General features: G+C 61.9%; 70 protein-coding genes and 1 pseudogene (1 of these 71 cut by a window edge). 21 read left to right on the forward strand and 50 right to left on the reverse strand.

Annotated elements, in window-relative coordinates; translation table 11 throughout:
- Positions 1-401, reverse strand: the beginning of a protein-coding gene (gene mdlC / locus AC1Q7Q_RS14175) for a benzoylformate decarboxylase (RefSeq protein ID WP_492372877.1). It extends 1,222 nt beyond the left edge of the window; 401 of the gene's 1,623 nt are visible here — the first part of the coding sequence; it begins with the start codon at positions 399-401; its stop codon lies off the left edge, out of view.
- Between the two features lie 141 nt (positions 402-542).
- Between mdlC and AC1Q7Q_RS14180 the strand changes: the two genes are divergently transcribed.
- Entirely contained in the window at positions 543-1,445 is a 903-nt protein-coding gene (locus AC1Q7Q_RS14180; RefSeq protein WP_492372878.1) for a LysR family transcriptional regulator, read from the forward strand.
- Positions 1,446-1,494: 49 nt separating this feature from the next.
- On the opposite strand, the gene mdeB is transcribed toward AC1Q7Q_RS14180, so the two are convergent.
- The 3 genes from mdeB to AC1Q7Q_RS14195 form a co-directional block, all read right to left on the reverse strand.
- Complete coding sequence (mdeB, locus tag AC1Q7Q_RS14185; protein ID WP_492372879.1) at positions 1,495-4,197, reverse strand: alpha-ketoglutarate dehydrogenase; 2,703 nt, start codon at positions 4,195-4,197, stop codon at positions 1,495-1,497.
- 31 nt (positions 4,198-4,228) lie between these two features.
- A complete protein-coding gene (locus tag AC1Q7Q_RS14190) occupies positions 4,229-5,191 on the reverse strand; it encodes a Bug family tripartite tricarboxylate transporter substrate binding protein (protein ID WP_437341704.1) in 963 nt (320 codons plus the stop codon).
- A gap of 169 nt (positions 5,192-5,360) precedes the next feature.
- Positions 5,361-6,377, reverse strand: a complete 1,017-nt coding sequence (locus AC1Q7Q_RS14195; RefSeq protein ID WP_492372880.1) for a 1-aminocyclopropane-1-carboxylate deaminase — start codon at positions 6,375-6,377, stop codon at positions 5,361-5,363.
- A 223-nt stretch (positions 6,378-6,600) separates the two neighbouring features.
- Here AC1Q7Q_RS14195 and AC1Q7Q_RS14200 point away from each other — a divergent pair, with 223 nt between their 5' ends.
- The gene (locus AC1Q7Q_RS14200) at positions 6,601-7,110 is read left to right on the forward strand and encodes an Lrp/AsnC family transcriptional regulator (RefSeq protein ID WP_492372881.1); all 510 of its coding nucleotides are present in this window, start codon (positions 6,601-6,603) and stop codon (positions 7,108-7,110) included.
- An 86-nt stretch (positions 7,111-7,196) separates the two neighbouring features.
- On the opposite strand, the gene AC1Q7Q_RS14205 is transcribed toward AC1Q7Q_RS14200, so the two are convergent.
- Positions 7,197-8,795: an EAL domain-containing protein gene (locus tag AC1Q7Q_RS14205; protein WP_492372882.1), complete on the reverse strand. Its 1,599-nt coding sequence runs from the start codon at positions 8,793-8,795 to the stop codon at positions 7,197-7,199.
- 362 nt (positions 8,796-9,157) lie between these two features.
- Between AC1Q7Q_RS14205 and AC1Q7Q_RS14210 the strand changes: the two genes are divergently transcribed.
- From AC1Q7Q_RS14210 to AC1Q7Q_RS14225, 4 genes are all read left to right on the forward strand, one after another.
- A complete protein-coding gene (locus tag AC1Q7Q_RS14210) occupies positions 9,158-9,478 on the forward strand; it encodes a hypothetical protein (RefSeq protein ID WP_492372883.1) in 321 nt (106 codons plus the stop codon).
- A gap of 136 nt (positions 9,479-9,614) precedes the next feature.
- Positions 9,615-10,727, forward strand: a complete 1,113-nt coding sequence (gene pdhA / locus AC1Q7Q_RS14215) for a pyruvate dehydrogenase (acetyl-transferring) E1 component subunit alpha (RefSeq protein WP_492372884.1) — start codon at positions 9,615-9,617, stop codon at positions 10,725-10,727.
- Positions 10,720-11,697: an alpha-ketoacid dehydrogenase subunit beta gene (locus AC1Q7Q_RS14220; protein WP_492372885.1), complete on the forward strand. Its 978-nt coding sequence runs from the start codon at positions 10,720-10,722 to the stop codon at positions 11,695-11,697. Before pdhA ends, AC1Q7Q_RS14220 begins: the two co-directional genes overlap by 8 nt.
- A gap of 21 nt (positions 11,698-11,718) precedes the next feature.
- A complete protein-coding gene (locus tag AC1Q7Q_RS14225; RefSeq protein ID WP_492372886.1) occupies positions 11,719-12,822 on the forward strand; it encodes a dihydrolipoamide acetyltransferase family protein in 1,104 nt (367 codons plus the stop codon).
- Between the two features lie 43 nt (positions 12,823-12,865).
- On the opposite strand, the gene AC1Q7Q_RS14230 is transcribed toward AC1Q7Q_RS14225, so the two are convergent.
- The 5 genes from AC1Q7Q_RS14230 to AC1Q7Q_RS14250 form a co-directional block, all read right to left on the reverse strand.
- The gene (locus tag AC1Q7Q_RS14230; protein ID WP_492372887.1) at positions 12,866-13,831 is read right to left on the reverse strand and encodes a Bug family tripartite tricarboxylate transporter substrate binding protein; all 966 of its coding nucleotides are present in this window, start codon (positions 13,829-13,831) and stop codon (positions 12,866-12,868) included.
- 91 nt (positions 13,832-13,922) lie between these two features.
- Positions 13,923-15,095 (reverse strand): mandelate racemase/muconate lactonizing enzyme family protein, encoded by a 1,173-nt coding sequence (locus AC1Q7Q_RS14235; protein WP_492372888.1) that lies wholly within the window; start codon positions 15,093-15,095, stop codon positions 13,923-13,925.
- A gap of 80 nt (positions 15,096-15,175) precedes the next feature.
- Positions 15,176-15,877 (reverse strand): SDR family NAD(P)-dependent oxidoreductase, encoded by a 702-nt coding sequence (locus AC1Q7Q_RS14240; protein WP_492372889.1) that lies wholly within the window; start codon positions 15,875-15,877, stop codon positions 15,176-15,178.
- Between the two features lie 126 nt (positions 15,878-16,003).
- On the reverse strand, positions 16,004-16,945 hold the full coding sequence (locus AC1Q7Q_RS14245) for a dihydrodipicolinate synthase family protein (protein WP_492372890.1): 942 nt from the start codon (positions 16,943-16,945) through the stop codon (positions 16,004-16,006).
- Positions 16,946-16,969: 24 nt separating this feature from the next.
- Positions 16,970-17,836: an IclR family transcriptional regulator gene (locus tag AC1Q7Q_RS14250; RefSeq protein WP_492372891.1), complete on the reverse strand. Its 867-nt coding sequence runs from the start codon at positions 17,834-17,836 to the stop codon at positions 16,970-16,972.
- A gap of 574 nt (positions 17,837-18,410) precedes the next feature.
- Here AC1Q7Q_RS14250 and AC1Q7Q_RS14255 point away from each other — a divergent pair.
- Positions 18,411-20,630, forward strand: a complete 2,220-nt coding sequence (locus AC1Q7Q_RS14255) for a TonB-dependent receptor (protein WP_492372892.1) — start codon at positions 18,411-18,413, stop codon at positions 20,628-20,630.
- A 511-nt stretch (positions 20,631-21,141) separates the two neighbouring features.
- Positions 21,142-21,924: a COG4705 family protein gene (locus AC1Q7Q_RS14260; protein ID WP_492372893.1), complete on the forward strand. Its 783-nt coding sequence runs from the start codon at positions 21,142-21,144 to the stop codon at positions 21,922-21,924.
- Positions 21,925-22,100: 176 nt separating this feature from the next.
- Here the strand turns inward: AC1Q7Q_RS14260 and fumC are convergent, their stop codons facing one another.
- The 10 genes from fumC to AC1Q7Q_RS14310 all read right to left on the reverse strand — a co-directional run bounded on the left by fumC (position 22,101) and on the right by AC1Q7Q_RS14310 (position 32,656).
- Positions 22,101-23,504, reverse strand: coding sequence for a class II fumarate hydratase (gene fumC, locus AC1Q7Q_RS14265; RefSeq protein ID WP_492372894.1), 1,404 nt, complete (start codon positions 23,502-23,504; stop codon positions 22,101-22,103).
- Positions 23,505-23,889: 385 nt separating this feature from the next.
- Positions 23,890-26,001, reverse strand: coding sequence for a methylmalonyl-CoA mutase (gene scpA / locus AC1Q7Q_RS14270; protein ID WP_492372895.1), 2,112 nt, complete (start codon positions 25,999-26,001; stop codon positions 23,890-23,892).
- Positions 25,998-26,849, reverse strand: a complete 852-nt coding sequence (locus AC1Q7Q_RS14275) for a Pnap_2097 family protein (RefSeq protein WP_492372896.1) — start codon at positions 26,847-26,849, stop codon at positions 25,998-26,000. The genes scpA and AC1Q7Q_RS14275 overlap by 4 nt, the downstream gene beginning before the upstream one ends.
- A 1-nt stretch (position 26,850) precedes the next feature.
- The gene (locus tag AC1Q7Q_RS14280; protein WP_492372897.1) at positions 26,851-28,134 is read right to left on the reverse strand and encodes an MSMEG_0569 family flavin-dependent oxidoreductase; all 1,284 of its coding nucleotides are present in this window, start codon (positions 28,132-28,134) and stop codon (positions 26,851-26,853) included.
- A gap of 53 nt (positions 28,135-28,187) precedes the next feature.
- Entirely contained in the window at positions 28,188-28,475 is a 288-nt protein-coding gene (locus tag AC1Q7Q_RS14285) for an MSMEG_0570 family nitrogen starvation response protein (RefSeq protein ID WP_492372898.1), read from the reverse strand.
- A gap of 9 nt (positions 28,476-28,484) precedes the next feature.
- Positions 28,485-29,495 (reverse strand): sll0787 family AIR synthase-like protein, encoded by a 1,011-nt coding sequence (locus AC1Q7Q_RS14290; protein WP_492372899.1) that lies wholly within the window; start codon positions 29,493-29,495, stop codon positions 28,485-28,487.
- The gene (locus tag AC1Q7Q_RS14295) at positions 29,492-30,037 is read right to left on the reverse strand and encodes an MSMEG_0567/Sll0786 family nitrogen starvation N-acetyltransferase (RefSeq protein ID WP_492372900.1); all 546 of its coding nucleotides are present in this window, start codon (positions 30,035-30,037) and stop codon (positions 29,492-29,494) included. The genes AC1Q7Q_RS14290 and AC1Q7Q_RS14295 overlap by 4 nt, the downstream gene beginning before the upstream one ends.
- Complete coding sequence (locus AC1Q7Q_RS14300; protein WP_492372901.1) at positions 30,034-31,167, reverse strand: MSMEG_0568 family radical SAM protein; 1,134 nt, start codon at positions 31,165-31,167, stop codon at positions 30,034-30,036. The genes AC1Q7Q_RS14295 and AC1Q7Q_RS14300 overlap by 4 nt, the downstream gene beginning before the upstream one ends.
- Entirely contained in the window at positions 31,118-32,134 is a 1,017-nt protein-coding gene (locus tag AC1Q7Q_RS14305; protein WP_492372902.1) for a Nit6803 family nitrilase, read from the reverse strand. The genes AC1Q7Q_RS14300 and AC1Q7Q_RS14305 overlap by 50 nt, the downstream gene beginning before the upstream one ends.
- Positions 32,135-32,173: 39 nt before the next feature.
- A complete protein-coding gene (locus tag AC1Q7Q_RS14310; RefSeq protein WP_035811662.1) occupies positions 32,174-32,656 on the reverse strand; it encodes an MSMEG_0572/Sll0783 family nitrogen starvation response protein in 483 nt (160 codons plus the stop codon).
- A gap of 73 nt (positions 32,657-32,729) precedes the next feature.
- Here AC1Q7Q_RS14310 and AC1Q7Q_RS14315 point away from each other — a divergent pair, with 73 nt between their 5' ends.
- The 3 genes from AC1Q7Q_RS14315 (at position 32,730) to AC1Q7Q_RS14325 (ending at position 36,033) form a co-directional block, all read left to right on the forward strand.
- On the forward strand, positions 32,730-33,005 hold the full coding sequence (locus AC1Q7Q_RS14315) for a hypothetical protein (protein WP_492372903.1): 276 nt from the start codon (positions 32,730-32,732) through the stop codon (positions 33,003-33,005).
- Positions 33,006-33,131: 126 nt separating this feature from the next.
- The gene (locus AC1Q7Q_RS14320; protein ID WP_492372904.1) at positions 33,132-34,523 is read left to right on the forward strand and encodes an aminotransferase-like domain-containing protein; all 1,392 of its coding nucleotides are present in this window, start codon (positions 33,132-33,134) and stop codon (positions 34,521-34,523) included.
- Between the two features lie 274 nt (positions 34,524-34,797).
- Entirely contained in the window at positions 34,798-36,033 is a 1,236-nt protein-coding gene (locus AC1Q7Q_RS14325) for a phage tail protein (protein ID WP_492372905.1), read from the forward strand.
- Between the two features lie 60 nt (positions 36,034-36,093).
- Here AC1Q7Q_RS14325 and AC1Q7Q_RS14330 read toward each other — a convergent pair whose 3' ends face one another.
- The 6 genes from AC1Q7Q_RS14330 to AC1Q7Q_RS14355 all read right to left on the reverse strand — a co-directional run bounded on the left by AC1Q7Q_RS14330 (position 36,094) and on the right by AC1Q7Q_RS14355 (position 43,199).
- Positions 36,094-36,888, reverse strand: a complete 795-nt coding sequence (locus AC1Q7Q_RS14330; RefSeq protein WP_492372906.1) for a hypothetical protein — start codon at positions 36,886-36,888, stop codon at positions 36,094-36,096.
- 122 nt (positions 36,889-37,010) lie between these two features.
- Positions 37,011-37,592 (reverse strand): nitrogen fixation protein NifQ, encoded by a 582-nt coding sequence (locus tag AC1Q7Q_RS14335; RefSeq protein WP_492372907.1) that lies wholly within the window; start codon positions 37,590-37,592, stop codon positions 37,011-37,013.
- Positions 37,593-37,712: 120 nt separating this feature from the next.
- The gene (locus AC1Q7Q_RS14340; protein WP_492372908.1) at positions 37,713-38,657 is read right to left on the reverse strand and encodes an EAL domain-containing protein; all 945 of its coding nucleotides are present in this window, start codon (positions 38,655-38,657) and stop codon (positions 37,713-37,715) included.
- Between the two features lie 313 nt (positions 38,658-38,970).
- The gene (locus tag AC1Q7Q_RS14345; RefSeq protein ID WP_492372909.1) at positions 38,971-40,092 is read right to left on the reverse strand and encodes a hypothetical protein; all 1,122 of its coding nucleotides are present in this window, start codon (positions 40,090-40,092) and stop codon (positions 38,971-38,973) included.
- 173 nt (positions 40,093-40,265) lie between these two features.
- Positions 40,266-41,975, reverse strand: coding sequence for a hypothetical protein (locus AC1Q7Q_RS14350; RefSeq protein WP_492372910.1), 1,710 nt, complete (start codon positions 41,973-41,975; stop codon positions 40,266-40,268).
- A gap of 447 nt (positions 41,976-42,422) precedes the next feature.
- Positions 42,423-43,199: an XpsR family transcriptional regulator gene (locus tag AC1Q7Q_RS14355; protein ID WP_492372921.1), complete on the reverse strand. Its 777-nt coding sequence runs from the start codon at positions 43,197-43,199 to the stop codon at positions 42,423-42,425.
- Between the two features lie 704 nt (positions 43,200-43,903).
- Here AC1Q7Q_RS14355 and AC1Q7Q_RS14360 point away from each other — a divergent pair.
- Positions 43,904-45,013, forward strand: a complete 1,110-nt coding sequence (locus AC1Q7Q_RS14360; protein ID WP_492372911.1) for a helix-turn-helix domain-containing protein — start codon at positions 43,904-43,906, stop codon at positions 45,011-45,013.
- Positions 45,014-45,044: 31 nt separating this feature from the next.
- On the opposite strand, the gene AC1Q7Q_RS14365 is transcribed toward AC1Q7Q_RS14360, so the two are convergent.
- Together AC1Q7Q_RS14365 and AC1Q7Q_RS14370 are read right to left on the reverse strand one after the other, a co-directional pair.
- The gene (locus AC1Q7Q_RS14365) at positions 45,045-45,866 is read right to left on the reverse strand and encodes a transcriptional regulator (RefSeq protein WP_492372922.1); all 822 of its coding nucleotides are present in this window, start codon (positions 45,864-45,866) and stop codon (positions 45,045-45,047) included.
- 226 nt (positions 45,867-46,092) lie between these two features.
- Positions 46,093-46,596, reverse strand: coding sequence for a hypothetical protein (locus AC1Q7Q_RS14370; RefSeq protein ID WP_492372912.1), 504 nt, complete (start codon positions 46,594-46,596; stop codon positions 46,093-46,095).
- 489 nt (positions 46,597-47,085) lie between these two features.
- On the opposite strand from AC1Q7Q_RS14370, the gene AC1Q7Q_RS14375 reads away from it, so the two are divergent.
- The gene (locus tag AC1Q7Q_RS14375) at positions 47,086-49,092 is read left to right on the forward strand and encodes a polysaccharide biosynthesis protein (protein WP_492372923.1); all 2,007 of its coding nucleotides are present in this window, start codon (positions 47,086-47,088) and stop codon (positions 49,090-49,092) included.
- A gap of 200 nt (positions 49,093-49,292) precedes the next feature.
- On the opposite strand, the gene AC1Q7Q_RS14380 is transcribed toward AC1Q7Q_RS14375, so the two are convergent.
- The 20 genes and pseudogenes from AC1Q7Q_RS14380 to AC1Q7Q_RS14475 form a co-directional block, all read right to left on the reverse strand.
- Complete coding sequence (locus AC1Q7Q_RS14380) at positions 49,293-49,934, reverse strand: XpsR family transcriptional regulator (RefSeq protein ID WP_492372913.1); 642 nt, start codon at positions 49,932-49,934, stop codon at positions 49,293-49,295.
- Positions 49,935-51,206: 1,272 nt separating this feature from the next.
- Positions 51,207-51,437: a response regulator transcription factor gene (locus AC1Q7Q_RS14385; RefSeq protein ID WP_492387183.1), complete on the reverse strand. Its 231-nt coding sequence runs from the start codon at positions 51,435-51,437 to the stop codon at positions 51,207-51,209.
- Positions 51,438-51,503: 66 nt separating this feature from the next.
- Positions 51,504-51,704, reverse strand: a pseudogene (locus AC1Q7Q_RS14390) (response regulator transcription factor); the annotation flags it as partial.
- 914 nt (positions 51,705-52,618) lie between these two features.
- Positions 52,619-53,275, reverse strand: coding sequence for a phosphatase PAP2 family protein (locus AC1Q7Q_RS14395; RefSeq protein WP_492372914.1), 657 nt, complete (start codon positions 53,273-53,275; stop codon positions 52,619-52,621).
- Positions 53,276-53,356: 81 nt separating this feature from the next.
- Positions 53,357-54,535 carry a DegT/DnrJ/EryC1/StrS family aminotransferase gene (locus AC1Q7Q_RS14400; protein WP_492372915.1) on the reverse strand — a complete coding sequence of 393 codons (1,179 nt, stop codon included), beginning with the start codon at positions 54,533-54,535 and terminating at the stop codon, positions 53,357-53,359.
- Positions 54,536-54,546: 11 nt separating this feature from the next.
- Positions 54,547-55,197: an acetyltransferase gene (locus AC1Q7Q_RS14405; RefSeq protein WP_492372916.1), complete on the reverse strand. Its 651-nt coding sequence runs from the start codon at positions 55,195-55,197 to the stop codon at positions 54,547-54,549.
- A 3-nt stretch (positions 55,198-55,200) separates the two neighbouring features.
- Positions 55,201-55,809 carry a sugar transferase gene (locus AC1Q7Q_RS14410; protein ID WP_492372917.1) on the reverse strand — a complete coding sequence of 203 codons (609 nt, stop codon included), beginning with the start codon at positions 55,807-55,809 and terminating at the stop codon, positions 55,201-55,203.
- A complete protein-coding gene (locus tag AC1Q7Q_RS14415; RefSeq protein ID WP_492387175.1) occupies positions 55,806-57,041 on the reverse strand; it encodes a glycosyltransferase family 4 protein in 1,236 nt (411 codons plus the stop codon). The genes AC1Q7Q_RS14410 and AC1Q7Q_RS14415 overlap by 4 nt, the downstream gene beginning before the upstream one ends.
- Positions 57,042-57,044: 3 nt before the next feature.
- Positions 57,045-58,175, reverse strand: a complete 1,131-nt coding sequence (wecB, locus tag AC1Q7Q_RS14420) for a non-hydrolyzing UDP-N-acetylglucosamine 2-epimerase (RefSeq protein ID WP_492376315.1) — start codon at positions 58,173-58,175, stop codon at positions 57,045-57,047.
- Positions 58,176-58,186: 11 nt separating this feature from the next.
- Positions 58,187-59,314 (reverse strand): UDP-2-acetamido-2,6-beta-L-arabino-hexul-4-ose reductase, encoded by a 1,128-nt coding sequence (wbjC, locus tag AC1Q7Q_RS14425; RefSeq protein ID WP_492376316.1) that lies wholly within the window; start codon positions 59,312-59,314, stop codon positions 58,187-58,189.
- A 4-nt stretch (positions 59,315-59,318) separates the two neighbouring features.
- Complete coding sequence (locus AC1Q7Q_RS14430; protein ID WP_492376317.1) at positions 59,319-60,362, reverse strand: polysaccharide biosynthesis protein; 1,044 nt, start codon at positions 60,360-60,362, stop codon at positions 59,319-59,321.
- Positions 60,363-60,499: 137 nt separating this feature from the next.
- Positions 60,500-61,738: a glycosyltransferase family 4 protein gene (locus tag AC1Q7Q_RS14435; RefSeq protein ID WP_492376318.1), complete on the reverse strand. Its 1,239-nt coding sequence runs from the start codon at positions 61,736-61,738 to the stop codon at positions 60,500-60,502.
- A gap of 87 nt (positions 61,739-61,825) precedes the next feature.
- Positions 61,826-63,028, reverse strand: a complete 1,203-nt coding sequence (locus AC1Q7Q_RS14440; protein WP_492376319.1) for a glycosyltransferase family protein — start codon at positions 63,026-63,028, stop codon at positions 61,826-61,828.
- Positions 63,029-63,115: 87 nt separating this feature from the next.
- Entirely contained in the window at positions 63,116-64,360 is a 1,245-nt protein-coding gene (locus AC1Q7Q_RS14445; RefSeq protein WP_492376320.1) for a hypothetical protein, read from the reverse strand.
- Between the two features lie 63 nt (positions 64,361-64,423).
- Complete coding sequence (locus tag AC1Q7Q_RS14450; RefSeq protein ID WP_492376321.1) at positions 64,424-65,020, reverse strand: DapH/DapD/GlmU-related protein; 597 nt, start codon at positions 65,018-65,020, stop codon at positions 64,424-64,426.
- On the reverse strand, positions 65,017-66,399 hold the full coding sequence (locus tag AC1Q7Q_RS14455; RefSeq protein ID WP_492376322.1) for a lipopolysaccharide biosynthesis protein: 1,383 nt from the start codon (positions 66,397-66,399) through the stop codon (positions 65,017-65,019). The genes AC1Q7Q_RS14450 and AC1Q7Q_RS14455 overlap by 4 nt, the downstream gene beginning before the upstream one ends.
- A gap of 71 nt (positions 66,400-66,470) precedes the next feature.
- Positions 66,471-67,748 (reverse strand): Vi polysaccharide biosynthesis UDP-N-acetylglucosamine C-6 dehydrogenase TviB, encoded by a 1,278-nt coding sequence (gene tviB, locus AC1Q7Q_RS14460; RefSeq protein ID WP_492376330.1) that lies wholly within the window; start codon positions 67,746-67,748, stop codon positions 66,471-66,473.
- 101 nt (positions 67,749-67,849) lie between these two features.
- Entirely contained in the window at positions 67,850-70,090 is a 2,241-nt protein-coding gene (locus AC1Q7Q_RS14465) for a polysaccharide biosynthesis tyrosine autokinase (RefSeq protein WP_492387176.1), read from the reverse strand.
- Between the two features lie 20 nt (positions 70,091-70,110).
- The gene (locus tag AC1Q7Q_RS14470; protein ID WP_492376324.1) at positions 70,111-70,548 is read right to left on the reverse strand and encodes a low molecular weight protein-tyrosine-phosphatase; all 438 of its coding nucleotides are present in this window, start codon (positions 70,546-70,548) and stop codon (positions 70,111-70,113) included.
- On the reverse strand, positions 70,545-71,684 hold the full coding sequence (locus tag AC1Q7Q_RS14475; protein ID WP_492376325.1) for a polysaccharide biosynthesis/export family protein: 1,140 nt from the start codon (positions 71,682-71,684) through the stop codon (positions 70,545-70,547). Before AC1Q7Q_RS14475 ends, AC1Q7Q_RS14470 begins: the two co-directional genes overlap by 4 nt.
- A gap of 1,202 nt (positions 71,685-72,886) precedes the next feature.
- Here AC1Q7Q_RS14475 and AC1Q7Q_RS14480 point away from each other — a divergent pair.
- The 3 genes from AC1Q7Q_RS14480 to AC1Q7Q_RS14490 all read left to right on the forward strand — a co-directional run bounded on the left by AC1Q7Q_RS14480 (position 72,887) and on the right by AC1Q7Q_RS14490 (position 75,362).
- Complete coding sequence (locus AC1Q7Q_RS14480) at positions 72,887-73,228, forward strand: hypothetical protein (protein ID WP_492376326.1); 342 nt, start codon at positions 72,887-72,889, stop codon at positions 73,226-73,228.
- A 376-nt stretch (positions 73,229-73,604) separates the two neighbouring features.
- On the forward strand, positions 73,605-74,090 hold the full coding sequence (locus AC1Q7Q_RS14485) for a hypothetical protein (protein ID WP_492376327.1): 486 nt from the start codon (positions 73,605-73,607) through the stop codon (positions 74,088-74,090).
- A gap of 333 nt (positions 74,091-74,423) precedes the next feature.
- A complete protein-coding gene (locus AC1Q7Q_RS14490) occupies positions 74,424-75,362 on the forward strand; it encodes a GSU2403 family nucleotidyltransferase fold protein (protein WP_492376328.1) in 939 nt (312 codons plus the stop codon).
- 209 nt (positions 75,363-75,571) lie between these two features.
- Here the strand turns inward: AC1Q7Q_RS14490 and AC1Q7Q_RS14495 are convergent, their stop codons facing one another.
- Positions 75,572-75,862: a hypothetical protein gene (locus AC1Q7Q_RS14495; protein WP_492376329.1), complete on the reverse strand. Its 291-nt coding sequence runs from the start codon at positions 75,860-75,862 to the stop codon at positions 75,572-75,574.
- A gap of 473 nt (positions 75,863-76,335) precedes the next feature.
- Between AC1Q7Q_RS14495 and AC1Q7Q_RS14500 the strand changes: the two genes are divergently transcribed.
- The 3 genes from AC1Q7Q_RS14500 (at position 76,336) to AC1Q7Q_RS14510 (ending at position 79,418) form a co-directional block, all read left to right on the forward strand.
- Positions 76,336-77,676: an SDR family oxidoreductase gene (locus AC1Q7Q_RS14500; protein WP_492375813.1), complete on the forward strand. Its 1,341-nt coding sequence runs from the start codon at positions 76,336-76,338 to the stop codon at positions 77,674-77,676.
- The gene (locus AC1Q7Q_RS14505) at positions 77,673-78,173 is read left to right on the forward strand and encodes a DUF2269 family protein (RefSeq protein ID WP_492375812.1); all 501 of its coding nucleotides are present in this window, start codon (positions 77,673-77,675) and stop codon (positions 78,171-78,173) included. The genes AC1Q7Q_RS14500 and AC1Q7Q_RS14505 overlap by 4 nt, the downstream gene beginning before the upstream one ends.
- Positions 78,174-78,257: 84 nt before the next feature.
- Complete coding sequence (locus tag AC1Q7Q_RS14510) at positions 78,258-79,418, forward strand: GGDEF domain-containing protein (protein WP_492375814.1); 1,161 nt, start codon at positions 78,258-78,260, stop codon at positions 79,416-79,418.
- A 30-nt stretch (positions 79,419-79,448) separates the two neighbouring features.
- On the opposite strand, the gene AC1Q7Q_RS14515 is transcribed toward AC1Q7Q_RS14510, so the two are convergent.
- Positions 79,449-79,910 (reverse strand): CopD family protein, encoded by a 462-nt coding sequence (locus tag AC1Q7Q_RS14515; protein WP_492375811.1) that lies wholly within the window; start codon positions 79,908-79,910, stop codon positions 79,449-79,451.
- Between the two features lie 291 nt (positions 79,911-80,201).
- Here AC1Q7Q_RS14515 and AC1Q7Q_RS14520 point away from each other — a divergent pair, with 291 nt between their 5' ends.
- Positions 80,202-82,178 carry a sensor domain-containing diguanylate cyclase gene (locus tag AC1Q7Q_RS14520; protein WP_492375810.1) on the forward strand — a complete coding sequence of 659 codons (1,977 nt, stop codon included), beginning with the start codon at positions 80,202-80,204 and terminating at the stop codon, positions 82,176-82,178.
- Between the two features lie 83 nt (positions 82,179-82,261).
- Positions 82,262-82,723: a GNAT family N-acetyltransferase gene (locus tag AC1Q7Q_RS14525; RefSeq protein ID WP_416050628.1), complete on the forward strand. Its 462-nt coding sequence runs from the start codon at positions 82,262-82,264 to the stop codon at positions 82,721-82,723.
- Positions 82,724-82,928 lie beyond the last annotated feature (205 nt).

The following is an 82,928-nucleotide window of genomic DNA, read 5'->3' on the forward strand; positions in this document are numbered from 1 at the left end:
GTGGCCTGGGCAGACGACAGGAAGGGATCGAACGGCAGGATCGAGCGCGCCTGCTGGCCCGCCGTGACGATCATCGGCGTGCGGTTCTTGAACGCGGTGAAGATATTGCCCATGGCGTTGCCGACGCCAGCCGCCGAATGCAGGTTGACCAGCGACGCATTACGGCTGGCCTGCGCAAAACCATCGGCCATGCCTACCACCACCGCCTCCTGCAGCCCGAGCACGTAGCGGAAATCGGCGGGGAAATCCCGGAACATCGGCAACTCGGTCGAGCCGGGATTGGCAAACACCGAAGTGATGCCAAGCTGGCGCAGCAGGTCGATCACGGCGTCGCGCACGGTGCTGGCTGTGCTGGTTGCGTTGCGCGCGGCGCCCGCCACGGTTGTCGTGCTACCGGTCATGCAAATCTCTCCCGTCGATGCATTCGGTGGAACGCCTGGCCCAAGGCCGGCGCGTGCTTGGTGTGCAAAGTAGCCCAAAGTATGCGAGCCCGACCCTTAATTGAATATTGCCTTCTTGGTCAAAAGGCATTACTTTTGCACATGACTTTCGATCTGCGCCAACTCAAGGCCTTCACCACCATCGTCGCCAGCGGCAGCCTGGGCCGGGCCGCCGACGCGCTGCACGTGACCCAGCCCGCACTAAGCCGCACCATCAAGCGGCTGGAGGACGAGCTTGGCGCACCGCTGTTCGAGCGGCACGCCAAGGGCATGCAGCTCACCGCGGTGGGCAGCGCCCTGCTCCCCCATGCCACGCTGCTGCAGCGCGAGGCCGAGCACGCGCGCGAGGAGATCGATGCCATGCGCGGCCTGGCCAAGGGCACCATCAAGGTGGGCGCGGTGGGCAGCATCGCCAGCCTGGTGCTGCCGCTGGCGGTTGGCCGGGTCACCAAGGCGTGGCCGAACCTGCGCGTGGAGATTACGGAGGGCGTGTGGGACCGGCTGGCGCAAAGCCTGATCCGGCATGAGATCGACCTGGCGCTCAGCATCTGCGCGCCGGACACCGACGAGATCGAGGCCATTGCCGACTGCCGGTGGGCGGACAGCAGCTACGTGGTGGCGGCGCCGGGCCACCCGCTGCGGCGCAAGCCGGCACTGACCCTGGCCGATACCCTTGACCAGCAATGGGCCATCCCGCCCCGGGGCACCGGGCCGTTCGAGCACATGCGGCAGGTGTTTGCGGCGCAGGGCCTGGGCCTGCCGAACATCGTCGTGGAGACGCGTTCGGTGACCGCGCTGAAGAGCCTGGTCGCGCAATCCGGCTTTCTGAGCTGGATGGCCGAGCCGATGGTCGAGGCCGAGCGCAAGGCCGGCGTGATCGACATTCTGGACATTCCCGGCGGGGTCGGCACGCGTACGCTGACGGCCTTCCGGCGGCGCCAGGGCATCCTGCCCGGCCCCGCGGTCAAGCTGCTGGAAGCACTACGCCAGCTGACCGCGGCTTGATGAGGGTTGATGATGGCTGCCGGCATGAGAGCCGGCGACCGGTCGCCAGCTAGATCGACGCCAGGGAAATCACCTCGGCCAGGTGCCTTCTTTCGCAAGCCATCTCATCGGCCACGATCTCCGCCATCGCCGCCAGGCTGGCCTGGACGATGGCCGCGGCATCGACCTCGAAATAGCGCCGCAACGCAGCCCGCGAATCGCTGCGTCCGAAGCCATCGGTGCCCAGCGTCACATAGCGCCGCCCCGGCGGGACAAAGGCACGCACCAGCTCCGGCAGCGCGCGCACATAGTCGGTGGCCGCGACAATCGGGCCGCTGCCCGCCCCGAGCTGCCGCCCGAACCAGCTATCGATGGCCGGAACCTCGCCATGGCGCCACAGGCGTTCGCGCTCCACCCCTTCACGCGCCAGCTCGATGTAGCTGGTCACGCTCCAGACATCGGCGGCAATGCCATGCACCTGCTCGAGCTGGCGCGCTGCCTTCAGGACTTCGCCCATGATGGCCCCGCTGCCGAACAACTGCACGCGGTGCTCGAACGCCGCGCCGCGCCGCAGCAGGTACATGCCCCGCACCACGCCTTCGTGCGCTTGGGCCGGCAGGCTCGGATTCTCGACGCTTTCATTGGTGACGGTGACATAGTAGAACTCGTCGGCCTGTTCGCTGACCATGCGCCGCATGCCGTGGTCGACGATGACCGCCAGCTCCCCCGCGAAGGCCGGATCGTAGGCGCGGCAGTTGGGAATGGTCGAAGCCGCCAGGTGGCTCGTGCCGTCCTGGTGCTGCAGGCCCTCGCCCCCCAGGGTGGTACGTCCCGAGGTGGCGCCGATCAGGAACCCGCGTGCGCGCTGGTCGGCCGCCGCCCAGATCAGGTCGCCCACGCGCTGGAAGCCGAACATGCTGTAGTAAATATAGAACGGCAGCATGGTGGTGCCGTGCGTGGCGTAACTGGTGGCCGCCGCGGTCCACGAGGACAGCGCGCCGGCCTCCGTGATGCCCTCCTCCAGGATCTGGCCATCCTTGACTTCCCGGTACGACAGCATCGAGGCCGAATCCTCCGGCTGGTAAAGCTGGCCGAATGGCGCGTAGATGCCGACCTGGCGGAACAGGTTCGCCATGCCGAACGTCCGCGCTTCGTCGGCGACGATCGGGACGATCCGCGGGCCCAGCACGGGATCCTTGAGCAAGGCGCCCATATACCGTACCAGGGCCATGGTGGAGCTCATGGCCTTGCCATCGGCATGCAGGGCGAACGCGGCGGTCTTGTCCAGCCCGGGCACCGGCAGCGGCCCGGCGCCGGGATGGCGCGCGGGAAGATAGCCGCCGAGGGCGGCGCGCCTGGCTTGCAGGTAGCGAATCTCGGGGCTGTCCTGCGCCGGGCGGTAGAACGCGGCCTGGGCCACCTGTTCGTCGGTCAGCGGCAACTGGAAACGGTCCCTGAACGCGAGCAGATCCTCCGGGCCGAGCTTCTTTTGCTGGTGCGTGGTCATCCGGCCTTGCGCGATGGCGCCCATGCCGTAGCCTTTCATGGTCTTGGCCAGCACCACGCAGGGACGCCCATTGCGCCTGGCGGCTTCGGCAAATGCCGCATGGATCTTCGCCGGGTCATGCCCGCCCCGGCGCAGGCCGTCGATCTCGTCGTTGGAGAGATGCGCCACCAGCGAGCGCAGCGCCGGGGTCTTGCTGAAGAAGTTCTCGCGGTTGAACGCGCCATCGTTGGCCGAGAGCGTCTGGAATTCGCCATCCACGGTCTGCGCGAACGCGCGGCTGATGGCGTGATCGTGGTCACGCGCCAGCAGCGCGTCCCACTCCGACCCCCACAAGCACTTGACGACATGCCATCCCGCGCCCGCGAACAAGGCCTCGAGCTCATCGACAATGCGCCCGTTGCCGCGCACCGGCCCGTCCAGGCGCTGGAGATTGCAGTTGATGACGAACGTGCAGTTATCCAGCTTTTCCCGGGCGGCCAGCGTCAGTGCGGCGATCGACTCCGGCTCGTCCATCTCGCCATCGCCGAAGAAGCCCCAGACCCGGCGCTCGCTGGTCGCTTTCAGGCCCCGGTTTTCCAGGTAGCGCATGAAACGCGCCTGGTAGATGGCGTTGAGCGGGCCGATGCCCATCGAGCCGGTGGGGAACTGCCAGAAGTCTGGCATCAGGTAGGGATGCGGGTAAGAACTCAGGCCGCGAATCCCCTTGCCTTCGGCAACGATCTCTTGCCGGTAGTGGCAAAGCGATGCTTCGTCCAGCCGGCCTTCCAGGAAGGCACGCGCATAGACCCCGGGTGCCGAATGGGGCTGGAAGAAGACGAGGTCCCCGCCTTGCGCGGCATCGGGGCCGCGGAAGAAATGCTGATAGCCCACCTCGAACAAATCCGCCGCCGAAGCATAGCTCGCGATGTGGCCGCCAAGCTCGCCATGCGCCTGGTTGGCGCGCACCACCATGGCGAGCGCGTTCCAGCGCAGGATCGCCGACAGGCGCTGCTCCATCGCCAGGTCGCCCGGATAGGCCGGTTGCGCTTCGACCGGTATCGTGTTCAGGTACGGCGTTACCTGTGCCGGCCGCCACCGCAACCGATGCTTGCCAGCATGCGCCAGCAACGCATCCAGGATGGCGCAGGCGCGCTCCCTGCCCTGCTCCGGGCCCCAGGCCGACAACACGCCATCGAGCGCGTCGCACCACTCCTGCAACTCCTGCGGATCCGCCTGCACAATCGGATCGCTCGCCAGGATGGAACCGAATCGGTCACGAGATGCCATCTTGATACGCTCCCGCCGGCAACTGCCCGGCTCAATTTGCCTGGATACCGGCCTTCTGGGCAATGGCCCGCATGCGCGGCAGGTCCTTGTCGATCATGGCGCTGACCTGTTCCGGCGTTGCATAGGAGGGCTCCAGGCCGTTGGCCACCAGTTTTTCCTGGATCTCGTGGTCTTTCATGGTCTGTGCCAGGGCCTTCTCCAGCCGTGACTTGACATCGGGCGGCAAGCCACGCGGGGCCGCGATCGCCACCCATGAATCCGCATCGAAACCCGGGAAGCCGGATTCCGCGACGGTGGGCACCTCCGGCAGCAGCGTCGCGCGCCTGGCGCCTGCCACCGCGATCACCTTGATCTTGCCGCTCTTGATATGCGGCAGGGATGCCGCGATGGTGTCGACCGAGAACGGAATCTGCCCGCCGATCAGGTCGGCAATGGCTGGGGCGCTGCCTTTGTAGGGAATATGCTGGAGCTGCATGCCGGTGGCGCCCAGGATCATCTCGCCCGCGAAGTGGCCGGTGGTGCCGTTGCCGAACGAGCCATAGGCGTATTTGCCCGGCGCGGCCTTCACCGCCGCCATCATCTGCTTGAGGTTGTCCACCGGGACATCGCGATTCGCCAGCAGGATCAGGGGCACGCGCGCGACCAGGCCGATGGGCTCGAAGCTCTTCACGGGATCGTAGGGCAGGTTGGCGTTGATGGCGGGGTTGACCGTGAAGGTCGAGCCGGAACTGATGAACAGCGTATAGCCGTCAGGCGCGGCCTTTGCCACATAGCCGGCGCCAACGATGGTGCCGGCGCCCGCGCGGTTCTCGATGACCACGGGCTGGCCGAGACGCTCGCCCAGCTTCTTGCCTACCAATCGTCCCATGATGTCTACCGCCCCGCCGGGCGGAAACGGCACAACCAGCACGACCGGCCTGGCGGGATATCCCTGGGGCTGCGCATGCGCGGCGCACATGGCGATGCCCAACAGCGACAGCGCCTTCACCGCCATCGAAACGCTTCGTGAAATGACGTTCATGCGCGACTCCTGTGATTGAGCGACGGGGGGCAAACGGAGAGCAAAAAATGGGAAGCAAAACGAGACAGGGGGCTTTGCCGAACAAGCGCCCCTCGATGCCGGCGTTGCGCCACCGGCATCAGGGGGCAGCCATCGTGCGGGATCAGCCGTTGCGGAACAAGAAGCTATAAGCGCTCAGCGCCGGGGCGCCGCCCAGGTGGGCGTAGAGCACCTTGGCGCCTTCCGGAAATTCGCCGCGGCGGACCAGGTCGATCATGCCCTGCATCGATTTCCCTTCGTAGACCGGGTCGGTCATCATGCCTTCTAGCTTGGCACTCATCCGGATGGCTTCGAGCGTCTCTTCGGAAGGCAAGCCGTACTCCGGCCCGCCGTAGCGCGTGTCGAGCACCACGTCTTCGTCGGTGATATCGCGGCCGAGGTCGACCAGATGCGCGGTGTTGCGGGCAATGCGCAGGATCTGCGCCCGGGTCTGCGCCGGCTTGGCCGATGCGTCGATGCCGATCACGCGGTTGGCCCGGCCATCGGCGGCGAAGCCGACCACCATGCCAGCCTGCGTGCTGCCGGTGACCGAGCAGACCACGATGTAGTCGAACTTGAAGCCGAGTTCGGCTTCCTGCGCGCGCACTTCTTCGGCGAAGCCGACAAAGCCCAGGCCGCCCAGCGGATGCTCGGAACACCCCGCCGGAATCGGGTAGGGCTTGCCGCCGGCCTGGCGCACGCTCTCCATGGCCTCTTCCCAGCTCTTGCGGATCCCGATATCGAAGCCATCGCTGACCAGGCGCACGTCGGCGCCCATGATGCGAGACATCTGGATATTGCCAACGCGGTCATAGACGGCGTCGGAGTAGTTCACCCAGTCCTCCTGCACCAGCACGCACTTCAGGCCGAGATGCGCCGCCACGGCAGCCACCTGGCGCGTCTGGTTGGACTGGATGCCGCCGATGGACACGAGCGTGTCGCACCCTTGGGCGAGCGCGTCCGGAATGATGTATTCGAGCTTGCGCGTCTTGTTGCCGCCGAATGCCAGGCCGCTGTTGCAGTCCTCACGCTTGGCATAGAGGTCGACCTTGCCGCCGAGATGTGCGCTCAGGCGCTTGAGCGGCTGGATGGGCGTGGGGCCGAACGTCAGCGGGTGGCGGGGAAAGCGTTTGAGATTCATGCTGGCAACTCCTGGGTTTCTTGGATGACTCGGGTGAAGAGCGGGGATCCAGGCATCAAGGCTGGCGAAGAACACTGGCATCTGGAGCCACCTTTCGTTGATGCTGCGACGGACTCAATCCTAGAAAAAAACGCACGAAACATGGTTGCAAATATCAATCCATTTATGCACTATAAAAAATTCACGGCACTTGTTTTTACTTTTTTGTTTTTTATAAAGCGTCATGGACGAAACAAAATTGCGCACCAAAAACGAGCACTCCGTGCCACATTCCGAGGCATTGGATCGCACCGATAAAGCCATCCTGCGCGCACTCCAGCGCGACGCGTCCATCTCGAATGTGGCGCTGGCGGCCAAAGTCAGCCTGAGCCCGCCAGCCTGCCTGCGGCGCGTGGAGCGGCTCAAGGAACTCGGGCTGATTCGCGGGATCGTGGCGCTGCTGAACCCGGCCGCGCTGGACGCGGGGATGCTGGTGATGATCGGCGTGGTGCTGGACCGGTCCACGCCGGAATCCTTCTCCGAGTTCGAGAAGGCCGCCCAGCAGGTCTCCGGCTGCATGGAGTGCCACGTGGTGACGGGCGAGTTCGACTACTTCATGATGCTGCGCACCAAGGACAGCGAGAGCTTCAATCGCCTCCATGCGGAACAACTGCTGTATCTGCCGGGGGTCCGCCAGATACGCTCGTTCATGGTGCTCAAGCAGGTGCTGTCGACGACGCAGTTTCCGATCTGAAGCTGCGCGTGCACCAGGGCGAATGCGTCCGGGACTTCCTGATTGCGATGCTGTCCAGCCGCCATGGCAGCGGGCCCGGGTGATCGCTATGCCACGTGCGCCGTCAGGGCACGAACCTGGTCCTCCAGGTCCGCGATCCGCCGCTTCATGCAGGCTTGCGCGCTGATATCGCTGATGACGCCATACCAGCGATCGATCGCGCCATTCGCGCCGATATGCGGCTGGGCACGGCTCAGCATATGGCGCCAGCTGCCGTCCGGCCACTGGATGCGGAACCGGGTCGCGAACGGCTGGCCACTCGGGATCCAGGCAAGCCACTCCGCCCGGATGCGCAACTGGTCATCAGGATGGACCGTGGCACGCCAGGCATCGATGCGGTCCTGCATGGCGCACCCGGCGCTGTCGCGGAAGTTCGGGCTGATATAGCACAGCGTGCCATCGGGGTCCGCCGCCCAGGCAATATGGGGGCTCAGCTCGACCGAGCTGCGGAAATGCTCCTCGCTTTCCCGCAAGGCCAGCTCGGCCCGTTTGCGCGCCGAAATGCCGATGGCAACGAGGGAGATGCCAATCACGTCCCCAATGTCATCATTGACGCGCTGGCCGACCACCAGGTAGACCTCGCCGTTCGCCGTGATCTCGCGCTCCATCGGAGAGCGCGTCTCCACGGCAAGCACGGCATGCGCCAGCGAGCAGACCGATCTGCCGGCTTCGGACATGCAGGCCGCGCAGAGCTGGGCGCCGACAAGGGCGTCCACCTGGGCGCCGAACATTTCCGCATAGCGCCCGTTGACATGCACGTGGCGCAAGCGCGTGTCCAGGAAGCACAGGCCGACGGGCGCGCCGACATAAAGCGCCTCCAGCTGATGCAGGCGCTGATACGGCGACCGGTCCAACGGCCGCGGATCCGGCGCGCGCAAGCCAAGCCGCTGGATAAGCGCGGGAATCCGCTCCGGTTGCAGCGCCGGTGCCCACAGCCATCCCTGGCCGATGTCGCATCCCAGCTTGCGCAGTAGGGTGGCATGCTCTTCGCGCTCCACGCCTTCCGCGACAACACGCATGCCGATGCTGTGGCCCAGCCCCACGATCGCCGTCACGATCCGGCGGCACTCCTGGTCGTCGAGCATGCCGCGCACAAAGCTGGCATCGATCTTGATCTCGTCGAATGGCAGAGCGTGCAGGCGTGTCAGGCTGGCATAGCCGGTACCAAAGTCGTCCAGCGCGATACCGATGCCGAGTGCCTTCAGATCGTCGATGATGGCACGCGCGAGCTCGACATCGGTCTCCATGGCGCCCTCGGTGATTTCGATCTGAATGCGCTCCAGCGGAAATCCCGTCTGCGTGACAGCGTCGGCGATCAGCGCGACGACCGCCTTGTCGCGCAATTGCACCGGAGACACGTTGAACGCCAGCACAAAACCCTGGCCCCAGCCCACAGCCTCCGCGCACGCCGTGCGCACGATATGGGAAGTCAGGCGATCGATAAGCCCGCACGACTCCGCGATCGATATAAAAGTAACGGGGGAAACCGGGCCCGTTGCAGGGTCCGTCCAGCGGGCGAGCACTTCGAAGCCGACGATGGCGCCGGTTTCGAAGCAGATCAATGGCTGGAATGCCGGCCGGAGCAAGCCGCCATCGAGCGCGGCTGCCAGTCTTGCGCAGGTATCGTCCGTGTCTCCCACTTTCATCCTCTCAGATACCGCCGGAAATCCGGATCCTGTCCTATCGAATGGCGCGCCCATGGATCGGGCCCGGCCAACACCTGTGCCGGGCAGTGTTCCGTCAGGTTTGTTCCCTGACCGGGCGCTTGTCGGGCGTAGCGACCTTTTCGCCACTCCCCCCATTGGATATCGACCGGCCTGACGGCAAATTGAGGTCTTGGCTGCCGCGGTGGCCTGGGCCGTACGGGCGGCGCTGCCTGACAGGTAGCCGAGGTAGCCGAGGTAGCCGGCAGCCTGAAGTGTGTCTCCGCGGGACCCCGTCACCCCCGCAATCGCCCCAACCTCCGCAATAGGGCTACACTGACAACGAGACAACCCTCCGGAGCGCCATGATGGACGCCAATGGCCCTCAAAGCACCTTTCGTGGTCTTCCCCTGACCCCGGAACAGGATGCGGAAGTCAGGCACTACATCAAGAGGAAAAAGCAGCGCAGTGCGCCATGGGATACACCTGAGCTAGCCGCCATGCTCGAGGATATGCTGAGGCCGCCAAGCACCGAGGACGAAGACTTCGAATCCCCTGCCGAAGAAGCCAACGCGGACGCCGAGCGCGCGGCGGCTTCGGTGGACGAGGCCATGGATCCGATCGAGGCCGGCGAGGAGCGGATGGCGGCCAGGGAAGCCGAGGCGATGAAGGGCCCCAAGCATTGACATGCAGGTGCAGCGTGCGCGCTGCGCGCTCCATGATCCGGGATGCGCACAAAAGAAGAAAGAGAAGAGAAGAGAAAAAAAGAAGAGAAGACAGCCCCCAGTGCAACGACTGGAACACAAGAATAAAGGGCATAGCATGGCGACCGTCGCGACATTCGACATCGAGTACACGCAGTTTCTCGATCCACAAGGTGAGCCGACCCAAGCGCTGCCTGCATTTGCGCTCGATCCCGAGGCCCTTTTCCCGCTCTACCGGGCCATGGTGCTCACCCGCCAGTTCGACCTCAAGGCCATTGCGCTGCAGCGCACCGGCCAGATCGGCACGTTCGCCTCGGCGCTTGGCCAGGAGGCCGTCGGCGTCGGCGTTGCCAGCGCCATGCGCGCGCAGGACGTGCTCGTGCCATCCTACCGCGATCACGCCGCGCAGTTCCAGCGCGGCGTCTCCATGACCGAGAGCCTGCTGTATTGGGGTGGCGACGAGCGCGGCAATGCGTTCGCGGCGGCGCCGCATGATTTTGCGAACTGCGTGCCCATCGGCAACCAGGTCTGCCACGCTGCCGGCATCGCCTACGCGATGAAGCTGCGCCGCGAGCCGCGCGCCGCGGTTTGCCTGCTCGGGGACGGCGGCACGTCAAAAGGCGATTTCTACGAAGGCATGAATATGGCGGGCGCCTGGCACGCGCCCCTTGTGCTGGTCGTCAACAACAACCAGTGGGCGATCTCCATGCCGCGCAGCCAGCAGACCGCCGCGCAGACGCTCGCGCAAAAGGCCATCGCGGCCGGTATCCCTGGCCTGCAGGTGGATGGCAACGATATCGTGGCGGTGCGCCAGGTCACGCTCGACGCGCTGGAACGGGCGCGCAGCGGTGGCGGCGCCACGCTGATCGAAGCGATCACCTACCGGCTTGGCGACCACACCACGGCGGACGATGCCTCGCGCTACCGCGACAGCGAACAGGTCAGGCAGCACTGGCTGCTGGAGCCGGTGGCCAGGCTGCGCAACTATCTGCTGCGCCTTGGCGCATGGGATGCGGCCCGCGAAGACGCGCTTGCCAAGGATTGCGCGGCGCAAGTGGCGGCCGCGGTGCAGGCCTACCTGGCAACGCCCCTGCCGGAGACGGCAGCGATGTTCGATTACCTGTATGCCAGCCTGCCCAAAGCGCTGGCGGGGCAAGTGGCCACCGCGCATCGCTTTGCCCCGGGGGCCCACCAGGGCAAGGATAACGAGAGCGAGCAGGATCATGGCTGAAATCAATCTGGTCGAAGCCGTCAACCAGGCGCTGGCCCATGCGCTGGAACACGACCCGCGCGTGGTGCTGCTCGGTGAGGACATTGGCGTGAATGGCGGTGTGTTCCGCGCCACGGCGGGGCTGCAAGCCCGTTTTGGCGCGGAGCGCGTGATCGATACGCCGCTGGCCGAGTCCGGTATCGCCGGGGCCGCGATCGGCATGGCGGCAATGGGGCTGGCGCCCGTGGCGGAAATCCAGTTCACCGGTTTTATCTACCCGGCCATCGACCACATCATCAATCATGCCGGCCGCCTGCGCCACCGCACGCGCGGCAGGCTGAGCTGCCCGATGGTGCTGCGCTCGCCTTATGGCGCCGGCATCCATGCGCCGGAGCATCACTCCGAAAGCCCCGAGGCGATGTTTGCCCATATCCCCGGCATCCGGGTGGTCATACCGTCCACCCCGGCGCGCGCCTACGGCCTGCTGCTGGCGGCCATGCGCGACCCCGACCCGGTGGTGTTCCTCGAACCCACCCGGCTCTACCGCCTGTTCCGCGAAGAAGTACCGGACAGTGGCGAGGCGCTGCCGCTCGATACCTGCTTCACACTGCGCGACGGCGACGACATCACGCTGGTGAGCTGGGGGGCGATGCTGCAAGAGACGCAGGCCGCGGCTGACCTGCTGCTGGACGAAGGCATCACCGCCGCCGTCATCGACGTCGCCACGCTCAAGCCGCTCGACATGGACACCATACTGGAATCGGTCGCCAGGACGGGCCGCTGCGTCATCGTCCACGAGGCGCCCCGCAGCGCCGGCTTCGGTGCCGAGATCGCGGCGAACCTCGCCGATGCGGGCCTGTACTCGCTGGCCGCGCCGGTGCAGCGCGTCACTGGCTACGACACCGTGGTGCCGATGGCCAGGCTCGAGTACACGTACCTGCCCAGCGTGGCGCGGATTGCCGACGCGGCCCGCAAGGCCATGGCCGCCTGACGTTTTTCCCCGGGAGCATTGATGAAGATCTTCAAGTTGCCCGACCTGGGCGAAGGCCTGCAGGAAGCCGAGATCACCGAATGGCACGTCAAACCCGGTGACACGGTGGCGGCCGACCAGCCGCTGGTTTCGGTCGAGACCGCCAAGGCGATCGTCGAGATACCGTCGCCCTACGCCGGGCAGGTCGCCAAGCTGTTTGCCCAGCCGGGCGAGATCGTGCACCTTGGCGCGCCGCTGGCGGGCTTCGAAGGCGCCGGCGGGCAAGAGGACGCGGGCGCGGTGGTGGGCGATGTCAAAGTCGGCACGCAGGTGGTCGCGGAAGCGCCCGCCGCCCTGTCCCGTGGCGGCGGCGCGGTGCGGGCCGTGCCGGCCGTGCGCGCCCTGGCGCGCCAGCTCGACGTGGACCTGGCGATGGTCACTCCAACGGGCGCGGACGGCATCATCAGCGCCGCCGATGTGCGCCGCGTCGCCGCGACGCTGGCGGACCTGGGGCCACCGGAAGTCCTGCGCGGCGTGCGGCGCGCCATGGCGCTGAACATGGCGCGCGCCCAAAGCGAGGTCGCCGCGGCAACCGTGATCGACGACGCCGATATCCACGCCTGGGCGCCCGGCACCGACACCACCATCCGGCTGGTGCGCGCACTGGTTGCGGGCTGCCGCGCCGAGCCCGGCCTCAACGCCTGGTATGAAAGCCAGACCGGGCGCCGCCATGTGCCGGCGCGGATCGACGTGGGGATTGCGGTCGACCTGCCCGAAGGCCTGTTCGTGCCGGTGCTGCGCGATACCGGCAAGCGCGACGCGGCAGACCTGCGGCGCGGCCTGGACCGCATGCGCGCGGATGTACGTGCGCGCACGATCGCCCCCGAGGAGATGCGCGGCAACACCATCACGTTGTCCAACTTCGGCATGATCGCCGGCAAGTACGCGGCGCCGATCGTGGTGCCGCCAACAGTGGCCATCCTGGGCGCCGGCCGTATCCACGATGCGGTGGTTGCGGCCGGCGGCATACCCGTCGTGCACCGGATCCTGCCGCTCAGCCTGACCTTCGATCATCGGGTGGTCACAGGCGGCGAGGCCGCGCGCTTCCTGGCGGCAGTGATCGCGGACCTGGCGCAGGCGGCCTAGGCCCGGGCAGCGCGGCAGCGCGACAGGCGAGTGCGTGGGCGCTTTACTCCGCGCGGATCCTGGCTTCGGCCACGATCTTGGCGGAGCGCTCCATGTCCTCCTTCTGGAAGCGGGCGAAGTCTTCCGGCGTGCCAGGCGAGAGCAGGTAGCCCTGCTCGGCCAGCCTGCCGCGCAGGTCGGACGCCAGCGCCTTGTTGACCTCGGCGTTGAGCCGCCTGGTCACATCGGCCGGCAGCTTAGCCGGACCCCACAGGCCATACCACGAGTAGAACTCATAACCCGGCACCGTCTCGCCGACCGTCGGCACGTCGGGCATGGAAGGCAGCCTGTCCTTGGAGGTCACCGCGACCACGCGCACCATGCCGCTCTTGTGATAGGACAAGGCGCCGAGCACGGGATCGATAAAGCCATCGATGGCGCCACCGATCAGATCCTGGTAAGCGGGCGCGGAACCCTTGTACGGCACCACCAGGTAGTCGATCTTGCCTGCCCGCTTGAGCAGCTCCGTGGACAAATGCCCCGCGGACGCCTGCGAGCCAATCGCGAACGACATCTTGCCGGGATGCGCCTGCGCGTAGGCGATCAACTCCTTGATGTTCTTCACCGGCAGGTTCTTGTTGACGGAGACCGCCAGCGGCCCCTTGCCGACCAGCGCGATCGGCACGAAATCCTTGGTCACGTCGTAAGGCGACGATCTCAGGGTCATGGGCGTGGTAGTGAAGGTGGAGGCGCTGAACAACAGCGTGTAGCCGTCCGCCGTGCCCTTGGCCACCGCGTCGGCGCCAATGATGCCCTGGCCGCCGGGCCGGTTGTCGACGATAAAGCTCTGGCCGGTTTGCTCGGAGAGCTTTTGCGCCAGCATGCGGCCGACGGTGTCGGTGGGGCCGCCGGGCGGGAACGGAATGATGACGCGCACGGCTTTGTTGGGGTAACCCTGCGCGATGGCGCTGGCGGCGGCGCAGGCCAGCAAGGCGCCAGCGGCACTGCGGAAAATCCGGTGGAACAGCATGGTTTGTCTCCTGTCTGGACTGCAGGTGCGCCCCTATGGGGTGCGCTTATTTCGGTGCGCTTATTTCGGCGCTCTTATTTCTTTCCCGCTCTCAAGGCTGCGCCAGCGCCGACATCTGCGCATACAGATCCGCCTTGCCCTCAAACCCGATGCCCGGCAGCTCCGGCATGGTGATATGGCCGTCGATCACCTTCACGCCATCGGGGAAACCGCCGTATGGCTGGAACAGGTCGGGGTAGCTCTCGTTACCGCCAAGGCCCAGGCCGGCGGCGATATTGAGCGACATCTGATGGCCACCGTGCGGGATGCAGCGGCTTGGCGACCAGCCAAAGGTCTTCAGCACTTCCAGCGTGCGCTCGTACTCCACCAGCCCGTAGGACAGCGCGCAGTCGAACTGCAGGTAGTCGCGGTCCGGGCGCATGGCGCCGTAGCGGATCAGGTTGCGGGCGTCCTGGTGGCTGAACAGGTTTTCGCCGGTGGCCATGGCGCCGGGGTAGTACTCGGCCAGCGTGGCCTGCAGGTGGTAGTCCAGCGGATCGCCGGCTTCCTCGTACCAGAACAGCGGATAGTCGCGCAGCATCTTGGCGTAGGCGATGGCGGTGTCCAGGTCAAAGCGGCCGTTGGCGTCCACGGCAAGCTGCGCGTCCGGGCCGATTTCCTGCAGCACGGCCTCGATGCGCGCGCTGTCTTCTTCCAGGCTGGCGCCGCCGATCTTCATCTTGACCACGTTGTAGCCGCGCTTCAGGTAGGAGCGCATCTCGGCGCGCAGCGCGCCGAGATCCTTGCCCGGATAGTAATAACCGCCGGCGGCATAGACGAACACGCGCGGGTTGGCGTTGACGCCGTGGCGCTCGGCCAGCAACCGGAACAGCGGCACGCCGGCGATCTTGGACACCGCGTCCCACACCGCCATGTCGATGGTGCCGACCGCGACCGAGCGCTCGCCATGGCCGCCCGGTTTCTCATTGGACATGGTGGCGGCCCACACGCGGTTGGGGTCGAGGTTGGTGCCGGCGTCGTCCAGCAGCGATTCTGGATCGGCCGCCAGGATACGCGGCGCAAAACGCTCGCGGATCAAGCCGCCCTGGCCGTAGCGGCCATTGGAGTTGAAGCCGTAGCCGATCACGCGCTTGCCGTCGCGAAACGCGTCGGTCACCACGGCGACGAGGCTGCTCGTCATCTTCGAGAAATCGATATAGGCATTGCGGATGGGCGACGAAATCGGCTTCGTCACTTCGCGGACGTCAATGATGCGCACGGACATGGCTTGTCTCCAGTGTTCTAGTGTCTTTCGGTAATCAGCTAATCAGCGAATCAGGCGGTTCGATATGTCGGCTGGCGGCACTACAGCGAAGCACCGCCGCAAATCAGGATCTGCTGCCCGGTGATGGCGCCGGCATCGGGCCCGAGCAGGAAGCTCACCAATCCGGCCACTTCATCGGGCCGGATAAAACGCCCGATGGGCGGCGTGCGCGGCGGCGTGCCCTTGCGGCCCGGGTCGTTCAGCATCGGGGTCTCGGTGGCGCCCGGCGCCACCACATTGACGGTGATGCCGCGTGGCGCCAGCTCCGCGGCCCAGGAGCGCGCCATGCCCACCACCGCCGCCTTGGTCGCGGCGTACTGGCTGCGCCCTGGCGCGCCCGCCGCCGTGCGGCTGCCGATCAGCACGATGCGCGCGCCATCCGGCAGGGTTGGCATCAGCGCGTTGGCCAGCACGCAAGCGGCTTGCACATGGATGCGCCACATGCCCTCGCCGTCCTCGGGCTTCAGGTCGCCGAGCACCGCCGTGCGCATGAATCCCGCGGCATGGACAATGGCATCGACCTGGGGCAACGTGGCCACGGCGGCGGCAAGCTTTGCGGCATCGGTCAGGTCGACTTCGATCCCGTTGAAGCCCTCGGCGCTGGGTGCCGGCGAGCGGTCCAGCCCGGTCACCGTCCAGCCCGCCGACAGCAGCCGCCGGGCAATGGCCGCGCCGATACCGGAGCTGGCGCCGGTGACCACGGCGTGCCTGGTCCGCGCCGCGGGCGTGTCGTCGTCTTGCATGGATTGGCTCATCAAAGCCCCTTTGGATTGCATGGCCAGCAGCCCGGCCCTCGGCACGCTGGCCGCGGGCCGGGATGGCGCGCCGGTACAGGCCCGGTTCAGACGTCGATCAGACGTGGATCAGGCTCAGGCGGCCGCTTTCTGCGTCACGCCGGCGTGTTCCAGCGCGGCCTGGATCGCGGCCAGCTCGGCGGCCGACGGTGCGTGGGTCGGCGGGCGCACCGTGCCATCGCGCAGGATGCCGGCCAGCGCCATGGCGGCCTTCATGCGGCCATGGGCTTCGCCCGTGGGCTCGCCGGCGCCGTACACCGCGTCCTTGAGCGGGTTGATCAGGGCCTGCACGCGCATGGCTTCATGCAGGTCGCCGGCCTTGACCGCCTTGAGCAGGTCGTTGATCAGGCCGGGAATCAGCGAGGCAAAGCCGACCAGCGCGCCATCGATGCCCTGCACCATCGACGACAGCAGGTATTCGTCGTGGCAGGTCATCAGCACCTTGGTGGGATCGGCCGCGCGGATCTCCTTGATGTCGCGCGCGTATTTGTTCATTTCGCGCTCGCCCATCTTGAAGGCCTTCACATAGGGCAGCTTCGCCAGTTCCGCGAGCAGCTCCGACGAGTAGGAGCCACGGGTCCAGGCCGGGTAGATATGCACCACCAGGGGCAGCCCGCTGGCCTTGCCGATGGCGTTGAAGTAGTCGAGGCAATGCTCCGGCTTGAAGCCAAAGCGCAGCCAGTGATGCGGCGGCATGATATCGAGCCCGGCGGCGCCCGCTTCCTTGGCCCAGCCAGCTTGTTCCACGGCGTCGTTGATGCCTTCGCAGACCACCGACGAGATCACCGGGCAGATGCCCTGGGTGGCGTCGGCGGTGATGCGGGTCACTTCGGCGCGCTCGCGCGGCGTCAGCGAGAAGACTTCACCGGTATGGCCATTGGTCATCAACGCGGTCACGCCGGCTTGGCCGCCCAGCCACCTAGCAAAGCGGCGCAGCTCCGGCTCGTTGATGCTGTAGTCCGCGTTGAAAGGAACCGCGATGGCGGGAATGATGCCGTGGAAATTGATATCAGGCACGTTCGTCTCCTGGTGTGGCTTGCGCTATTTGCGCGTTCGGGTGGGTATCAAGGTGGGCGGAATGAATCCGCCGGAGGGTTGCAGCGCACGGGCCAGCTCGGTAGCGGCATGCACTACCGCCGGGGCCGTGGTCGATTCGAAATCTTCAAGCGAGGTATTCATGGCCGGCGCCGCCACGCTCAGCCCGGCAACCGGCACGCCGTCCACATCCAGCACCGGCGCGGCCACCACATAGAGGCCGGACACCGTTTCCTGGTCCGACAACGCATAGCCCTTGGCCCGCACGGTCTTGAGCCGCTCTAGGATGGTGTCGAGCTCGGTGAGCGTGTGGTCGGTCAGCTTCTGCCGGGGCTGGGCGTCCAGCACGCGGGCCTGCATGTCCTGCGGCAGCCACGCCAGGATGGCGTAGCCGACGGCCGTGGAATAAGCCGGCACCCGGCTGCCGATGCGGATATCCACACCAAGCCGCGTCAGCCCGGCCTGGATCCGTTCCGCGTAAAGCACGTCCGGGCCATCCAGCACGCCGATGGAAGCGGCTTCATTGATCTCCCCCACCAGCGCGCGCAGGATCGGCCTTGCCCGCGTGCGCAGGTCGGCATGGGCGATGGCGTCAAAGCCAAGGTCCAGCACCTTGAGCGACAGCCGGAACAGCCGCGTGTCCGGCACGCGCTGCACGTAGCCGATATCCACCAGCGTGTTGAGGAAACGAAAGGCCGTGGCATTGTCCAGCCCGGAGCGGCGCGCGACTTCCGCCATGGTGAGCTCGGGCTCCTGCGCCGTGAACGCTTCAAGAATGCGGAAGCCCTTCGCCAGCGACTGCACCGTGTTCTTGGATGCGTCGGCCGCGCTGCTCGCCTTCGATGCGGTCGGGACGGAGTTCTCGGTAGCCATGTCAATCTCCACTGTCAGTTCTTAGTTCTCGATGCAAACCCGGAATCGAGTTCGGATTCCGAATTTTAATTCGATGAATGGACAGAGGAAAGCCCTCGCTCAAGTTCAAGTTCAAGTTGGGTGGATACGCATCGGCATTGCTGCCGGGCCGCATAAAATTCGGATTGCGAATTTTTATTCGAATTGTGGGGCTAAGAAAAAGTGCCAAGCAACGGCACCTCTTTGCTGATCCTGCCCCGCGTCCTGAGACGCCTCTCTTTTATTCGGATTGCGAACTTGTATTCGCGATATGAAATATTCTAGACCTCGTTTCCCGACCAGGGCAAGAGTGAACTTCCTAGGGTTTTCACTGAACGGGTCACGCCGCCTTGCGCGTCATTCAGCACAATTCCTCTTAAACAGACATTTACAAATAGCAACGGAATCGTTACACTGCCCCTCAATTGCGAATCACTCGCATTCTCGTTCCAGCCCAAGCATTGGTTTTTATTCCTGGCCCCTCCTTTCGTTCCTTGCACGCCAGGTATCTTCCGCGCCCCATGCGCGCATCGACTCCCCTCGCAACACTGAAATCATGACTGCTCCCCTGAAGACGCGCGCGCGTTTGCTCGCGTCCGCTGGTGCTCTTTACTGCACAGGCTTCCTCGCCACCACGCCGGCCTTCGCACAGTCTGCCGCCGACGCCGGCAACGCGAAGGAAGCCACCTTGCCCACCGCCGTGGTCACCGCCGATTCGCCGCTCCAGGCCAAGCGCCTGCCCTCGTACAAGTTCGTCGCACCGTTGCTGGATACACCGCGCTCGGTCACGGTGATTCCCGAGGAACTGCTCAAGCAGACCAATGCGACGACCTTCGCCGATGCGTTGAAGACCGTGCCGGGCATCACCTTCCTGGGCGGCGACGCCGCGGCGAACCCCTCCGCGGATCGTCCGGTGATCCGCGGCTTCGAGTCGCGCAACTCGATCTTTGTCGACGGCATGCGCGACTCCGGCGTGCAGAACCGCGAGACCTTCGCGGTGGAGCAGATCAGCGTCATCAAGGGCCCGGATTCGGTTTATGCGGGCCGTGGCGCGGTTGGCGGCAGCATCGACATCGTCACCAAGATGCCCAAGGCGGATGACTTCACCAATGCCAGCCTGGGGCTGGGCACCGAGGCCTACAAGCGCGCCACGCTCGACGTCAACCGCCGTATCAATGACGAGACCGCGGTGCGCCTGAACGTGATGGGGCACGACGCCAACCAGGCCGGGCGCAACGATGTCTACAGCAAGCGCTGGGGCGTGGCACCGTCGGTCGCGTTCGGGCTGAACACCCCGACCACGGTGTCGCTGAGCTACTACCACGTCAACACCTACGACATGCCGGACTTCAGCGTGCCGTTCCGCTCGACCGGCGGCACGCCCGGGGCGGGAACCAGCATCCAGCGCTCGCAGTTCTACGGCCTGAACAACCGCGACTATCGCCGCGGGCAGACGGACACCGGCGAGATCCGCATCGAGCACCGCGTGGACGACAACTGGAAGGTGCGCAACACCACCATGTTTGGCCGCTCCACGCTGGACTACATCGCCACCAACCCGCAGTTCCTGAACGCCAGCGCGAACCTCCTCCAGCTGCAAGCCAAGAGCGGGAAATACGCCACCAACAGCGTCTCCAACCAGACCGAGCTGTCCGGCAAGGCCACGCTGCTTGGCATGCAGCACACGCTCACGGCCGGTGTGGAATTCAGCTGGGAGCGCAGCCTGTATGAGGGCTACCTGGTGAGCGACAGCGCGGGCAACAATATCCGCACGGGCGGCCCCTGCACGATCGCCTACAACTGCACCGCGATCGGTGCCTGGAATGCCAATGCCCCGTGGACCGGCAGCACCGTGCTCAACGGCGACAAGAGCTTCCCCGGCGCGCCCACCAGCACCCGCACCAATGTCTCGTCCGCCTACCTGTTCGACAGCGTGAAGCTGAGCGATCGCTGGCTGTTCAACGCCGGCACGCGCTTCGACCGCTTCGACGTCACCGCCGTGCAGGCCGGCACGCCGGACCTGAAGAACACCGCCAACCTGTTCAGCTACCAGCTTGGCCTGGTATTCAAGCCGGTCGACACGGTCAGTTTGTATGCCTCATACGGGACCTCCGCCAATCCGCCGGGCGCCAACAGCGGCCTGGGTGGCGGCACCGACCAGATCACCAAGACCAACCAGGACCTGTCGCCCGAGCGCAGCCGCAACATCGAAGTGGGCGCCAAGTGGGACACGCTGGACCGCCGCCTGTCGCTGACCTCGGCGCTGTTCCAGACCGACAAGACCAATGCGCGCGTCAGCGACGGCCTGGGCGGCATCGTCAACGCGGGCAAGCAACGCGTGCGCGGCGCGGAACTGGGCATGGCCGGCAACCTCACCAGCAAGTGGCGCGTGTTCGGCGGCTACTCCTACCTGGATGCCATCACGACCGACGCCGGCTCCGCCAATGCCTCGGCATCCGGCCTGCCGATGGTGATGGTGCCCAAGCACAACGTCACGCTGTGGACCTACTACGACGTGCTGCCCAAGCTGTCGATCGGCGGCGGCGCCACGATCTCCAGCCTGACCTACGCCTCGGTCTCGGCAACGTCGCGTAAATGGACGCCGGGCTACGCGCGTTTCGATGCGGTGGCGACGTATCGCGTCTCCAAGACCGTGGATGTGCAACTGAACGTGCAGAACCTCTTCGACAAGAAGTACTACTCCGCCGCGTACCCGATCTACGCAACGTGGGCGCCGGGTCGTTCAGCGGTGATGACGCTGAACTTCCATATGTGAGTTTTGCCGGCTTTCTTTTGACTTTGATTCATCCGGCTTTCGTGTGGGTCGATGCATCGCTGGGCCAAATCCAGCGCTGCCGTAGCTCCCCTCTCCCGCATGGCGGGAGAGGGGTTGGGGGAGAGGGCGGGCCTGCGCAAGAGCGAGGCGCATCACGTTGAGCGAACGCCCACCCTCTCCCCCGGCCCCTCTCCCATTTCATGGGAGAGGGGAGCAAACCAGCGTGTTGCTTCCCGCCACTTACCCACGCGAAAGTCTGAAGAACCTCTGCTTTTAGCTTTTTACTTTTAGCTTTTCAGTTTTCAGCCTTGAGGGCGCTCCGCGGAGCGTCCTTTTTCATTTGCACGCCGTTGCAAGGTGCTTTATTTTCCACACGGCCTTAATGCTGCCTTAAGCTGCGGTGAAATAACCTTGCGCCACGGACTGCGTAGAGCGGCCGATCCTACGCCAGCCCCCCGAACAACCAACAGGGCAAGCCGCCCCCCAGCGCATAGCAAACCTGGAGCACGCCATGAACACGCTGTCCCCCCGGCCGATGCCAGCCTGGCTCAACAAAGTGCCCGAAGTCACCGTGGGCTTCTGGATCATCAAGATCCTGTCGACCACGGTCGGCGAAACCGGCGCCGATTTTCTCGCGGTCAACGCGGGGCTGGGCCAGGCCGTCACCGGCTGCGCCATGGGCGCCTTGCTGGCCATCGCACTGTTCGCGCAGGTCCGGGTGCATCGCTATGTTCCCTGGATGTACTGGCTGACCGTGGTGCTGGTCAGCGTCGTCGGCACGCAGATCACCGATGCGCTCACCGATGGCCTGGGCGTGAGCCTGTATCTGAGCACGGCCGTCTTCGCCGTCATGCTGGCGGGAATATTCGTGTTCTGGTACCGGCGCGAAGGCACGCTCTCCATCCGCACGATCTGCTCGCGCCGCCGCGAGCTCTTCTACTGGGCCGCGATTCTTTGCACCTTTGCCCTCGGCACCGCCGCGGGCGACCTGGCCACCGAAGCCCTGGGCCTGGGATTCCAGCTGGGCACCCTTGTGTTCGGCGCCCTCATTGCCCTCGCGGTGGCGGCGTTCTACTTCGGCGTCAACGCCGTTCTGACCTTCTGGATCGCCTATATCCTGACGCGCCCGCTGGGCGCCTCGCTGGGCGACCTGTTGTCCCAGGCGCAGACCTATGGCGGCCTTGGCTTTGGCGCGGCGCTGACCAGCGGCATCTTCCTGGCCGTCATCGTCGCACTGGTCGCGATGGCCCAGCGCAATGCAAGCCAGGCCGTGGGAGCAACGACGGCGCCATGAATGGCACCGATGGTCCTGCGCCGCTGGACTGCTTGCGCTCGCGGCATTCCTGCCCGGCCATTTCAAAGAGATTCTGGCGTCGTTGCGCGGCCTTGGCCGTACCGCTTGTACGTCTGCGGCCGCGCGCCTGGCCAGAACCGCCTGGCTTCATGTTGAAAGCCGCTTAAGCCGCGCGCTCAATCCTTGTTCGGATGCGTCATCTCGATGGGCACGATCCAGCGCGCGTATTCGTCCTCGGTGAGATAGCCCAGCGCCAGCGCGGCGGCCTTCAGGGTCAGCCCTTCCTTGTGCGCCTTCTTGGCAATGGCGGCGGCCTTGTCGTAGCCGATATGGCGGTTCAGCGCCGTCACCAGCATCAGGTTCTTGTCGAGGTTCTCCGCGATCTTCGGCAGGTTCGGCTCGATGCCGAGCGCGCAATGGTCGTTGAAGGCCAGGCAGGCGTCGGCGATCAGCTCGATGCTCTCCAGCACGTTGTGGACCATCACCGGCTTGTACACGTTGAGCTGGAAATTGCCCTGGCTGCCGGCGAACGCCACCGTGGCATCGTTGCCAAACACCTGCGCGCACACCATGGTCATGGCCTCGCACTGGGTCGGGTTGACCTTGCCGGGCATGATCGACGAGCCCGGCTCGTTCTCGGGGATGTTGAGCTCGCCAATGCCGCAGCGCGGGCCCGAGGCCAGCCAGCGCACATCGTTGGCCATCTTCATCAGGCCGCCGGACAGCGTGCGCAGCGCGGCGGAGGTTTGCACCAGCGCGTCGTGCGCGGAGAGCGCGAAGAACTTGTTGGGCGCATCGACAAACGGATGGCCGGTCAGCGCGGCGATATAGGCTGCCGCGCGCGCGCCAAACTGCGGATGCGCGTTCAGCCCGGTGCCCACCGCCGTGCCGCCGATGGCCAGTTCCAGCAAGCCCGGCTCAGCCGTCTTGACGCCATGCAGCCCGAAATCGATCTGCGCCACCCAGGCGCTGATTTCCTGGCCAAGGGTGATGGGCGTGGCGTCCTGCAGGTGGGTGCGGCCCGTCTTGACGATGTCCTGGTACGCCTGCGCCTTGGCGGCCAGGGTATCGCGCAAGGCGCCTACCGCCGGCAGCAGCTTGGTATGGATCTGCTCGACCACGGCGATGTGCATGGCGGTGGGGAACGTGTCGTTGGAGCTTTGGCCGCGGTTCACGTGATCGTTCGAATGCACCGGCTTCTTGCTGCCGAGCTCCCCGCCGGCAATCTCGATGGCCCGGTTGGAGATCACCTCGTTGGCGTTCATGTTCGATTGCGTGCCGGACCCGGTCTGGAACACCACCAGCGGGAAGTGCTCATCCAGCTTGCCGGAGATGACCTCGTCGGCCGCCTGCACGATCAGCCGGCCGATGTCGGGCGGCAATTCGCCAAGTTCCGCATTGGCCTCGGCGGCCGCGCGCTTGAGGATGCCCAGCGCGCGAATCACCGGCCGCTGCCAGCGGAAGCGGCTCACCCCGATCGGGAAATTAATGGTGGAACGCTGCGTCTGCGCGCCCCAGTAGCGATCTGCGGGCACATCGATGGCGCCCATCGAATCGGTTTCGGAACGGAATGCGGGCATGGAAGACACTCTCCAAACAAACTACGTCAAGGATCGCCCGGTACGGGGCAACCTGGACCTGGAGGCACCCATCACCGAGCCGGAATAAACGCCGGCGCCAGTGGCGGCCAGGGCGTGACATGCGCTGATCTTTTCAGTTGTGCGCTGTAGTGCGCTGTAGTTCGCAATACAGCGGGAGGACAATACGGTCTCTCCGTTTTCCTTTTGCGGGGGCAGCCCAGCCGCATGCGTTCCCGCAGCCGCTTCGAGCCAAGACGAACGATAGCCCAGGCGCCGGCCATGGGCAATGAATCCCGACGAAATGAAAGGGGTTCGCAGGCAATGCGGCACGCTGGCCAAGCGGGCAAAGTGGGCCAGCGGCCCCGGCCCGAGCGCAGCGCGCCCGCTAGCCGGCACTTTCCGGCTGGGCATCGGGCAAGCGCGCTTTGCCCGCATGCCGCAGCAACGCGCCCGCGATCCCCATGACGATGGCCGCCATGGTGGCACCCGGCCCGAAGATCGCGCTCACACCCTGGGCGCGCAGCCGCCGGGCGTGGCTGGCGGGAATCACGCCGCCCGCGAAGACCAACGCGCCTGGCCGGCCTGCGCGCAGGCCAGCGCGCAGGCCATCAATCAGGCAAGGCAGCAACGCCAGGTGCGCACCGGCCAGGGACGATGCACCCACCGCGTCGACCTGCCCGTGCAGGGCCATCGCTACGGCGTCCTGCGGCGACTGGAACAGCGGCCCCAGCGTGACCGCGAACCCGGCGTCGGAGAGCGCCGCGGCCACGGCCTTGGCGCCGCGGTCATGCCCGTCCTGCCCCAGCTTGGCGATGAGGATGCGCGGCGGCCTGCCCAGGCGCGCGGCCAGCGCTTGGACCTGCGCGCGGGCCGCCTCCCAGGTCGGGCTGTCGTGCAAGGCCTCGCCGTAGGCTTGGCGGGCGTAGCGAGGCGCCATCGCATGGCGCGGCCACACCAGCTCCAGCGCCTGCGTGCACTCGCCGAGGGTCGCGCGGCAGCGGATGGCGTTCATGGTCAGGGACAGCAGGTTTTGCTCGCCGCTGCGCGCGGCGTGCGCCAGTGCGCGCAGCGCCTGTGCCACGGCCACGCCATCGCGGCTTGCCTTCAGGCAGGCCAGCCGCTCGCCCTGCAGCGCCCGGACCTGTCGCCCATCGATCTCCAGGCAGACCGGCGCCTCGTCGGCTCCCTCCTGGTACCGGTTGACGCCGACGATCACGCGCCGGCCTTCGTCGATCTCCGCCTGTGTGGCCACGGCAGCGCGATGAATCCGCTCATGGACCCAGCCCGAGCCGATCGCCGCCAGCACGCCGCCGGCAGCGGCAATCTCCGCCATCACCGCGCGCACCTTGTCCGCCATTTGCGCCGTGAGCGATTCCATCATGTAGGAGCCCGCCCATGGGTCGGCCACATCGCACAGGCCCATCTCGTGCTGCAGGATCAACTGGGTGTCCCGCGCGAGGCGGGCCGATGCGGCGCTGGGCAATGCCAGCGCTTCGTCATAGGCATTGGTGTGCAGCGACTGCGTGCCGCCGAACACCGCAGCCATGGCTTCGACCGTGGTCCGCACGATGTTGTTGTCCGGCTGCGTGGCCGCCAGCGACCACCCCGAGGTCTGGCAGTGCGTGCGCAGCATGGTTGCCCGATCCGTGGTGGCACCCAGCTCGCGGACGATCTCGCACCACAACAAGCGCGCGGCGCGCAGCTTGGCGATCTCGGTGAAGAAATCCTTGCCCACGCCAAAGAAAAAGCTCAGGCGAGCGCAAAAATCATCCACATCCAGCCCGCGCCCGGCCATCTGCCTGACGTATTCCTGCCCGTTGGCCAGCGTCAGCGCCAGTTCCAGCACCGGGTCCGCCCCGGCTTCCTGGAAGTGGTAGCCGGAGATCGACATGCCGTTGAACCGCGGCACATGCCGCGACAGGTAGGCCACCACATCCGCGCAGATCCGCATCGACGGCCCGGGCGCGAAGATCCACGTGTTGCGGACCATGTACTCCTTGAGGATGTCGTTCTGGATCGTGCCGCTGAGCTGATCGAGCGGCACGCCGGCCTCCTCGGCGCTCACCAGGAACGCGGCCAGCACCGGCAATACGGCACCGCTCATGGTCATGGAGATGGAGACGCGGTCCAGCGCGATGCCATCGAACAGGCGCTTCATGTCCTCGACGGAATCAATCGCCACGCCGGCCATGCCAACATCCGCCTGCGCCAGCGGATGATCGGAGTCATAGCCACGATGGGTCGGCAGATCGAACGCGACCGACAAACCCTGCGCGCCCTGCGCCAGCGCCTGCCGGAATGCCAGGTTGGAGGCGGTGGCGTCGGCATAGCCAGCGTACTGCCGGATGGTCCACGGCTTGCCCGCGTACATGGAGCGATGCGGCCCGCGCACGAATGGCGCCTCGCCGGGCAGGCTGCCGAGATGCTGCAGCCCGTCCAGGTCGGCGGCCGTGTAGACGGGCTTGCGCGCCAGTCCGCCACCCTTATCTGCGCTCATCGCACTCTCCAACGCTTGCGTGTCACCACATCGGCGATCTTCTCGCCGTCGCTGCCGCGCCGCACCTCGCACCAATGGGCCAGCCCGTCCTGGCCGAACTCCACCGCGGAGAACGACAGCTCCAGCGCTTCGCCAAGGTTGACGTTGCCGTGGAAAAACAGGTCGCGCCCGGCAATCACCGGCGGCTCGTCAAAACGCTGCCATTGCCATTCGGCACGATCGACGATGGCCTGGAAGTTGGCGAAGTAGAGCAGGTCCGCGCCGTTGAAGTCAGCATAGGGGCAAGGCAGGTACTCGGCCATGTGGCTGCCGAGGTGCCGTGCCCGCTCCAGGCCAAGATGGGAGGACCAGTCGCCCGCCCGGAAGCGCTTGGCCAGCGCGCCCATCTCCGCCGCCGCCGCGGGTGGCGGCCCGTCCGCCGGCAGGTTGAAAGCAGCCCTGACCACCGAACGATTGTCGCGCTCGCGCTCACGGCGGATAAAGGTGGACACCATCGATACCTCGGCCCGCCAGGCGCCTGGCCCGTCACCATCGCCTTCGCCATCGCGCCTCAGTGCATGCGTGCTGAAGTGGCGCGCGCCGGCCACCCGCATCAACTGCGTGTTCACCGAGAAGCCATCGTTTTCGCCAAGCGCTTCCAGCGATGCCTCCCGCAGCCGGATCGCGGTAAACGCGGCATAGGCCTTGTTGCCCTGCGCGTCCCGGAACGCCGGCAATGCCTGCCCGGACAACGCCGCCAGTCCTTGCCAGTGCAGGTCGCCGCAAGCCTTGAGCAGCCAGTTCTCCGACAGGCCGGTATAGGACAGGTTCGGCATGCCGGCCACATAGCTTGTGCTCGCGCGGAACATGTCAGGCTGCCAGGGCTCGCGCGCCGAGCTTCTCGCTGACGATGGCCGCCAGATATTCGGCATCGCGCGCAATGCCGGAGAAACGCCCGGAGCCCCAGGTGTGCAGCCACGGCAGCCCAAGGAAGTACAGGCCGTCCTGCGCCGTCACGCCGCGCACGTGGCCGGGATAGCCGCGCCCGTTGAAGACCGGCGCCTCCAGCCAGCTGAAATCCGGGCGAAAGCCGATGCACCAGACAATGGCGCCGATGCCCGCCTGCGCCAGGTCCAGCGCCCAACGCTCCTCGCCCGGCGACCATACCGGCGCATACGTGCTGGCGGGCGGCGCGGCGATGCCGTGCTTGTCGATGAACTTGTCGATGCTGGCGTTGATGCGGTTGTAGGTATCGTCCGCATCGTCAAGGTTGGCCTTCAGGTTCGGCGTGAAGCGCAGCTTGCCGTCATGGAAATCCTCCAGCGCGCCGAACAGCTCCATGCCTTCGGTGGCGAACTTGCGCAGGTCGATGTCGCGCCCGCCGTCGCGGCCGGTCACATAGTGATTGGTGTTGTCGCGCACGCCCTCGCGCAGCGGATGCTCCTGCACCGGCATGTCGTAGTACTGCATGTCGGCCAGCCAGTCCACCACGTCGCGGCCACGGTAGAAGCGCGCGCAGCGCGGCGCCTGTCCCACGGCCAGGAACACCTTGCGGCCTGCCAGGTGCAGGTCCTCGGCGATCTGCGCGCCGGACTGGCCGGAGCCCACCACCAGCACGCCGCCCTCCGGCAAGGCTTGCGGGCTGCGGTACTCGGAGGACTGGATCTGCCGGATGCCGGCCGGCAGGCGCTCGGCCATGCGCGGCACGATCGGCGTGTGATAGCCGCCGGAAGCCACCACCACCTGCCCGGCGGTGAAGTCGCCCTGCGAGGTACAGACCAGATAGCCGCCCTGCTCCAGCGGCTTCACGCGCAACACCTCGGTGTGCTCCAGCACCGGCGCGTTCACCATGCCGATAAAGCCATCGAGGTAGGCGGTGATCTCGTCCTTCTTCATGAAACCGTGCGGGTCGTTGCCCTGGTAGGGATAGCCGGGCAAGGCGCACTGCCAGTTTGGCGTGACCAGGCAGAAGGCATCCCAGCGCTGGCTGCGCCAGGTGTGGGTGACGGTGTGCTTCTCGATGACGAGATGATCGATGCCGGCCTGCTTGAGGTAGTAGCTCATGGACAGGCCAGCCTGGCCGCCACCGACGATGATGACGCTGTAGTGTTTGAGCGAGCCAGTGGCCTGGGTTTCGTTAAGAGGGGTAGACATGTTGGGTCCTTCCTTGAATGCTGATAAATACGCTAAAGCCTGCGGAAACCGGGCTACCGCCCAAAGCCGATCACGCGCACCGTGGCGCCAGGCTGGGCGCAAAAACGCGCGGCGGTGGTCTCGATCTGTTCAAGCTGGTCCATGGCAGAGGAGCAGGCATAGCCATACTTGGCCCTGACGCGCTCCGAGGCGCTGCCCAGCGCCTGCCTGGCGATCGCCAGGAACTCGGCCAGCGCGTAGTCCTGTCCCGGGACAAAGAACTCGGTGACCACCGAAGACGGCGAGTAACAGGTGACCTCGCTCTGGTCGGGCCAACGTATGCGGAAATGCGTGACTGGCATAAAGGCTCCTCAGGCATCGATGTGGGTGGTGTCCCGCGTGGCACGCTCAGCCTGCGGGACGATAAATGCATCACGCGCGAAGTCCCACAGCAGCGCGGTTTCGCCGGCACCGCTGACCGAGACCTGCCGTGAATCGTCGATGACGCCGATATCCGCGCAGGCAATGTCCTGCGCCCTGAATCGCTCGCTCACACGCGCCACATCCTGCTCGCGCACGGCCAGCAGGAAGCCGTAACTCGGGAATGCCGTGAGCCAGCGCGCCACCGGCACCCCCACGGGCGCCGGGATGCGGCCCAGGTCGATCCGCGCGCCCACGGCGGAACATTCCAGCAGCATCAGCGCCGTGCCCAGCGTGCCGGCCATGCTGATGTCCTTGGCCGCGGCGCACAGGCCGTCCTCGGCCAGCGCGGGCAGTAGTTCGAGATCGGCGCGCAGCCGCGCGGGCGGCGCCTCGGTGGAGGCGTTCCAGTACGGGTACGGCTCAGCAAAGGCGCCGCGCAAATCGACCGCCATCAGCAACCGGTCGCCCGGGCGCGCCGCGAAACTCGATAGCAGGCGCCGCGCCCGCCCGACAATGGCCACCGCAAGCTGGGCCTGATCGCTGCGGGCATTGCTGTGCCCGCCGACGATCGGCACGCCATACGCCGCCGAGGCTGCCGCCATGCCCTTGAGCACTTCGGCGGCGTTCGCCACGCCGTCGCTCCAGATAGCGTCCACCACCGCCAGCGGACGGCCGCCCATGGCATAGATATCGCTGACGTTGACCATCACCGCGCTGTAGCCCGCGAACCACGGCTTGGCATCGATGAAATCCCGGACCATGCCCTCGATCGCGAACAGCAGGTAGCCGTCATGATCGGCAATCGCGGCGCAATCGTCGCCCACCGCCACCGCCTGGCCGAGATCGCGCATGCCGCCCGGCAGCGCATTGCCCAGCGACGACAGCACGCCGGCAATATCGGTCTTGTGGCCAAAGCCACGGCTGGCGCGCAGGCTTTGCACAATCCGCGCGACGTTCATGTCCCGCTCCTGCCCAGCGTCGACAGGCCAATGCGCGGCGTCAGGCACGCCGGGTAGTAGTCCAGGTCCGCCTGCATCAGGTGGTGCGGGCGGCCAAGCAGCGTTTCCTCGGCCAGCACATCCCAATGCAAGCGGCGGAACAGCGGCACATTCTGGCTCTGCACATGCGCGAGGAATCGGGTGCAGCCCAGCCCGTTCGCGCTGCTCACCGCCAGCTTGATCAGCGTCGCGCCGATCTTGCCGTGGCTGCGGTACGCGGCGTGCACGGCCAGCCGGGAGCCGAACCAAACACCAGGCTCGGTTTCGTGGATGCGCACGGTGCCGACCACCCTCTCTGGCGCATCCGCCTCGCACTTCACCGCCACCAGCAGTTGGGCGGTGTCGTCGATCGCGTCGCGGTCGTCGCCAACAAAGATGCCCTGCTCATGGCAGAACACCGCCCGGCGCAGCGCCATGGCCTCGTCCACCTCCCACTGCGCCCCGGCCCAGCGGATGCGGAACGTCGTGGCCGCGGGCACTTCCACACAGAGATCGTCGTTCATGCCGCCACCTCTTCGTACGACGACAGCGAGGAGCAGGCGCCGCACTTGCCGCAGCCCGCCTTGATATCCGCCGAGCGCATGCCCGCCGCGCTGATCATCGCGCCGAGCGGCTTGAGGATGGCCTTCATGAATTCAGGCGGCGGCGCGGGATGGTCTTCCAGCGGCGTGCCGGTGATAGGCACGAAGGGCACCACGAAGGGATAGACGCCAAGCGCGACCAGTTCCTTCGAGATCGACAGGATGGTCTCAACGCTATCGCCGAGCCCGGCGAGGATATAGGTGCTCACCTGCCCCCGGCCAAACACGGCAACCGCGGCCTTGAACGCCTCCATATAGCGGCTGATCGGCACGGCCGCCTTGCCCGGCATGATCCGCGCGCGCAGAGCGGGCGTGACCACTTCCAGGTGCATGCCCAGCGTATCGATGCCGGAAGCCTTCATGCGCTCGAACCAGCGGTCGTCGTCCGGCGGCTCGCACTGCGCCTGGATGGGCAGGTCCACCGCCGCCTTGATGGCAAAGGCGCTTTCGCAAAGAATTGCGGCGCCGCGGTCCGGCGTGGGCGGCGTGCCGGTGGTCAGCACCATATGCTTGACGCCATCTAGCAGCACGGCGGCGCGCGCCACTTCGGCCAGTTGCTCCGGCGTCTTGCGCGCAATGGTGCGCCCCGCCGCGAGCGATTGCCCGATCGCGCAGAACTTGCAGGTCTTGCGCCGGCTCTCGTAGCGGATGCAGGTTTGCAGCACCGTGGTGGCCAGCACGTCCGCGCTGTGCAGCGTGGCGATGTGCGAGTACGGCACGCCCTCCATCGTCTGCAGCGCATAGAAGCGCGGCGCTTTCGGAAAGCTGATGTTCGCAATCGGGATGGTGCCGCGCAGCAGCGCGCTGGTGCCCTTGCCATCCGGCGACGACGCCACGTACGGCGAATGCCAGGCGGTATTGGTATGCACCGGCACCATGATGGTCACGCCATCCACGGTCACCGCCTTGTGGTCGGACGGGCCCGCGCCGCCGCGCCGGCTGGCGGCGCCCGCTGCCGGGTCCAGCAGGCGCAGCCCGACCGATTGCAGCTCGGTCCGAAGCTCAGTTACCGACAACCGGCTCAAGGCCGGCGTCATCGCGCTGGAGTTCATGGTGGGTGCTCCCGTGGTAGTTGGACAAGGCGGTGGCCATGGGCGATGCGGTCGCCGCCGGCCGGTCGTTGATGGCAAGGCTGAGCAATTCCGGCCGGGCGTAGTGCCCCACCGAATCCATCATTCGCTTGCGCTTGGTGATGAGCGACATATCCAGGTCCGCGATCACCATGCCCTCGCCCTCGCGCAGCGGCGGCGCCAGGTGCTGGCCCTCCGGCGACACGATGGCGGTGTTGCAGCCGCCGCGCAGCGCCTTTTGCAAGGCGGGGTCGGTAGTCACCGAGGCGATCTGCTCGTCGGTCAGCCAGCCCGTGGCGTTGACCACGAAGCAGCCGGATTCCAGCGCGTGATGGCGGATGGTGACTTCGATCTGATCGGCGAAGATGGGGCCCACCAGCGAGCCGGGAAACTGGCTGCAGTGGATTTCCTCATGCTGGGTCATCAGCGCATAGCGGGCCAGCGGGTTGTAGTGCTCCCAGCACGCCAGCGCGCCCACGCGGCCGATGGCGGTATCGGCCACTTTCAGGCCGGCCGCGTCGCCCTGGCCCCAGATCATCCGCTCATGGAACGTCGGCGTGATCTTGCGGCGCTTGAGTACCAGGCGGCCGTCGGTATCGAAAATGAGTTGCGTGTTGTAGAGACTGCCGTGGTCGCGCTCGTTGACGCCGAGCACCACCACCATGGCGTGCCGGCGCGCGCGCTCGGACACGGCATGGGTGACGGGGCCGGGCACCACCACCGCCTGCTCGTACAGCCGCATATGGTCGCTGCCGGATTGCACGGGCGGCCGTACGAAGGAGAAGTACGGGTAGTACGGCAGGAAGGTTTCCGGAAAGACGATCAGTTGCACGCCTTCCCGTGCGGCGCGGTCGATGGCCTCGCACACTTTGCCAAGCGTGCCTTCGCCGTGCTCGAGGTCCGGTGAGATCTGGACCGCGGCCGCGCGCACAATGCGTTTCTGTGACATGGTGATGCCCGCCCTTTTTCTAAGCGTTGAACCGAAGCGTTAAACCGTCCAGGTATCCAGGATCAGCGCGTTCTCTTTGCGGTGGATCAGCTTCAGGTCCAGCACATCGAGCGGGCTGATCGGGCGGATGCCTTCGATCAGCGAGGCTTCGCCATGGCCATACAGCGCTTGCAGCGCAAAGCGGCAGGCGTAGACCTTGCCGCCCTCTTCCATGAACTTGGTGATCTGCTTGTTGAAGTTGAGATGGCCGGCGAAGGCTTCGTCGCCAAGCGTGGGAAAGCCGCGCTGCAGGCCCAGCGTCACGCCCGGGCCGTACAGCAGGATGGAGGTCTCGAAGCCCTTGCGTTGCAGGCGCGTGGCCTGCAGCAGGTTGACGAAGCCAATCGAGCCTTCGAAGGCCACGGTGTGGAAGGTGACCAGCGCCTTCTCGCCCGGTTCTGCCTTGACGTCCTCGAATACCTTCTCTTCGTAGTCGACCAGGAAGTCGCCTTTCTTGTGGGCCGGTTTGTTCACTGCGGGCATGTTGCACTCCATAGGGTTGGTGGATCTGTCGATCGATCGGCGCTGGGCCGACACCAAACCTTGAGCATGGGACATGCCATCTGCCATGCCCGCCCATGCGATCAATGACCGATCAAGCAGCGAATCGCTCGTTGATCGCATCGCTGATTTTCCGGATGGCGAAATGTGCGGGAAACGCTTGTGCGCTAGCCGCTACCGGCCCACCACCGGCCTTTTATGGCCATGCACTGCGGTGGAACGCGCCAGCCTGGGAACACGCCCGGAAGCGGTGCAATCCTGCAATATCGCACCATCATTGCGCAAACAAAAATGCGATCATTTAAAGCGCAAAAAACGATCATTGTGGTAGCCTGAGGCCTCAGCTAACTCAGCTAACTCAGCTAACTCAGCTAACTCAGCTAACTCAGCTAACTCAGCTAACTCAGCTAACTCAGTTGTAGCCGCATCCGACAACCGCGAACACCAGGAGCCCACCGTGCCCGGACTTGCCAGCCACTGGCTCAAACGCCTCGGCGAGAGCACCAAACCCGCTTACCTGATGATCCCCGACCTGATCGAGGAAGACCTGGCAAGCGGCCGCTTGCAAGCGCGCGACCGCCTGCCGGCGCTGCGCGACCTGGCCGAAGCGCTGCAGCTCAACTACACCACCGTGGCCCGCGCTTACGCGGAAGCCCGCAAGCGCGGGCTGATCGACGCCAAGGCCGGCAGCGGCACCTTTGTGCGCGGGCGCGCGCCGGCCCTGCCGCTGCGCGCGGGCACGGGTGCCGAAATGACCATGAACAACCCGCCCGAGCCAGCGGCGCTCACTGTGAGGCTGCGCGAGTCGGCAGCGCGCCTGATGAGCACGACGGATCCCTACGACCTGCTGCGCTACCAGGATTTCGGCGGCACGCCGGCGGATCGCGCCGTAGCGGTGGACTGGCTCAAACGCTATGTGCCCGCCTGCCGCGCGGATACCGTGCTGATCTGCCCGGGAATTCACAGCGCCCTGGTGGCGCTGGTGTCGCTGCTGGCCCGGCCCGGGCAGACGATCTGCCTGGATACGCTGGCCTACCCCGGCATCAAGGCCATCGCCACGCAGCTCGGCGTGCAGCTGCAGGCCCTGCCCAGCGATGAGGAAGGCCCCCTCGGCCCGGCCTTCGAAACACTCTGCAAGACGCAAAAGCCGAGCGCGCTTTACTGCAATCCCACACTGCAGAACCCCAGCACCAAGACCATGCCCCAGGGACGGCGCGAAATCCTGGCGGATATCGCCCTGCGCTACAGCGTGCCGATCATCGAGGACGATGCCTACGGCATGCTGCCGCAGCGCACGCCGGATGCAATGGCCACGCTCGCACCGGAACTCACCTACTACGTGACCGGCCTGTCGAAATGCTTCGGCGCCGGATTGCGCATTGCCTTTATCCACGGCCCCACCGCGCGCCAGACCCAGCGGCTGGCCGGCACCCTGCGCGCCACCACCGTGATGGCAAGCCCATTCAATACGCTGCTGGCCACGTCGTGGATCAAGGACGGCACGGCCGAAGACATGCTCAAGGCCATCCGCGCCGAGTGCGTGGCCCGCCAGCTCCTGGCCCGCGACGTGCTGGCGGGGCGGCCATATGATGCCGACCCGGAAGGCTTCCATCTCTGGCTGCCGATACCAGCGGACAGCGGCTGGCGTCCTTCCGAGCTGGCGCTGCATCTGCGCTCGCGCGGCATCGGCGTGGTGTCTAGCGCGGCGTTCGCCACCGATGGCAATCCCCCGGATGCGATCCGGATCTGCCTGGGCGGGCCGGGCGAGCGCGACGAGGTCGAGGAATCGCTGCAGATCGTGGCGGATACGCTGGACGATCCGCACCATCTGCATTCGGCCATGCTGTAGCGCGCCACTGCGCCTTCGCCCTGCCGGCGCTTGGCCGGCGCTGGGCCGGCTTCGTTGGGTTTTGGCAACGGCATCAATGTCTGCCGGCGAAACCGCAAATGACTTTGCCGTCTCGCGGACAACCGTCGATAAAATACGCCCCGCTGCGCCCGGCAGGCGCTGCCATTCCATTTCGTTCCATTTCGTTCCATTTCAATACGTATAAAAAGTGCACCTCGGCATCGACCGAGACGTGTGCAAGCGGATCACTGTTTTTGGGAAATCACGGGAAATCATGATGCAAACAAAATTGCGGGCCCTCTATCTGTCCATGGCCGCGGCCTCACTGTTGACCGCATGCGGCGGCGGCGGCAGCGATACCGTGCAATCGTCCGGCAGCGCGCCGGTCACGGTGGCACCGGCAGCCTCGATCTCCGGCGTTGCCGCCACCGGCGCACCCATTGCCAACGCCACCGTGGCACTGAAATGCGTGGCCGGCACGGCCTCCGTCACCACCTCGGCCACCGGCGCCTGGTCGGTCACCACCGCCGGCCTGGTGCTGCCGTGCGCGGCCCGCGTGACCGGCCCGAACGGCGTGCTGCACACGCTCATCCTCGGCCCCGGCGTGACCAACATCACGCCGATCACCGAGCTGGTGGTGGCCAGCGCCACCGAAAACCCCGACACCGAAGCCTTCTTCAACACGTTCTCCGCCACCTCGGCCGGCGCGGCAAGCAACCGCCTGCCCACTGCCCTGACCTTGACCAAGCAGCGCCTGGCCAACCTGGGCGTGACGGTGGACACGCTGAACCTGCTCAACCAGGTGTTCCAGCCGCAAGCCGGCGACGCCTATGACGACAAGCTCGAAGCGCTGATCGTGCGCCTGAAGGCCAACAACGCCACGCTGGTCACTGTGTCGCAGGAACTGGCCCGGGGCGATGTGGGCCCGGCAGGGGCAACGGGCGCGACCGGTGCCACGGGTGCGGCAGGTCCCACCGGGGCTACTGGCGCTACTGGCGCCACCGGTGCGCAAGGCGTGACGGGGCCGACGGGCGCGACGGGGGCCACTGGCGCCACCGGCATGCAAGGCCCAGCAGGAGTCACCGGCGCCCAAGGCACCACGGGTGTCACTGGCCCGACGGGCGCGACCGGCGCCACCGGTGCGCAAGGCGTAACGGGCGCCACGGGGGCGACAGGAACAACAGGGGTGACGGGCGCAACCGGCGCCACGGGCCCCATCAACCCGGGGCTGGGACAAAACGCCGGAAACGCCGCTGGCGGCGGCACCGGCTCCGATTGCACGCTAGGCAGCGTGTGGCTAACCGCCACGATGTTCGGGCGAGGCCTGCCGGCCGATGGCCGGACGCTGCTCATCTCGCAAAACACGGCGCTGTTCTCGCTGCTGGGGACTAACTTCGGCGGCGACGGACGGACCACGTTCGCGTTGCCCAACCTTTCGTCCGTCACGCCCAACGGCCTGACGTACATGATCTGTACTGACGGCAGCACCTTCCCCACCCGGGGGAGCTAAGCAGCCGGAGGCCGGAGACACAAGAAGCCGGCCTCCTTGCCGCTCAAGCCTCGGACGCGTTCATTGCCCGGGTGGCGCCGAGCGCGGCTGCGCGGGCACCGGCGCAAGGCTGCGCGCGATCACCAGTTGCTGGCTATCCCCGCTCGCCAGTGCCAGGTCCCGCAGCTTTCTCCGGATACGAGCCTGGAAATCCGGATCGAGCCCCGCCTTGCCGGCTTCATAAAGGCCGAGCATCTGCCGGAACACCAGCGCCGGCGCAACGTCGGCCGGCAGCGCGGCGATCACCTCCGCCTCCCGCTTGCACCAGGCGAAATCCGCTGCGCCCAGGTCCGTACCGCCCACCGTCAGACTTAGCGTGCGCACCTGGCGGCTCTGCGCAAAGTGCGTGCCACCGCGGCTATTCGTCATGCCGCAGAACAGATAGCTGCCCTCAACGTCCAGCACATACGTCATCTTCGGCACCGGCGCGCCATCGGCGCCACCCGTTGTGGAGAATGCCCGGCCAAAATCGCCCTCCCCCACGATGGCGTCGAGAATCCATTGCGCCTGCGCATGGCGCTCGGGCAGGCGCACCGACACGGTACGGCCTTGCCGGTCGGTCATGCCGAAGACCACGCTGGCCTTGTCCCCCGGGCCAACCGGTATGCCGGCAATCTGGTGCTCAGGCAGGGCCAGCCGATAGCGCGCTTGCGGCATCGGTGCTCCGGTCACCGCATCGCGCAGCACGAACTGATGCCGGTATGGGCCTTCACCGACCGTTCCGGGGCCGCGGTACTCGCGGGCCTGGGAGATGCCGGGCAGCGCCAATGCCGCCAGCAGGATGACGCTGCTCAGGAAAGGGGATGTTCTGGCCATTACCACCATTGCTACGATTGCCACTCATGTCGGATTGAATTCGCCCACACTCAGCGATTTTGCTGTTTATGGCGATTTTCAAGCGACGGATTCTACGTCAGCCAGGCCGCTGGCGTGGCTGCCTAGCGCCAGCCGATCACCGACTCGGTGCCGTGGCAGCTAGCGTAGTTGTCGCATCCGGCGCAGGCCGGTTCGGGACACGGGTGCAGGTCCAGCCGCCGGCATAGCTCGTGGTAGAAGAACTTCTTCCACTTCATGTCCGTGGTGTTGGCCGCGTAGAGCGAGGGGAAATACGCCTGCAGCAAGCGCGAAACGTCATGCCGGCCCGACAGGCCCATGTCGTGCCAGAGATGGGAGCCACCAAAGCAGCCGCTGGCCAGCGCGTGGGCGGCCCAGCGCGTTTCGGGGCGAGCGCGGCGAGCGGGATCGCCCGATGCGATCAGCATCTGCACCAGGTCAGCAAACTCGCAAGGCAACGCGGCGGCATCAACCGGCGCCGACTCCGGCGCCCACCCCGCCGCCCTGGCACCCGGAAAACAGTGATCCAGCATCTGCCAGAACTCGGGCTCCGCAAGCCCGAGCCACTGCGCGAACCTGGGCAGCCTGGCAGCGCTGGCGCTTTCCAGCACACCCGCCAGGGCGCGGCAGGCCGGCTCGCCGGGAGCGAGCGAAAACGCGTCTAGGATCAGCAACGACTGGTTCACTGGCAATGCCTTGTGGAGCCGGGCCGGCAACAAAGAGGGGAGAATGCCCTGTGACCGAAATATAGCGATGTATATAACGACAGTCAAACGCAGGCCAGAGCAGGCCGGGGCAGGCATCGCCTAAAGCTGGAGCCGCTCGAAGGGCATCGGGGGTGAAATGGCATACCCCTGCAGCAGATCCGCGCCGAGCGACCTTGCCAGCGTCACGTCGTCCGGGCTCTCCACGCCTTCGGCCACCGTCTGCAACTCCAGCGAGCGCGCCAGCGCCATCGAGGAAAAGAACAGCCGCCGGGCGCGCTCGGTATGGCGTGCGCGGTGCAGCAGGATCTTATCCACCTTGACCTGCTTGAACGGCAGCAGGCCAAGGGCTTGCAGCGAGGCATAACCCGAGCCGAAATCGTCCTGGGAGATCACCATGCCGCGGGCGGAAAGCGCGCTGAGGTTTTCCAGCAAGCGCGCCTCGCTGCCGCGGGAAATGCGGGTCTGCTCGGTCAGCTCCAGCACGACGCGGGCGATATCCAGCCCATGGGACATGCTTGCGCGCACGAATCCCTGGACGAAGCCGGCCGCCGCCGCGGTCCTCGGGTTGACGTTCAGGGAGAACCGGCCTGTGTATTGCGGAAACCGCATGCGCACCCGGCCGCATGCGCCAAGGAAATGATCCAGCAGCAGTGTCTCCACGCCATGGCCGGTGATGCTGCCGACAAACTTGTCCGGGGCATGGTGCCGCCCCTTGTCGGACCAGCGCGCCAGCACCTCCAGCCCGACGATGCCGCCGTGCTGCGCGCTGATCTGCGGTTGGAACACCGGGTAGATATGCCCGAACTCGATCGCACCGATGAGGTCGCCCCGGGTGAGCGAGAGCAATTCCTCGTGATCCAGGCCGCGTTCGGTGGCATCCATGTCCTGCGGCCCGCCTGAAGGCCACGCCATCCTCTGGCGCAGCCCCGCCAGGCGCGCGGCTGCCGGATCGGCGAAGCCACCGTCGGTGCCGGCGCTGGCCCCGTCCGGATGCGGGACCCTGGTACCGGGAGACGCCGTGCCACTGAAAAACGCGTAATGCAATCTAAGCTCCTGGAAGGCATTTGGACGGCCGGGTGCGACATGCACACGCATCACGCAGGTTCCCCTCTGAAGGAGGACCACCTACCAAGGCAGGGTACTGACGTAATACAAGCCGTAAGACAATCCGTTCTAGCAAGACTGACCCCTTGCTGAACTGTTCAAGGGGTGTAGGAGCACCCTGCGCCTACACCTCCTTTTTTTTGCCCGGGTGTCCCGCACCTGGATCCAGGTGCAGCCCCCCGCCCAAGCTCGCATTGCCCCGATCCCTGTTTTGAAATTCCCGTTTTAAAATCCCTGCTTTAAAACCCCTGCCTTAAAACCCCGAAAAGCGAATACCGATCGAGCCATAGCCGTAGTAGCGATCGAGCTTGCCTGCGGTAGCGGCGTTATAGAGAAACGGGATCGTGCCAACGAAGTTGTACAGCGATGCCTGCCCACGCAGGAACACCTCGACATTTTTCACCACCGCATACGACAGCTCCATCCCCAGCGTGTGGTTTGACTTGATGGGGGAATAGCCGTAAGCACTCGCGCGGCTATCGACGTTGCTGCGCAACAGGTACTGGAACTGATAGCCCAGCCGCGCGCTGAAGTTCTCGTACTTCCAGCGCCAGGAGCCACCCAGGTTCAGGAAGCCGGCCGTGTAGTTGAAATCATCGTTGATGTTCAGGCCATACTGGCTGGCGTCCGTTGAAAACGACGCCGACTGCAGGTTGGTGTTGCCCACGCGGCAAGGCGCGGCCAGGTTGCCGCTGGCAATATTGTCCGAGCCGATGCTCACATTGAAATTACACCCGCCCTGCTGCAGCCGCGTATTGATGCTGCCGATTGTCACGCGGCTGACGCCAAGGCCAATAAACCCGGTGAGCTTGTTGCGCTCGGTAAGGTCGCCAGAAAAAATCACATCGGCCTGGCCCTGGATATCGTTGGCGTCGTTGACCGTGACGCTGTTGAACGTGGCATTCCTGACCTTGAGCGCGGATGAGCGGGTCAGGCTGCCGGCGCGGTCACCCCAAAGGGAGAAGCGCAGCATGATGCGGTCCCGCGCGCCAGGCTCGGCCAGCGGGTCATAGTGCAAGGCCAGCATCCAGCTATCGATCTGGTTGTTGTCCTGCCCGTAGTCGATGCCACGGCGCCAGTACGTGGCCGATCCCGACCACTTCGGCGAGAACTTGTAGCCCAGCATCAGCTTGCCGCCACGATAGTCGCCGGCATTGTCCGGCACGGCACCCTGGCCCTCTCGCAGGTTAAAGACGTCCACGGTCTTGTTGACCATGTCATAGCTGGCCTCCACGCGAAATGACGTGAACTCGCCCGTAGCGGGCTCGGCCTGCAAAAACACATCGTCGGGGGCCGCATGGGCAACGCCGACGCACGACAAACCCAGCATCAAGGCACCGGCATGGCGGAGCCGGCGCGTGCGATACAACAGCATAGGGAGACTCCGAGGCCGGGAGCGGACCTCATCCATGGCGTCAGCCAGTTCTTGGTCCGGCCGACTGCACACAAAAAGAAGCCGGCCACCCGTCACAAGCACCAGATGGCGCACATGACGGATGACCGGGCAGGCCCTCCCCTGACCATGGGAAGGGCTTCACTACGCACCGATCAGGGGTTCAGCGTGACCGAGGTCGTGATGCCGTTGCCGCTAACCGTGGAGGATTTGGTCTGCACCGTCCGCGCCAGCGTCTTCTGCGGGCTGCCGCTGACCAGCGTAGCGACGTTCACCGCCTTGCCGGCCAGGCCAGACACCGCGAACGTCACGGGGAAGGTGCTGGGCGACTTGGGCGTAATGGCATCGAGCTGCGCCGCGTTCAGCGTGCTTGCGCCCTTCAGCTTGGCCAGGAAGACCGAGAAAGGCAGGCTCAGTGTACCGCTGCCGGCGTACAGATTGTCCGCGACCGCGTTGGTCAGGGTCGTCTCGGCGGAAAGGCTCCCGCCCGTGGCGACGCGGAACGAGTATGTGGTGTTGGCAGGCACCTGCGCGGCCGTCAGCACACCGCTGCTAAACGTGAGCGCAACCTTTTCGATGATGACATCGACCTGGTTGCCGTTATACGTATAGCTCAAACCCGCACGGACTTCAGCTGCGCCATCGCCAAACGGCTTGCCGACTTGCGAGGTCGCGACCGTGATGCTGCTCAAGGCACCGCCGCCCGTGACGGTCACGGCATCAAAGTTCGTGAACAGCTGGCCGTTGATGGTCATGCTGGCCAACTGGATGAAGTCGGTCGGCTTGACGGCGTTGACCACGTCGGTGATGGCGCCGCTGTTGACGTTGCCGCCTAGGCTGCTTGCCGCGTTCTGGATTGCCGTGGCGTTGCCGGTAGACACGGCAGCGCCGAGCGCAGCCAGGCTGGTCGTCAGCGTCGGGTCAGCCAGCGCGGCCGGCGTTACCGCCGCCACCAGCGCATTGCTCGTCGTGGACTTGGCGCTGTCGGTCACCGCATTGACCGAGCCGCTTTGCTGCAAGGCAGCCAGCGTGGCAGCGGGGTCGGTGCCCAGCACGATCGTGCCCAGCGCGGTGTTCACGTTCGACACCTGGGTGGCCACAACCGGGCCAGCCAGCGCGGCGACGTTGGCCGCCACCGCGGCAATGTTGGCCTGGACGCTGGCCGGGAAACCTGCCTTGGCGTTCTGCACGGCCGAGTTGATCACCGACGTGACCAGCGTGCTGTTGGTCAGGTTAGCGGTACCGGTGGCGTTGTTCACCGCGCTAGCCACGGCACTGGCCGCCGCCGCTGCGGCAGCTTCCGCCGTCAATGTGCCGCCCGTGGCCTTCGACAAGCCTGCCAGCGTCTTCGCGACCTGGTCCACCAGTTGCTGCACCAGCACGGCTGCCTTGAGCACCGCAGCGTCCTGCATCGGGTCCAGCGTGGTGAGGTCCTTGCCTTGCAGGCCAAGCTTGGTCGCCAGCGCCGCGGCCTGGGTTGCGCCCAACTGCGCAACCAGCGTCGTCAGCGGCGTGATCACCGGGGTCTGGCCGGCCTTGTAGGCCACTGCCGGTGCCTGCAGCACGCCGGTGAACGGCAGGTTGGTACCAATGTCGGTACCGCCGGTCACCTTGAGTGCGCTGGTGGAGCAACCATCCGGGAACGTGAAGTCCCCGTTCGCCTTGGTCGTGGCGGTCTTGTTGCTGCAATCGAGGAACGTCACCGTAGCCTGTGACAGGTAGAAGTCGACGGCCTTGCCTTGCACGGTGACCGATGGCGTCGTCGGGGTCGGCGTCGAGTCCGAGCCGCCCCCGCAAGCCACAAGTGCCGCTGCCGCGGAAGCCATGATGCCGAGGGTAAAGATATTCCTGATATTGGTTTGCACTCTTCTCACTCCTGAATCGATACGTCGATTTGTCAATGCGTCAATGCTTTAATGCGTCGATACGTCGATAGGTCAATGGGTCACTAGGTTGTCTATGGATCCTGACCACGCCTTGGCTGCGCACCGCATGCGGTGCCTTACGCTGCCCTGGCTCGTCGCATCTCATGGATACCCTGGCTGGCTCTTGCGATCGGAATCGGCAGCACTACAACAAAACTGCGCTACTGCCTTTGCCAGCTTCACTAGATAAACAATCTCCACAACCGTGTCACCCCTACTAGGAGGGGGAAAGCGCAGGCTTGCATGTCAGCCCGTAACCCCCACCCTCGCGAGAGTCGCAACGGCATCGCTGCCGCGTGCCGTTCCTACGGTTATCAGGACGCGTAAAACGATGCCGGCTAACACGTAGCCTTGCATTGCCTCGCATCGCCTCGCATTACCTCGCGCCTAGTGCAGAACCGGAAAATCCTCCGGCACCAGCCAGCGCGCCACATATCGGCCCATGGCTTCGAGCAATACATCGGAAGTCAGCCCCGAAGCGCCCGCCAGCGCGGGGCACATGATCCAGGTGGTGCCATCGTGCTCCAGCACGCGCAGCGTCTTGGCCAGATCGGCCGGCTGCAAAATGAAATCCCCCACCCGGGCTTGCTCAAGCCCGAACGCCAAGACGAAATCCAAGAAATGCCGCTCGCCCAGGCACACCACCACCTTGGGCTTCCACTCCCTGCGAATGCCTTCGATAAAACGGAAGCGGTTGCCAGCCCGGCACAGATCCAGGTAGCGCTGCTTGGGCACCAGCGCCGGCTGCCCGCGAAATGCCTTGGACCATGGCGTCTGGCCAATCAGGTGCGCCGGCAACGGAAACAGGCTGAGCTTGAACTCCGCGCCCCCCGGCGCATAGAGATGCTGATCGAAGTAATGCTTCCAGTCGCACTCGCTCTGCGGGCGCGCAAAGGTCTGCGCACGCGCCGCCGCCATGATCCTTGCGATCTTCTGATGCGACTGCCAGCGTTCCATGCTCTCGCGATGGCGCTCGCGGTACGCGCGGTCCCAGGCGCCTGGTTGCATGCGCGGCTCCAGCGGCGCTACCAGCGACTCGACCCATGGATGCGGTGTGCTGTCGCAAAACCAGACTGCCGCCGCCGGATTTCCCCCTTCCATACCAACGTAAGACGCGAAGTACGCGTCCAGCTGCTCACGTGAGAATACTGTCTTCTGTTCTATTTCCATGCCCCTACCGCTTGGTGGAATTAAAGATGCCCACGCGCTGAGGCAGTACTTACCTATACGACGTGACGGGCCGTGAGACGCCTCGAATGCATCGGCAAATCTCTAATAGAACGATGGAGACAACCCGCTGACGGGGAATGCAGAGCTTCCCGCGCTTCCCGCGCTTTTCGCGCCTCCCACCTGCTTCGTCTCGGATGCCGGCCGGCATAAAACCAATGCCTGGCTCCAACGGATTTGACCTGCCTACAACCAATCTGGATCAGTGCTTTTCCCTTTGGGAAAGCGATTGCCGGAACGTATATCGTCAATCCCGCGACGCTCCGGCTACCGCCCCAAAAAGCCCGATCTCGTTTGCGCGAAACAATCACTTGGCGGTGCAAGATTCTGCGTGAGATTTGATCATGACGCGCCCCCCTTTGGAGGGATTCGCGGCAGTCTTCTTTCCCTTCTTACGCGGGGTAACGACACTTTGCGCGGCATCGCACAATCGGGCGGCGGTAAATGGCGAATGCACGGCATATGCACGGCGAATGCACGACATGTGCAGAGCGTGTTCACAGCATGTGCGTGGCAAGCACAGGCATGGAAGTGGGACAGCCACAACGCGTTGCCTGCAAGAACCTCGGTTTTTCGATAGAGTGGTGCCGATGCGCCGGCGTTTTGCCGGTTCTATGCAGCACCGGGTGCGCCCAACGCCCATGACCGAGCCTCCCATCGCACTTGCACCGACCCAATCGGAACCGCAGCCCGCGCCCCCGGACGCGCGCCTGCCGCATACCCATTTCCAGGTAGGCGGCGACGGGCCCCGTGCCACCAGCGTGGGACAAATCCTCGCCTGGCGCCAGCGCGTCGGGCATGTGATGGACGTCAACCTCACCCGGGACACCCTGGCAGCCCCGTTCCAGGCCTGCATCGACCGCTACCTGGTCGAGGACATGCTCTTCACCGACTGCCGCTGCGATGGGCTCACCCTGGAGCGCAACGTCGCGCGCATCTCCACGGACACCATGCGGCACTATGCGCTCCAGGTGTTCGTCGAAGGCAGCGCCGGCGTGGTCGAAGGTATGCGGCACAACCCCATGCCGCAACAGGGCGGCATCCTGCTCACGGACCATGGGCAGCCCATCCACATGCATCGGGGTGCCGTGCGCGCGCTCTCGGTCTTCGTGCCACGCACGATGATGGATTCCATCTTTCTCGGCGCCGAGGCCGCGCACGGGCGCATCGTGCAAACCAACACCCCGCTGACCCGGCTGGCCGCGGAGCACCTGACGGCGCTGAGCCGCGAGATCCCCGGCATGGCGCCGCAAGCGGCTGCCGAGGCCATGCACGCCAGCGTGCAACTGCTCACCGCCGCCTTTCGCAAGGGCGCGCGCCTTGAGGAAGGCGCCCGCGCCGCCGCGCGCAGCGCCATGCTGGCCCGGGCACGCCGGCTGATCGACGCCGACCCCGGCGCGGCGGAGCTGTCCCCCGACAAGCTGCTCGCCAGGATGGAAATCTCCCGCCCGACCTTATATCGATTGTTCGAGCAAGAAGGCGGCGTGCAGGCCTATATCCGCAAGAGCCGCCTGCGCGCCGCCGCCGCCGACCTCGTGAAGTTCCCCAGCTTGCCGGTCAGCAACATCGCCTACGGACTGGGCTTCAACAGTGCATCGGACTTTACCCGTGCGTTCCGCCGATCCCTGGGCATGTCGCCCAGCGACCTGCGCGCCTATGCCACCAGCCCCGAGAACACCGAATTCAGGCAAGCCGCGTTCGCAGTGCAAGGCGATGACTTCCGGCAGTGGCTGCATCGGCAACAGCGTTGAGCTGCGCGCCCGCGGCCACTGCATCGCCATCTCAGGCCGGGTAGTACTCCGCCTCGCAAAGCTCCGCCTCGTGCGGCCTTACCTGAAAATCGGCCATGGTCAGCCATTGGCTGATAAAACGCCCCATGGCGTTCAGCAGCACGTCAGAGGCTAATCCGGCCGCCCCGGCCACCGCGGGACAGATAATCAGGTTTGTCCCCTCGCTGACATAAACGCGCAACTCCCTCGCCTGATCGGCCGGCTGCAATGTGTGTGTGGTATATGGCACGCCCCGCATGCCAAAGGCCTGCAGGTAATCCGCCTCGAAGCGCTCGCCAAGGCAAACCACCACCTTGGGCCGCTCGCGCCGGCGCAATTGGGCGATAAAGCGGAACCGGGCACCATTGCGGCACAGCGCAAGGTACTTGGATTTGGGGTTCAGCTCCGGCTGGTTACCGTGCAGTTGCGTCCACGGCAACCCGTTCTCAGAACGGATGGCCAAGGGGAACAGGCTCAGCTTGAAATCCCATCCGCGCGGCCGGTAAAGATATTGCGCAAGGTAGCGCTGCCAATCGCCGCTATCGTCCCGGCCGAACAGCACCATCTCCCGGGCCGCCGCCATGATGCGCGCGATGCGCTGGTGCGTTTGCCATTTGGCCATCTCGCACAGATGGCGCAGCCTGAATTGCGCATCCCACGCCGGCACCTCAAGCACCGGGACAAGCTGCGCGGGCAGCCGCGTGCTATCCGAAGTCGGCATGGCGTCGCAGAACCAAACCGCGCTGGCCGGACTGCCCCCCTCCATACCCACGTAGGAAGCAAAGTAAGCATCGAGCTGCTCGCGGCTCAGGGCGCCCCCACCCTGCTCCGTCATTCCAGACATATCAGACAAACCAGACAAGCCAGACAAGCCAGTCAAACCAGATAAATCAGCCATCACCAACACCCCCATCATTCCCGTCGTACGCCTATTGACCCGCCAAGACACCGGATCGCTGCCGGCATTGCCCCGGTTGCGTCGATTCCCCCGGCTCTTCGAGTTCCGGGGCAGGGGTCGCCAAGCATCCCCCCTTTCGCGCACGCCTTATAGACAATGGTCTCTAGCGTCCAAGATTAAAGCCACACCCGCGCACCTCTTGACCGTGCGTCTCACTTTTTGGCAATTGGTGCGGTGATTGGCGCTCCAGTTGGCAGGTAAGCAACGCCAGCCGCCCGGCATGGTGACGCGTGAGCCTCGCCGGCAAGCCATCCGGCACCGCGCCATCCCGGGCCACGTCACCCCCCAACGCGCCTGGCAGAACACGTTCCGTTTCCGCCAGGGAGCCGTTTCGCCAAGTGCCGAAATCGCCATCCGATCCGCCGGTGCCGCGCGCCTCGATTTCAATCGAGCCCGAGGACTCGGATGGAAAGCGGACGGAGACAGGCAGATCCTCAACTGATGAGAGCATGCGGGCCAAGTCGTCGACGCGCTGTCGATCCGCGAACGGGTCGATAGCCCCTTCACGGGCGAAATCGCCGTCTACCCAGCGGACAACCCGGACTTCAGCAACTGCCGCACCGATGCCCGCGCTGGAACGCAGGCTCGCCTGGAGCTGGCTTCGCAATTAGCAGGTCGACAAAGTAGCGAGAGAGATCGAAAGCCCCTTGCTCAATATCAAAATCCATTCTGAAACCCCCACTTACGCGGGGATAGAAAAATCGAAAAAAAAGCGAAAACCTTTTAGATATATTCCATAGCGATAGCCAGGAACTAGCGATGCGTTAGTGGATCAGCGGTGCGCACCGCCTCCACCCTCGCGCCTTCGACTTCCCTCTCCAGCCCGAGCCCACAGCGCATTGCAGGACCTCGCCTGCAATGCCGCACCATGGCGCTAAAGATCCCCTCTCGTTCCCTTCTCACGCAGGGTACCGGTAGCTATCACCGCGCCGCACTATTCGCACCATTCGCAAGACGAAGGACGCCTCCCGCGACGCCAGCCACAACCGGCTCGCCCTCATCCGGCATTCCCTCGCCTCATCCTGCAGCACGCAAGGCAGTCATGATTTACCGCACCAATCTCTCTGGTGTCGGATTCGCAATGTGGTCTATGCATATGACATCCGCGCTTACTCAATGGCTACTCGCACTTCCGCGCCGTGGCAAAGTCGTTCTGATGGTGTCAGCCGACTTGATAATGCTGCCCCTGTGCTTCTCGCTCGCCCTGCTGTTAAGAAAAGGCGATGCCGATCTGCTCAATCAGTACGGCGCGTTGCCGCCATTGGCGATTGCGTTCCTCACCATCCCGGTGTTCTACCTGAGCGGGCTCTACCGCACAGTGTTGCGGTATATCGATCTCAAGGTGCTGTGGATGTCTGGCGTCAGCCTGGCCGCACTGATCGGCCTCACCTATCTTGCATCGGTGCTGCTGCAGGACGACTACCTGCCGCGCACGGGCGTGCTGATCTATTGGTTTATCGCCTTTGCGTACGTCGTCATCTCGCGCTTCCTGGCACGCGCGCTGCTGCGCACCTCACAATACCGCAAGAATCGCGGCAAGGTGGCCCGGCTTGCCATCTTTGGCGCTGGCGAAGCCGGCTACCAGCTGGCCCTTGCGATGCGTGCCAGCCCCGATCACCAGCCGCTCTGCTTCTTCGATCACGACATTACGCTGAACAACAAGATCGTGGCCGGCCTGCCTGTCTATGACGTGAGCCGCCTGGCCGACCAACTGAGCAAGCTGAGCATCGACGAAGTTGTGCTGGCCATTCCGTCAGCCTCACCGCAGCGGCGCCGCGAGGTGGTCGATAGCTTGCGCGCCCATGCGGTGGAAGTGCGCACCCTGCCAACCCTGCTGGAAATGGTGGACGGCAAGATCACCACGCAATCCATCCGCGAAATCCGTATCGAAGACCTGCTTGGCCGCGAACCGGTACCGCCCAACAGAAACCTGTTTGCAAGAAATACACGCAACAAGGTCGTGATGGTGACCGGTGCCGGCGGCTCGATCGGCAGCGAGCTCTGCCGGCAGATCGCCACACAGGAGCCGCGCAAACTGGTCCTGCTGGAACACTCCGAATTTGCGCTCTATACGATCGAGCAGGAACTGCGGCAGCTCTTTCCCGACCTGGACATTTCGGCACGCATCGGCTCGGTGTGCGACCCCGAGGTCGTTACGGCCGCGGTGCGCCAGAACCGGGTCGACACGATTTACCATGCCGCGGCATACAAGCACGTGCCCCTGGTCGAGTCGAACATGCCCGAAGGCATTCGAAACAACGTGCTGGGCTCGCTCACCGTAGCCGATGTCGCCCACATGTATGGCGTCGAGACCTGCGTGCTGGTCTCAACCGACAAGGCAGTGCGCCCGACCAACATCATGGGTGCGAGCAAGCGCATGGCGGAACTGGTCTTCCAGGCTGCCGCCGCGCGCCCTAGAACCCGAACCAACTTCTCGATGGTGCGCTTCGGCAATGTCCTCGGCTCCTCCGGCTCGGTGGTCCCGTTGTTCCGCCGGCAAATTGAAGGCGGCGGGCCCATCACGATCACCCACGCCGACGTCGTACGCTACTTCATGCTAATCCCCGAAGCCGCTCAGCTCGTGATCCAGGCAGGCGCGATGGCTAAGGGCGGCGAGGTCTTCGTCCTAGACATGGGCGACCCGGTACGCATCGTTGATCTGGCTCGTACCATGATTGACATGTCCGGCCTTGAGGAAAAAACCAGAGAAAACCCCGCCGGCGATATCGAGATCAAAGTGGTGGGCCTGCGCCCTGGCGAGAAACTCTATGAAGAACTGCTGATTGGCGACGACGTCATCCCTAGCTCGCACACCCGCATCATGTGTGCAAAAGAGCACTCCATGGAGGAGGCCACGCTGCACGATTTCCTGGCCGCACTGTTTGCCGCGTGCGACACGCGCGACACGCTCAAGATCCAGAGCCTGGTACAAGCCATCGTGCCGGAGTACGCGCCTTACAGTTCACTGGACGGCAGCAAGCCCCGCAAGCCCGCACGTTCGCGCGTGCTGGTGCCCTTCCCCTTCGGCGCGCGTGCGCGCGGAGCAGAAGAAGTACTGGCCGATTTTGCCGAACTCAACGCCAAGCGAGTCAATGCGAGCTGACTCCAGGTTCGTGAGCTAGCCGCACTGACAGTTAAAGCAACCCATTGCATTCGGCAGGACATTAACGCTCAGGCCGGCGGTACCGGCTACGGCGGGGATAGCGCCAGGGTTGTGTCCTGCCGGGTGCAGAACAGGGGGGCGATGCGTCTGCCAGCGCCACATATTCTCCCGATGCCGCTGGCTGTGAACCTCCCCGGCATTCAGGCATAGTCCAGGCAAGCGCTGGCCAGTTCTCCGAAATCGCTTGGCTCGAGCATGGCGCCAAGCAACTGCCCGAACGCATTGAGCTGCACGTCCGAAGTCAGCCCGGCGCTGCCAGCCAACACGGGGCAGATAATCCAGGTGGTGCCATCCCTCCTGAAGACACGCAATACCCTCGCCAGGTCAGCCGGCTGCAACAGCCGCTCCTCGCCCGCCGACCCGTCCAGCCCGAACGCCTGCATATAGTCATCGGCATGCCGATAACCCAGGCAGACGACCACCTTGGGCCGCCAGCGCGCGCACAGCTTGTTCAGCATGCGAAAACGCGCGCCACGCCGGCACAGCTCCAGGTAACGATCCTTGGGCACCAGTTCCGGCTGGCCCCGGAACACCTTGGACCACGGCGTCAACCCATCGAGTTGCGCAGGCAACGGAAACAGGTTCAGCTTGAACTCCGCGCCATCTGGCGCGTACAGCCGCTCCCAGAAATAAGGCTTCCAGGCCTCGTCACCCACCCGCTCGCCCAGCGCCTCGGCACGGGCCGCCGCCATGATGCGGGCAATACGCTGATGCTGGAGCCACCGCCCCATATCCTCCTGGTGCTTCGCCCGGAACGCCGCATCCCACGCGAGCGGATCCATGCGCGGCGTCAACGGCCGCAATATCGGCTCCAGCCACGGATGCGGGCTGCGGTCGCAGAACCAGACGGAAGCCTGAGGGTTACCCCCTTCCATCCCAACAAAAGATGCGAAGTAACTATCCAGTTCTTCGCTTGTAAATACCCCTAGCTGCTGCATGCTACCCCCTAACGCTTGGTGGGACCCCGCCTTACCCATGCCACAGCGTGCCGCCCGGGCGCCTTCTACGAGGGCTGGCGTGCCGCTGTGATCGTTCGCCGAACATCTGCACACCGGCGGCGCAAGGTGACGGGCTGAAGCCCGCTCGACGGACAACGTCCTCACGCGCAGCGTGCAGTCGGCTTGATATGTCTCGGCTCGACGCCATCGCATGGATGACTGTCGGGGGGGCGCCGGGAGTTTTTGCGTGTTACGTCATGGCCTGAGTGGCATCCATTGCTTGGGCGCCATCCCCGCTCTGCAGCGGATATAGCCGGAAGGCCAGCCGCGGCGTTGCCGTGGCTGGCCTCTTTTTCTATTCACTCATGGTTTTCTGAAGCAATCTCTCGAGATACCCACGATATTCCCCCCGGCAAACGCATATCGATATTGCATTGGAGAATGGAGCGGGAAGAGAAAAGAAACAAAGCCATTCTGACCGGCGATATCCAAGCCCATCGCGCATCGGTTCCGCGATGAAAGCATGTATATGAAAAGCATCAGAATAGACGAAGCGGACTTTAACGCATAACAGCCACAGTACAAATTATATTATTTTGAATTCAGAGATAAGATTTTTCGATTATCGACAATTTCGTGAAAATCTATTTTTCAGATCCCTCCTGATGGGGGATTCCTATTTTGTTGCGGCAATGGACCCTTCCTGGAAACGTGAGCTGTTGCGGCCTGTGTATACGCAAGGCTACTGAGGCTACAGTACGGCAACAATCGGGGGCCAAGAGGATTGCGGGGACGTGGTCAATCAGCGCCGAATTCTGCAACGCAAGATCCGCCACCAGAGAAAGCAGGCTTTCCTGAATGCCCGCAGCCATGCGGGCCAATTACTCAAGGCAGTTGCCATGTTTCATGAGCATTAGGGCGTGGCGTTGCCCGGCTCTGACGGCGGTGAGTTCCAAGGGATTTCGCGTTTGGTGCGGTCGTAAGCGCTGTATTGCGCCTCGACCGGCATGCGGTGACAGCATACGCCACCGGCAATGACACGCAGCAGTCAGCGGATACTGAACCCAACTGCACATAGCACCGCATTCCCGGGAGGCACAGGACAACGGTAGTGGACTACAAATAGCCGAGCGCCGGAACTACCGCCAGGGACGCCTCTCTCAGCCGTTCTATGTGCAGCATTGCCTGCATGCGGGTACGCACATTGAGCCGCCGCAGGATTTCGGAGACGTGTTCCTTTACGGTGTTCTCCGTCAACCCCAGGCGACGCGCGATGAGCTTGTTGGGCAGGCCCTCCCCAATCAGCATCCACACCGTGAACTGGCGTGGCGTGAGGCCCGGGAGCATTGCCGCATGCAACTCACCCTGCCCCGGGCCGCCGGCGCCATGCGCCCAGGCATCCGCAGCGCGCGCCGCACTCCCGCTCAAGCGCAGCGCTGCCTGCATGCGGGTGCTCACCCCTAGCCGCTGCAGGATGGCAGAGACATGCTCTTTCACCGTGTTCTCCGTTAGCCCCAGACGGCGAGCAATCAGCTTGTTGGACAGGCCTTCGCCAATCAGCGTCAGGACCGCATCCTGCCGTGCCGTCAGGCCCAGCTGAGCGACAGCTTCCGGTGGCATCGCCTGCCTCGCGTCAGGCCGGTTCGTCGAAGGCAGCCTCGCGGCATTGTCTTCCGGGGTCATCCAGGATTCGAGCTGAAGCGCCGGCGCGGGCCTGAGCCGATGCGAATCGGATTTCCCCCGCAGCGCATGAGACCAATCAAAACGCGGAGACATGAACACCCCATCCCTCTCCGCAACGTTCTTAATACAGCCCTCGAGCGGGGAACGGATGGGGGTTCCGGACTGATCCGTGTAACCCAGGCGAGAAAGCTTCTTGCCCCTGATACCGCAAAACGGATTCTCGATTTCCCGATAAAGGGTCCAGCTTAGCTGACCAGGAACGCGCGAACGCGCCCGCTGCATATTACTGCCGGGAGGCTGATTTACCGCTTGCACGGCATACGCGTTGGCACGCGTGGCCCGCTCGATCTCCACGGCCGCACGCAAGGCCTCCAGCCGAGCCGCGGGAAGCCGGGCCACCGCTGTCAGCAGTTGTTCAAACTCTGTCGCCGCATCGGGAGCGCATGACTGCAAAAGAAACGACGTCGGCATAAACGAAAGAACTCGCCATAGGATTTCGGGGATCTCGCCTACCCGAAGATAGCGAGGGCCACCGTTAGATCGAAGCAGCCGAACTTCTCTTTTTAGGCTGGCGGGATATACGGAGACAAATGAGATTAGTCCGACCACCATTGCGGACCGGGGCAATCTTAGATTAATCCTGCGCTGATTGCCAGACTCCTGGCCGAGTCCTCTTCGCCACGCAGCACTTAGGGGAACAGGCGTGCCATGAGGAAAATAGGCAACGGTAACAACAGGACTTACGCGAAGGAGAATACGGAAAATGCACGAACGCGCATCACAGGCGAGATACCCCATGTCTGCGCAAAGGGAGCCACCCGCGCGGCAACAACGCGCCCAATGGCTCAAGAAAGACTACGCAGCCGCACAGATACCCGCCGCGTGCCACTGACTGGATCCGTAGATATCTGCCGCGTATATTGCTCGGTAGCGCCGAACCAGATCGCCGCGCGTTGCCAAAGCGCCGCCTTGGTCGGATTGACCGTGCTGTGCATATCGACCAGCAGCACCACCGCAGCTGGCAACACGACGAGCAAGGACAGATGCGCCGGCCGCAAGTTCGGCTGCCAGCGCAGATACGTGCAGACCACCGCCGCACCGACCGCCATGCCAGCCAGCGTCTCAGACAGCGTGTGATAGTTGCCGGCCAACAACGTTACCGCCATGAACATCGACGCCGCCAGCCCCAGCAGGAATCCCCATCGCGCGGCTCGCGGCCCCAGCGCGGAAAAGAGCAGCATGAACAGAAGCGGATAGATTGCCGTGGTCTGCATGGCATGGCTGCTGATGCTGTAAAAGCCCAGCGCCGGCAGGCACCACCCACCAAGGTCAAACGCTAGCTTTCCCGCAACAATCACGGCAAGGCCGGCGCCGAAGCAAGCCATCCAACGCACAGCGCGTGCCCGATGCCCGCCCAGCAGCAGGGCGATGGCGATGGAAGCAGAAAGAGGCAACGTCCACGAGCTATCACCAAAAGGGATGACGAGAGGCCACAGCGTCATAGCCCGCCGCCTTCGCAATCAATCCCCCGATCCTTCCTGCAAGCAACAAGCACCATCCCCACCTTCACACGCTCTCCTTCGTCAAGCTCGCGTAGCCCGTTCCAACACCGCGCGAGCCGCGTGCGCGGTCCGCCCAATCTCCGCCTCAGTTAAGGTCGGATGCACAAGGAACAACAAGCTGGTTTCGCCCAGTTCTTTGGCCACCGGCAATCGCTCGGCCGGTCGCCATCCCGTATCGTCAAACGCCTTCTCCAGATACACCTCGGAGCAGGACCCCGAATAGCATGGAATCCCAGCGGCATTGATCTCTGCCATGATTCTGTCCCGATCCCAGCCCGCAGCCAACGCCTCGGGCCGCACGAACGCATAGAACTTGTACCAGGCATGCTCCACGCCAACCGGCGGCAAAGGCACCCGCAGCGCCTTGCACGGCTTAAGCGCCTCAACCAGCGCCATCGCATTCGTCGCGCGCCGTGCGGTCCAGTCCGCCATGCGCTTCAGTTGAATACGACCGATAGCCGCCTGCATCTCCAGCATGCGCCAGTTGGTGCCGAACGACTCGTGCAGCCAGCGGAAACCGGGCGGATGATCCCGCTCGTATACCGCCTCGTAACTCTTGCCATGATCCTTGTAGGCCCACATCCGCGCCCACAGATCACGGTCGTTGGTGGTAACCATCCCCCCCTCGCCGCCCGTGGTCATGATCTTGTCCTGGCAGAAAGACCAGGCCCCGATGTCACCAACGGAACCGACGGCCCGCCCTTTATAGACAGCCCCGTGCGCTTGGGCACAATCCTCGATCACCGCAAGGCCATGCTCTTTGGCCAGTGCCATAATCGGATCCATATCGCAGGGCCAGCCGGCCAGATGCACGCAGATGATGGCCTTGGTGCGGGGAGTCAGCACCGCGCGCACGGTCTCGGCGGTAATGTTCTGATCCTCTCGATCGACGTCCGCAAAGACTGGCGTCGCGCCGGCCAGTACGATACTAGAGACTGAAGCCAGGAAGGTGCGAGAGGTAACAATCACTTCGTGGCCGGCGCCGATGTCCAGGGCCTTTAAGGCAACATCGAGAGCAAGCGTGCCATTTGCCAATGCCACGGCGTGATCCACGCCAACCCACGCGGCGAATTCGCGTTCGAACTCGCGGCCTTCAGTGCCGGTCCAATAGTTGACTTTGTTGGAGGCCAGCACGTTCTGCACGCTTGCCATCTCTTCGGGCGTAAAGCTCGGCCAGGGAGAAAATCCAGTGTTTAGCATCTTGGCTCCTCTTACTTGACAAACGGGCGCGCTGGATTGCCCACCACCGTCACGCCAGCAGGCACATCCCGCGTCACTACCGCCCCCATCCCAACAACGGCGCCACGGCCAATGACAAGCGGCGCTCCGGGTTTACCCTGCTTGAGTACTGCGCCAGTGCCGATATACGCATGGTCCTCGACATGCACATTGCCATTGCACTTGACCCCGGGAGCAAACGTCACGTAGTCCCCGACCACGCAATCGTGCGCAACGTACGAATAGATATTGGCGTGGAACTGCCTGCCGATCCGGATATTGCTTGTCAACGTGACGAACGGACAAAGCACCGCCCCGGGGCCGATGGTGACGTCATCCAAGACCACCGCGTTGAATGCACGGATGTCTACGCATTCAACACCATCCCGTTCCGCACGCAGCGCTAGTCTCTCGCGCACTTGGCTGGCCGCGATAGCGAAGCTCATTTGCTTATCGCCAGCCGGCTCTTCCAGGAACTGCGAATACGACAGGACCCGATGACCATTGCTTATTGGTGCGTTGTCACCATCGTCCACAAACACCAACTCAAACGGACTGCCTCCAGCGGCCGTCAGCTGGGCCCGCGCCAGCGGCATAACTTCACGCCCAAATCCACTGGCGCCATAGATTCCAACTAGCTTCATCGCTTACTCCTTCTGTTCGTTGACCGTGACGCCAGTGAATCGTGCCATCGTGGCCTCACCTGCTGCGTTGACCCCATCACGCACCAGCACCTTCTTGACAGTCAAAGCCAGGATCTTCAGATCCAGCCAAATCGTACGATGCTCTACGTACCAAACATCCAACGCGAACTTCTCTTCCCAAGACAGCGCATTGCGGCCGTTGATTTGCGCCCAACCCGTGATACCGGGGCGAACCTCATGGCGGCGGGCCTGCGCCGTGGTGTACAGGGGCAAGTAGTCCATCAATAGAGGGCGCGGGCCCACCAGACTCATATCGCCCTTGAGTACGTTCCACAGTTCGGGGAGTTCGTCCAGGCTGGTGGAACGAAGGAAGCGGCCGAAGGGGGTCAGGCGCTCCGCGTCCGAAAGCAACTCGCCATCCGGGCCGCGTGCGTCGGTCATGGTGCGGAACTTAATCATCTGGAATGGCTTCCCGTGCAGGCCTGGCCGCACCTGTTGAAAAAAAACAGGGCTGCCGAGCTTCTTCCGCACCTGCCTTATCAGGATCAGAAGCGGAATGCCCAGAACGAGCAAGGCTATGACAGCGAATAGGATGTCGATAACACGTTTCATCTTGATTGATTATTTGACGCCAACCGCCGGAAAATAGCCCCGAAGCTGGCGACACCTACGGCCAGTGCGAGGTGATTCTGGTAAAAACGCCTCGCCCCTTCCCCCATCCGTTGCAAGTCCTCAGGCGATAGGGAGGCCAGCAATTCCGCAGCAGTCGAAAGGGCTTCAGGGTTCTCGGATTCGGTAGCCACCCCCCCCCCCGATCGCATGACCAGATCGCCAGCATCCCCATCCACCGCCATTAAAAGCGGCTTCCCCACTGTCATGTAAGCCTGCGTCTTCGACGGGATCGTTATCCGGAATAGTGGGTCCTTCCGAAGGTGTACGAGCAAGGCGTCGGCAGCGTTGAGCACAGTTCCCACCTCGGCCATTGGTACCGGCGGCAAGAACATGACATTCCGCAATTGCCGCTCAGTAGCCAGAGCCTTCAGCCTGTCTACCTCGACTCCACCACCCAGCATGACAAAATACACGCGCGATTCCCGTGCCTGCAACAAAGCGGCGGCATCCAGCACTGAATCAAGCGCTTGCGCCTTACCCATGTTGCCAGCGAAGAGGATGCGGAACCGTTCTCCGCCGGGAAATCCATCCGGCAGCCTGCCAGCTGGCGCGGCCAACGCGGCCTCGTCGGCCCAGTTGTAGATCACATCAACCTTCGCGGCAGGCACGCCACGCTGCACGAGAAGTTGCTTGAAGCCGGGCGACAACACTACGATATGATCCACTCGTCGATACACCCACTCGCAAACGCGAGCCACGATGTTCAACGCCCTCTCGTTCCTGACCATGCCAGTAGCTCGCAGCGTATCCGGCCACATATCCTGAATGTCATATACAACCGGAATGCGGCGAAACAGCCGAATCAGGCTAGCGGCGATCCCCACTGTCAAAGGCGGATGATAGGCATAGATGACGTCGGCTCTTTTAGCCATGAATAGCCCGTAGAGGAGAGACGACGCCGCAAAACTGACATAGTTCAACACGCGCTTGACAGCCGATTGATCGTGATTGGGATACAGAGGGACCCGTGTCACCTGAACGCCGTCGATCATCTCACGCTGCAGCGGCTTAATTCGATAGCCGGGGTACATCTTTCCGCTCGGATAGTTTGGAAATCCCGTGAGCACCTCAACATTAAAGCCCTGACGGACCAATTCCCGGGCAAACACCATGCCTTTGAAAGTCGGCTCAGGGTCAAACCACTGCGTCAGCAATAAGATCCGAGTGGCCATGCGTCAGTACTTCTTCCACACCACGCGGTTCACGTAGTCGGTGTAGCTGTGAAGGATGCGCAGCACTTTGTCGGAAACGTTTGGCATACTGTAGTCAGCGACCTGGCGCAGAAGCCGACTCTCACCGCGAGGCTGGTCCGCCAGAATCTCAATGCCCTGCAGAACCCGCTCTGCCTCTAGACCGACCATCATCACGGCAGCTTCCTCCATACCCTCCGGGCGCTCATGTGCCTCGCGCAGGTTCAACGCTGGGAAATTCAAGATGGAGGACTCTTCGTTGATGGTGCCGCTATCGGATAGCACCACCTTCGCGGCAACCTGCAGCTTGTTGTAGTCCGTGAAGCCAAGCGGCTTTAGCAGTTGCACGTTCGGATGAAACTTCGCGCCGATGACATCCACTCGCTTTTGCGTCCGAGGATGCGTCGAAACAATCACCGGAAGGTCGTAGCGCTCCGCTACAGCGTTGAGCACATTCACCAATTTGCCAAAATTCGCATCGGAATCGATGTTCTCCTCTCGATGCGTGCTCACCACAAAGAACTGCCCTTCCATCACCTCCAGGCGGCCCAGTACGTCTGACGAATCAATCCGCGACCGATAGTGCTCCAGCACTTCGGCCATGGGGCTACCAGTCTTGATCACCATCTCGGGCGGCAAGCCCTCGCGAAGCAAATACTCGCGCGCGATCGAACTGTAAGTGAGGTTGATATCAGCAGTGTGGTCAACAATTCGCCGGTTGATCTCCTCAGGCACCCGCTGATCGAAGCAGCGATTTCCTGCCTCCATGTGGAATACGGGGATCTTGCGTCGCTTTGCCGGTAGCACCGCCATGCAGCTATTCGTATCGCCAAGAACCAACATGGCATCCGGCTCCTCGGCTGCCAGCACACTATCCACAGCAATGATGATTCTGCCAATCGTCTCTGCTGCGCTGCCGCCCGCAGCATTCAGAAAATGGTCAGGCTTTCGAATACCCAAATCATCAAAAAATATCTGGTTGAGTTCGTAGTCGTAGTTTTGCCCAGTATGCACCAATATATGATCGCAATACTCATCAAGTCGCGCCAGGACGCGCGAGAGGCGAATGATCTCCGGCCGTGTGCCGACCACGGTCATAACTTTGAGCTTATTCATAGCGTTCCTGCTTACAGCTGACAAGCAAAGGTGTCTGGCCGAGCACGATCAAATACTTCGTTGGCCCAGAGCATGACAATCATCTCTTCGGTCCCAATATTAGTGATGTCGTGCGTCCAACCAGGCACAGTCTCTACAATCTCTGGTTTCTCGCCTGAGGTAATCAGCTCATGAGCTTGACCAGTCTGCATATGGCGGAACTTGAACCGCGCCTGACCTTTGATTACAAGGAACTTCTCCGTCTTGGTGTGATGATAATGCCCACCGCGCGTGATCCCGGGATGCGCTGTAAAGTAGGAAAACTGCCCGGAGTCCGGAGTCTTGAGCATTTCCACAAAGACACCTCTGGCATCCGCGTACTGGGGCACAGAGTATGCAATGGACTCTACTGGCAAGTAGCTAACATAAGTGGAGTAAAGCGCACGAAGCAGTCCCTCACCGACGCGCTCTGTCAGCAAAGTCGCGCGGCTATCCCTAAAGGATTGAATTTTCCTAGCGAGCTCTCCCACTGAAATTGTGTACTGCGGCGCAATTATCTCAAGACCTTCAACGAGGTGGGGCGAGTCCGCGCAATCCATCAATCGAACAAATTTCTCAATAACGTCATCTACATAGACCAGCGTAATAACCGCTGCAGGATCTCTAATTTCGATGGGCAAATCGCGTGCTATGTTGTGGCAGAACGTTGCCACGGCTGAATTGTAGTTAGGCCTACACCATTTCCCAAACACATTGGGTAACCGGAAGATGTGCACGGGGACTTGATGACTGTTTGCGAGATGTCGCAAGACCACCTCTGCCGCCCGTTTGCTATCACCGTAGGGATTATCTTGATCCGCTTGAACAGACGAGCTATAGATGACCGGGATCGCCCTTCCGGTCCTCCCTGCAACAGCGGCCACCGAACTGCAAAGTGCAACGGTGAGATCCACATTCCCCGCAAGGAAGTCTCGCGGATCCTCTGGTCGATTCACACCTGCTAGGTGAAACACAAAATCCGAATTCTCGACCAACTCAGGGAGGCTCTCCAAACTATCCGCACGCGTGAACGAAACGACATGCAAATCGCTGCGTTCCGCGAGCTTCAAAAGCAAGTTCTTTCCGAGAAAGCCGCCTGCTCCGGTGATCAGGACCCGCATGATATCAATCCTCCGCCACTGCGTGTTCTCCACGCGAGATACGCTGCATGAAGTCGAGTTTCAGCAACAGTGCTTTCATCTCCTCAACGTCCAGGCGAGTTGTGTTATGCGAGTTGTAGTCCTCGCCATGGGTGCTCTTTGTAATCCGTCTCTCGCCTTCCTCCACGAATTTCGCGTAATTCAGATCACGGCCATCGGGCGGAACTCTAAAATACTCACCGCGGTCTTCCGCGCAGGCCATCTCCTCCCGACTAAGAAGCGCCTCGTAAAGCTTCTCCCCATGACGTGTTCCGATCTCACGAATCTTATGATCGGGCTTTCCCATAAGATCAAGAATGGCCTGCGCTAGAACCTGTACAGTAGCCGCAGGCGCCTTTTGCACGAAGATGTCACCATTATTTCCATGTGCGAACGCATATAGAACGAGTTCCACCGCGTCGCTAAGCGTCATCATGAAGCGAGTCATGCCAGGATCGGTCACGGTAATAGGCTTACCTGCCAAGACCTGCTCAACGAAGAGAGGAATGACTGACCCTCGAGATGCCATCACGTTGCCATAACGCGTGCCACAGATAACAGTGCCTGTACCTTCAAGATTGCGACTGGCGGCGACCATTACTTTTTCCATCATCGCCTTGCTAATCCCCATCGCATTGATAGGGTATACCGCTTTATCGGTACTAAGACAGACGACCCGCTTAACACCAGCATTTACGGCCGCCTCGATGACGTTCTCAGTTCCTATCACATTGGTACCAAGCGCTTGCATTGGGTGAAATTCACAAGACGGTACCTGCTTTAACGCTGCAGCATGAAAGACATAATCGACTCCGCGCATAGCGGCAGTCACACTGCGCATATCGCGCACATCACCTAGATAAAATTTAATCTTTGGATGATTATATCTTTTTCTCATATCATCCTGCTTCTTCTCATCACGACTTAGTATTCTTATCTCACCCAAATTTGAATCGATAAATCGTCTTAACACTGCATTTCCGAAAGATCCCGTTCCGCCCGTTATCAGAAGTGTCTTTTCATCGAACATTTTAATGAGTTCCAATCAATAATTCAAAACAAATAATTTCGATCAATACTTAGCAACAAAAATCGGCTCTCTGACACGGATAAGATCTCTCGGCACCACACTGCCTGGCCCGAACCCGCATGAAATCCATGCCTCATTCAAATCACCCAGGCATCTGACCCAATAGCGTTTTTGAATAATTTAATATTTGCATTCCGCACATCAGAATTGGAAGCAATCCTTTCCGCATAACTCTTTGCACGAGCTTGCGCTAGCTCGAACATCTCGGAATTCCAGCGGCTTATGTCCTCAATTGCCCGAACAAACGAATCTCCGTCGGAAAGCGGAAAAGACCATCCAACACCGTGTTCTTCAAGCCCACACCAAGGTGTTTCATTACTGATTAGAACGGAAGTTCCAGCACGTAGCGCTTCGTATATAACGTGCCCGAAGTTCTCCCCTCTAGTTGGCAAGAAAAACAAGTCGTACTGAGCCAAGACCTGCACCACGTCCTTGTGCTCCACACTGCCGCACACGGCGACCTTTATGTTTTGTGGTAGAAGAGCAATTAGTCTCTGACATTCGGTCCAGTACGCCGCATCCTCTTGCGGGCCATAGATATCGAACCGAACTGGCACTCCCACTTTCGACAGGACCGTCAGCGCATAATCCAAGTTCTTCATAGGCACTATTCGAGAGAGAAAGCATATCCGCAATCCGCTCCTCTCATTTTCCCTCCGGTCAGATGGGAACTTCGGTGCAAAAGGCAGCGACTCTAGGCTCGTCACACTACTTTCATCGAAACTTGCTGGCCCCATGGCAAAATCAGATGCGACAAGCACCCGTCGCGGTTCGAATTTCTCACTTCCACCAAGCACTCTAAAAATGTCACGTGCCTCACTGTCGCTGGATGCTTGCCAATATCCATTTCCAAATATACGCAATTTCTTCAAAACCGCAATGTAAGGCGCTTTCTTCCATCTCTTTATGACCAAGGCCCCTCGGGAGAACTCCCCACGAGGCGCGACGATCAACGGCTTTGAAGGCGAGATACGAATATATCTAGCAATTAAAGGCTTTAATGTAAAAACTGGATCAAAAAAACTATTAAGATACAGAACATCATGAGGTGTATCCCTAATTATCTTAGCGATACCAGACAACGAACATGATGCTGGGCTTAAATAAATTACATCAGCATTTCCGACCCGACTCCATTCGTCTACCTTGATACTCTCGAATGGCACGACATCACCCAAATCTCGATCAGTGGCAACTATTTTAAAAATGAAATCCTCATGAAGCTGTTCAACCAGGTTTGCAATTGTTCGAATAGGCCCACCAGCCCTGAAACCTGGCAGATAGTAATGTATAAAAATAAGTATCACCGGTTTCATTCGACGCCTCAAATTACCCGATTAAAACGAAAACACACACGAGAATGATAATATTCAGGATCACATCAGATCACGAACCTCATGTATTTATTCCTTCCCACAAATAGCCGACGTAATTACCGACCTCAAATCCTCTGTCAATTTTTCGAATTCATATTTCTCAACCTTTGGGTATCGCGACACAGCCATCGGAAATATCTTCCTCTCGTTCTCCAGCAGCCAAAATCCCGTTCTATCCAAGAAATCCCGATGAAAGGAATATGTGCCTTCAAATTCTTTGAGAAGATCTGTTGTCGATCCAGATTCCCCAAAATAAGCAATGGGTCGATCTGAGCCTAAGTACGCATATGCCTTCAAAGGAACAGTGCCTGAAGGCTCTCGCTCTCCTGGAGGCATTAGGAGCACAAGGAGATCCGCATTTAGCATTAACTTGGCTGCATCCTCTTGGCTCAACAGTCCGTGATGCACCCAGTTGCCGAAAGCGGATGCACGATCCCAATTCCCAGGGCCGGCGGTGTGAATCTCCCAACGATCGGCGAGCCCGGCCTCTTTAATCGAGGTCGCTATTCTGGAAATAGCATCCACCGCAAAGCCGTCATATGCCGATCCAGAATAGATCAACTGCTTCACAGTTTTCTCGCCAGCCACCAGACTTTCATCGTCGAGCCGTCTCTGAATATCACTTAAATCAAATCCATTCGTTATACACGATATTTTTTTTGCATAAATCGAATGTCTAGCCGAAAATCTTTTTCCCACAATATCTGTGTTGACTACAACCGCCGCAGCATCCCTCAAAACCAATCGCTCAATAGAATACGCACTCTTTTTATGAATCGGCGTTCGCCACTTTATTCTGTGATTTGTAACACAGTCATCTCTGAAATCGGCAACAAAAGGAATCTTAAACTTCGACGTGATGTAAGGACCCGCCATCTGGAGGCCATGAGGCGGACTACTCAGATAGACTATTTCAGATTCTGAGATAGCCTTTACTACTCGATTTTGCCGTAGAGCTCGACGAGCCCATCTCGCCCCGATATCAGGAATGGCCACGGCCCGGACAAATATTTTCCCCATAAAGCCGCGCATTTCATGATCCACGTCGGGCACCACGATGACGTCGACCCCCTGGGCAGCGCAATAGTCTCTGAACTTTTCATCGACAAATGCGCAAATCACTTTAATGTGATCCAATCCCGCAGAAAGATACCTAACGAACTTTCTAGTCCGATAAGATCCAGCCAACGATTTTTCGCGCAAATCATATGCAAAAATTGTGATATTCATATCAAATCAAAATTCAAATATCTATATATTCGATGCGGAAATTTTTCATGGAAGATCCGCGACGGGCAACTGCGACCGTAGTACCCCTCACCCGTGTCCGGAATATGGTTCTCTTCTTCGAAGGAATACCTTCCCTCCGAAGAAAAGCAAAAAAACGATTACCATATACTGATTACCTGGCATCGTCCCCAAACGAAAATAGAATACGCCGGATGTCATGAACTGAAAATAGAACGACAATGCGAGCAAAAACGTTAATGGATGATATTTTCTTCTGTTCGAAAAAACCACACAGAAGACAATCGCTGTTAATAAAGATAGAGCAACCAGCGATGTCCATCCATACATTGCATAATAATCTTTCAAGAAGGTACCAAACGACCATTCATAAGGGACATATCTGACCACGTCTGCTGCCCCGCCGAGAAGAACGCTCGAAATCAATGGCAACCGCAAATCCAAACCATAAAACGTTGCTTGTGATGCTATTGTCTCCGCAAAAACATAGGGCTGTTGTCCGATATATCCCAGGGTCCCAGACACCAGATTTGATACGTCACCAGATTCAAAGAATCTCTGATAAGAAAAGACACACAAAAAAACAATTGCTACGGCACCGAATACAGTTATCACTCTAAACACTCTCTTTTTTGATTTCTTTTCCATCAAATTTCGGAATAAAAGAAATCCAAAAAGCATCGTGAGCGCAAAGAATATCGCCCCATCTCTGGCTGAGAAACAAATACTAGAGACAAAATACAGTGCCCCGCCAACTAACATCGACGATTTGTAATAAAATCCCATTTTTTTGACAATAGCCATGTAAAACATGACTATGAATATCACGTAAAAACTAGATATTCCAACCGCGAGCGTGGTCAAATAACTGACCGGCAAAACACTGACACTTTCAACGTTGAGGCCATCTCTAACAGTTTTAGCGCCCATCGACATTGCCAGCACTGCATACGGTATTTGATAGGCAAGAGAAAACCAAATCCCCACACTCGCAATGATGTATGTAATTTTCAACGGGCGCGTCGCCCTATCTGAAATATCGTCAAGCTTGTACCCTCTCAGAAAATACACTGGTAAGAGGACCAAAATCGAAAAAAAAGTGTATGCAAAATAATAATAATCTTTGTGCGCCTGAAAATCGAATGTTGGCATTATCTCCTCACCGACGAAGTAAGAAGACAATCCACTAACAATGTATATAAGTACCACCAGCATCAGTGGATTTTCGACACGTTTATAGCGCAATCCACCGAGAGATTTGTGGTGCACCACAAATGCAAAGACAAGTAGCGCTATTATGTGAATATGCAGCATATAACTCATCGCCTTGAAAAAGTGGAAACGCACAACAACATTGCCGCACCCGATTCCCGTATTTCAGCGTCCCTCTTCCCGTACATCAACGCAATTGAGCCTCTTAATAATTTCAGCAGGCACTCCGCCTATGATTACATTACCTTCTGGGAAACTCTTGCTTACCACAGCTCCGGCACCAACAATGGTATTTTCGCCAAGTACGACACCAGGCAAGATGACTGAATTCATCCCCACCCAACAAGCGGCACCAATTTTCACATCACGACCCTGCATATGCTCATCAAGAGCATCCATACGGTGATTAGCAGTAATAATTCCGACATTGGGTGCAATGTAGCAACCCTTTCCTATATAAATATTCCCTGAGAAATTTTGAAAATATGTTCCCGGAGACTGAAAAATATTAAGGTCATCCGGGTCAAAATGAATATTATCCGGATTAGAGATGCGACAGCCCAGTATCGTAGGCCAAGGCATTCCCACCCCAAGCCTCAATACATTATTGAACCAAATTGATTTAATTGCCCAGTAATACCCTATATAGCCCTTGTCAAAATGACGGCCAACCAAATATTTTCTGGAAAAAAACACAGAAAAAATTGATTTTGCTACAGGCCTGCTTATATATCCCAGTTTTTTAATAAAAATGACAATCATGCAGCCACCCGTATAAGAAGTAGCAGACAAGCTACGCCTAGTACTCCCCAAATTACAGTTGTTTTGAGCAGCACCCTAAGCACCCTTAAATGTGCATTAGCTTCCAATGCCGCCGCTTTAGTGAAAATCAAATAGCAAAAAGTATAAAAAACTGCGCCTGAAATGGCATATGCCTCGGAGGCGAATCTGGAGGCAAACTTCAGAGTCAAGATGACAAATCCCACCCTGAGAAGCAGGCCACATGTAGTGAGGAGAAGCATCTCCCGCTGTTTTTCCTTCACATGCATCGCCATGGAAATGGGAGACGCAATAAGTTGAGCAATAAACCACGGCGTCATCCATGCAATAAGAGAACCCGCGCGTTGCCAGCCATCTCCAAACAATATTGGGAAGACTTTATCTGATATGATTCCCGCAAATACAATGGGGCCAACACCGACCTTGATCAGTCCTATTATTATTTTCTCAGTGAAAGTGTTAAGCCTTCCTACTCTATCCTCCGCAACCGCATTCGCAAGATAAACTTGTGAAACTGCTCCTCCAATTAGGCTGACGGGGATTTGCATTGTTTTCATGCTTAACAGCAAATACCCCACCTCACTGCTGACGACGGCACCACCAATGAGGATGATCGGAAGCTGTATTGCGGCTGTGTTTGCCAAGACTTCAAATGAAGAGAATTTCGGATAGCTACTGTATCGCTTCAGGACAGCGATCATCTTTGCTGCGTCCACTTTCCTAAAACTTGAACGATCAAATTTCCATAACTGAAGTCCAACGCTTGTTGTCCCCGTCCCGCTCGAGACGGTCTGCCCTAGTATTAATCCGAATGGCGTACCCGTTATTAGACCGAAAATCAACTGGATAGAAGCGCCAGAGGTAGATTGGATTAGCCTAGTCTTCGCAATTACATGAAACCATTTTTTTCTGACCGCCCAAAACTGTACGATGCTGTACAAACCTGTAGCAAAGACACCGATTGGCAGTATCCAGAGATAGGGAATCAGTTGATTATTCTTCAGTAAACCAAAAAAACTTTTATCGACTAAGATAATAAAACCGGCCGTTAGCAGCGATACAAGCAGCAGCACAATGACAGACAATGCAACCAGGCTCGCCGCATCTTCGTCACGCTCTGCGAGGGGGATCGCAGCCTCCAAACGTAAACATGCAGCGACCGATATTATTCCCAGTAATGCGCTATACACCGCCAAGGCACTGAAATCACTTGGCGTATATATCCTGGTTAGCAACGGCAACGAAAGTACCGTAATTGCCTGCGCGAGGCTCGTTCCTCCCGCCAATACGGTAATTGATCTAACAGTTCTGTTTGATCTTATTTTATTGAACTTCTCTAAGATTGTGCGACTGACGTCCATCGACAGGGATTCCACTAGCTCTTACGCAGGGTGCGGTCACCGCGGTGCGGGTACAAATCGTACTAATTCACCTATAGCCTGGCGTCGACTTCACTCTTCCCAAGTATTCCCTTTACGTCGTAGATTACGCCACGATCGTTTAGAAGATTTCGAAGTGCCTTTGCCCCCAATGTCTTGAACTCGTCGTGGCCTACCGCCACGACCAGAGCATCATATTCTTCCGATTCTTGCATTGTTGACTGAAGCTCGATTCCATATTCTCTTCGCGCTTCTGTCAAATCTGCCCAAGGGTCATAGATCTCGACACGTGCGCCGAATGCGGATAATTCTGCTACTAGATCGATGACACGTGTGTTGCGTAGATCAGGGCAATTTTCCTTAAATGTAAATCCAAGAACGAGTACTCTGGAACCGGAAATCGCATGGCCTTTTTTTATCATGAGCTTTATCACTTCCGAAGCGATGTGCTGGCCCATGGCATCATTGATTCTGCGGCAAGCCAGAAGAATATCCGGATAGTATCCAACTGACTGGGCCTTCTGGATTAGGTAGTAGGGGTCAACTCCGATGCAATGCCCGCCGACCAATCCGGCACGGAATGGCAAGAAATTCCATTTTGTACCTGCGGCCTCAAGGACTTCGGTTGTATCGATACCCAAGCGATGGAAGATCAAAGAAAATTCGTTAATTAACGCAATATTTGCATCACGCTGCGTATTTTCGATGACTTTTGACGCCTCTGCTACTTTAATGCTGCTGGCTTTGTGAGTGCCGGCTTTAATAATCTCTCCGTACAGCTTGTCGACTGTTTCGGCGACCTCTGGTGTGCTGCCGCTAGTCACCTTCTTTATGTCGGCCAGCCGACGCCCCTTGTCACCTGGATTAATTCTCTCCGGGCTATATCCGCAGAAGAAATCCTCATTAAACTTCTTTCCACTGAAATTTTCTAAAACAGGAACGCATACTTCTTCGGTTGCGCCAGGATAGACGGTTGATTCGTAAATAACTATTGCACCGCTCGGTAGAATTCGGCCGACCGCTTCACTGGCTTTGATCAGCGGGGTTAAATCAGGACGCTTCGTATCGTCGACCGGCGTCGGTACCGTGACGATGAAGATCGTGCATTCCTTTATTTCATCCAGATCACTGGTAAAGCTCAGATTTTCCGCCTCCATTAACTCATCAGCGGTTACTTCAAGGGTTCTATCCTGACCAGACTTAAGTTCCTTGATTCTCGATGTATTAATATCATACCCAACCACACGCCTCCTTTTCCCAAACTCAACAGCTAGCGGAAGGCCAACGTAACCAAGGCCGATAACGGCAATTTTATGGTTTATTGATATCATATTTAACCTATTTGAGCTTAGCATCAGTAGACAATAATTTTTGGCTGCAACCCACTCCATCGCAGCTTCCGCTCACTATCTTTTATTGTTACGTGTCTCTATTACCGTTTAGCTTCCTCACCGCTTGCGTATCCGTAATATGCGTAACGATATCTTCCGTATTTTGATCCGTATCCATAGCGATAAGCGCTTGCATCTAGTCCATTAAAGACAACACCATTTACTTCCGCATTGGATTGACGGAGCTGCTTCGCCGACTCCGATACTTCGCCTATGGTTGTTTTTTCAAAGCGAGTGACGAGAAACACTGTGCCGCATCGAGCTGCCAGAATTGCGGTGTCCGATACAGCGAGAACAGGCGGGGTATCGATCAGAATAAGGTCGTAGTGATCACTTACCTCATGTAGCAGCTTCACCATCCGCTCATTGAGTAGCAATTCCGCCGGATTCGGTGGCAACACTCCCGTGCTCAGGAAGTCGAGATTCTCGAAGACACCGCGGTGCACGGCTTCCTCAAAGCTCACTTGCCCTACCAGTACATCAGAGAGCCCGCGCTGCCGCTCTTCGCCAAAATACTGGTTGAGATAGCCCTTACGCATATCCGCGTCCACAAGCAATACGCGCTTTCCGCCCGTGGCCATGACCAGCGCCAGGTTTGCGGAGACGAAGGATTTGCCGACGCCTGGTGTAGGACCAGTCAGCAAAACGCGGTTATTGTCGGCGTCCAGCATGGCGAACTGCAGCGCGGTACGCAGGCTGCGCAGGCTTTCGATAGAGGGATCGTTGGGGTAGCGGTCTGCCAGAAGGAACCGGCCGCGCTTGCGCTGGCGGATCTCCTCACTGAGCACGCCTTGCTGCAACGAGAGTGGCACCGTCGCGTAGACGTTGAGGCCGCTGTGCTGCTCGATATCCTGGGAGTCGGTGATACCGCCATAGAGTGCGTTGCGTACAAAGGCTGCTACCACGCCCAACAGCACGCCAAGGATCGCGGCGAGGGCGATCGTCATACCCTTCTTGGGCTTGATGGGCTCCTCCGGTACGGGGGCATTGTCCAACAGGCGAACGTTGCCGACCTTACCGGCCTTGACCAGTTTGAGTTGCTGCATATTGTTGAGCAGTCCTACGTAGAGGTCATTGTTAACCTGTACGTCGCGCATCAGGCGCAGGGTGTCCTGCTCAACATTGGGGAACGTCTTTAACTTGGAGGCCATGCCACCCACCTTTGTGCCTAGCGTGGCGATCTGCTGGTCGAGGGCTTGGATGCTGGGGTGCGTGGCGGTGAACCGGGTCAGCAGTTCGGTGCGTTTTTGCTTCAGCTCAAGCAGGCTTGTTTCCGCAGTGACGCTTTCCTGCAGAAAGGCCTTGCCTTCTTCGCTCAGGTTGAAGGTATTGCGCTTGTTGCGCATGTCGTTGTACTTGACTTCGGCACGCTCAAGTTCGGCCTTTAGCTGGGGCAGCAGATCGCCGAGGAATACCAGGGATTTCTCAGCTTCGGCTGCCTTGCGCTTAATGTTCTGAGCGACATATTCGTCGCCGATATCGTTGAGGATGCTAGCCGTGAGCTTGGGATCGGTACCGTCAAGCGAGGCACCGATAATGCCGCTCTGCTTGCCTTTCTCGGCAATCTTGAGCTGGTCTTGCAGCTTCTCCAGCGTCTGCAAACGTGAGTTGCGGACCAAGTTGAAAACAATCCCAGGCTTAGCTTTGAGATCCGTCACCAGCAGGCTAAAACTCCCCGCGCTCTGATCAACTTGCAGCAACTCCCCTACGCGGCCTTCCAACGGCTTGTCCAGGCTGTCCTGCTCGACGCGGTAGCGGCCCTCGCCCAGCGCAAACAGCTTGAACTTCACCCCTTCCAGGGACTCTGGCACATCGAATTGATCGACGTTGATGGATTCCCTGGCCCATGCGAATCCGCCGAAGCCCATCAGACCCGGCTCGGAGAGGCCCTTTGCCCGGCTGGCAATCCATGCACCGAAGAACGGCAGGTAATTCGGCTTGGCGGTGATGTACAGATGCAGGTTATCAACAGCCTTGCCCACTACCATGCGCGAACGAAGGATCTCGATCTCAGCAGTCGCCTCCGCTTTTACGTCGAACAAACTAGACACGTCCCCCAGCAGGCTCTTGGCGCTGTTAGGGTTATCTTCCACCTGCACCAGGATGTCTGCCTGATACACAGGTCGAGCGAGGAATGCGTAGGCAACGCCGAGTGCCAGCACCACTGCGGCGACCGTCGCGATAAGCAGACGGCTCGAGAGCAGCACGTCCAGGTATCGGACGAGATCGATCTCGTCATCCGGCGGTCCGGCCACTGCAACTGGAGGAGGATTCTGGTTCATAAGCTCTACTGCGAATTCTGTTAACGGAGGGCCTGGATACGCGGCACCCAAGCTTCCACGCCGCGCTGGATCAACTCCAGCGCGCTATCAAAGGCAGGACGCCCCTCGCGATAGGGATCAGGTACGTCGAACTTGGCGAGTTCGCCAAGCCGGAAGACCCGGCCAGTTGTCGCCGGATGCAGTCGTTGTATCTCCTGCCTTTGCGAGTTGTCCATGACCAGGATCAGGTCGGCCTGCGTGGCGATCGCGCGGTTGAGCTGCCGGGCGCGGTGGCCGGTGATATCCAGATCCAGGTCTTTCATCAGGTCGACTGCATGGGCGTCCGCCGGTTGACCGACCAGTGCGCCGAGCCCTGCCGACACGACGTTGGCCTCAGGCAGGGCTTGCTTTAGCAACGCTTCCGCCATCGGGCTGCGGCAGATATTGCCGATGCACACCACGAGTACGGTCTTGATCATTTCAGTGTGGTGGCGGTGGAGTTGATCAATGAGCCGCTCGGGATCAATTGATTGATCACGCGGCTCCAGCGAACTACACCGGCTGCGTCGACATACACGACGTCTTTCGGCTTCAACTCGAACGATTCCGCCAGCGCCAAAGACACCGGCGACTTTCCGTCCAGGTGGAATATCTGGGCGTCGCCGTCATCGCTTTTGCGAATGACGTAAAGCTCCTTGGCATCGGCTGAGGTCGGATTTACACCGCCGGCTTCGCCGATGGCTTCATTTAGTGTCAGGCGACCATTGCGCGGGAGAACGACGGCGGGGCGCACAACTTCGCCAGTGACAAACACCTTGCTGTCTTCACGTTGTTCTACGCGCACGATGTCGCCGTTTCGCAGCATCACGCGGGTTGGATCAATACCTTGTTGCAACAACGCTGGCAGATTGACGAAGTAGTTCTTCCCGGCACGCGAAATGCGGATGCGGCTGTTGTCACCGGTCAACACATTGACGCCGCCTGCACGGTTGAGCGCTTCAACCAGTGTCATTGGTACATCGTCAATGTTCTGCGGGCCGGGAGTCTTGACTTCGCCATCCAGGTAGACGCGCTTGCTGCGGAAGGCGAGCACGCGCACGGTGACCTGGGGCATGTTGACGACGCTCTTGAGCTTGGTGCTCAGTTCGCCGCGGATCTGGTCCGGCGTTTTGCCGAGAACATTGAGCACGCCCGCATACGGAAACTGGATGGTGCCGGCGGGACTGACTACATAGCCAGGTACGTTGGCCGCGCCGCTGTAGTTGGGGATTTCGTATGCGGAGCCAATCGAGTAGGTCTGCGTAGGAAACACCAGCTCCGGGTGATCCCACACCACGATAGAAAGGATGTCGCCAACGCCAACCGTATAGGCCTCTGGCTCACCAAACAACTCGCTCACTGATGCATTAGTCGGCGTGGCAGCAGCCTTCATAGCCCGCACCAACGCCGGCGTAATCTGCGTGACCTTAGGCACAGACTCAGGATCTTCCGGATCAAGCGGACGCTGCGGATCAAAGCGCATGCCCGGCGCTAGCGCGCAGGATGCCAGCACCGGAATCGTCCCCAGCAACAGCAACGCTCTACGGAAAGACAGAAGGCTTGAAAGCTTGAACACGTCTTGATAGTTCCCTTGATACCCGAAAGTCCGCGCTCCTGGCCGTCTCCTGGCTTGGGATTGCTGCGACGAATCCGCTTGTCCAACATGGCACACGTCGGTGCCTTTCCGCTGCGGTGACCTGCAGCGCGGAGATGAACGTTGCGGCGGTGGCTTCTTGATGCCTGCACGCTTTGCTCTTGCAGTGCATCACTGCGCGAAGACCGGCGAAGTGTATGGCTCTTGGGGGTAGATCTTCAAGGCGAAGCGGCCGTTTTTGCCGTGTTTTCTATCCCTACTGAAGAGTGGACCCGACAAAAGGAGGGATGCCCCTAAAAGGGGTAATGCAGAAGAATTTGGTTTGTGTTCATGATGGAGTTTGCTGGCTCTGTTTGTCTGTTTTCACCCGATTGGGCTACGCGATTTTGCGCGGTTTTTCCGGGGTTTTTTGCGGTTTTCCGCTATCGCGTGCGAGAGTGGCTTGTGGATGGAACGCGCGCTCTCATCGCCTGATTTCGCCGGTCATGTGTTGACCATGCGTGGATCGTTCTGGCCTTTCATTTCCCCACCAAGGTGGGGATCGAATAACTTCGGGGGGACTTCCCCGGCAATGCGAATTTGTGCTTGCTCGGAGATGGATAGAGGGCTTTTCAGCAAGATTCAAAACATCATGTTGTGATGTATTATTGCTGCGGCCTGTTGAGCATTGCCGATTGCCATGCCCTTAAAAATGGACCTCTGACTTTTGTGTGGGTACTGCATGCGGCTGCGTGTTGCCGGAAGCAAAGCGCTGGTTTGCTCCCCCCTCTCCCGCCCTGCGGAAGCGGGGAGCTACGGCAGCGCTGGAATTAGCCCGGCGATGCATCGACCCACACAAAAATCGGATGAACCTAAAAATCAGATGAACCCAAAAAAAAGGGTGTAGGCGCGGGGAGTGCCTACACCCTATCGGGAATTAGCAAGGGGTCACGCTTGCTGGTGCTGATTATTGGTGCACATGTCTATTACAGTTACCCCGCTAAGGTAGGTGCCACGCTTAGGTGGGGATAGGAATGTGCTGTCGCCGTCGATATGGCATTGGCGGCCGGGCGGGGCATGCCTTTGTCCAGACATTCTTACCCTGCGCCGGGGTGGGTCCTACCAAGGCAGGGTACCGACGCTGCGTTTGCCTAACGAGAATGGTTCGCTGTTGCACTGGTTGTCACCTTGAAGGGCAGAAGCAGATGCTGGATTCAATCGAAAAAAACCTGGCGGCCGATGCGGCGGTGTTTGCATCGGGCGAGGCGTGGATCGAGGCGCATCTGACGCCGTCGGGCTGGGTATATGGCAGCTACAAGGAGGAGGATGCGCACCCCGTCTTGATTCCGGCGCCTGGCGAGTCGGTGCTGACGGTGCGGCGGCACTATATAGTGAGTGGCGCGACCGCACCCCGGCGGCTTAGCGAGATCCGCACGACGCGCGCGGATTCTGCCCGGGAGATCATTCGCTTGCTGGAGGCCTACGGCGAGCCGCATTTCAATATCAAGACGCGCCAGGTGCCGAGAGTCCCCGGCGTAACGTTCTGACTGGCATTGTCTTGTTGCCTTGCCTCCCCGCCTGATCACGGCGCCTGCTGGCGCCGTGCATTCCCGGCCTTCGCTCGGACCTGAGCCCCGACCTTAAGCGACCTTAAGCGCCAGAACCTAGCCCGAAAGGATGACGGGCTAGGGCAAACGGTGAATTGACGGCCTATGCTCGGGCGCTACCATCGAATTAATCTGGCTCGATCTCTGGCTACGGCCTGTCCAGCTGGGCACTGCGCGGAAAGCGCCTCTGGCTGCATGCGTATACACTGCCGGTTCTCCGCGGGTGACAGGGTCCTGCGAGTGCCGCGCCGGGAGCGCGATTTTGCGGCGTAGTCTAGCCTGCGCGGCCGTAACAACGAGACAAGACAATAAAATCATGAAAGTTTCGACCACCAACGTCCTCAATATCCTGGAGCAGGGCGAAATCACTGCTGTCCGGGATCTGGCGCGCTACATCTCGCATCCTCGCGGATTTGTTCTGCTTCGCACTGCCTTTATCGCAATGGCCGCGGTGGCCGTGCTGTGCTTTGCGGCGAGTAGCTTCCATCTCGATGGTTTTGAGAACGTGGGGATTGGCGCGGCTGTGGTGGCCGCGCTGCTGCTGCTTGGGGAGCGCCGCTGGTTCGGTAACCGCGACGAGGTGGTGGTGCCGGCTGAGCTGCTTGCGGTGCTGCGCGGGCAGCTTCGCCAGGAGATGTTTGGCAAGCTGGAGGAGGTGGCGAGCCGCCTGACCCATGATGGCCCCGGGGATGGGGTGATCCGGGTTCGCACCTTGTGGCAGTTCCTGTCGGAATCCGTGGCCAGCGATACGCTCAAGCGCCGGGATGCGCGCCGGCCGGCCAAGGAATCTCAAGCGGGCTGAGTTCCGGCACGCACAGCCCGGGTGGCCTGGCATTCGTATATCCGCATTGAGCACGCGGCCTGGCAGCGGCGAGCCACGCAGGCAGTACGGCGAGGATTTCCGTAGGGTGGAGGTTCCTTATCCTTCCCAAGCCGCGACCTTCTCTGTCGACCGGGCCGAAGAATTCTTCCGCGGGAAAGCGCCGATCTGGCGTGCTGCATCGCCTCCGCCCCTTCCTCCTGATACGTCGCCAGAGTACCCGCGTGCGAGTGGATTCGCGCTACATGCGTCGCCTGAAGCACACCGTAAGTTTCAGTATAAACTGGGCATATTGCTGTTTTACACTGAAACCATATGGATCCCTGGATCGAGTTGGATGAAGATGCGTTGCGCCAGTACATCGACGCCAAGGCGGTGTTCGAAGCGTGGGAATCTGCGCGTTCCAAGGCTGCAGAGGTCCGCGGCGGCATGCTCTGGCGAACCACGAAGGGCCGCGAATACCTCATTCGGACCGGCGTGGACAACAAACAGAAAAGCCTCGGGGTACGCTCCGAAAAAACCGAGGACATGTACTCGCGGTTCATCACGCGTAAGGAAGCCGCTGAAGCCCGGCTGAAGACACTCACAGACGAGCTTGACCGACATCGGCGCCTGAACCGCGCGGTCCGCGTTGGCCGGGCGCCGGACATCCTCGTGGCCATCCTTCACGTGATGAATCGGCTCAATATCGCCGAGCATTTCATCGTCATCGGGACACACGCCCTGTATGCATATGAAGCCGCGGCCGGAGTTCGCCTGCAAGAACGCGCACTCGCAACTCGCGACATCGACCTACTTTGGGATACGCGCAAACGCCTCCAGTTCGCCAGCCGAATGAAGAATCTGGACCTCTCGATGCTGGATGTTCTACGCAAGGTAGATAGCACGTTCGAAATTCGGGATGATCAACTATTTACGGCCGTGAACGCAAAGGGCTTCGAGGTGGATATCCTGCGCCGCGAGGCCGCCGATCTTGACCCCCACCCGCTTCAACTGACCGACGATGAAGACGACCTCTGGGCAGTGCAGGCACGACGCGCAAATGTCCTGCTGGGATCGCCCCCATTCTCGGCGCCCATCGTTTCCGTGACCGGACGGATGGCTCGAATGACCACGATCAGCCCAAACGCGTTTGTCGACTTCAAGCGCTGGATGGCATCGACCGCGGAGCGCGATCCGCTCAAGGTTTCCCGCGATAGATTGCAGGCATCGATCGTCGAAGAACTCGCCGACCGCTTCCAACTCGGTGTTTAGCGAAGCGGCCCGTTCGCTCGACGGCCCCACCACGAAACCCATAGAAATTTCAACATTTATTGTTAACGGCTGGCATCGGCGAGCAGATTCTCGGCATCGTCGGTCTCATAGGGATAAGGCGGGGAGAAAATCCCCCGCCTGTGAACTCCCCCGAAGCTACTCCGAATATGCCTGGAACTGGACGGAAGCAGCGGACGACCAACCCGCCGCTACGCGTCGCCGCGCCCGTCCTCCCCATGCTCCGCCGCGAGTTCGCTCAGCACCAGTATTTCTTGCGCCAGTCCGGTCGCCAGTGAGAGCAGAGGGCCCTGGATGTCTGCGACCAGATCGCCGAATGTTCCGGCGGCGGCGCTGTCGCGGGTCATGAAGAGTAGCGCGTAGAGTTGTGCTGCTTTTTCGCCGGCGAGGCTCCGCGGGCTTTCGCATGGGGTATGGGCGGTCACGAACATGTCCGCGCCGGAATGTTCGGCAGTGACGCCGTAGCGGCTGTGCCTAAACATGGGCAGCCTCCGTCGCGGTGGCGTTCCGGTGTGCGTGGGCGAGTGGACTAAGGCGGGTCAAGCGTTGCCCGGAATGGGCGAGTGAAGATTGGGGCATGAGAGTGCCTCCTACGGTAGCGAATCGAACTCCGCTCCCCGCTGCTATTCGGGGTGGGCGGGCGCAAGGCCGGGTAGCAGACCGGAACGTAGGTGCCGGCGAGCCCGAAGGCTCCCCAACCCAGGCCCGCCCATAGGGGCGTGCGAAGGCACCGGACGTGAGAATCCCGCCTAGCGGCGGCCGTCCGTCTACGTACTTCGGGCTGCTATTCCCGATCGCTGTTGTTGCAGCGACCCGGAGAGTATACCCCGACCAGAACCCGGAGAGAAACGTCACGCTGGGTCACCCCAGCCCCCTGAGCGGCAGCGCTTGACTTCCCGCCTCTCGTTCTGTAATTTCTGTGTAGACAGAAATTACAGAACGAACAGGTGACGCGATGAAGATCTTGGTGACCGGGGCGAGCGGGCTGGTGGGATCGGCGCTGGTGGCCAGTTTGTTGGCCGAGGGGCATCACGTGGTGGCGCTGGCGCGCCGGCTCGATGCGCTGCCCCGTCATCCACGGCTTCACCGCGTTGCGGCGGACTTGTCCACCTGGACCACGCCGGCGCATTGGCTGGCGGCCTTGCGCGGCGCGGATGCTGTCGTCAACACGGTGGGCATCTTTCGGGAAACCGCGCTGCAGCATTTCCAGGCATTGCACGTGGATATGCCGCTTGCCCTGATGCGGGCCTGCGAGCGGGCTGGCGTGCGGCGCGTGGTCCAGCTATCCGCGCTGGGCGCGGCGGCGGATGGGGCTACCGCCTACTGGCGCAGCAAGGGCATGGCGGACGATGCCTTGCGCGCTAGCGCGCTGGACTGGGTGATCGTGCAGCCGTCGCTGGTGTATGCGCCGTCTGGCCGCAGTGCCACATTGTTCCGGCGCTGGGCGGCGTTGCCCTTGCTGCCGGTGCCGGCAGATGCCGGGCATGTGCAGCCGATCCATATCGACGACCTGGTTGCGCTGCTGCTGCGGGTAGTGCGCACTGACTGCGCGGGCCGGCGCACGGTGGCGGCGGTTGGGCCGGTCCGGCTGCGGTTTGGCGACTGGCTTGGCGCCCTCAGGGGCGGCATGGGGCTGCGCACAGCGCGGGTGCTGCGTGTGCCGGGCTGGATGGCCGGCCTTGGGGCGCAATGCCTGGCGAGGCTGCCGGGCAGCCTGGCCGATGGCGACAGCCTGGCCATGCTGCGCACCGACAACAGCGCCAGCCCGCGCGCCGCGGCCACCTTGGCCGCGCGGCGCTTGCGCGCGCCGGCCGCCTTTGCCACCGCTGCCGAGCGGCTGCCTGCCTTGCTGTTCTGGACCCTGCTGGCTGCCCGGCTGGCCATTGCCGCGGTCTGGCTGGCCACCGCCTTGATCTGTTTCGCGGACCCGGCCGCGGGCACGGCCTTGCTGCGCGAGGCGGGGCTGCCGCCGGCCTGGCGCGCGCCGCTGGTGTGGCTGGGCGCGGGGCTGGACCTGGCGCTCGGGGTGCTGGTGCTGTGGCGCCCCACCCGCGCGTTGTGGGCCATGCAAATGGCGCTGGTGCTTGGCTATACCGCGCTGATCACCTGGCTGGTGCCGGCGTGGTGGGCGCATCCCTTCGGGCCGGTGCTGAAGAACCTGCCGATGCTGGCGTGGTTCGCCCTCTTCCTGCAACTCGATGCCGATGCCCACGCCGGGATCGACACCAACATCGGCATCGACACCAACGTCGGCCGGCAAGCCACCGCATATGGATCAACCGAGGAGCAAGCATGACCTACCTGACCGTCAAGTGGCTGCATATCTTGTCCGCCACCTTCATGTTTGGCACGGGCTTTGGCACCGCCTTCTATCTGTTCTTCGTGAACCGCAGCAAGAACCTGCAGGCCATGGCGGTGGTGACCCGCTGGGTGGTGCGCGCCGACACCTGGATCACCGCGCCGGCCGTGGTCTTTCAGCCGCTGAGCGGGCTTTACATGATGCATGCAGCGGGGTATCCGCCTTCGGCGTCCTGGCTGTGGATCTCGCTGTCGCTCTATGCGCTGGCCGGGGCTTGCTGGCTGCCGGTGCTGTGGCTGCAATGGCGGATGCGCGATATGGCCGGGCAGGCTGCGCAGGCATGGCAGGCATCAGGCGGCGCAACCGATGCCGCCGATGCCGCCGGGCTTGCGCCGCGCTACTGGCTGTATGAGCGCATCTGGGTGGCGCTGGGGTTTCCGGCGTTCGGCGGCTTGCTGGTGGTGTACTGGCTGATGGTGAGCAAGCCGGCCTGACCCACCCGGAAGCGGGCGGGCAACCTTAGCCGGTCCGTCTTTGGTAGGATGGCCAATCGCCACGGATTGAGATGCGTGCTGACAATGCCCCAGATCGACCTGAGAACGACAGTCTTGCTGTCAGCGGTGATGTCGGCCCTGATGTCGGTCGTGCTGTTGTCGGCGTATTACAGTTTCCCGCGGTCGATCAAGGGAATTGGGCGTTGGGTCAGCGGCTCGCTGCTGCTGATCGTTGCGCCGTTGCTGTTCTGGTTGCGCGATATCGCCCCGGACTGGCTCTCCATCGTGGTGGCCAACTGCCTGGTGATGGCTGCCATGGCCCTGTGGATGCTCGCCGTGCAAGCGTTCTACGGGCGGCCGCAAACATGGCGGTCCGCCGCCGCGCTGACGGTGCTGGGCACGCTGCTGCTGGCCTGGTATGCGCTTGGGCAGCCGAACTATGTGGCCCGGGTGACCATCGTGACCTTTGTCGCCGGGATCTTCTACGTCGCGCAATGCGTGCTGATCGTGCGCTATGGCGAACGCCATTTCAGCACCTACTTCTTTGGCACCCTGATGATCGTCCAGGCGCTGGTGGTGGAGCTGCGTTTCGTCACCAGCCTGTTCGCCGGGATGACCAGGCAGTCCTTTTTTGCCCCCGGGGACGTCATCCAGATCATCTACCTGAGTTCCAACACCCTCATGGACCTGGCCTTGTCGGTCGCCTTCATGCTGGTGATCACGCGGCGCCTGCACGTGGAACTCGACATGCTCTCCAGGACCGACCCGCTGACGCTGCTGCTGAATCGGCGCGCCTTGAATGCGGCCGGCCAGGAGGCGCTGGAGCGCATGGCCGAGGACGGTGGCGAGATGGCGTTGCTGTTGATCGACCTTGACCACTTCAAGCGCGTCAACGACAGCATGGGGCATGCCGAGGGCGACCGGGTGCTGATGGAGTTCTCGTCCATGCTCAAGCGCGAGCTGCCGCCCGGCGCCTGCCCGGGGCGCTTCGGGGGCGAGGAATTCCTGGTGTTGCTGCCGCATACCGGCATGGCGGGCGCGCTGGCGCTGGCGGAGCGCCTGCGGGCTACGTCGTCCCGGTTTTTTGGCGAGCGCGTCACGCATCTCACCATCAGTATCGGCGTGGCCTGCGTGGAAAAATCGGAGACGCGCCTGGACGACGCCATCGGCCGCGCCGATCTTGCCCTGTACCGCGCCAAGAGCGCGGGCAGGAACCGGGTCGAGGCGGTGATGCAAGCGGCCTGAGGGGCCTGAGGGGAGACTACGGGGCGGCCATCAGGCGAGCAGCCGGCCGAGTGTGGCTACCGCGATGGTGAGTGCGCCAAGCGCCAGGTTCAGGCCGACGGCCTGCCGGATGCGGCCCAGCGCGGCGCCGGCGGCCTTCCAGTCCTGCGCATCGACGCCGCGCCGCAGCGCGCCGTAGGGGCCGAAGAACACATAGGCAAAGATCCCGATCATGATCAGGCCAAGGCCGAACATGATGTGCCAGTGGACAGGCGCGGCGGCAAACCCGAGCGCGCCGAGCATGGACAGGCCGCTGATGGCGATCAGCGCGACGGCGCCCCAGACCCAGGCCAGGAACCGTGCGAACACGGCACGCCACAAGCGCAGCCGCTGTGGCGGCTCCAGCAGGGTGGCCGCCGCCGGGCGCAGGCAAACATAGGCGAAAAACATCCCGCCCACCCAGAGCGTGACGCCAGCGATGTGCAGGAAGCGGAGGACGGGATCGAGGGTCATGGGTTTTTGGATTCTTCGGATTTTTCGGATGACGGGGATGGGCAGGCTCCAGCCGGCGAACCGCGGTGGGGACTGTTGGGGGAATGCCGCATTCTAGCCCCCGAACGCCACTTGTGCCGGCCAAAGCAACGAATAAGACACACATGCCAGAGCAATGGCGTCGGCATAAGCGGAGCGCTCCCCCGCTTCTGCTAACCTACCAACCGGGTCAGTCGCCCACGATGGAACATGGGCAGCCAGGACGGATAGGCCAGTGGTCAGGCTGGTCCGCAAACCAAGAATAAGATACTCATGCGGCACTCTTTAAAGTATCGGGTCGCCTTAGCCACGGCGCTCGTGGTGACATTCATCATCCTGGCGCGCGCGCTGTTTACCCAGTACTACGCGTTCCAGACCCTGGCTGCGCTGCGCCAGGCCCAGCAGGAAACGCTGGTCAAGCTGGTTGCCGAACAACTCGACGAGAAATTCGAGACCCGGGCGATCGCCCTGCGCCGCCTGGGGCGCCAGCTGGCGCCCATGCTCGGGCAGCCGCCCGCCGACCTGCGGCGCTTTGCGTCGCAGGCCGTGTCCATGCCGCAGTTTTTCAATGCGGTGTTCCTGGCCTTGCCTGACGGCGACATGGTGTTCAGTACCGCCGTACCCATCGGGCAACGCATCCACCTGTCGGACCGCGACTACTTCCGCGCAATCCTCAACGGTTCCGAGTTTGCCGTGTCGGACCTGCTGCGGGGCCGGATGAGCGATTCGCCCGGCGTGGTGCTTGCCGTGCCCTTGCGCGGCCCGGACGGGAAGCTGCTGGCCGTGGTTGGCGGCGTGTTGAATTTCTCCGAGAGCAACTTCCTTGGCCAGCTGGCGCACAGCCGGGTTGGCCTGACCGGCGGCTATTGCCTGGTTTCCTCCGGCACGAATCCGCGCTACGCCATGCACTCCGATCCTTCGAAGGTGATGACGCCGGCCAAGGCGCATGGCGAAACCTGCGGCGTTGGCGCGCCGCCCTCCGGGTGGGAGATCCTCAACCCGACACAGCCCGTGGTGGCGCGTTACCTGCTTGAGTCCAATGGCTGGGAGGTGGTGTCGGTCCTCCCCGCCGACGAAGCGTACGCCCCGCTGTTCGCGGCCCGCCACAAGACGTTCATGATCGCCGGCATGTCGCTGTTGCTGGCCGCGCTGCTGATGTGGCTGGTGATACGCCGCATGCTGGCGCCGCTGGAGCTGCTGCATCGGGTGGTCAGCCAGGTGCCCAAGAATCCTGCCGCACTGGCTGCGCTGCCAACCGGGCGCAATGACGAGATTGGTGAGCTGGCGACCACCTTTGGCGCGGTCATGCACCAGCTCTCCGAGCGGGAAGCCGCGCTGAGCGCCGCCAAGGATCGCGCCGCCGAGAGCGAGAAGCGCATCGAGGCCATTGCCAACCATGTGCCCGACTTTGTCTCGTTCATCGACATGAGCGAGCGCTATGTCTTTGTCAACGAGGCCTACGCGCAGCGGTTCAACCTGCCGGTGCAGCAGATTGTCGGGCTGACGATGCGCGAGCTTTGGGGCACCTCCGTCTACGTGGCATCGAAGCCTTACCTGGAACAGGCCTACCTGGGCGCGTCGGTCACCTTCAGCCTGGAAGGCAAGGATGATGCCGAGTGCATGGAGGTTACCTACCAGCCCGCCTGGAATGACGGCAAGGACACGGTCCAGGGCTTGTACATGTTCGCGCGCAACGTAACCAGCGAGCGCCAGAAGATGCGCAGCCTGGAAGCGCAGACGCTCACGGACCACCTCACGGGCCTGCTTAACCGCAAGGGGTTCGACCGGCGCATGGCCGATGCCATGGCCCGGGCTGGCGCGAACCACGCCAGCGCCGCCCTGTTGCTGGTGGACGTCGACGATTTCAAGACCATCAACGATACGTTTGGGCACGCCGTTGGCGACCAGCTGCTGGCTTCCTTCGCCGAGCGCCTCTCCGCCTGCGTGCGCACTGGCGACGCCGTGGCCCGGATCGGCGGCGACGAGTTCGGCATCGTGCTGGACGACGCACTCAACATCGCAACGCTGGAGCGCATCGCCCAGGCCATCGTGCACGCAGCCCGGCGAGCGCATTTCATCGAAGGCCATACCATCGTGGCGACGGCCAGCGTGGGCATGGCCATCCATTACCCGGACGACGGCCAGACCGCGAACGAACTCTTCATGCGTGCGGACATGGCGCTCTACGAAGCCAAGCGCAGCGGCAAGGCGCGCTACACGCCGCCGCCTGCCTCGAGCAACCGAGCCTAGCGTCAATACGCGTCAATGCGCGACAATACAACAACGCAACAACGCAACAACACAGCAGCACACTCCCCCCTGAGGATGACCCCGTGACCGACCCGATCCTGATCCGCCCCGCCGAGCCAAGCGATTTTGAAGCGTGGAAAGTGCTATGGGATGGCTACAACGCCTTCTATGGACGCAAGGCAGAGACCGCGCTGCCGATCGAAATCACCCGCATGACGTGGTCGCGCTTCTTCGACGCTTACGAGCCCATGCACGCGCTGGTGGCGGAGCGCTCCGGCGAATTGCTGGGCCTGGTGCATTACCTGTTTCATCGCAGCACCATCCAGATCGGCCCGAGCTGCTACCTGCAGGATCTCTTTACATCCGAGGCGGCACGCGGCACGGGCGTTGGCCGCGCGTTGATCGAGGCGGTCTACCAGCGCGCCGAAGCCGCCGGCGCCAAGCGGGTCTACTGGCAAACGCACGAGACCAACACGACAGCGATGAAGCTCTACGACAAGGTCGCGGAGAACTCGGGGTTCGTGGTTTATCGCAAGCCGGTTTAGCGCCTGGATGCATCGGACCTCAGCGATGGGGTGATGCATCGCTGAGCTAAATCCAGCGCTGCCGTAGCTGCGCTCTCCTACGCGGCGCAAGTGCTGTTGTGGGAGAGGGCAGGCCTGCGCAAGAGCGGGACGTATCACCTTGGGCAAGCGCCCGCCCTCTCCCCCGCCCCTCTCCCATTTCATGGGAGAGGGGAGCAAACCACGT

It is taken from the genome of Cupriavidus sp. GW823-FHT07A04, from assembly GCF_058794615.1.

Coding starts and splice junctions, on each gene's coding strand:
- AC1Q7Q_RS14180 (WP_492372878.1), top strand. CDS start 543: ATGACTTTCGATCTGCGCCAACTCAAGGCCTTCACCACCATCGTCGCC.
- mdeB (WP_492372879.1), bottom strand. CDS start 4,197: ATGGCATCTCGTGACCGATTCGGTTCCATCCTGGCGAGCGATCCGATT.
- AC1Q7Q_RS14190 (WP_437341704.1), bottom strand. CDS start 5,191: ATGGCGGTGAAGGCGCTGTCGCTGTTGGGCATCGCCATGTGCGCCGCG.
- AC1Q7Q_RS14195 (WP_492372880.1), bottom strand. CDS start 6,377: ATGAATCTCAAACGCTTTCCCCGCCACCCGCTGACGTTCGGCCCCACG.
- AC1Q7Q_RS14200 (WP_492372881.1), top strand. CDS start 6,601: ATGGACGAAACAAAATTGCGCACCAAAAACGAGCACTCCGTGCCACAT.
- AC1Q7Q_RS14205 (WP_492372882.1), bottom strand. CDS start 8,795: ATGAAAGTGGGAGACACGGACGATACCTGCGCAAGACTGGCAGCCGCG.
- AC1Q7Q_RS14210 (WP_492372883.1), top strand. CDS start 9,158: ATGATGGACGCCAATGGCCCTCAAAGCACCTTTCGTGGTCTTCCCCTG.
- pdhA (WP_492372884.1), top strand. CDS start 9,615: ATGGCGACCGTCGCGACATTCGACATCGAGTACACGCAGTTTCTCGAT.
- AC1Q7Q_RS14220 (WP_492372885.1), top strand. CDS start 10,720: ATGGCTGAAATCAATCTGGTCGAAGCCGTCAACCAGGCGCTGGCCCAT.
- AC1Q7Q_RS14225 (WP_492372886.1), top strand. CDS start 11,719: ATGAAGATCTTCAAGTTGCCCGACCTGGGCGAAGGCCTGCAGGAAGCC.
- AC1Q7Q_RS14230 (WP_492372887.1), bottom strand. CDS start 13,831: ATGCTGTTCCACCGGATTTTCCGCAGTGCCGCTGGCGCCTTGCTGGCC.
- AC1Q7Q_RS14235 (WP_492372888.1), bottom strand. CDS start 15,095: ATGTCCGTGCGCATCATTGACGTCCGCGAAGTGACGAAGCCGATTTCG.
- AC1Q7Q_RS14240 (WP_492372889.1), bottom strand. CDS start 15,877: ATGCAAGACGACGACACGCCCGCGGCGCGGACCAGGCACGCCGTGGTC.
- AC1Q7Q_RS14250 (WP_492372891.1), bottom strand. CDS start 17,836: ATGGCTACCGAGAACTCCGTCCCGACCGCATCGAAGGCGAGCAGCGCG.
- AC1Q7Q_RS14255 (WP_492372892.1), top strand. CDS start 18,411: ATGACTGCTCCCCTGAAGACGCGCGCGCGTTTGCTCGCGTCCGCTGGT.
- AC1Q7Q_RS14260 (WP_492372893.1), top strand. CDS start 21,142: ATGAACACGCTGTCCCCCCGGCCGATGCCAGCCTGGCTCAACAAAGTG.
- fumC (WP_492372894.1), bottom strand. CDS start 23,504: ATGCCCGCATTCCGTTCCGAAACCGATTCGATGGGCGCCATCGATGTG.
- scpA (WP_492372895.1), bottom strand. CDS start 26,001: ATGAGCGCAGATAAGGGTGGCGGACTGGCGCGCAAGCCCGTCTACACG.
- AC1Q7Q_RS14275 (WP_492372896.1), bottom strand. CDS start 26,849: ATGTTCCGCGCGAGCACAAGCTATGTGGCCGGCATGCCGAACCTGTCC.
- AC1Q7Q_RS14280 (WP_492372897.1), bottom strand. CDS start 28,134: ATGTCTACCCCTCTTAACGAAACCCAGGCCACTGGCTCGCTCAAACAC.
- AC1Q7Q_RS14285 (WP_492372898.1), bottom strand. CDS start 28,475: ATGCCAGTCACGCATTTCCGCATACGTTGGCCCGACCAGAGCGAGGTC.
- AC1Q7Q_RS14290 (WP_492372899.1), bottom strand. CDS start 29,495: ATGAACGTCGCGCGGATTGTGCAAAGCCTGCGCGCCAGCCGTGGCTTT.
- AC1Q7Q_RS14295 (WP_492372900.1), bottom strand. CDS start 30,037: ATGAACGACGATCTCTGTGTGGAAGTGCCCGCGGCCACGACGTTCCGC.
- AC1Q7Q_RS14300 (WP_492372901.1), bottom strand. CDS start 31,167: ATGAACTCCAGCGCGATGACGCCGGCCTTGAGCCGGTTGTCGGTAACT.
- AC1Q7Q_RS14305 (WP_492372902.1), bottom strand. CDS start 32,134: ATGTCACAGAAACGCATTGTGCGCGCGGCCGCGGTCCAGATCTCACCG.
- AC1Q7Q_RS14310 (WP_035811662.1), bottom strand. CDS start 32,656: ATGCCCGCAGTGAACAAACCGGCCCACAAGAAAGGCGACTTCCTGGTC.
- AC1Q7Q_RS14315 (WP_492372903.1), top strand. CDS start 32,730: ATGCCATCTGCCATGCCCGCCCATGCGATCAATGACCGATCAAGCAGC.
- AC1Q7Q_RS14325 (WP_492372905.1), top strand. CDS start 34,798: ATGATGCAAACAAAATTGCGGGCCCTCTATCTGTCCATGGCCGCGGCC.
- AC1Q7Q_RS14330 (WP_492372906.1), bottom strand. CDS start 36,888: ATGGCCAGAACATCCCCTTTCCTGAGCAGCGTCATCCTGCTGGCGGCA.
- AC1Q7Q_RS14345 (WP_492372909.1), bottom strand. CDS start 40,092: ATGCTGTTGTATCGCACGCGCCGGCTCCGCCATGCCGGTGCCTTGATG.
- AC1Q7Q_RS14360 (WP_492372911.1), top strand. CDS start 43,904: ATGACCGAGCCTCCCATCGCACTTGCACCGACCCAATCGGAACCGCAG.
- AC1Q7Q_RS14365 (WP_492372922.1), bottom strand. CDS start 45,866: ATGACGGAGCAGGGTGGGGGCGCCCTGAGCCGCGAGCAGCTCGATGCT.
- AC1Q7Q_RS14375 (WP_492372923.1), top strand. CDS start 47,086: ATGACATCCGCGCTTACTCAATGGCTACTCGCACTTCCGCGCCGTGGC.
- AC1Q7Q_RS14380 (WP_492372913.1), bottom strand. CDS start 49,934: ATGGATCCGCTCGCGTGGGATGCGGCGTTCCGGGCGAAGCACCAGGAG.
- AC1Q7Q_RS14385 (WP_492387183.1), bottom strand. CDS start 51,437: ATGCTCCCGGGCCTCACGCCACGCCAGTTCACGGTGTGGATGCTGATT.
- AC1Q7Q_RS14395 (WP_492372914.1), bottom strand. CDS start 53,275: ATGACGCTGTGGCCTCTCGTCATCCCTTTTGGTGATAGCTCGTGGACG.
- AC1Q7Q_RS14400 (WP_492372915.1), bottom strand. CDS start 54,535: ATGCTAAACACTGGATTTTCTCCCTGGCCGAGCTTTACGCCCGAAGAG.
- AC1Q7Q_RS14405 (WP_492372916.1), bottom strand. CDS start 55,197: ATGAAGCTAGTTGGAATCTATGGCGCCAGTGGATTTGGGCGTGAAGTT.
- AC1Q7Q_RS14410 (WP_492372917.1), bottom strand. CDS start 55,809: ATGAAACGTGTTATCGACATCCTATTCGCTGTCATAGCCTTGCTCGTT.
- AC1Q7Q_RS14415 (WP_492387175.1), bottom strand. CDS start 57,041: ATGGCCACTCGGATCTTATTGCTGACGCAGTGGTTTGACCCTGAGCCG.
- wecB (WP_492376315.1), bottom strand. CDS start 58,175: ATGAATAAGCTCAAAGTTATGACCGTGGTCGGCACACGGCCGGAGATC.
- wbjC (WP_492376316.1), bottom strand. CDS start 59,314: ATGCGGGTCCTGATCACCGGAGCAGGCGGCTTTCTCGGAAAGAACTTG.
- AC1Q7Q_RS14430 (WP_492376317.1), bottom strand. CDS start 60,362: ATGTTCGATGAAAAGACACTTCTGATAACGGGCGGAACGGGATCTTTC.
- AC1Q7Q_RS14435 (WP_492376318.1), bottom strand. CDS start 61,738: ATGAAACCGGTGATACTTATTTTTATACATTACTATCTGCCAGGTTTC.
- AC1Q7Q_RS14440 (WP_492376319.1), bottom strand. CDS start 63,028: ATGAATATCACAATTTTTGCATATGATTTGCGCGAAAAATCGTTGGCT.
- AC1Q7Q_RS14445 (WP_492376320.1), bottom strand. CDS start 64,360: ATGCTGCATATTCACATAATAGCGCTACTTGTCTTTGCATTTGTGGTG.
- AC1Q7Q_RS14450 (WP_492376321.1), bottom strand. CDS start 65,020: ATGATTGTCATTTTTATTAAAAAACTGGGATATATAAGCAGGCCTGTA.
- AC1Q7Q_RS14455 (WP_492376322.1), bottom strand. CDS start 66,399: ATGGACGTCAGTCGCACAATCTTAGAGAAGTTCAATAAAATAAGATCA.
- tviB (WP_492376330.1), bottom strand. CDS start 67,748: ATGATATCAATAAACCATAAAATTGCCGTTATCGGCCTTGGTTACGTT.
- AC1Q7Q_RS14465 (WP_492387176.1), bottom strand. CDS start 70,090: ATGAACCAGAATCCTCCTCCAGTTGCAGTGGCCGGACCGCCGGATGAC.
- AC1Q7Q_RS14470 (WP_492376324.1), bottom strand. CDS start 70,548: ATGATCAAGACCGTACTCGTGGTGTGCATCGGCAATATCTGCCGCAGC.
- AC1Q7Q_RS14480 (WP_492376326.1), top strand. CDS start 72,887: ATGCTGGATTCAATCGAAAAAAACCTGGCGGCCGATGCGGCGGTGTTT.
- AC1Q7Q_RS14485 (WP_492376327.1), top strand. CDS start 73,605: ATGAAAGTTTCGACCACCAACGTCCTCAATATCCTGGAGCAGGGCGAA.
- AC1Q7Q_RS14490 (WP_492376328.1), top strand. CDS start 74,424: ATGGATCCCTGGATCGAGTTGGATGAAGATGCGTTGCGCCAGTACATC.
- AC1Q7Q_RS14495 (WP_492376329.1), bottom strand. CDS start 75,862: ATGTTTAGGCACAGCCGCTACGGCGTCACTGCCGAACATTCCGGCGCG.
- AC1Q7Q_RS14500 (WP_492375813.1), top strand. CDS start 76,336: ATGAAGATCTTGGTGACCGGGGCGAGCGGGCTGGTGGGATCGGCGCTG.
- AC1Q7Q_RS14505 (WP_492375812.1), top strand. CDS start 77,673: ATGACCTACCTGACCGTCAAGTGGCTGCATATCTTGTCCGCCACCTTC.
- AC1Q7Q_RS14510 (WP_492375814.1), top strand. CDS start 78,258: ATGCCCCAGATCGACCTGAGAACGACAGTCTTGCTGTCAGCGGTGATG.
- AC1Q7Q_RS14515 (WP_492375811.1), bottom strand. CDS start 79,910: ATGACCCTCGATCCCGTCCTCCGCTTCCTGCACATCGCTGGCGTCACG.
- AC1Q7Q_RS14520 (WP_492375810.1), top strand. CDS start 80,202: ATGCGGCACTCTTTAAAGTATCGGGTCGCCTTAGCCACGGCGCTCGTG.